The 115,343-nt window shown below is 71.2% G+C and carries 91 protein-coding genes and 6 pseudogenes (2 of these 97 cut by a window edge); 59 read left to right on the top strand and 38 right to left on the bottom strand.

Translation table 11 applies throughout. The annotated features are described in order from the left end of the window. Window positions 1-65, top strand: the 3' end of a protein-coding gene (locus N8I84_RS31195; RefSeq protein WP_263232747.1) for a site-2 protease family protein. The gene continues 1,075 nt to the left of window position 1, outside the view; the window shows 65 of its 1,140 coding nt (coding positions 1,076-1,140); the start codon falls outside the window, past its left edge; it ends in the stop codon at window positions 63-65. A 19-nt stretch (window positions 66-84) separates the two neighbouring features. Here the strand turns inward: N8I84_RS31195 and N8I84_RS31190 are convergent, their stop codons facing one another. From N8I84_RS31190 to N8I84_RS31170, 5 genes are all read right to left on the bottom strand, one after another. Beyond that, complete coding sequence (locus N8I84_RS31190; RefSeq protein WP_263232746.1) at window positions 85-498, bottom strand: ATP-binding protein; 414 nt, start codon at window positions 496-498, stop codon at window positions 85-87. 145 nt (window positions 499-643) lie between these two features. Then, window positions 644-1,255 carry a hypothetical protein gene (locus tag N8I84_RS31185; protein ID WP_263232745.1) on the bottom strand — a complete coding sequence of 204 codons (612 nt, stop codon included), beginning with the start codon at window positions 1,253-1,255 and terminating at the stop codon, window positions 644-646. Further along, window positions 1,252-2,115, bottom strand: coding sequence for a carbohydrate ABC transporter permease (locus N8I84_RS31180; protein WP_263232744.1), 864 nt, complete (start codon window positions 2,113-2,115; stop codon window positions 1,252-1,254). Before N8I84_RS31180 ends, N8I84_RS31185 begins: the two co-directional genes overlap by 4 nt. After that, window positions 2,112-3,059, bottom strand: coding sequence for a carbohydrate ABC transporter permease (locus tag N8I84_RS31175; RefSeq protein WP_263232743.1), 948 nt, complete (start codon window positions 3,057-3,059; stop codon window positions 2,112-2,114). The genes N8I84_RS31180 and N8I84_RS31175 overlap by 4 nt, the downstream gene beginning before the upstream one ends. Then, window positions 3,056-4,339, bottom strand: coding sequence for an ABC transporter substrate-binding protein (locus tag N8I84_RS31170; protein ID WP_263232742.1), 1,284 nt, complete (start codon window positions 4,337-4,339; stop codon window positions 3,056-3,058). The genes N8I84_RS31175 and N8I84_RS31170 overlap by 4 nt, the downstream gene beginning before the upstream one ends. Window positions 4,340-4,447: 108 nt before the next feature. Between N8I84_RS31170 and N8I84_RS31165 the strand changes: the two genes are divergently transcribed. Next, window positions 4,448-5,614 (top strand): Gfo/Idh/MocA family protein, encoded by a 1,167-nt coding sequence (locus tag N8I84_RS31165; RefSeq protein ID WP_390898966.1) that lies wholly within the window; start codon window positions 4,448-4,450, stop codon window positions 5,612-5,614. Further along, window positions 5,601-5,798: a hypothetical protein gene (locus N8I84_RS43195; RefSeq protein ID WP_390898965.1), complete on the top strand. Its 198-nt coding sequence runs from the start codon at window positions 5,601-5,603 to the stop codon at window positions 5,796-5,798. Before N8I84_RS31165 ends, N8I84_RS43195 begins: the two co-directional genes overlap by 14 nt. Here the strand turns inward: N8I84_RS43195 and N8I84_RS31160 are convergent. Next, a pseudogene (locus N8I84_RS31160) lies at window positions 5,799-5,960 on the bottom strand (cytochrome P450); the annotation flags it as partial. Between the two features lie 412 nt (window positions 5,961-6,372). Here N8I84_RS31160 and N8I84_RS31155 point away from each other — a divergent pair. Both N8I84_RS31155 and N8I84_RS31150 read left to right on the top strand, forming a co-directional pair. After that, a complete protein-coding gene (locus N8I84_RS31155; protein ID WP_263232741.1) occupies window positions 6,373-6,825 on the top strand; it encodes an SRPBCC family protein in 453 nt (150 codons plus the stop codon). A gap of 11 nt (window positions 6,826-6,836) precedes the next feature. Next, window positions 6,837-7,490, top strand: a complete 654-nt coding sequence (locus N8I84_RS31150; protein WP_263232740.1) for a class I SAM-dependent methyltransferase — start codon at window positions 6,837-6,839, stop codon at window positions 7,488-7,490. 94 nt (window positions 7,491-7,584) lie between these two features. On the opposite strand, the pseudogene N8I84_RS31145 reads toward N8I84_RS31150, so the two are convergent. The 5 genes and pseudogenes from N8I84_RS31145 to N8I84_RS31125 all read right to left on the bottom strand — a co-directional run bounded on the left by N8I84_RS31145 (window position 7,585) and on the right by N8I84_RS31125 (window position 14,456). Further along, window positions 7,585-8,734 (bottom strand): annotated as a pseudogene (locus tag N8I84_RS31145) (XdhC family protein). Window positions 8,735-8,785: 51 nt separating this feature from the next. Then, the gene (locus N8I84_RS31140) at window positions 8,786-10,246 is read right to left on the bottom strand and encodes an NCS2 family permease (protein ID WP_263232739.1); all 1,461 of its coding nucleotides are present in this window, start codon (window positions 10,244-10,246) and stop codon (window positions 8,786-8,788) included. Window positions 10,247-10,504: 258 nt separating this feature from the next. Next, a complete protein-coding gene (locus N8I84_RS31135; protein ID WP_263232738.1) occupies window positions 10,505-12,970 on the bottom strand; it encodes a xanthine dehydrogenase family protein molybdopterin-binding subunit in 2,466 nt (821 codons plus the stop codon). 2 nt (window positions 12,971-12,972) lie between these two features. After that, window positions 12,973-13,563, bottom strand: coding sequence for a (2Fe-2S)-binding protein (locus N8I84_RS31130; protein ID WP_263232737.1), 591 nt, complete (start codon window positions 13,561-13,563; stop codon window positions 12,973-12,975). Continuing rightward, window positions 13,563-14,456 carry an FAD binding domain-containing protein gene (locus N8I84_RS31125; RefSeq protein WP_263232736.1) on the bottom strand — a complete coding sequence of 298 codons (894 nt, stop codon included), beginning with the start codon at window positions 14,454-14,456 and terminating at the stop codon, window positions 13,563-13,565. The genes N8I84_RS31130 and N8I84_RS31125 overlap by 1 nt, the downstream gene beginning before the upstream one ends. Window positions 14,457-14,789: 333 nt before the next feature. On the opposite strand from N8I84_RS31125, the gene N8I84_RS31120 reads away from it, so the two are divergent. From N8I84_RS31120 to N8I84_RS31110, 3 genes are all read left to right on the top strand, one after another. Continuing rightward, window positions 14,790-16,484 carry a PucR family transcriptional regulator gene (locus N8I84_RS31120; RefSeq protein WP_263232735.1) on the top strand — a complete coding sequence of 565 codons (1,695 nt, stop codon included), beginning with the start codon at window positions 14,790-14,792 and terminating at the stop codon, window positions 16,482-16,484. A gap of 150 nt (window positions 16,485-16,634) precedes the next feature. Then, the gene (locus N8I84_RS31115) at window positions 16,635-17,411 is read left to right on the top strand and encodes a hypothetical protein (RefSeq protein ID WP_263232734.1); all 777 of its coding nucleotides are present in this window, start codon (window positions 16,635-16,637) and stop codon (window positions 17,409-17,411) included. Window positions 17,412-17,516: 105 nt separating this feature from the next. After that, complete coding sequence (locus tag N8I84_RS31110) at window positions 17,517-18,020, top strand: DUF2231 domain-containing protein (protein ID WP_263232733.1); 504 nt, start codon at window positions 17,517-17,519, stop codon at window positions 18,018-18,020. 10 nt (window positions 18,021-18,030) lie between these two features. Here the strand turns inward: N8I84_RS31110 and N8I84_RS31105 are convergent, their stop codons facing one another. Together N8I84_RS31105 and N8I84_RS31100 are read right to left on the bottom strand one after the other, a co-directional pair. Continuing rightward, entirely contained in the window at window positions 18,031-18,243 is a 213-nt protein-coding gene (locus N8I84_RS31105) for a hypothetical protein (RefSeq protein ID WP_263232732.1), read from the bottom strand. A gap of 95 nt (window positions 18,244-18,338) precedes the next feature. Continuing rightward, on the bottom strand, window positions 18,339-19,154 hold the full coding sequence (locus tag N8I84_RS31100; RefSeq protein ID WP_390899065.1) for a GntR family transcriptional regulator: 816 nt from the start codon (window positions 19,152-19,154) through the stop codon (window positions 18,339-18,341). A 661-nt stretch (window positions 19,155-19,815) separates the two neighbouring features. Between N8I84_RS31100 and N8I84_RS31095 the strand changes: the two genes are divergently transcribed. After that, window positions 19,816-20,859, top strand: a complete 1,044-nt coding sequence (locus N8I84_RS31095) for a DUF2637 domain-containing protein (protein WP_263232730.1) — start codon at window positions 19,816-19,818, stop codon at window positions 20,857-20,859. 94 nt (window positions 20,860-20,953) lie between these two features. Here the strand turns inward: N8I84_RS31095 and N8I84_RS31090 are convergent, their stop codons facing one another. Continuing rightward, window positions 20,954-21,406 carry an ATP-binding protein gene (locus tag N8I84_RS31090; protein WP_263232729.1) on the bottom strand — a complete coding sequence of 151 codons (453 nt, stop codon included), beginning with the start codon at window positions 21,404-21,406 and terminating at the stop codon, window positions 20,954-20,956. A 304-nt stretch (window positions 21,407-21,710) separates the two neighbouring features. On the opposite strand from N8I84_RS31090, the gene N8I84_RS31085 reads away from it, so the two are divergent. Further along, window positions 21,711-22,301: a hypothetical protein gene (locus N8I84_RS31085; protein WP_263232728.1), complete on the top strand. Its 591-nt coding sequence runs from the start codon at window positions 21,711-21,713 to the stop codon at window positions 22,299-22,301. Window positions 22,302-22,396: 95 nt separating this feature from the next. Here N8I84_RS31085 and N8I84_RS31080 read toward each other — a convergent pair whose 3' ends face one another. Both N8I84_RS31080 and N8I84_RS31075 read right to left on the bottom strand, forming a co-directional pair. Continuing rightward, the gene (locus N8I84_RS31080; protein WP_263232727.1) at window positions 22,397-24,139 is read right to left on the bottom strand and encodes a pyruvate dehydrogenase; all 1,743 of its coding nucleotides are present in this window, start codon (window positions 24,137-24,139) and stop codon (window positions 22,397-22,399) included. 54 nt (window positions 24,140-24,193) lie between these two features. Beyond that, window positions 24,194-25,699, bottom strand: a complete 1,506-nt coding sequence (locus N8I84_RS31075; RefSeq protein WP_263232726.1) for a protein phosphatase 2C domain-containing protein — start codon at window positions 25,697-25,699, stop codon at window positions 24,194-24,196. Window positions 25,700-26,054: 355 nt separating this feature from the next. On the opposite strand from N8I84_RS31075, the gene N8I84_RS31070 reads away from it, so the two are divergent. Beyond that, window positions 26,055-27,035: a helix-turn-helix transcriptional regulator gene (locus N8I84_RS31070; protein ID WP_263232725.1), complete on the top strand. Its 981-nt coding sequence runs from the start codon at window positions 26,055-26,057 to the stop codon at window positions 27,033-27,035. A 133-nt stretch (window positions 27,036-27,168) separates the two neighbouring features. Here the strand turns inward: N8I84_RS31070 and rsgA are convergent, their stop codons facing one another. Beyond that, window positions 27,169-28,284, bottom strand: a complete 1,116-nt coding sequence (gene rsgA, locus N8I84_RS31065) for a ribosome small subunit-dependent GTPase A (RefSeq protein ID WP_263232724.1) — start codon at window positions 28,282-28,284, stop codon at window positions 27,169-27,171. Between the two features lie 1,341 nt (window positions 28,285-29,625). Between rsgA and N8I84_RS31060 the strand changes: the two genes are divergently transcribed. From N8I84_RS31060 to N8I84_RS31045, 4 genes are all read left to right on the top strand, one after another. Then, window positions 29,626-32,940, top strand: a complete 3,315-nt coding sequence (locus N8I84_RS31060) for a Pls/PosA family non-ribosomal peptide synthetase (protein WP_263232723.1) — start codon at window positions 29,626-29,628, stop codon at window positions 32,938-32,940. A gap of 338 nt (window positions 32,941-33,278) precedes the next feature. After that, a complete protein-coding gene (locus N8I84_RS31055; protein WP_263232722.1) occupies window positions 33,279-34,286 on the top strand; it encodes a TauD/TfdA family dioxygenase in 1,008 nt (335 codons plus the stop codon). A gap of 60 nt (window positions 34,287-34,346) precedes the next feature. Continuing rightward, window positions 34,347-35,942: an acyl-CoA ligase (AMP-forming), exosortase A system-associated gene (locus tag N8I84_RS31050; protein ID WP_263232721.1), complete on the top strand. Its 1,596-nt coding sequence runs from the start codon at window positions 34,347-34,349 to the stop codon at window positions 35,940-35,942. Between the two features lie 213 nt (window positions 35,943-36,155). Continuing rightward, window positions 36,156-36,428, top strand: a complete 273-nt coding sequence (locus N8I84_RS31045) for an acyl carrier protein (protein WP_263232720.1) — start codon at window positions 36,156-36,158, stop codon at window positions 36,426-36,428. A gap of 203 nt (window positions 36,429-36,631) precedes the next feature. On the opposite strand, the gene N8I84_RS31040 is transcribed toward N8I84_RS31045, so the two are convergent. Then, window positions 36,632-38,128, bottom strand: a complete 1,497-nt coding sequence (locus tag N8I84_RS31040) for a cellulose-binding domain-containing protein (protein ID WP_263232719.1) — start codon at window positions 38,126-38,128, stop codon at window positions 36,632-36,634. Between the two features lie 216 nt (window positions 38,129-38,344). Then, the gene (locus tag N8I84_RS31035; protein ID WP_263232718.1) at window positions 38,345-39,691 is read right to left on the bottom strand and encodes a radical SAM protein; all 1,347 of its coding nucleotides are present in this window, start codon (window positions 39,689-39,691) and stop codon (window positions 38,345-38,347) included. Between the two features lie 223 nt (window positions 39,692-39,914). Here N8I84_RS31035 and N8I84_RS31030 point away from each other — a divergent pair, with 223 nt between their 5' ends. From N8I84_RS31030 to N8I84_RS30980, 11 genes are all read left to right on the top strand, one after another. After that, window positions 39,915-41,159: a D-arabinono-1,4-lactone oxidase gene (locus N8I84_RS31030; protein ID WP_263232717.1), complete on the top strand. Its 1,245-nt coding sequence runs from the start codon at window positions 39,915-39,917 to the stop codon at window positions 41,157-41,159. A gap of 116 nt (window positions 41,160-41,275) precedes the next feature. Next, window positions 41,276-42,532, top strand: coding sequence for an ROK family transcriptional regulator (locus N8I84_RS31025; RefSeq protein WP_263232716.1), 1,257 nt, complete (start codon window positions 41,276-41,278; stop codon window positions 42,530-42,532). A 127-nt stretch (window positions 42,533-42,659) separates the two neighbouring features. Next, on the top strand, window positions 42,660-44,516 hold the full coding sequence (locus N8I84_RS31020; protein WP_263232715.1) for a glycoside hydrolase: 1,857 nt from the start codon (window positions 42,660-42,662) through the stop codon (window positions 44,514-44,516). A gap of 226 nt (window positions 44,517-44,742) precedes the next feature. After that, on the top strand, window positions 44,743-46,008 hold the full coding sequence (locus tag N8I84_RS31015; RefSeq protein ID WP_263232714.1) for an ABC transporter substrate-binding protein: 1,266 nt from the start codon (window positions 44,743-44,745) through the stop codon (window positions 46,006-46,008). Window positions 46,009-46,028: 20 nt separating this feature from the next. Further along, window positions 46,029-46,994 (top strand): carbohydrate ABC transporter permease, encoded by a 966-nt coding sequence (locus N8I84_RS31010; RefSeq protein WP_263232713.1) that lies wholly within the window; start codon window positions 46,029-46,031, stop codon window positions 46,992-46,994. Further along, window positions 46,991-47,863 carry a carbohydrate ABC transporter permease gene (locus N8I84_RS31005; RefSeq protein ID WP_263232712.1) on the top strand — a complete coding sequence of 291 codons (873 nt, stop codon included), beginning with the start codon at window positions 46,991-46,993 and terminating at the stop codon, window positions 47,861-47,863. Before N8I84_RS31010 ends, N8I84_RS31005 begins: the two co-directional genes overlap by 4 nt. 27 nt (window positions 47,864-47,890) lie before the next feature. Beyond that, window positions 47,891-50,752: a glycoside hydrolase family 2 TIM barrel-domain containing protein gene (locus N8I84_RS31000; protein ID WP_263232711.1), complete on the top strand. Its 2,862-nt coding sequence runs from the start codon at window positions 47,891-47,893 to the stop codon at window positions 50,750-50,752. Further along, window positions 50,749-51,912 carry an MFS transporter gene (locus tag N8I84_RS30995; protein WP_263232710.1) on the top strand — a complete coding sequence of 388 codons (1,164 nt, stop codon included), beginning with the start codon at window positions 50,749-50,751 and terminating at the stop codon, window positions 51,910-51,912. The genes N8I84_RS31000 and N8I84_RS30995 overlap by 4 nt, the downstream gene beginning before the upstream one ends. Beyond that, the gene (locus N8I84_RS30990; RefSeq protein WP_263232709.1) at window positions 51,909-52,928 is read left to right on the top strand and encodes an ABC transporter ATP-binding protein; all 1,020 of its coding nucleotides are present in this window, start codon (window positions 51,909-51,911) and stop codon (window positions 52,926-52,928) included. Before N8I84_RS30995 ends, N8I84_RS30990 begins: the two co-directional genes overlap by 4 nt. Beyond that, window positions 52,928-53,731, top strand: coding sequence for an ABC-2 family transporter protein (locus N8I84_RS30985; RefSeq protein ID WP_263232708.1), 804 nt, complete (start codon window positions 52,928-52,930; stop codon window positions 53,729-53,731). Before N8I84_RS30990 ends, N8I84_RS30985 begins: the two co-directional genes overlap by 1 nt. Before the next feature lie 8 nt (window positions 53,732-53,739). Beyond that, a complete protein-coding gene (locus N8I84_RS30980) occupies window positions 53,740-54,540 on the top strand; it encodes an ABC transporter permease (protein WP_263234939.1) in 801 nt (266 codons plus the stop codon). Window positions 54,541-54,581: 41 nt separating this feature from the next. Here N8I84_RS30980 and N8I84_RS30975 read toward each other — a convergent pair. After that, window positions 54,582-55,828, bottom strand: a pseudogene (locus tag N8I84_RS30975) (MFS transporter). A 342-nt stretch (window positions 55,829-56,170) separates the two neighbouring features. Here N8I84_RS30975 and N8I84_RS30970 point away from each other — a divergent pair. The 3 genes from N8I84_RS30970 (at window position 56,171) to N8I84_RS30960 (ending at window position 58,608) form a co-directional block, all read left to right on the top strand. After that, entirely contained in the window at window positions 56,171-56,758 is a 588-nt protein-coding gene (locus N8I84_RS30970; protein WP_263232707.1) for a TetR/AcrR family transcriptional regulator, read from the top strand. Next, a complete protein-coding gene (locus N8I84_RS30965) occupies window positions 56,751-57,557 on the top strand; it encodes an alpha/beta fold hydrolase (RefSeq protein ID WP_263232706.1) in 807 nt (268 codons plus the stop codon). The genes N8I84_RS30970 and N8I84_RS30965 overlap by 8 nt, the downstream gene beginning before the upstream one ends. A gap of 70 nt (window positions 57,558-57,627) precedes the next feature. Next, window positions 57,628-58,608, top strand: coding sequence for a phosphotransferase enzyme family protein (locus N8I84_RS30960; RefSeq protein ID WP_263232705.1), 981 nt, complete (start codon window positions 57,628-57,630; stop codon window positions 58,606-58,608). Between the two features lie 81 nt (window positions 58,609-58,689). On the opposite strand, the gene N8I84_RS30955 is transcribed toward N8I84_RS30960, so the two are convergent. From N8I84_RS30955 to N8I84_RS30925, 7 genes are all read right to left on the bottom strand, one after another. Continuing rightward, window positions 58,690-59,778 (bottom strand): glycoside hydrolase family 5 protein, encoded by a 1,089-nt coding sequence (locus N8I84_RS30955; RefSeq protein ID WP_263232704.1) that lies wholly within the window; start codon window positions 59,776-59,778, stop codon window positions 58,690-58,692. A 534-nt stretch (window positions 59,779-60,312) separates the two neighbouring features. After that, window positions 60,313-61,077: a class I SAM-dependent methyltransferase gene (locus tag N8I84_RS30950; protein ID WP_263232703.1), complete on the bottom strand. Its 765-nt coding sequence runs from the start codon at window positions 61,075-61,077 to the stop codon at window positions 60,313-60,315. 29 nt (window positions 61,078-61,106) lie between these two features. Further along, entirely contained in the window at window positions 61,107-61,970 is an 864-nt protein-coding gene (locus N8I84_RS30945; protein WP_263232702.1) for an LLM class F420-dependent oxidoreductase, read from the bottom strand. Continuing rightward, window positions 61,967-63,352: a preATP grasp domain-containing protein gene (locus N8I84_RS30940; protein WP_263232701.1), complete on the bottom strand. Its 1,386-nt coding sequence runs from the start codon at window positions 63,350-63,352 to the stop codon at window positions 61,967-61,969. The genes N8I84_RS30945 and N8I84_RS30940 overlap by 4 nt, the downstream gene beginning before the upstream one ends. 22 nt (window positions 63,353-63,374) lie before the next feature. Continuing rightward, entirely contained in the window at window positions 63,375-64,616 is a 1,242-nt protein-coding gene (locus N8I84_RS30935) for an ATP-grasp domain-containing protein (RefSeq protein WP_263232700.1), read from the bottom strand. Between the two features lie 80 nt (window positions 64,617-64,696). Then, window positions 64,697-65,437: an SDR family NAD(P)-dependent oxidoreductase gene (locus tag N8I84_RS30930; RefSeq protein WP_263232699.1), complete on the bottom strand. Its 741-nt coding sequence runs from the start codon at window positions 65,435-65,437 to the stop codon at window positions 64,697-64,699. Continuing rightward, entirely contained in the window at window positions 65,437-66,777 is a 1,341-nt protein-coding gene (locus N8I84_RS30925; protein ID WP_263232698.1) for a preATP grasp domain-containing protein, read from the bottom strand. The genes N8I84_RS30930 and N8I84_RS30925 overlap by 1 nt, the downstream gene beginning before the upstream one ends. Before the next feature lie 216 nt (window positions 66,778-66,993). On the opposite strand from N8I84_RS30925, the gene N8I84_RS30920 reads away from it, so the two are divergent. The 6 genes from N8I84_RS30920 to N8I84_RS30895 all read left to right on the top strand — a co-directional run bounded on the left by N8I84_RS30920 (window position 66,994) and on the right by N8I84_RS30895 (window position 75,240). Beyond that, window positions 66,994-68,238, top strand: coding sequence for a 3-deoxy-7-phosphoheptulonate synthase (locus tag N8I84_RS30920; RefSeq protein WP_263232697.1), 1,245 nt, complete (start codon window positions 66,994-66,996; stop codon window positions 68,236-68,238). Further along, complete coding sequence (locus N8I84_RS30915) at window positions 68,235-68,891, top strand: isochorismatase family protein (RefSeq protein WP_263232696.1); 657 nt, start codon at window positions 68,235-68,237, stop codon at window positions 68,889-68,891. The genes N8I84_RS30920 and N8I84_RS30915 overlap by 4 nt, the downstream gene beginning before the upstream one ends. After that, window positions 68,888-70,822: an anthranilate synthase family protein gene (locus tag N8I84_RS30910; RefSeq protein WP_263232695.1), complete on the top strand. Its 1,935-nt coding sequence runs from the start codon at window positions 68,888-68,890 to the stop codon at window positions 70,820-70,822. The genes N8I84_RS30915 and N8I84_RS30910 overlap by 4 nt, the downstream gene beginning before the upstream one ends. A 9-nt stretch (window positions 70,823-70,831) precedes the next feature. Then, entirely contained in the window at window positions 70,832-72,055 is a 1,224-nt protein-coding gene (locus N8I84_RS30905; protein WP_263232694.1) for an MFS transporter, read from the top strand. Next, window positions 72,052-73,521, top strand: a complete 1,470-nt coding sequence (locus tag N8I84_RS30900; RefSeq protein WP_263232693.1) for a flavin monoamine oxidase family protein — start codon at window positions 72,052-72,054, stop codon at window positions 73,519-73,521. The genes N8I84_RS30905 and N8I84_RS30900 overlap by 4 nt, the downstream gene beginning before the upstream one ends. Window positions 73,522-73,653: 132 nt before the next feature. Continuing rightward, complete coding sequence (locus N8I84_RS30895; protein ID WP_263232692.1) at window positions 73,654-75,240, top strand: LuxR family transcriptional regulator; 1,587 nt, start codon at window positions 73,654-73,656, stop codon at window positions 75,238-75,240. Window positions 75,241-75,291: 51 nt separating this feature from the next. On the opposite strand, the gene N8I84_RS30890 is transcribed toward N8I84_RS30895, so the two are convergent. The 3 genes from N8I84_RS30890 to N8I84_RS30880 form a co-directional block, all read right to left on the bottom strand. Then, window positions 75,292-76,059 carry an isocitrate lyase/PEP mutase family protein gene (locus tag N8I84_RS30890; protein WP_263232691.1) on the bottom strand — a complete coding sequence of 256 codons (768 nt, stop codon included), beginning with the start codon at window positions 76,057-76,059 and terminating at the stop codon, window positions 75,292-75,294. Between the two features lie 130 nt (window positions 76,060-76,189). Continuing rightward, complete coding sequence (locus N8I84_RS30885) at window positions 76,190-76,315, bottom strand: hypothetical protein (RefSeq protein ID WP_263232690.1); 126 nt, start codon at window positions 76,313-76,315, stop codon at window positions 76,190-76,192. A gap of 147 nt (window positions 76,316-76,462) precedes the next feature. Next, complete coding sequence (locus tag N8I84_RS30880) at window positions 76,463-77,542, bottom strand: rhamnogalacturonan acetylesterase (protein WP_263232689.1); 1,080 nt, start codon at window positions 77,540-77,542, stop codon at window positions 76,463-76,465. 195 nt (window positions 77,543-77,737) lie between these two features. Between N8I84_RS30880 and N8I84_RS30875 the strand changes: the two are divergent. Beyond that, window positions 77,738-79,413, top strand: a pseudogene (locus N8I84_RS30875) (rhamnogalacturonan lyase B N-terminal domain-containing protein). Window positions 79,414-79,429: 16 nt separating this feature from the next. Here the strand turns inward: N8I84_RS30875 and N8I84_RS30870 are convergent. After that, a pseudogene (locus N8I84_RS30870) lies at window positions 79,430-79,993 on the bottom strand (RICIN domain-containing protein); the annotation flags it as partial. Window positions 79,994-80,031: 38 nt separating this feature from the next. On the opposite strand from N8I84_RS30870, the gene N8I84_RS30865 reads away from it, so the two are divergent. From N8I84_RS30865 to N8I84_RS30850, 4 genes are all read left to right on the top strand, one after another. Beyond that, on the top strand, window positions 80,032-82,155 hold the full coding sequence (locus N8I84_RS30865) for an autotransporter (protein WP_263232688.1): 2,124 nt from the start codon (window positions 80,032-80,034) through the stop codon (window positions 82,153-82,155). 184 nt (window positions 82,156-82,339) lie between these two features. Next, the gene (locus N8I84_RS30860) at window positions 82,340-82,714 is read left to right on the top strand and encodes a VOC family protein (protein ID WP_263232687.1); all 375 of its coding nucleotides are present in this window, start codon (window positions 82,340-82,342) and stop codon (window positions 82,712-82,714) included. Window positions 82,715-82,818: 104 nt separating this feature from the next. Then, entirely contained in the window at window positions 82,819-83,355 is a 537-nt protein-coding gene (locus N8I84_RS30855; protein WP_263232686.1) for a GNAT family N-acetyltransferase, read from the top strand. A 303-nt stretch (window positions 83,356-83,658) separates the two neighbouring features. After that, window positions 83,659-84,192, top strand: coding sequence for a DUF1062 domain-containing protein (locus N8I84_RS30850; RefSeq protein ID WP_263232685.1), 534 nt, complete (start codon window positions 83,659-83,661; stop codon window positions 84,190-84,192). 97 nt (window positions 84,193-84,289) lie between these two features. On the opposite strand, the pseudogene N8I84_RS30845 reads toward N8I84_RS30850, so the two are convergent. Continuing rightward, window positions 84,290-85,252: pseudogene (locus N8I84_RS30845) on the bottom strand (LysR substrate-binding domain-containing protein). Between the two features lie 97 nt (window positions 85,253-85,349). On the opposite strand from N8I84_RS30845, the gene N8I84_RS30840 reads away from it, so the two are divergent. After that, window positions 85,350-86,177 (top strand): oxidoreductase, encoded by an 828-nt coding sequence (locus N8I84_RS30840; protein WP_263232684.1) that lies wholly within the window; start codon window positions 85,350-85,352, stop codon window positions 86,175-86,177. On the opposite strand, the gene N8I84_RS30835 is transcribed toward N8I84_RS30840, so the two are convergent. Then, the gene (locus N8I84_RS30835) at window positions 86,131-86,430 is read right to left on the bottom strand and encodes a hypothetical protein (RefSeq protein ID WP_263232683.1); all 300 of its coding nucleotides are present in this window, start codon (window positions 86,428-86,430) and stop codon (window positions 86,131-86,133) included. The genes N8I84_RS30840 and N8I84_RS30835 overlap by 47 nt on opposite strands. A gap of 37 nt (window positions 86,431-86,467) precedes the next feature. Beyond that, window positions 86,468-87,844 (bottom strand): amino acid permease, encoded by a 1,377-nt coding sequence (locus N8I84_RS30830; protein WP_263232682.1) that lies wholly within the window; start codon window positions 87,842-87,844, stop codon window positions 86,468-86,470. 396 nt (window positions 87,845-88,240) lie between these two features. On the opposite strand from N8I84_RS30830, the gene N8I84_RS30825 reads away from it, so the two are divergent. The 3 genes from N8I84_RS30825 (at window position 88,241) to mmuM (ending at window position 96,339) form a co-directional block, all read left to right on the top strand. Then, entirely contained in the window at window positions 88,241-92,515 is a 4,275-nt protein-coding gene (locus N8I84_RS30825; protein ID WP_263232681.1) for a HAMP domain-containing protein, read from the top strand. Between the two features lie 474 nt (window positions 92,516-92,989). Beyond that, entirely contained in the window at window positions 92,990-95,320 is a 2,331-nt protein-coding gene (locus N8I84_RS30820; protein ID WP_263232680.1) for a SpoIIE family protein phosphatase, read from the top strand. Between the two features lie 80 nt (window positions 95,321-95,400). Further along, the gene (mmuM, locus tag N8I84_RS30815; protein ID WP_263232679.1) at window positions 95,401-96,339 is read left to right on the top strand and encodes a homocysteine S-methyltransferase; all 939 of its coding nucleotides are present in this window, start codon (window positions 95,401-95,403) and stop codon (window positions 96,337-96,339) included. Between the two features lie 111 nt (window positions 96,340-96,450). On the opposite strand, the gene N8I84_RS30810 is transcribed toward mmuM, so the two are convergent. Continuing rightward, window positions 96,451-98,055: a carboxylesterase/lipase family protein gene (locus N8I84_RS30810; protein WP_263232678.1), complete on the bottom strand. Its 1,605-nt coding sequence runs from the start codon at window positions 98,053-98,055 to the stop codon at window positions 96,451-96,453. A gap of 179 nt (window positions 98,056-98,234) precedes the next feature. On the opposite strand from N8I84_RS30810, the gene N8I84_RS30805 reads away from it, so the two are divergent. After that, the gene (locus tag N8I84_RS30805; protein ID WP_263232677.1) at window positions 98,235-99,269 is read left to right on the top strand and encodes a LacI family DNA-binding transcriptional regulator; all 1,035 of its coding nucleotides are present in this window, start codon (window positions 98,235-98,237) and stop codon (window positions 99,267-99,269) included. Here N8I84_RS30805 and N8I84_RS30800 read toward each other — a convergent pair. Continuing rightward, complete coding sequence (locus tag N8I84_RS30800; RefSeq protein ID WP_263232676.1) at window positions 99,266-99,922, bottom strand: ThuA domain-containing protein; 657 nt, start codon at window positions 99,920-99,922, stop codon at window positions 99,266-99,268. The two genes, N8I84_RS30805 and N8I84_RS30800, sit on opposite strands and share 4 nt — an antisense overlap. 124 nt (window positions 99,923-100,046) lie before the next feature. Between N8I84_RS30800 and N8I84_RS30795 the strand changes: the two genes are divergently transcribed. Then, window positions 100,047-100,448: a VOC family protein gene (locus tag N8I84_RS30795; RefSeq protein ID WP_263232675.1), complete on the top strand. Its 402-nt coding sequence runs from the start codon at window positions 100,047-100,049 to the stop codon at window positions 100,446-100,448. Here the strand turns inward: N8I84_RS30795 and N8I84_RS30790 are convergent. Both N8I84_RS30790 and N8I84_RS30785 read right to left on the bottom strand, forming a co-directional pair. Continuing rightward, window positions 100,431-101,144 carry a helix-turn-helix transcriptional regulator gene (locus N8I84_RS30790; protein ID WP_263232674.1) on the bottom strand — a complete coding sequence of 238 codons (714 nt, stop codon included), beginning with the start codon at window positions 101,142-101,144 and terminating at the stop codon, window positions 100,431-100,433. The two genes, N8I84_RS30795 and N8I84_RS30790, sit on opposite strands and share 18 nt — an antisense overlap. A gap of 22 nt (window positions 101,145-101,166) precedes the next feature. Beyond that, complete coding sequence (locus N8I84_RS30785) at window positions 101,167-102,315, bottom strand: YihY/virulence factor BrkB family protein (protein ID WP_263232673.1); 1,149 nt, start codon at window positions 102,313-102,315, stop codon at window positions 101,167-101,169. A gap of 120 nt (window positions 102,316-102,435) precedes the next feature. On the opposite strand from N8I84_RS30785, the gene N8I84_RS30780 reads away from it, so the two are divergent. The 13 genes from N8I84_RS30780 to N8I84_RS30725 form a co-directional block, all read left to right on the top strand. Then, window positions 102,436-104,070: an acyl-CoA dehydrogenase family protein gene (locus tag N8I84_RS30780; RefSeq protein ID WP_263232672.1), complete on the top strand. Its 1,635-nt coding sequence runs from the start codon at window positions 102,436-102,438 to the stop codon at window positions 104,068-104,070. Window positions 104,071-104,396: 326 nt separating this feature from the next. Beyond that, on the top strand, window positions 104,397-105,686 hold the full coding sequence (locus N8I84_RS30775; RefSeq protein ID WP_263232671.1) for a GAF domain-containing protein: 1,290 nt from the start codon (window positions 104,397-104,399) through the stop codon (window positions 105,684-105,686). 132 nt (window positions 105,687-105,818) lie between these two features. After that, on the top strand, window positions 105,819-107,195 hold the full coding sequence (locus tag N8I84_RS30770) for a hypothetical protein (RefSeq protein WP_263232670.1): 1,377 nt from the start codon (window positions 105,819-105,821) through the stop codon (window positions 107,193-107,195). Between the two features lie 70 nt (window positions 107,196-107,265). After that, window positions 107,266-107,838, top strand: coding sequence for a GNAT family N-acetyltransferase (locus N8I84_RS30765; protein ID WP_263232669.1), 573 nt, complete (start codon window positions 107,266-107,268; stop codon window positions 107,836-107,838). A 127-nt stretch (window positions 107,839-107,965) separates the two neighbouring features. After that, window positions 107,966-108,049 carry a putative leader peptide gene (locus tag N8I84_RS42855; RefSeq protein ID WP_309486338.1) on the top strand — a complete coding sequence of 28 codons (84 nt, stop codon included), beginning with the start codon at window positions 107,966-107,968 and terminating at the stop codon, window positions 108,047-108,049. Window positions 108,050-108,172: 123 nt separating this feature from the next. Continuing rightward, window positions 108,173-109,864 (top strand): nitrite/sulfite reductase, encoded by a 1,692-nt coding sequence (locus N8I84_RS30760; protein ID WP_263232668.1) that lies wholly within the window; start codon window positions 108,173-108,175, stop codon window positions 109,862-109,864. Further along, the gene (locus tag N8I84_RS30755) at window positions 109,861-110,040 is read left to right on the top strand and encodes a hypothetical protein (RefSeq protein ID WP_263232667.1); all 180 of its coding nucleotides are present in this window, start codon (window positions 109,861-109,863) and stop codon (window positions 110,038-110,040) included. The genes N8I84_RS30760 and N8I84_RS30755 overlap by 4 nt, the downstream gene beginning before the upstream one ends. Continuing rightward, window positions 110,037-110,747, top strand: a complete 711-nt coding sequence (locus N8I84_RS30750; protein ID WP_263232666.1) for a phosphoadenylyl-sulfate reductase — start codon at window positions 110,037-110,039, stop codon at window positions 110,745-110,747. Before N8I84_RS30755 ends, N8I84_RS30750 begins: the two co-directional genes overlap by 4 nt. A gap of 26 nt (window positions 110,748-110,773) precedes the next feature. Next, window positions 110,774-111,310, top strand: coding sequence for an adenylyl-sulfate kinase (cysC, locus tag N8I84_RS30745; protein ID WP_263232665.1), 537 nt, complete (start codon window positions 110,774-110,776; stop codon window positions 111,308-111,310). Between the two features lie 91 nt (window positions 111,311-111,401). Then, complete coding sequence (gene cysD / locus N8I84_RS30740; RefSeq protein WP_263232664.1) at window positions 111,402-112,340, top strand: sulfate adenylyltransferase subunit CysD; 939 nt, start codon at window positions 111,402-111,404, stop codon at window positions 112,338-112,340. A gap of 2 nt (window positions 112,341-112,342) precedes the next feature. Continuing rightward, on the top strand, window positions 112,343-113,671 hold the full coding sequence (locus N8I84_RS30735) for a sulfate adenylyltransferase subunit 1 (RefSeq protein WP_263232663.1): 1,329 nt from the start codon (window positions 112,343-112,345) through the stop codon (window positions 113,669-113,671). Window positions 113,672-113,980: 309 nt separating this feature from the next. Next, window positions 113,981-115,093, top strand: a complete 1,113-nt coding sequence (locus N8I84_RS30730; protein WP_263232662.1) for an ABC transporter substrate-binding protein — start codon at window positions 113,981-113,983, stop codon at window positions 115,091-115,093. Window positions 115,094-115,105: 12 nt separating this feature from the next. After that, a protein-coding gene (locus tag N8I84_RS30725; RefSeq protein ID WP_263232661.1) for an ABC transporter ATP-binding protein crosses the window boundary here: on the top strand, window positions 115,106-115,343 show its 5' end (the start). Its footprint extends 566 nt past the window's final position; 238 of the gene's 804 nt are visible here — the first part of the coding sequence; the start codon lies at window positions 115,106-115,108; its stop codon lies off the right edge, out of view.

Below are 115,343 nucleotides of genomic sequence, written 5' to 3'. Positions count from 1 at the left end.
TCACGCTCGCCGACATCAGCCGTGTCGTGACCTGGCTGACCGGCGCACCCCGCCGGGAGGGTTGAGCCATCCGCGCGACCGGGGTCAGGCCGCGGTGGTCAGGTCGGCCCAGTGGATGGCGTGGCCCGTCTCGAGACGGTCGCCGTGGGCGGCGGCGACCCGGTCGACGATGTCCAGGCCCCGTCCACGCTCCTCGTCGCCGCAACTGGCCGCCCACTCCCCTTCCGTGGCGGCGGGCCCTCCGTCGGTGACCTCCACCCGGACCCGGCCGGTGCCGGCATCCCGGCTCAGCCGCAGGGTGAGCGGCGGCCGGGCGTGCTCCACTGCGTTGGTCACGAGTTCGGACACCACCAGCAGCACCGGATCGGCGATCTCCGGCGCCACCTTCCAGCCCGCCAGGGTCCGTTCGGCCATCTTCCGCGCTTCTCCGGCGGCCTCGGGACGGTGGGCCAGCATCCAGGTGCGAGGGAGACCGCGGGTGTCGACGAAGGTCTCCATGCCGATCACACTCTCCTCACGGCGATCGGTTCCACAAGGAAGAACAAGGACTTCCCCGGCGCCATTCCTCGGCGCGCCCCCGGTGCCCGAGCGTCGTCCCGGCCCACGGACCCGCTGCCCGCCGAAGCAGCACCCGCAGGCGCCCTCAGTTGAGCCCGGTCGCCTCTCCCGCCTCCCGGCCCCTCCCCTCCACCGCTGTCACGGCCATCGCCAGCGGACCGGGAGCCAGGAACGCCAGGGGCAGCAGCATCCACGCGCACAGCGCCGCCGTCGCCAGGGCGAGCAGGATCAGCGCGCTGCCCGCCGCGTCCCGGGCGGCGGTGCGCGCCGCCGTGCGCAGTGCCGTCGGCCAGTCGTTCAGTGACTCGGGGCGGGCACAGGCCCTCAGGCCCACCACCGCGGCGCACGCGCCGATCGCCGCGGCCACGGCCGTGAACGCCGGCGCCCCCGGCAGACCCGCGCCCGCCAGGGCCAGGTCCGCCGCAAGCAGCAGAACGCCCGCGAAGGCCACCGCCCCGGCCGCCAGGTCCCCGGCCCGCAGGCGGCCGCGCAGCACCCGCAGGTACCGCCCCGCCGTGACCGGCCGGTCGTCCCGCACCCCGCGCAGCACCGCGCACGCCGTCGACAGGGCCGCGGGCGCGGTCAGCAGCGGCAGGGCCGCGACCGCCGTCGCCAGTCCCACGCTCAGCACGTCCGCGAACAGCGTCATCCGCGGGCCGAAGACCTCCCCGGGCTCCCGGGTCGTACGCCCGCTCATCCCTTGAGCCCCGAGCTCGCCATGCCCTCCACCAGGAACCGCTGGAAGGCGAGGAAGAACAGCACGATGGGCAGCAGCGCGATCACCGACATCGCGAACATGGGCCCGAACGCCGAGGTGCTGGAGGCGTCCACGAACGACCTCAGCGCCAGCGTCAGCGTGAACTTCTCGGGTGAGAACAGGTAGATCAGCTGCGTGAAGAAGTCGTTCCACGTCCAGATGAAGGTGAAGATGGCCGTGGTGATCAGGGCGGGCCGGGTCAGCGGCAGGATCACCAGGAAGAACGAGCGGAACGGCCCGCAGCCGTCGATCCGCGCCGCCTCCTCCAGCTCGCGGGGCAGCCCCCGCATGAACTGCACGATGAGGAAGACGAAGAAGGCCTCCGTGGCCAGGAACTTGGGCAGGATCAGCGGCCAGTACGTGTTCACCATGCCGAGCTTGTTGAAGATGATGTACTGCGGGATCAGCACCGCGTGGTGCGGCAGCATGATCGTGGCGATCATGAAGGCGAACAGCGGCCCGCGGAAGCGGAACCGCAACCGGGCGAAGGCGTACGCGGCCAGGGAACAGGAGATGACGTTGCCGAGGACCGCGCCGCCCGCGATGAGCAGGGAGTTGCCGAGCAGCCGCCAGACGGAGACGTCGTTCACGCCGTCGAACGCCGTCTTGTAGTTCGACCACTCGAAGTGGCTGGGCAGCAGGTTCAGGCTGGCGATGACCTCGTTCGCGGGCTTCAGCGAGGTCGCGAGCAGCCACGCCAGCGGGTAGAGCATCACCAGCAGCGCGGCCACGCAGCCGGCGTGCAGGGCCACCCGGCGCCAGGCGACCGGCTTGCGCAGGGCGGAGGCTGTCGTACTCATCGGGCTCCCCCATCAGTGTCGGACGCGTAGAAGACCCAGGACCGCGAGGTGCGGAACAGCACCGCGGTGACCGCGCCGATCACCAGCAGCAGCACCCAGGCCATCGCGGAGGCGTAGCCCATGTGGGAGGCGACGAAGCCGCGGTCGTAGAGGTAGAGCGTGTAGAACAGGGTCGAGTCGGCGGGCCCGCCCTTGCCGGCGCTGACAGCGAAGGCGGGAGTGAAGACCTGGAAGGACTGGATGGTCTGGAGCACCAGATTGAAGAAGATCACCGGGGACAGCATCGGCACGGTGATGGACAGGAACTGCCGCCACCGGCTCGCCCCGTCGACCTCGGCGGCCTCGTACAACTCCCCCGGGATCTGCTGGAGTCCGGCGAGGAAGATGACCATCGGTGCACCGAACTGCCACACCGTCAGCAGCGCCACCGCGAGCAGGGCCCAGCCGGGCCGGGTGACCCAGCCACCGGTGCCGAGGAGGTGGTCGACCGTGCCGCCGTCGTTGAAGATCGCCCGCCAGACGAGGGCGATCGACATGGAGGCGCCGAGGAGGGAGGGCGCGTAGAAGGCGGAGCGGTAGAAGCCCTTGGCGCGGCGCACGGACTTCAGCACGAGGGCGACGACGAGGGCGAGTGCGAGTTGCAGCGGTACGGCGATGACGACGTACGTCAGCGTGGCGACGACCGAGCGCCAGTAGCGCGGGTCCTCGGTGAACATCTGTGTGTAGTTGCGCAGGCCCACCCAGTGCGGCGGGTTGAACAGGTCGTAGTCGGTGAAGGAGAGGTAGAGCGAGACGGCCATCGGGAGCAGGGTGAGCACGGTCGCGCCGAGCACCCACGGGGACAGGAACACCCAGGCGGCGCCCTCACGGCGGCGTTTCGGCCGGCTCGGGGTCGCGGGGCGCGTCCGGGGAACTCCCGTTGCCTGTACGTCGGTTGCCGTCATGACCTCAGCTCCGCCTTCGCCTCGGTGATGTAGTTCTTCGCCGCCTCGCGGGGCGACATCCGCTCGTACGACACCTGGTCGTAGTCGCGCTGGAAGGTGGTCTGCAGCGCGTTGTCGCCCGAGGGCGGAGCCTGCGGCGGGGCCTTGAGGTCGCCTTCGAGCGAAGACTGGTAGTCGGAGATGGTCCTGTCGAAGTCCTTGAGGGCGGGGGCGAGTTTGTCGCGCAGGGACTCGTTGACGGGAATGCCGCGGGCCGCTCCGAGGATGGTCCCGGCGCCGGGGTCATTGATCATGAAGTCGATCAGCTCGGCGGCCTCCTTCGGGTGGGAGGTGTGAGCGGAGACGCCCATGAACATCGACGGTTTGAAGTACTGGCCCGGGGTGCCGTCCTCGCCCGACGGCATGGGCGCGAGCGCGACGCCGTCCGGGACGAGGGCGAGGAAACCGCTCGCGGGGGCGTCCCAGTTGACGTCGGACACCGCCTTGCCGCGGCCCAGCGGGGTGTTCTCGACCGAGCCGTCGAGCTGGGTGGTCTGCTCGGCGGGCGAGACGGCGCCCTCGCGGCGCAGCTTGTCGGTGAAGGTCCACCAGCGGGTCAGGTCGTCGGCCGTGAAGCCGAGCTTCCGGTCCTTGGTGTAGAGGGACTTGCCCCGGCCGCGCAGCCACACCTCGAAGGCGTCCTCGCTCTGCCCCGGGTCGGTGCCGCCGGGCTTGCCGGTCCTCTTCGCCAACTGCCGCATGGCGTCGGCCCACTGGCTCCACGTCCAGCCCTCGCGGGGAAGGGCGACACCGGACGACTTCCACTCCTTGACGTCGTACACCATCGTCTCGGTGCCCCGGCCCTGCGGGATCGCGTACTGCTTGCCGTTCACCCTGCCGGTGGCGAGGAGTCCGGCGTCGATCTCACCGGTGCCCAGAGCCGCCTTCTGGGTGCCGAGGTCGAGGAGGACGCCGCCGGATGCGTACTGGTCGATCATGCGGTAGTCGAGTTGCATCACATCGGGGGCGTCGCCGCCGGCGGCCTGGGTGGCCAGCTTCTGCTTGTAGGCGTCGTAGCCGGAGAACGACGTCTGCACCCGGATCCCGGGGTGCCGTTTCTCGAAGAGCGCGATGGCCTTCTCGGTTCTCGCAGCGCGGTCCGGGTTTCCCCACCAGGTGTAGCGGAGCACCACCTTGCCGCCTGAGCCGCCGTCGTCCGTGCCCCCGCAGCCGGACAGCGCCGAGCACAGCGCCAGCACCACGGCCACCGAGCAGGACACCCTCGTCCTGTTTCCGGGCATGGGTCACCCCTCTCGCCAGAAAGCGCTTACACGCTTCAAGTGACCCTAGGTATGGTCCGGATGTCACAACAAGCCCTCTGCACCGCTTCCGTGGGACGGAGCCCCAGCATGTCTTCCGACACCGCACCTCGCCGCCGTGCCGCCGTCGTGGGTCTGGGCGGCCGCGCCCGGCTCTTCGTCGAGGCCCTGTCAGGGCCGTACGCCGACCGGATCGAACTGGCCGGCTTCTGCGACGTCAACGCCCACCGTATGGCCGTCCACAACGACTGGATCAACGCCGACCACCCCGGCCGCCCGCCCGTACCGGCGTACGCGGCCGAGGACTTCGAGCTGATGCTGCGCCGTGAGCGCATCGACCTGGTGGTGGTGTGCAGTGTGGACCGCACGCACGACCACTACATCGTGGCCGCCCTGGAGGCGGGCTGCGACGTGGTCACCGAGAAGCCCATGACGACGGACACCGAGCGGGCCCGCCGCATCCTGGACACCCGGCGCCGCACCGGCCGCGAAATCCGGGTCGCCTTCAACTACCGCTACAACCCGGTGCATTCGGCCATACGGGAGCTGCTGGCGGCCGGCGAGATCGGCGAGGTCGGCTCGGTGCACTTCGAGTGGCTGCTCGACCTGCGGCACGGCGCCGACTACTTCCGCCGCTGGCACCGGGAGAAGGCCAACTCCGGGGGACTGATGGTGCACAAGGCGACGCACCACTTCGACCTGGTCAACTGGTGGCTGGGCTCCCGGCCCGAGACCGTCTTCGCGCAGGGCGGCCTGTTCTTCTACGGCGACGAGGCCGGCCGGCGACGAGGCCGGCCGGCGCCGAGGCCTGGCCCGCCCCTACCGGCGCGCGCACGGCTCCCCGGCGGCCGACGGCGACCCCTTCGCGCTGCGCCTCGCGGACTCGCCGGCGCTCAGCGCGCTGTACCTGGACGCGGAGCGGGAGGACGGCTACCACCGGGACCAGAACGTGTTCGGGCCGGGTGTGACCATCGAGGACGACATGGCGGTCCTGGTGCGGTACGCGTCCGGCGCGACCCTGACGTACCACCTCACCGCGTACGCGCCCTGGGAGGGCTACCGCATCGCCTTCAACGGCAGCGAAGGGCGGCTGGAGCTGCTGGTCGAGGAGTCCACGTGGTCGCCCGGCCGGACGGGGGACGGCGCCACCGGCCCGGTGCTGCACGGAGCCGAGACCGACGCGCGGGCGGGGCGGACCGAGTTGCTGCTGCGCCGGTTCTGGGAGCGGCCGCGGGAGGTGAGGGTGGCGACCGGTGAGGGCGGGCACGGCGGCGGGGACGTGCGGATGCTGGCGGACCTGTTCGGCGAGCGCGCCGAGGATCCGCTGGGGCGGGCGGCGGACGCGACGGACGGTGCGCGCTCCCTGGTCACGGGGTTGGCCGCGAACCGGTCGTTCGAGACCGGACTGCCCGTACGGACACGGGAGTTGCTGGACGTCTGAGTCGGGCGTGAGCGCGTTCGCCGAGGAGAAGTCCTCGGGCCGCCGCAGCACCTCACGCACGTCGGCGTCCCGCGCGACCAGCCAGGCGTCGAGCTCGGGGACGAACGTGACGCCTTCCGCCTGCCGCGCCCGCTCGTAGTGCGGATACGGGTCGCGCTGACGGCGTGGCGTGGTGCCGGGAGGGGGGTGGGGCGGAGGCGTCGGTGCCCGCCGGGTGGTCCTGGGTGCCGGGGTGCCGCGTTGTGCGCGGACCGGGCTCGGACGACAACTCGCCGAGCCTGCCGTGCAGTTCATGCTCCACGGGGCGCCCTCCGGCCGGGGGGCAGGTCGGCCCCATGGTGCCGTACGGACGTGCGGGTGGTCGAGGAGGCCGGCCAGGTCGTTGCCGGGGCCGTCGGCGTGCCGGGGGGACAACGGGCATCCGCGCCGGGTCGAAGAGCCCGCCGCGGACGAAGCCGGGGTTCTGGGCTTCTCCTGGGGTTCACAGCGACGCCCGTTCCGCCCGGCGTTCACGCTCTGTGCATGCGGGCGTGGCTCAGGTGAACGGCGGACCGCGCCTGCGTACGATCCCCCAGTGGTCCTCTTCCGGCTCGAACGCGTCGTTCCGCTCTCCGTCGAGCAGGCCTGGCTCCGCCTCACGGACTGGCCGCGCCACGCCGACGTGGTGCCGCTGACCCGGATCACGGTGCGCACCCCGCCGCCGACGGGCGTCGGCACGGTGTTCGTGGCCCGCACCGGCGTCGGACCGCTCGGCTTCGACGACGCGATGGAGGTGGTCGAGTGGCGGCCGCCGACGCTGTGCCGCCTGGTCAAGCGGGGCGGCGTCGTCACCGGCTGGGCGGAGATCGAGGTGCACGCGCACGGCGAGGGGCACGCAGGCGTGGTGTGGCGGGAGGAACTGGCCGTACGCCCGCTGCCGGCACTCTTCGACCGGCCGCTCGGACGGGCGGCCCGGTGGATGTTCGGGCGCGCGATGGACGGGCTGCTGAGGCCGGATCCGGGCACCGGTGTCAGCGGCGGCCTTTAGGGTCCACCTCCATGACCGATGCTGCCGCGTACCTCGAGACCACCAAGGCGTCCTACGACATCGTCGCCGCTGACTACGACCGGCTGCTCAGGAACGCCTTGGACGGCAGCCCCTTCGACCGGGCCATGCTGGGGGTGTTCGCCGAGCGGGTGCTGGCCGGCGGGGGCGGTCCCGTCGGGGATCTCGGATGCGGGACGGGACGGGTGACGGCTTATCTGCACGAACTCGGCCTCGACGCCTTCGGGGTCGACCTCTCCCACGGGATGGTGGCCGTGGCCCGGCAGGTGTACTCCGGGCTGCGGTTCGAGGTGGGGTCGATGACGGGCCTCGACATCGCGGACGGCACGCTGGCCGGGGCCCTGGCCTGGTACTCCACGGTGCACACCCCGCCCCACGAGCTCCCGGCGTACTTCCGGGAGTTCCACCGCGTCCTGGCGCCGGGCGGCCACTTCCTCACGGCCTTCAAGGTCGGCGACGAACGCGTCCACCTGGACCACGCGTACGGGCACGACCTCTCCCTGGACGTCTACCGCTTCCGCCCCGAACAGGTCTCCGGGCTGCTGGCGGAGGCGGGGTTCGAGGAAGTCGCCCGGCTCGTGCGCGCGGCGGAGGGTTGGGAGAATACCCCGCAGGGGTACCTCCTCGCCCGCAAGCGTGCCCAGTAGGGACTCCGTTCAGGCTGGTGGCACGTGCCTCCCGACGATCCGCCGCGGATCTGGGCACGGACCTGGGCGCGAACGCCCCGGCGCGGGCCGGCCCTCAGGCCACCGACCCGATCCGCCGTGCCGTCGACGACGCCGTGTCGTGGTGGATCGGCGTGTGGGCCCCGGTGAGGGGCACCCCGCTGCCGCCGCGCCGGGTCGCGACGATCTCGGCCGCGATCGACAGGGCCGTCTCCTCGGGTGTGCGGGCGCCGAGGTCCAGGCCTATGGGGGACCTCAGGCGTGCCAGCTCCAGTTCGGTGACGCCGACCGCGCGCAGGCGCTCGTTGCGGTCCAGATGGGTGCGGCGGGAGCCCATCGCGCCGACGTACGCGACCGGGAGGCGCAGCGCCAGCTTCAGCAGCGGTACGTCGAACTTGGCGTCGTGGGTCAGGACGCACAGGACCGTGCGGGCGTCGACCTCCGTGCGCTCCAGGTACCGGTGGGGCCACTCGACGACGATCTCGTCGGCCTCGGGGAAGCGGGTGCGGGTGGCGAAGACGGGCCGGGCGTCGCACACGGTGACCCGGTAGCCGAGGAACTTGCCGATGCGGACCAGTGCGGAGGCGAAGTCGATCGCTCCGAACACGATCATCCGGGGCGGCGGAACGGACGACTCCACGAGGACCGTGAGCGGCGCTCCACAACGTGACCCCCGCTCTCCGATCTCCAGGGTGCCGGTGCGTCCGGCGTCCAGGAAGGCGCCCGCCTCGGCCGCCACCGTGCGGTCCAGCTCCGGGTGGGCGTCGAAGCCGCCCTCGTACCTGCCGTCGGGGTGGGCGAGCAGCGCCTTGCCGAGCAGTTCCGCCGGGCCCGACGCGATCCGTGCCACCGCCGCCGCCCGCCCCTGCGCCGCTGCGGCCAGCGCCGCGGCGAGCACCGGGCGGGCGGGGTCGGCCGTCCGGAGGGGGTGACCAGGACGTCGATGACGCCGCCGCAGGTCAGGCCCACGGCGAAGGCGTCCTCGTCGCTGTATCCGAAGCGCTCCAGGACGGTTGCGCCGTCCTCGAGCGCCTGCCGGCACAGCTCGTACACCGCGCCCTCCACGCAACCACCGGAGACCGAGCCGATCGCCGTGCCGTCGGCGTCCACCGCGAGGGCCGCGCCCGGCTGCCGGGGGCGCTGCCGCCGACCGCCACCACGGTGGCCACGGCGAAGTCGCGGCCCTGCTCGACCCACCGGGTCAGCTCCTCGGCGATGTCCAACATCTCTCGGTCTCCTTGAACAGCGGTTGCGAAGAGGGTCCCTCGGGACAGCGGCTAGCGCACGCCCAGCCAGCTCTCGATCGGGTGGAGGGCGAAGTAGATCAGGAAGATCACCGCCAGGCCCCACATGAAGGCGCCGATCTCCCGCGCCCTGCCCTGGGCGGCCTTGATGGCGACGTAGGAGACGACACCCGCGGCGACACCGGTGGTGATGGTGTACGTGAACGGCATCAGGACCACGGTCAGGAAGACTGGGATCGCGGTGGCACGGTCGGCCCAGTCCACATGGCGGGCGTTCATCAGCATCATCGCGCCGATCACCACCAGGGCGGCGGAGGCCACCTCCTGGGGGACGATCGCCGTCAGCGGGGTGAAGAACAGGCACGCGGCGAAGAGCAGTCCTGTGACGACGGAGGCGAGGCCCGTGCGGGCGCCCTCGCCCACGCCCGTGGCGGACTCGATGAACACGGTCTGGCCCGAGCCGCCCGCCACGCCGCCGATCGCACCGCCCGCGCCGTCGATGAACAGCGCCTTGGACAGGCCCGGCATCCGGCCCCTGTCGTCGGCGAGCCCGGCCTCGGTGCCGACGCCGATGATGGTGGCCATCGCGTCGAAGAAACCGGCCAGCACGAGGGTGAAGACGATCATCCCGACCGTCATGGCACCGACCTTGTCCCAGCCGCCGAACTCCACGTGCCCGAAGAGTGAGAAGTCGGGCATCGAGACCGCGCCGCCGTGCAGTTCGGGCGCTCCGCTCGCCCAGGCGTCGGCCTTGATGGCACCCGCCGCGTTCAGTACGGCCGCCACGACGGTGCCGCCGACGATGCCGATGAGGATGGCGCCGGGGACGCCCCGGGCCTGGAGCATGAAGACGAGGAGGAGGGTGCCGGCGAACAGTAGGACCGGCCAGCCGGTCAGCTGGCCCGCCGGGCCGAGGGTGACCGGGGTGGCCTTGCCCTGGTGCACGAAGCCGGACTTGTAGAAGCCGATCAGGGCGATGAACAGGCCGATCCCCATCGTGATCCCGTGCTTCAGCGCCAGCGGGATCGCGTTCATGATCATCTCACGCAGGCCGGTGACGACCAGGAGCATGATGACCACGCCGTAGATCACGCACATGCCCATGGCCTGCGGCCAGGTCATCTGCGGGGCGACCTGGGAGGAGAGGACACCGGAGACGGAGAGGCCGGCGGCGAGGGCGAGCGGCACCTTGCCGACGAGACCCATCAGCAGCGTGGTGAGGGCCGCCGCGAACGCGGTCGCGGTGATCACGGCCTTCTGGCCGAGGGTGTCCCCCGCGGCGTCCTTGCCGGACAGGACGAGCGGGTTGAGCAGGAGGATGTACGCCATCGCCATGAAGGTGGTGATGCCGCCGCGGACCTCACGGGCGAGCGTGGATCCCCGCGTGGATATGTGGAAGTACCGGTCGAGCCAGGGCCGGCTGCCGGCCGGGGCGGGGGGTTCCGTGCCGGTGTCTTCGGCTGTGGGCCTGGGCTCGACTGAGGGGTGGGTCATGGGGCCGTCTCCCAAGTTTCATAGGGGGTTGGGATGTGCACGACCCGGGGGACGGCCCGAGACGAACGGGGGTGTTGCGGTGGTGCGACCGGCGCCGGAGTGGCCGTGGGTCGGGCCGACGCCCGGCGCCGGAGTGGCCGCGGGTTGAGCCGTTGCCCGGCGCCGGGGTGCCTCCCCCGAGCTCTTCGAGCCGGGGGACCCCAGCGCCCACCCGTGCCGCGCTGCGGCACGACTGCCCGCAACGGCGGACGGCCCGTGTTACGCCGTGCCCGTGAGGTGTTCGGGACGTACCGGCGTCCTGTTCAGCTCCAACCCCGTCGCGTTGCGGATCGCCGCGAGCACGGCCGGAGTCGATGACAGCGTCGGAGCCTCGCCCACGCCGCGCAGCCCGTACGGCGCGTGGTCGTCGGCCAGTTCCAGGACGTCGACCGGGATCGTCGGCGTGTCCAGGATGGTGGGGATCAGGTAGTCCGTGAACGACGGGTTCTTCACCTTCGCCGTCTTCGGGTCGACGACGATCTCCTCCATGACCGCGATGCCCAGTCCCTGGGTCGTACCGCCCTGGATCTGACCGGTCACGGACAGCGGGTTGAGCGCCTTGCCGACGTCCTGGGCGCAGGCCAGTTCGATGACCTTGACCAGCCCCAGCTCGGTGTCGACCTCCACCACGGCGCGGTGCGCGGCGAAGGAGTACTGGACGTGGCCGTTGCCCTGGCCGGTGCGCAGGTCGAAGGGCTCGGTCGGGCGGTGCCGCCACTCGCGCTCGATCTCCACGACCTCGTCGCCGAGCACGTCCACCAGGTCGGCGAGCACCTCTCCCCCGTCGGTGACGACCTTCCCGCCCTCCAGCAGCAGCTCCGCCGTCGCCCAGGCCGGGTGGTACGAGCCGAACTTGCGGCGCCCGATCTCCAGGACCTTCTCGCGGACCAGCTCGCAGGCGTTCTTCACGGCGCCCCCGGTGACGTACGTCTGGCGGGACGCGGACGTCGAACCGGCCGACCCGACCTGCGTGTCCGCCGGGTTGATCGTCACCTGGGCGATGCCCAGCTCGGTGCGGGCGATCTGCGCGTGGACGGTGACGCCGCCCTGGCCGACCTCCGCCATCGCCGTGTGGACGGTGGCGACAGGTTCCCCCGCGACGACCTCCATGCGGACCTTGGCGGTGGAGTAGTCGTCGAAGCCTTCGGAGAAGCCGACGTTCTTGATGCCGACCGCGTAGCCCACACCGCGTACGACGCCTTCTCCGTGCGTGGTGTTGGACAGGCCGCCGGGCAGTTGCCGTACGTCCGCGCCCTCGGAGCTCTCCCACTGGCGCTCCGGCGGCAGGGGCATCGCCTTGACGCGGCGCAGGAGTTCGGCGACCGGCGCCGGGGAGTCGACCACCTGGCCGGTGGGCATGACCGCTCCCTGGGACATCGCGTTGCGCTGCCGGAACTCCACCGGGTCCATGCCGAGCCTCTTGGCGAGCTTGTCCATCTGCGCCTCGTAGGCGAAGCACGCCTGGACCGCGCCGAAGCCGCGCATGGCGCCACAGGGCGGGTTGTTGGTGTAGAGGGCGACGGCCTCGATGTCGACGTCGTCGACGACGTAGGGGCCGACCCCGAGCGAGGAGGCGTTGCCGACCACCGCCGGGGAGGATGACGCGTACGCGCCGCCGTCGAGGACGATCCGGCACTTCACATGGGTGAGCTTGCCGTCCTTCGTCGCGCCGTGCTCGTAGTACAGCTTCGCCGGGTGGCGGTGGACGTGCCCGAAGAAGGACTCGAAGCGGTTGTAGACGATCTTGACCGGCTTGCCGGTGCGCAGGGCGAGCAGACAGGCGTGGATCTGCATCGACAGGTCCTCACGACCGCCGAAGGCGCCGCCGACACCGGCCAGGGTCATCCGGACCTTGTCCTCGGGCAGGCCGAGGACGGGTGCGATCTGGCGGAGGTCGGCGTGCAGCCACTGGGTGGCGATGTAGAGGTCCACGCCGCCGTCCTCGGCGGGGACGGCGAGACCGGACTCGGGGCCGAGGAAGGCCTGGTCCTGCATGCCGAAGTGGTATTCGCCCTCGACGATGACGTCGGCCCGCTCGCGTGCCGCCGTCACGTCGCCGCGGACGATGGGCTGGCGGTGGACGATGTTGGGGTGCGGGACGTGGGCCGAGATGGGGGTCCCCCCTGGACCGGAGCTCGTCGGAGGCCCTTGGGGGAGGTCCGTGCGGTTGTCGTGGACGAGGGTCGCGTCCGGGGCGAGGGCGGACGCCTCGTCCGTGACGACCGGGAGTTCGCGGTAGTCCACCTTGATCTTGGCGGCGGCGCGACGTGCGGTCTCCGGGTGGTCGGCGGCGACGATCGCGACGGGCTCACCGTGGTGGCGCACCTTGCCGTGGGCGAGGACCGGGGTGTCCTGGATCTCCAGACCGTAGTTCCTCACGTCGGTCGGCAGGTCGTCGTAGGTCATGACGGCGTGGACACCGGGTGTGGCCAGGGCCTCGCTCGTGTCGATCGACACGATCTCGGCGTGAGCGACCGTGGAGCGCAGGATGTGGCCCCAGAGCATGTCCTCGTGCCACATGTCGGACGAGTACGCGAACTCGCCGGTGACCTTGAGCGTGCCGTCAGGGCGGAGCGTGGACTCGCCGATGCCGCCCTTGGTCCGCGACCCCTGCGTGATCTTCGTGGGAACGCCGATGGGGGCGTCTCCCTGCTCGAACGTGGTTGAGAGCTTGGGGGAGGTCATGGTCAGGCCCCCTCGGACTGTCGGGCGGCCGCCAGGCGGACGGCGTCCATGATCTTCTCGTAGCCGGTGCAGCGGCACAGGTTGCCGGACAGGGCCTCGCGGATGTCCGCGTCGGTCGGGTTCGGGTTGCGCTCCAGCATCTCGTCGGCGGCGACCAGCAGGCCGGGCGTGCAGAAGCCGCACTGGACGGCCCCGGCGTCGATGAACGCCTGCTGGACGGGAGAGAGCGCCGCGCGCGGGGATGAGCCGGTTCCCTCGCCGGTCTGCGGGCCGGTGCCCTTGGCCTGCCACCGCTTGGCCTCGTCCAGGGACGTGCCGCACGCCCCGGTCCCGCAGGACCGCTGTTCGGCGTAGTCCGCGAGCCCCTCGACCGTGACGACCTCGCGGCCCTCCACCTGCCCGGCCGCGACCAGGCACGAACAGACCGGCACGCCGTCCAGGCGGACCGTGCACGAGCCGCACTCGCCCTGCTCGCAGGCGTTCTTGGAGCCCGGCAGGCCCAGCCGTTCGCGCAGCACGTACAGCAGGGACTCGCCCTCCCAGACGTCGTCGGCCTCCTGCGGGCGTCCGTTGACCGTGAAGTTGACGAGCATCACGCAGCTCCCTTCGAGGTGCGGCGGGTGCCGCGGTACGACTCCCAGGTCCAGGTCAGCGTGCGGCGGGCCATGACCCCGACCGCGTGGCGCCGGTAGCTCGCGGTGCCCCGGACGTCGTCGATCGGGTTGCAGGCGGCGGCGCACAGCTGCGCGAACTGCTGGGCGACGGAAGGGGTGATGATCCTGCCGTCGTCCCAGAAGCCGCCCTCCTCCAGGGCCGCGTTCAGGAACTCCTCGGCGGCCTCGGCCCGGACGGGGGTGGGCGCGGCGGAGCCGATGCCGGTGCGGACCGTGCGGGACTCGGGGTGCAGGGCGAGCCCGAAGGCGCACACGGCGATCACCATGGCGTTGCGGGTGCCGACCTTCGAGTACTGCTGGGGGCCGTCGGCCTTCTTGATGTGGACGGCGCGGATCAGCTCGTCGGGGGCGAGGGCGTTGCGCTTGACGCCGGTGTAGAAGGCGTCGATCGGGATGAGGCGGGTGCCGCGGGCCGCGGACTCCACCTCGACCTCGGCGCCCGCCGCGAGCAGGGCCGGGTGGGCGTCGCCGGCCGGGGAGGCCGTGCCGAGGTTGCCGCCCACGCCGCCGCGGTTGCGGATCTGCGGGGAGGCCACCGTGTGGGAGGCGAGGGCCAGGCCCGGCAGCTCGGCGCGCAGGTTCTCCATGATCTTGGTGTAGGGGACCGAGGCGCCGAGCCGTACGCTGTCCTCGCCGACCTCCCACTCGTAGAGATCGCCGATGCGAGTGAGGTCCATCAGATGCTCGGGCCGGCGGTGGTCGAAGTTGATCTCGACCATCACATCGGTGCCACCCGCAATCGGTACGGCGCTGGGGTGCTCGGCCTTGGCGGCGAGCGCATCCTCCCAGCTTGCGGGGCGAAGGAAGTCCATGACCGGCTCTCTTCTTCGTCTCGGGGGCGGTACGGATCGAGCCATATCCGGTGCGGCGGGCCCGGCTCGTTCAAGTGCTGTTCACGGGGAGTGGAGTCAGTACACCGCCGGGTACTCCAACGGGGTCAGTCACCGAAAACATGAAGGAGTTGGCTGGTGAGGGCGGCCATCTTGTAGATTCATATGAACGGAGGTCGTCCGTAACCTCTCCGGTTTCCCCTGGAAACACGACGCACCGGCGGCGGCGACCGTGAGCACGGCTTCCGAAAAGCCCAGGCCAACGCCCTGGCCGACCGACCATGGATTTCCGGACAAGAACGGCGGCAACGACACATGCGGCTGCGCGCACTGCTGAACACCGACGCGCTGGGGCTGCGGCTGCTCGGCGGCGAGGACGAGCTCGACCGCACCGTGCGCGGTGTGATGACCACGGACCTTAAGGACCCAAGCCGGTACCTCTCCGGCGGTGAACTGGTCCTCACGGGCCTGGCCTGGCGGCACGATGCCGCCGACTCCGAGCCCTTCGTGCGGATCCTGACGAGCGCCGGCGTGGCCGCGCTCGCCGCGGGCGAGGCGGAGCTGGGCGACGTCCCGGACGACCTCGTCGTGGCCTGCGCGCGGCACCGGCTGCCGCTGTTCGCCGTCCATGAGTCGGTGGCGTTCGCCACGATCACCGAGCACGTCGTACGGCAGGTCTCCGGCGAGCGGGCCGGGGACCTGGCGGCCGTGGTGGACCGGCACCGGCGGATGATGACGCCCGGCCCGGCGGGTGGCGGCCCGGACGTCGTCCTGGACCTGCTCCACTCCGACCTGGACCTGCGGGCCTGGGTGCTCTCCCCCACCGGCCTGACCATCGCCGGGCCGACGCCGGGTCTCGCCGCCGACGTGTGCGCCAGGCTGGCGGCCGAGCATCTGGCGGCGACGCGCACCGGGCGCCGGGGACCGCACCGGGTGACGCTCGGCGCGACGACGTACTCCCTCTTCCCGATCCGCGGCAGCAGCGGGAGCGGCGGCGCCTCCCGGGACGTGCGCGAGACGGTGCTGTCCGACTGGCTGCTCGCGGTCGAGGCGGACGCCGGGGACTGGGCCGAGGAGCGCCTCGACCTGCTGCACGGCGTCACCCAGCTGATCGCGGTCGAACGGGACCGGCGCGACGCGGCGCGCACCGTGCGGCGGCGGCTCGCGCAGGAGGTCCTTGAGCTGGTGCAGGCGGGGGCCGCGCCCGCCGAGATCGCGGCCCGGCTGCGGGTCGCCGCGCCCGTGCTGCTGCCGGGGCTCGGGTCGGCGCCGCACTGGCAGGTGGTGGTGGCCCGGGTCGAGTGGGACGGCGGGGAGGTCGAGAGCGGGCCGGTCGCCCAGGCGTTGCTGGAGGAGATCCTCGTCGACGCTCTCCCCGGCTCTTCGAACAAGGGGTACCTCGGGTCCACCGGCCCGGAGCACTCCGACCGCATCGCGGTGGCCCACACCGGGGACGAGGCGATCGCGCTCGTGCCGCTTCCGTCCGTGTCCTCCGAGCAGGACGGTTCCGAGCAGGGCGTCCTCGCTGACGCCCTGCTTCAGGCCGTACGGGACCCGCTGTCCGCGGGCCTCGCCGACGACGGCCGGCTCACCCTGGGCGTCAGCGCCGCGGTGCACTCGGCGGAAGGGCTGCGCGGCGCCCTGGAGGAGGCGCGGCACGCCCGCCGGGTCGCCGCCGCCCGCCCGGGCCGGGTGTGCGCGGCCGGCCACCAGGAGCTGGCCTCGCACGTGCTGCTGCTGCCGTTCGTCCCGGACGACGTGCGCCGCGCCTTCACGGCCCGTCTGCTGGATCCGCTGCGCGACTACGACCGCCGGCACCGCGCCGAGCTGATTCCGACCCTGGAGGCGTTCCTCGAGTGCGACGGCTCCTGGACCCGTTGCGCGACCCGGCTCCACCTGCACGTCAACACGCTGCGATACCGGGTGGGGCGTATTGAGCAGTTGACGAGCCGGGACCTCTCACGCCTGGAGGACAAGCTCGATTTCTTCCTCGCGTTGCGCATGAGTTGAGGTCAGGGCGGTGGTGCACCGGTGGCCGCAACGACCGCCGGTGTCCCACGACTTTGTGAAATCCTTCACCCAGCCTCTTGGCCCCGTGCCGCGGTTGGTGCTGGAATGCCGCCACCACCTAAAGCTCGATGGCGTGCTCGGGAGGGCAACGTGGCGCATACCGCCATGTCTGGTACCGGAACGACCGCAGCTGACGATCCACTCCAGACCGCGGTATGGCGGCTGCGCTCGCGCGCCTGCTGGGCCGACGCGGCGGCCCTCCTCCAGCCTGTGACGGCCGAGGCGTCCCTCCAGCGGGCCGCGCTGCTGGTCGAGCGCTGCCTGTACACGGAGAAGGGCTGGGAGGAGGCCGAGGACGCGCTGCGCACGGCTGAGGCTCAGGCCCACAGCGACGAGGAGCGGGGCGCGGCCGCTTGTGAACGCGGGTACTTGGCGTACGCCGCCACCCTGCTCGGGGTCCGGGACCGGGCCGACGAGGCGCGGGCCGCGCTCGGCCGGACGGCGGCGCTGATCCCTCCGGGGACGCCGGGGAGGGCCCTGCTGGACTTCCGGCGCGGCCTGGTGGCCCAGAACCTCGCCGACGCCCCGCAGGCGGCCCGTGCGGCCTACCGGCGCGCGCACGCGGGCGCCGCCGCGCACGGCGACGCGCTGCTGCTCTCCTTCACCTGGCGGCACCTGGCGGGGCTCGCCCTGCGGGACGGCGAGGTGGCGGAGGCGCGGCACGGCTTCGCCGAGTCGCTGCGGATCCGCGAGGAGCTCGGGTACCTCGTCGGTACGGCACCGGCGCTGGCGTCGCTCGCGGACGCGGAGACCGAACCGGAGGCGTCCCGGCTGCGCGCGGAGGCGGGGCGGCTGTTCCGGCTGCTGGGGGGCGTACCGACATGGCTGGCGCGGCAGTTGGCGCCGATGAAACCGACCGCATCGTAGGGGTTTGTCGGGGTTTGCACCGTCTCGCCTTCAGAAGAAGCTGAGAAATTGTTGTGCCAGGCTGGCGCGCCGATCCCTTGGCCGCCCCCCTTGAGGAGCACCCCGATGACCCTCGTCAACGGCTTGCCCGCGCATGTGCTGTTCGTCCACTTCGTCGTCGTCCTGGTCCCGCTGTGTGCACTGGCGCTCGTCGTCAGCGCCGTGTGGCCGAAGGCCGCGCGGCGGCTTGGGCTGGTACTGCCCGTGCTCGCCTTCGTCACGCTGGTGACCGTTCCGCTGACCTCCCACGCGGGTGAGTGGCTGGAGCGGCACGTCGACAGCGACCCTCTGGTGCGCAAGCACGCCGAGCTCGGGGACGGTCTGCTGCCGTGGGCCCTGGGCCTGTTCCTGCTGGCTACGGCCGTGTGGTGGACGGCCCGCCGGACGCCGGCGCCGCAGAGCAACACGGACGGGCCTCGCGGCGGCGCGGTCGTCCGGGTGGCGGCGGCCGTGCTGTCCCTGGTCGTGGCCGTCGGCGCGGTGGTCGACGTGTACCGCATAGGCGACTCCGGTGCGAAGGCGGCCTGGCACGACGCCTTCTCGAAGACCGCCACCGGTCACGGGGACTGAGCCCAGCCGCTCACAGGCTCCGGACGAATGTCCACAGGGCGTCGTGGAACGCGGGGTCGCGGGCCAGGAGGACGACCGCGGTGAGCAGGACGGCGACGGCGGCGGGGACGACGAACGCCGCCCGCCCGCCGAGGCCGTCCCGGCCCGCCCGCCGTGTCCGCCCGTCCGGCCGGTCCCGGCGAATCCGCCGCCGAGCCCGCTGCCCTGTTTCGAACATCACCATCGGTCACCCCCGTGGGACGGTCGCACCCTCTCCGGCCGACACGCGAGGGAACGCCGGAGCGGTTCCCTCATCCTGCGACCCCGGGGAGGCCCCCGTCAGCAGGACCCCGTGAAGTGCTCCCGTACGAGTGACTGCACCACTGCCAGGTCCCGGGCGGCCAGCGCGTCGAGCAGGGCCGTGTGCTCGGCGGCGTCGGCGAGCAGTTCGGCGCGACCGCGGAAGGAGGGGGCTTCTACCAGGGGCCACTGGGCGCGGCGGTGCAGGTCGTCGGCGATCCGCAGGAGTTGCTCGTTGCCGGCGAGGGCGAGGACCGCGCGATGGAAGGCGCGGTCCGACTCGGCGTAGGTCGCCCGGCACCCGGAGGACGCGGCGCGGACGGTGGCCTCGGCCAGCGGGCGCAGCTCCGCCCAGCGCTCGGCGGGGACCGCGCGGGCGAGCCGCAGCATCACCGGGACCTCGATCAGGGCCCGGATCTCGGCGAGTTCGGTCAGTTCCCGGGTGCCGCGCACCACGACACGGAACCCTCGGTTGGGCACGACCTCGACCGCGCCCTCCAGGGCCAGCTGCTGCATCGCCTCGCGCACCGGTGTGGCGGACACCCCGAACCGTTCGGCGAGCGCAGGCCCCGAGTAGACCTCACCGGGCGCGAGCTCGCCCCTCACCAGCGCGGCGCGCAGGGCGTCGAGTATCTGCCCGCGGACGGAGGCCCGCTGGACGACGGGACGCCCGTCCTCCACGGGGCACCCGGCGGCCATGTCCTCCCGTACGCGCGGATGCGGGATCGGCGACTCGCTGTGGGTGTGCTCACCGCGCGTTGCGCCCGCCGCGGCGGCCCGCTCGCGGGCCTCGTCCCCCGGCCGCAGCTGGTGCGGCACCCGTGCGGCCTGCGTACGGGGTGCCGCGGCCCTCATCTCGGTAGAGCCCTCCGCGCGGCGGGAACCGGCCTGCTCCACGGGCTCCTCCTCGGGTCTTTCGGCGTCCTGCCCTCTGTGATTGGTTTCACGACGGTTGTTTACCGCTCGTAAAGCACGTTAGGCACCTTACGCTCCGGTTCCCCCACAGACCACCTCCGATAAGGAGAGCCTTACCTTCGTACATCCGGTCCGGCGAGGCGCTCCGCGGCCGGCGGCCACCGGACTCGGCACGGGTGAGGCGGTCCCGGTGGCGGCCGGACATCCCTGCCACCAGGTCCCCAAGGGCGCCGCACGCCCGTCAAGCCGACCGCGCCACCAAACCGACCAGCAACACGGCCACTTGGGCGAGCTTCAGGGGACCCCGGCGACCAACTACGGCTCCGATACCGTAAGATCCAGCCACGAATGAGGCCCCGCGCGACCCACACGCGTTTCACAAGTTCCTCACCCATCGCAGGAACTTTCCGTGGAACCACCCGTACGGGTAGTCTTGTTCGAACTCAACTCCCGCCCCTCAAGCGGCAGTTCGAGCAGAACGCCGTCCTGGGCATTCCCTTGCACATCCTTGGCGGCCTCTTGCCCCGAAACCCCCTGAGGGGCGGCGGGATTGGGCCACTATGGCGGGCGTTACGCCCTATCCCAATGCAAGGGACCCCAGATGAGACTGACCGACATATCGCTGAACTGGCTGCTTCCGGGCGCCGTACTGCTCCTGGGCATGCTGGTGGCGGTGGCGGTGCTCGCGCGTGGCAAGCGCTCCTCCGGGGAGAACGCGAGCGCGGACGACTCGTGGGAGCGCGCCGAGGAGCGTCGCAGGCGCAAGGAGACCATCTACGCCACGGCCTCCTACGTGCTCCTCTTCTGCTGTGCGGCCGTCGCCGCGGCACTCTCCTTCCACGGCCTGGTCGGCTTCGGCCAGCAGAACCTCGGCCTGACCGACGGCTGGGAGTACCTGGTCCCGTTCGGTCTGGACGGTGCCGCCATGTTCTGCTCCGTGCTCGCCGTCCGTGAGGCCAGCCACGGCGACGCGGCGCTCGGCTCCCGGATCCTGGTGTGGACGTTCGCGGCGGCGTCCGCCTGGTTCAACTGGGTGCACGCCCCCAGGGGCATCGACCACGCGGGCGCCCCGCAGTTCTTCGCCGGCATGTCGCTGTCCGCCGCGGTGCTCTTCGACCGCGCACTGAAGCAGACCCGCCGCGCCGCACTGCGCGAGCAGGGCCTGGTGCCGCGCCCGCTGCCGCAGATCCGCATCGTCCGCTGGCTGCGGGCGCCCATCGAGACGTACAAGGCCTGGTCGCTGATGCTCCTCGAGGGTGTGCGCAGCCTGGACGAGGCCGTGGAGGAAGTGCGCGAGGACCGGCGCCAGAAGCAGCTGAACAAGGCGCGGCGCCGCGAGCAGCAGCGGGCCGAGCGGGTGCAGTTGAAGGCGCTCAGCCGCGGCCACCGCGCGCTGACCGGCGGCAACGGCGGACGTCAGGTCGAGGTGCAGACCGTCGAGCGGGCCCCCGCACCGGTCTCCTCGGAGCCTGCCATACCCGCGGGGGAACTGCCCTCGCGTACCCGCCCGTCGCTCCAGCCCGTCCGGAACTCCGCCGCTGACCCGATCACCGTCGACCTCACCGCCGAGGACGACACCATGGCGCTGCCGCGGCTCGACTCCCTGGAGCGCAAACTCAAGGACCTTGAACAGCAGTTCGGCTGAGACCGGACACCATCCCGGGAAGGGGGCGCGGCACGATGCCGCGCCCCCTTCCCGTTGTCGGCAGCTCCCCCGGCACGCATCTGCGGCACCCGCCTCAGGCGGCGTCCGCACCGAGGTCGAACCAGACCGCCTTTCCCACACCGTGCGCCCGCACGCCCCACGCGTCCGCCAGTGACTGGACCAGGATCAGTCCCCTGCCGTGCGTACCGTCGTCGTCGCTCGGCGCGTGCAGCCTCGGCCTGCGTCCCGCGAAGTCCCTTACCTCCACATGGAGTCCGCGCGATGAGACGGTCGCGGTGAGGACCGCGTCGCGGTCGGTGTGGATGAGCGCGTTGGTCACCAGCTCACTCGTGAGCAGCTCGGCTATCTCGGAGCATCCCGGCCTTCCCCAGTGCCGCAGCAACTCCCTGAGCGCCCTGCGCGCTTCGGGCACCGCCCGTAGGTCCGCCCGCCCCAGCCGGCGCCTGAGCTGGGGGGCCGCCGACCGGTCCGTCGGCGTGTCGGTCGCTTCCTCCGTCGTCTTCGCCGAGGAGGCCCCGATCACCACGGGACCGCCCCCTCGTGCTCGCCTCTTCATGACCCCCGCCCCGTAGGTGGATGCCGGTTCCCCTCTGCTCGAACACCTCCACGGACATGCATGCCCCGCCGACGGACCGGCAGTCATGGTGACGGCGTTTCTCCTCGACTTCCGGACACGGAGCTGTTCATCGGTGACGCCACATCAGCCGGCGTTACTCCAAACGAATTATTATTCATATTGTCGGTATGTCGGATATGACAGAGAACGTCACGGTATGTACGTTCAATCACGCATCGGCTTTCAGCCGACGTCTCTCAGACAGGAGAAACAAATGGCAACGCGTTCCACCGTTGTAACCGCCGCGATCGCGGCTGCCGCGGCCCTCGCGGCCACCGGCATCACCTACGCCAACGCGGCTTCCGAGCCGGTCCAGGCGGCTCCCGCTGCTCCGGTCGCCGCGGCCCCCGCCCCTGCTGCCGCCCCCGCCCTCCCGCAGGGCGGCAACGGCGACAACAACAACAGCAAGGGCAACGAGGGCCGTGAGGAGCACGGGGACCACGACCGAGGCGAGGACGAGGACCGCGACCGCGGTTACCACCACGAGTACTTCGGCAAGGTCCGCATCAACGAGCGTGAGTACCCGGCCATCCCGGACGGCTGCGTCACGATCGTGAGCGGCCTCGGCTCCAAGAGCCTCAACATCCGCAACGACAGCAGGAAGACCGTCGAGGTCTTCTCCGGCGCCACCTGCGACAACGGCGCTCCGATCGCCGTCGTCGGCCCCTGGAGCCAGAGCGACGGGGTGCACCCCCGTCACGTCAGGGGCGGTGTGAAGGTCAAGCACGGCGTCGTGGGCAGCTTCCGCGTGATCCGTCACCACCACGAGGACCACGAGAAGGGCGACCGCGGCGACCGCGACTGACGAAACCGTCCGCATGACACACAACGAGAACCCCGGCCCGCCGGAATCGGGCCGGGGTTCCGGTCTTGGAGCCTCGCACAGCGAGGCGCGCCGCGTCAGGGCCGCGGCACGTTGCGAAGGTTGGAGCGCGCCATCTGCACCATGCGGCCGACACCGCCCTCCAGCACGATCTTCGAGGCGGACAGGGCGAAGCCCGTCACCATTTCCGCGCTGATCTTCGGCGGGATGGACAGGGCGTGCGGGTCGGTGACGACATCGACCAGCGCCGGACCCTTGTGCCTGAAGGCGTCCTTCAGGGCGCCGGCGAGCTGCTTGGGCTTCTCCACCCGTATGCCGTACGCGCCGCACGCGCGTGCCACGGCCGCGAAGTCGGGGTTCTTGGTGGCGGTGCCGTACGAGGGCAGTCCGGAGACCATCATCTCCAACTCCACCATGCCGAGCGAGGAGTTGTTGAACACGACCACCTTCACGGGCAGGTCGTACTGCACCAGGGTGAGGAAGTCGCCCATCAGCATGGAGAACCCGCCGTCACCGGACATCGACACCACCTGCCGGCGCGGGTCGGTGAACTGGGCCCCGATCGCCATGGGCAGCGCGTTCGCCATCGAGCCGTGGGAGAACGAACCGATGATGCGGCGGCGGCCGTTGGGCGAGATGTAGCGGGCGCCCCACACATTGCACATCCCGGTGTCGATCGTGAACACCGCGTCGTCATCGGCCACTTCGTCCAGGACGGAGGCCACGTACTCCGGGTGGATCGGAACGTGCTTGTCGACCTTGCGCGTGTACGCCTTGACGACGCCTTCCAGCGCGTCGGCGTGCTTCTTGAGCATCTTGTCGAGGAAGCGCCGGTTCTCCTTGGTCCGCACGCGCGGGATGAGACAGCGCAGGGTCTCCTTGACATCGCCCCACACCGCCAGATCCAGCTTGGAGCGGCGGCCCAGGTTCTCCGGACGGACGTCGATCTGGGCGATCTTCACGTCCTTCGGCAGGAAGGCGTTGTACGGGAAGTCGGTGCCCAGCAGGATCAGCAGGTCGCACTCGTGGGTGGCCTCGTAGGCGGCGCCGTAGCCGAGCAGGCCGCTCATGCCGATGTCGTACGGGTTGTCGTACTGGATCCACTCCTTGCCGCGCAGGGCGTGCCCCACCGGGCACTTGATCTTCCCGGCGAACTCCATCACCTCGGCGTGCGCACCCCGGGTGCCGCTGCCGCAGAAGAGGGTGACCTTCTCCGCCTCGTCGATCATCGCCACGAGCCGGTCGATCTCGGCGTCACCCGGGCGGACGCTGGGCCGGGAGGTGACGAGGGCGGTCTCGGCGGACCGGTCGGGGGCGGGCTGGGCGGCGATGTCGCCGGGGAGCGAGACGACGCTCACGCCGCTGCGGCCGATCGCGTGCTGGATGGCCGTCTGCAGCAGCCGGGGCATCTGCTGGGGGTTGGATATCAGCTCGCTGTAGTGGGAGCACTCGCGGAACAGCTGGTCGGGATGGGTCTCCTGGAAGTACCCGAGGCCGATCTCGCTGGAGGGTATGTGCGAGGCGAGGGCGAGCACCGGGGCCATCGAACGGTGGGCGTCGTACAGGCCGTTGATGAGGTGGAGGTTGCCGGGCCCGCAGGAGCCGGCGCAGGCGGTCAGCCCGCCGGATATCTGGGCTTCGGCGCCGGCCGCGAAGGCGGCGGTCTCCTCGTGCCGTACGTGCACCCAGTCGATCGCGGAGTTGCGGCGCACGGCGTCCACGATCGGGTTGAGGCTGTCGCCGACCACCCCGTACAGGCGCTTGACCCCCGCCCGCACGAGGATGTCGACGAACTGGTCGGCGACGTTCTGCTTGGCCATGTATCCACGCACCCCTTCGCTGTCCCTGGATCCATGTATCCACACGGACAGCGATCACGCCTCCCAGACGGCGGCCGCCGTACGGTCATCGGCGTAGCCCTTCACCCTCACCAGCGTGTCGGCGAGGAAGGCCGTCAGACCCGGCACCTCGCCCGTGGACCAGCGGGCCGTGAGGTGTTCGGCGAGTTCCGGTTCGTCGCGCAGCGGGTCGGCGAGGCCGGCGGAGCACAGCAGGAGCGTGTCCCCCGGCCGGGCGACGGAGGCACGGAACAGAAAGGGTGAACGGGGCGGCTCGAGGGCCGGTTCGTACGGGCTCGGGGGTGTGGTGATGCCGAGGTCCATGGTGAGCCGGTCGCCCTCGGGGGTCTCGGAGGGCAGGGAGCCGAAGCCGACCACCGGCTCGCCGGCGGTGTCGGCGGTGTCCGCGGCGCGCGGCTCGATGTCCTGCCACTCGCCGTCCCGCAGCCGGAACAGTCCGCCGGCGCCGACACCGAAGAAGACGCGGATACGGCAGTCGGGGTCGGCGGGCAGCAGCAGACAGCGCAGGTCGGCGGTGTACTCCTCCGGGTCGGCGCCCTGGGCGGCGGCGCCGGCCCGGAGCTTGCCGAGGCTTCGGTCGGTGAGCCGTTGCAGGCCGGACTTCAGCTCGCCGCGCCGGGCGGACCGGATGTCCTCGCCGAGGCGGAGGTGACTGCGCCCGACGGCACGGCCGATCCAGTGACACGCCTCGGCGGCGGCACGGTGGGCACCGGGAGTGCCGCGTCGGCCGGTGGCCATGGCGACCAGCACGAGCGCCTGGTCACCCGTGCCGAAGCGGGCGCTGAGCAGGCAGTCGCGTCGCGGCTCGCCCCGGAAGCGGGCGGAGTCCCCGCGCGCGGAGACCGCCCGCAGGGTGCAGGACCCGAACCGGGCCCCGTCCAACGCGGTGTCGGGGACGAGGTCGGCGAGATGGTCGGGGTCGGCCGGCGGGAGGGCGGTGGGCTCCGGATCGTAGGTGGGCGGGCCGGAGCCGATGTAGTCCACCGGGGGCGGGGTGCACGGGAGGGGCGGCGGAGGCGGCGTGCCGGACGGCGCGTCAGGGGGCGGCGTGTCCGACGGCACGTCAGGGGATGGCGGGTCCGACGGCACGTCAGGGGATGGCATGCCCGACGGCGCGTCAGGGGATGGCGATTCCGGCGCGGTGGGGCCGGGTGCGGGCTGCGGGGGGACGGCCGGTTGCTTCGGGGTGTCGGCCGCCGGCTTGGAGGGGACGGCCGGTGGCCCTGGAGGGTCGGCCGGTGGCTTCGGGGTGGGCGGGAAGGCCACCGGGTCCGGTGACAGGGCGGACGGGGGCTCCCACGGTGTGCGGGCCTCGGGCCGGGCGCTGGGGCGGGAGGCGTTCTTCTCCCGGGGGCCGTTCTCCCGCGCCGCATCCTGCCCCACCGTCCCCGCGGCGGAGGCGAAGCGGTCGTCGAGGGTGTCGGACGCGGGAGCCGGTCCCGTGTCCCCGGTGGAGTCGTCGTACAACTGCCCCCACCAGTCGTCCTGGTGGCCGCTAAACCTGTCCCCCTGCTGGCTCATGTCCCCGATTGTCCACCGCCGGGGGCGGTTGAAAACGGGGCATCAGGAAATTCCGGCCGGGCGGCCGTCCCGTGCTCGGCGTGTCGGACGACGCCTCGAACGGTGATACGAACCGGCCGGGGCCGAAGGGCGCCGCCGGACGATCCCACCCCCCACAGGGGAACCGCCCGGCGGCACCACGGTGACGGGCCGGCACGCCTCCGGAGCCCCGTCACGTCTTGTGGGCTGCACCGACGTCACCTTGGCAGAGGGGCGGGGGCTGCCGCGATGATGTCGGCGGGCGGGTTTGCGCCGTGGCCGTTTCCCGCCACGGCACGCGCCGCCGGACTTGTCGTCGGGGAGGGACGGACGGTTGATGCTGGCAGCGATAGGCCTGGACGAGACGCACGAGTCCGCGTACCGGGCACTGGTGTCCGTGGGCGCCGCGGACGTGCCCGATCTGGCGCGGCGGCTGATGCTCGGTGAGCAGGACACCGAGCGCGCCCTGCGCGGACTGGAACGGCGGGGACTCGCCGCCCAGTCGTCGGGGCGGCCCGGCCGCTGGGTCGCGGCACCGCCCGGCGTGGCGCTGGGCGCGCTGCTCGCCCAGCAGCGGCACGAGCTGGAGCGGGCCGAACTCACTGCCGCGCTGCTGGCCGAGGAGTACCGGGCGGCGGCCTCCGAGCCCGCGGTGCACGACCTGGTCGAGGTGGTGATCGGCGCGTCCGCGGTCACCCAGCGGTTCCTGCAGCTCCAGCTCGGCGCGAGCGAGGAGGTGTGCGCCCTGGTCACCGGCAGCCCGGTCGCCGTGACCGGCACGGAGAACGACGCGGAGGAGCAGGCGGCCGGACGCGGGGTCCGCTACCGGGTGGTGGTGGAGCGGGCGGTGCTCGACCGGCCCGACGGCATCACCGAGCTGACCGCCGCGCTCGGCCGTGACGAACAGGTGCGGGTCGTCGAGACGGTGCCGACCAAGCTGGTGGTCGCCGACCGGTCGCTGGCCATGGTGCCGCTCACCTCTCACACCTCGGAGCCGGCCGCGCTCGTCGTCCATGCCAGCGGGCTGCTGGAGCTGCTGTCCGGGCTGTTCGAGTCGGTGTGGCGCGACGCGCTGCCGCTCAGGCTCGGCGCGTCCGGCGTCACCGAGCAGGGCCCGGACGGCCCCGACGGCATCGATCTGGAGGTGCTGTCCCTGCTGCTGGCGGGCCTGACCGACGCGAGCGTCGCCAAACAGCTCGACCTGGGCCTGAGGACGGTACAGCGCCGGGTGAAACGGCTGATGGAACTGACCGGGGTGACGACCCGTCTGCAACTGGGCTGGCAGGCGTACGAGCGGGGCTGGGTGGCCCGGAGCTGAGCCGGCACACCGGCGAGTGACCTCGGTGTGCTCGGCGCACCGCTGGGGCCCGTCGGCCTGACGGCCGGTCACCTGCGGGGCGTCGTTCCTCCCCCAGGCCGTCAAGGCTCTGGGGGAGGAACGATTGCCGCGGCTAGGACGACCAGTGCCCCCGCTTGGCCTCCATCGCCGCCCTGCCCTGTGCTCCCTTCCTCTTCCAGTCCCGCCGCAGCTCCGCCCGTACGCGCGCGTCCGTCTTCGCCACGATCCACTGGTTCTCCCGCAGCAGCTTGCGGTAGCTCTCCAGGCGCCGCTCCGGCAGTTCCCCGGCCTCGACCGCCGCCAGCACCGCGCAGCCCGGCTCCGCGGCGTGCGCGCAGTCGTGGAAGCGGCACCGCTCGGCCAGTTCCTCGATCTCGGAGAAGACCTGCCCGACCCCGCTCTCGGCGTCCCAGAGACCGACCCCGCGCAGCCCCGGCGTGTCGATCAGCACTCCCCCGCCCGGCAGCGCGAGCAGGTTGCGCGTGGTCGTCGTATGGCGGCCCTTCTCGTCCACCTCCCGCGTGGCCTGGACGTACATGACGTCCTCGCCGAGGAGTGCGTTGGCCAGGGTGGACTTGCCCGCGCCGGACTGCCCCAGCAGCACGGACGTACCGCCGGACAGGATCGCGGTCAGCACGTCGAGCCCTTCGCCCTGCCGCGCGCTGACCGGCAGCACCGGCACGCCGGGCGCGGTCGTCTCCACGTCCTGGACGAAGTACGAGAGCGTCGTCGCGTCCGGCACCACATCGGCCTTGGTGAGCACCACGACCGGCTGCGCCCCGGACTCCCAGGCCAGGGCGAGGAAGCGTTCGATGCGGCCGAGGTCCAGCTCCGCGGCGAGCGAGACGGCGACGACCGCGTGGTCGACGTTGGCCGCGAGGATCTGCCCCTCGGACCGCTTGGAGGAGGTGGAGCGGACGAAGGCGGTACGGCGCGGCAAATACGTCCGTACGTACCGCGGATCGCTGCCTTCAGGGTCGACCGCGACCCAGTCTCCCGTGCACACGACCTTCATCGGGTCACGGGGGACGACGAACTCGGTGTCGGCACGGACGGTACCGACGGGGGTGACAACGTCGCACTGGCCACGGTCGACCCGTACGACACGGCCGGGCAGGAGGCCCTGCTCGGCATACGGAGCGAACTCCGCTTCCCAGCGCCCGTCCCAGCCGTACGGGGCCAGAGGGTGCGACGAAGCCGAAGAAACCGAAAGAGAAGAGAGATTCAAGGGGAACCCTTCACAGGGCGGCCCCGGCCGCGCGCACTCACAGGCGCGAAGAAGCAGGAAAGATCAGCCGGAGACCACGGAGGTGGAGTGGACGAACTTCTGGTTGCGGGCAGCGCCCATCACAGAGACAGCCATCGGTCACACCTCCCGTTTCTCACTCGGCCGACAGCAGCGGCCAACGGCCACCACGTGAAGCGGACTTCACCCTAGAGGTGCCCGCGTTCGGGCGCCACCGGTTTTTCGGCAGGGTCACAGGCAGTGCTGGTCCAGGGCGCGGCGTTCAGGTTGGATGCGCGGGTTGCGATCATGCGAGTCCGCAGAGCGCGAGGACGCGGTGCCGGTCGGCGCGGGCGTCGGGCGGTGGCGATGCCGGCCCGGCCGGCGACCCTGAGGGCGGCGAGTTCGGCGTCGGTGGCACGCCGGCATCACTCGGCCGCCGCGGTGAGCGAGTCGTGGCCCGCCGGAGTCAGCGCACACGGACCACGCCAGGAGAGACCGTGGCGGGAAGCGGCGTCGGCACCCGGCACGGGGGTCCGGGATGCGCGCGAACTCGGCCGGCAGCGCGGCGACTTCCCCGCCCTGGGCCCGGCGTGGCTCCCGAGGCGAGGCCGCTGCCAGCACGGCAGCGGACGTGGGAGCTGCTGGAGGAACGGACACGGCATGCTTGCAGATCGTGACGCTTCGACACCTCCATGATCCATAAGGGGCCGTGTCTGCTTCGTTCCCGCTCCCCCGCCCGCCGATCATCGTGAACCCGGACAACCCGCCCGACTGCCGGGGCCTTGGCTCCCGCCTCTCCTGCTCGGCGAGCGTCAGCTCGCCCCCTTGCGCACACAGTCGTAGCCTGAGAAAAGACCCTTGGTTTTCTGTTCTCGCGGCCAATTTCAGGAGACCAGGATTGCACTGAGGGGACGGGGCAGGGGATCGAGGCGGGACTGGCCGCGAAGTCCGGTGTGATCTTTTGGCGCACCTGGATGAACGGCAGCGGCGGTTGCTGATGGGGACGGAAGCTCCATCGGCCGGCCCCTTGCCGCTGCGGTCGAGGGAGGCGTTGCGCGTAAGCAATATTGTGCATCCAGTCGGCCGGATCAGACCGCTGAGCAGGGCCGGCCAAGACCGCCACGGTCAAGGTGGGCGATCACTCAGCTGCGTTCCGGCCGCAGCTCCCATAGCAGTCCAGGCAAGTGCGTAAATCTCGCTCATGTAGTTCAGCGCGCCTGCATCGACCACTCGGATCTTCCTCAAGGGACCCAGCCGATGGGGAACTCTCACGACGTCTTGACCGCTGGTCCGGCTGACAGTCCGACCACTCCCGCCACATGCGAGCAACGCTTCGCCGCGGTGCTCGCCGAAATCGTGGCAACCGAGCACCTATCCGTCGACAGCCACTTCTTCGACGACCTCGGTGCCGACTCGATGACGATGGCCCGCTTCTGCGCCCGGGTACGCAAACAGACCGACCTGCCCCCGGTGTCGATGCCCGACGTCTACAAGCACCCGACGATACGAAGCCTCGCAGCCGCCCTCGCCAACGACGACCTGACCGCCGACCCGGCTCCCAACCCGACCACTCCCGCCACATGCGAGCAACGCTTCGCCGCGGTGCTCGCCGAAATCGTGGCAACCGAGCACCTATCCGTCGACAGCCACTTCTTCGACGACCTCGGTGCCGACTCGATGACGATGGCCCGTTTCTGCGCCCGGGTACGCAAACAGACCGACCTGCCCCCGGTATCGATGCCCGACGTCTACAAGCACCCGACGATACGAAGCCTCGCAGCCGCCCTCGCCAACGACGACCTGACCGCCGACCCGGCTCCCAACCCGACCACTCCCGCCACATGCGAGCAACGCTTCGCCGCGGTGCTCGCCGAAATCGTGGCAACCGAGCACCTATCCGTCGACAGCCACTTCTTCGACGACCTCGGTGCCGACTCGATGACGATGGCCCGTTTCTGCGCCCGGGTACGCAAACAGACCGACCTGCCCCCGGTATCGATGCCCGACGTCTACAAGCACCCGACGATACGAAGCCTCGCAGCCGCCCTCGCCAACGACGACCTGACCGCCGACCCGGCTCCCAACCCGACCACTCCCGCCACATGCGAGCAACGCTTCGCCGCGGTGCTCGCCGAAATCGTGGCCACCGAGCACCTATCCGTCGACAGCCACTTCTTCGACGACCTCGGTGCCGACTCGATGACGATGGCCCGTTTCTGCGCCCGGGTACGCAAACAGACCGACCTGCCCCCGGTGTCGATGCCCGACGTCTACAAGCACCCGACGATACGAAGCCTCGCAGCCGCCCTCGCCAATGCCAGAACCGACACCAAAACCAGACCTGCCTCGCAGCCGACAACTCCGGCGGCTCTCATTGAGCCGCCGAGGCGGGCGCGCAATGGTGAGTACATCCTCTGCGGGGCGTTGCAGCTCCTGTTCCTCCTCGGCTACCCCGCCCTCACCACGATCGTCGCGGTGAAGGGCTACGCATGGGTCTCGGCCGGTCCGAACCCGGTCAGCATCTACCTGCGGGCGGTCGCGTACGGCGGCGCGATGTTCCTCGGCCTCTGCGCCCTTCCGATCCTGCTCAAGTGGGCGCTTATTGGCCGGTGGAAGACCCAGCAGATCCGCGTCTGGAGCATGGCGTACTTCCGCTTCTGGCTCGTCAAGACCCTGGTCCAGCGGAACCCGATGGCGCTGTTCGTCGGTTCACCGCTCTACGTGCTCTACCTGAGGGCACTGGGCGCGAAGGTCGGGCGCGGCGCCGTCATCTTCTCCAGGAACGTGCCCGTGTGCACCGACCTGCTCAGCATCGGTGACGGCGCGGTGATCCGGAAGGATTCGTTCTTCAACGGCTACCGGGCCCACAACGGCATCATCCAGACGGGCGCGGTCAGCCTCGGCAAGGACGCGCTCGTCGGCGAGATGACGGTGCTCGACATCTGGACCTCGCTGGGTGACGGGGCCCAGTTGGGGCACTCCTCCTCGCTGCACGCGGGACAGACCGCGCCCGACGGGGAGCGCTGGCACGGCTCGCCCGCGCAGCCGACCGACGTCGACTCCCAGCGGATCCCCACGATGGACGTCAGCACCCGACGACGGGTCGTCTTCGCGACCGTGCAGCTGGTGAACCTGCTTCTGGTGGGTACGCCGCTGACGTTCGTCGTCGTGGTCCTCGCGCTCACGAAGGTCCCGCAGCTCGTCACGCTGTCGGCCGCGGGACCGGTCTCCTTCACGAGCTGGGGGTTCTACCGCGACGACGCGCTGGTCATATCCGCCGTGCTCTTCTTCGGCGCCGTGCTCGTCGGCCTCGTGTTCGTGGGAACCGTTCCGCGCGTGCTGAACCTCTTCATCAAGCCGGACAAGGTCTACCCGCTGTACGGATTCCACTACTGGATCCACCGCGCGATCACCCGAACGAGCAACAGCAGGTTCCACATAACTCTCTTCGGTGGCACCTCCTACATCGTCCACTACCTGCGTTGGCTGGGCTACGACCTTCGCGGGGTGCGGCAGACCGGTTCGAACTTCGGCGAAATGGTCAAGCACGACACCCCGTTCCTCAGCGCGGTCGGCAGCGGAACGATGGTCGCGGACGGGCTGTCCATCATCAATGCCGATCTCTCGAACACGTCGTTCCGGGTGTCCCGCGTGTCGATTGGGGCAGAGAACTTCCTTGGGAACATGATCGCCTATCCGGCGCAGGGCAAGACGGGCGACAACTGCCTCCTCGCGACGAAGGTCATGGCTCCCGTCGACGGACAGGTGCGGAAAGGCGTCGGCCTGCTGGGCGCGCCCAGCTTCGTGATCCCGCGGTCGGTCAAGCGTGACAAGCAGCTCGACGTGGGGAGCAAGGACGAGCTGCGCCGTCGCCTCCGGGCCAAGAACGTCTACAACACCATCAGCATGGCGCTGTTCCTGCTGGTGCGCTGGACCTTCATCTTCATCGTCACCGTGCTCTACCTGGCCGCCGTTGACCTCTGGGGTTCCCTCGGTGCGCTCGCGTTTGCACTGGCCACCGCCGGGGTCTTCGTCTGCACCGTCGCCTACAACGTCCTGGTCGACCGGCTGGTCCGGCCGCTGCAGGCCTTGCGGCCGCAGGGCTGCTCGATCTACGACCGCGCTTTCTGGCGGCACGAACGCTTCTGGAAAGTGAGTTCCCTCGCCTATGTCCTCCTCTTCAACGGCACCCCGCTCAAGAACGTCATCTGGCGGCTGCTGGGTATGCGGATCGGCCGCCGGGTCTTCGACGACGGCCTCCGCGTGCCCGAGCGGACGTTCACCGCGATCGGGGACGACTGCACCCTCAATGTGGACACCATCATTCAGTGCCACTCGCAGGAGGACGGAGGATTCAAGTCGGACCGCATCGTGATCGGTGCCGGCTGCACGCTCGGTGTCGGCGCATTCGTCCACTACGGCGTGACCATGGGCGACGGCGCGGTGCTTGCCACCAGCTCCTTCCTCATGAAGGGCGAGGAAATGCCACCGCACGCCCTGTGGGGCGGGAACCCGGCCAAGAAGATGCGCGAGCAGTCGGCCGGCCTTTCAGGTGCGCAGGATCAGCCTCGACGACTGCGCCGCCGTTTTCGTCCCCGGCGACTGACACTCGGCAAACGCGGAACGCAGGGACGATTCGATGGCCGATCGGCTTGAAACCGGCCGGGAGTTCTGCCGGGCTGTCCTGCGCACGGGCCGCGCGACCGCGATCCCGCGGTGGACGCTCGACCCGGCACCGGGCGTCGCCGAGCGCGTCCCGAAACTTGATGGCGCCCTCGCGGCAGGCGTGCGCCGGCTGGCCTATGAGCTGGAGCTGCCGCTGCACTCGGTGGCGCCGGCCGCGCAGTCTTCCTCGAGGACCTCACCCACCATCCGTCCTCGCCGATCCGGCCGTGCTGGTCGACGACAGGCTCGAGAGAGCACCGGGCGTGCCATGTGTCACCGAATCGGTGGCTCCTTCCCGAGTGGACATCGAGGAATCAAGGAGAAATGAGATGTCGTCCTCTTCCCAGGCGGCGCTGCTCGAGGTGGACCTGCAACCCGGCAAACCGCCGATCCTGCGCACCAGGCCTGCCGGCGACGCGGTGCGCTGGGCAGCCGAGCACCGCGTGACGCTGCGCGCGGTGGTCGCCGAGCACGGATCGGTTCTCGTCCGCGGCCTCGGGCTGCGCGACGCGGCCGAGACCGTCACCGTCTTCCACCAACTGGCCCGCACCGGTCCGATGACCGAGAGAGAGGCCTTCGCCTCCCGGCGGACCTACGCAGAGGGCGTGTACTCCTCCTCGAAGTGGCCGCCGAACCAGCCGATGTGCATGCACCACGAACTGAGCTACCGGCTCGAGTTTCCCGGCCTGATGCTCTTCGCGTGCCTGTCCGCGCCCACCGAAGGCGGGGCGACCGGTGTGGCCGACTCGACGGCCGCGCTCGACGCGCTGCCCGGTGACCTCGTTGAACGGCTCGAGCGGGAGGGCTGGATGCTTGTCCGCAACTACAACGAGGAGATCGGCACGTCGGTCGCCGAGGCGTTCGGCACCGAGGACCGTGGCGCGGTCGAGAGCTACTGCCGCGCCAATGCCATCGAGTTCGAGTGGCAACCCGATGGAGGGCTGTGCACCTGGCAGCGCCGCAGCGCGGTGGTGCGGCACCCGGTCACCGGGCGGCGCTGCTGGTTCAACCAGATCGCCTTCCTCAACGAGTGGACGCTCGACCCCGAGGTGCACGAGTTCCTGGTCGACACCTACGGCGCCGAGGGGCTGCCGTTCACCACCCGCTTCGGGGGCGGCGACCAGATAGGCGAGGACGTCGTGCAGTTGCTCAACGAGGTGTACAAGGCCAAAACCATGCGGGAGCCCTGGCAGGCCGGCGATCTGATGCTCGTCGACAACATTCGCAGCGCACACAGCAGGGAGCCCTTCACCGGACCGCGTGAAGTCCTGGTCGGGATGGTCGACCCGGTGCGCCTGGCCGACTGCTCGCCGACCGTCAAGGTGAACGCCGGATGACCACGTCCCTCGTGCGACCGTTCGCGGCCAGGCGAAGGCGACAGAAAGGAATCCGCCGAGATGATCACCCGATTGCCGGACCTCGTTGCGAGGTCCGCCCAACGCAACTCCGGCGCGCCCGCCCTGACCGCACGGACGACCACGCTCTCCTACACCGATCTGCACGAGCGGACGGAGTTCGCGGCCGCCGGCCTGCGCGACCTGGGCCTCGACGGTGGCGAGCGCGTCGCGATCTACCTCGACAAGAGGATCGAGACCGTCGTGGCGCTGCTCGCCTGCTCGCGGGCCGGTGGTGTGTTCGTCCCGGTGAATCCCATGCTGCGGGCCGGGCAAGTGAGGCACATCCTCGACGACTGCGCCGTGCGGGTACTGGTGACCTCCACGGACCGGCTGCGGACCCTGCACGCCGAGCTCGCCGCCTGCAAGTCGCTCTCCCACGTCCTCGTGCTGGGCGACTCGCTCGTTGAGGACGAGGAAGCCCCTTACCGCGTGCTCCCCTGGTCGAAGGTCGCCGAGCGCGCGAGCCAGGCCGTGTGTCCTCCGACGGGCGGCGTCGACACGGATGCGGCCGCGATCCTCTACACGTCGGGGAGCACCGGGGCCCCGAAGGGCGTCGTGCTGTCGCACCGCAACCTCGTCGTCGGCGCGGAGAGCGTCAGCACTTACCTGAACAACACGGCAGAGGACCGAATCCTGGCCGTTCTCCCGCTCAGCTTCGACGCCGGGCTGAGCCAACTGACGACCGGCTTCTGCGTCGGCGCCCATGTGGTGCTCGCCAACTACCTGCTGCCGGGGGATGTCGTCCGGCCGTGCGCGAAGTACCGCATCACCGGGCTGGTGGGCATACCGCCGCTGTGGATCGAACTCGCAGCCCACACGTGGCCGTCCGAGGCCGTGGCCGAGGTGCGCTACTTCGCAAACACCGGGGGGCGACTTCCGCGCGTCACCCTGCAACGACTGCGGGCGATCTTCCCGACCGCAACGCCCTACCTGATGTACGGCCTCACAGAGGCGTTCCGCTCCACCTACCTCGATCCCCGGGAGGTCGACCGGCGGCCCGATTCGATCGGCAAGGCGATCCCGAACGCCGAGATCCTCGTCGTCCGGGAGGACGGCGGCCTGTGTGGTCCGGGAGAGCCGGGTGAGTTGGTGCACCGAGGTCCGCTTGTCACGTTGGGTTACTGGAATGACGCGGAGCGCACGGCCGAGCGGTTCCGGCCGCCGCCGAACCGTCCGGTCGAGCTGTGCACGCCCGAGCTGGCGGTCTGGTCCGGCGATGTCGTCGTCCGCGACGAGGAGGGCTTCCTGTACTTCGTCGGACGGCGCGACGACATGATCAAGACACGGGGATATCGGGTCAGCCCGCAAGAGATCGAGGAAGTGGCGTACGAGACCGGCCTGGTCCACGATGCCGTCGCGCTCGGCCTCGACGACGAGGCACTTGGCCACCGGATCGTCCTCGTCGTGACACCCTGCGATCCCGCCGGGTTCGACCCGGCCGCGGTGACCTCACGCCTGCGGCAGGAACTACCCGGCTACATGGTGCCCGCCGAGGTGGTGGTCCTCGGTGACCTGCCCCGAACACCGAACGGCAAGTTCGACCGGGCATCCCTTCGCCACGAGCTCACCGCCTCCCGCCCTCAGGACCCCGCATGAACTCAAGCGCTACGCGCACCCCACGAGCAGCCGGTTCGCGATCGCCAACGGCATGCTCCACATCGGCGGCCTCCCGGTCGGGTTGCCCGCTGAGCTCGCCGGTGCCACCCGGTCCCCACCTACGAGCGCACCGGCCTCACTCGGCGTGTCGAGGAACCGCGCCGCGCCCTGCCGCAGGCCGCGAGGTCTGCACGACCGATGAGGAGAAGCCATATGACTCGCTCGCCAGAGATCTCGCAGGCGATTTTCGAGGACGTCAAGGCCGTCGTGGTGGTCACGCTGAACATCGAGGACCAGGCCGATGACCTCGGGCCGGAGACGGGACTCTACGGCAGTCTTCCTGAGCTCGACTCGCTCACCGTTGTCAAGCTCATCGTCGCATTGCAGAAACGGTTCGGGGTCGAGATCGAGATCGAAGAGATCGTCGGTGACACCTTCGACACCCTCGGGCGGCTCGCGGCCTTCGTGGAGTCCAAGGTGCGCTGAGAGGCGCTCCCGGCAGGCGCGCTCGGGTGCGAGCGGCGAGGTGTCAGCCGGTGACCACCAAGGTGGACTTGATGAACTCCTGAGTGCGGGCAGCGCCCATCGCAAGGGCGGTCATCGGTCAACACCTCCTTCTCCACTCGTCGTCGCCGCCACCTCAGCCCGCAGCCTCAGCGGCCGGTCAACACCTTTTTTTTCCGGCGGGCTCAGCTCACCGTAGTGCAGCGTGCCCCGTTCACCGTGAAGGCACTCGGCTGCGCGTTGCTGCCGTGCCAGGAGGAGAGGAAGCCGACCGCGAACGTGCCGTTCGCGGCGACCTGCTTGTTGTAGTCGGCGGCCTTCACGGTGACCTCGGGGCCGTCCTGGGCGTAGGTGCCGTCCCACATCTGGGTGATGCGCTGGCCGTCCTTGAACCTCCAGTCGATGCGCCAGTCGGCGAGCGCCCTGGTCGAGGTCACCGTGACGGTGGCCTGGAAACCGTCCGGCCACTGGTTGACCACCTCGTACTTCACCCGGCACGTCGGCGGGGCGGCCTTGTCGGGGCCGGAGGCGGTGGACGCGTCGTCGACCGGGCTCGTCGACGTGCCCTGCGGTTCGGTGTCGGAGTCCCCGCTCCTCGTCGCGCTGCGGGAGCCGGCCGGACGGGAGGTGGCGGGGGCGCCGGGCGTGCCGTTGCCGTCGGACGGGCCGCGGGGCGACGAGGACAGCCCCGGCGCGGTGACCGACTGGCCGGTCACCGCGCTGCCCGCGGTGGTGTCGTCCCCCTCCGAGCTGCCCAGTTGCAGCAGCGAGACGGTGAGCGCGAGCGCGGACACGATCACGGCGGCGACGAGGATCCCGGTACGGCCGATCCGGGGCCGCGCCTGGGCCCCCACGGTGATGCCCCGGTCCGTGCCCGCGTCCGCCCGCCCGCCGGTCAGTCCGGCCTCCGCCGCCCGGCGGCGCCGCTCCAGATAGGCGAGCCCGCCCCAGCCGATCACCCCGCTCGCGAGTGCGGCGGGCGTGCCGCCGCCGTGCAGCCTGAGGCAGGCCGCCGCCTCCGCGCATTCCACGCAGGTCGCGAGGTGCCGGGAGAGGTCCTCGGGCGTCTCCGCGCCCGAGGAGCGGGTGACCGCGTCGAGCAGCCGGGCGTAGCTGCGGCAGTCGGGACCCATGGGCGTGTCGAGGTGGTTGCGCTGGCAACGGTCCCGGAACAGGGCCCGTACCTGCGCGAGTTCCTCGGCGGCGGACGCCGGGTCCAGGCCGAGCCGGCGGGCCACGTCGGGCAGCGGCAGCGCCTCGACCTCCGCGAGCCACAGCAGGGCCGCGTCCGGCTCCTGCATGTCCTTCAGACCGCGCAGGGCGAGCGGACGCCGAAGGGGCGGGCCGGTGTGGCGGGCGGCGTTGTCGGAGTTGAGCCACAGTCGCAGGTCGGGGTCGAGGTGGTGTCCCCTGCCCTCCGTCTCCCAGGCCGCGGCGGTGGTGCGCACCGCGGTCAGCAGCAGGGGGATCCGGGGCAGGCGTGGCACGCGGCGCCCGGTGGCCTTCCCCCGGGCCTCGCCCGCGCGGACCTCCTGGATGCCGTGGGAGAAGGCCTCGGTGGCCAACTGCCTGCCGACGGCCGAACCGGACGTGCACAGGTCGGCGTACGACAGGACCGCGTCCCAGCACTCCGAGAACAGTGCGGCCTCGGCGGCGTCCTGAGGGGTCGGCAGGTCGGGCATGGGGGCTCCTGCGTCAACTGCTTCCACAAGCAAAGTCAACTCACCCGAGAGGCAAGGGAGTTGAGGGTCGTCTCAACGAGAGGCCCAGAGCCTTTCACGGCTCCCACACAACTGACAAGCGGCGTATTCAAATGCCGTGCCGGTGGTTGCGCGCTGTGCAGTTGTACGGACCAGGGCCCCGCCGCGACTCAGCGCGCGGGGCCCGTGATCGCATCGTTACGCATGTGTCGGTTCTTCGGCCCTTCCGCCCACGGCTTCGTCCGCCGGGAGACTGTCCATGAAGGAACTGACGGAGAACACCGCGCGGCCCGGGCCGGGCGGGCCGTAGCCGGGGGGCGAGGAGAGGCCGAAGTCGTCCATGGTGGCGCGGTAGGCCTCCAGCAGCCGGATGTGGTACTCCAGCGGCGCGCCCTGCGGGTTCGCCTTGCCGAGCGGGGTCGTGGGCTCCGGGCACCAGGTGGTGAAGCGGGGCGTGATGCCGTGCGACATGAAGAAGCGCAGGCCCTCGGTGGTGGAGGCGATGGCCTCGTCGACCGTGGTGAAGCCGAAGGGTTCGGCCATCTCCACGCCCGCGACGAAGTTGGGGATCACGTTGCGCGCGCCGAAGACCTCCGCCGAGTCGAGGATGCGCCGATGCCACTCGTCCCGGCCGACGTACCGCTCCTTGCCGGGGCAGTACAGCTCGAACAGGCGGCGGTCCCACACCTCGAAGTTGGGGTGGTAGATCTGGACGCCGTAGTCCTTGAAGCGCTGTACGTCGTCCTTCGGCAGCGCCTGCGCGACGACCTTGCCGATCCAGCGGCCCGGGAAGCGCTCCTCGATGGCCTTGGCGTAGTGCCCGTAGAAGTCGGCCTCGTCACGGCCGGCCACCTTGGAGGTGATCGCGCCGCCGGTGAGGGTGTAGGCCGTGGACGCCTTCTGGGTGTCGTAGCGGTCGATGATCTCGAGCGCCTCCAGCACCTCCTCGACGTCCTTGACGCCCGTGTACGGCCGCCCGGCCGCCTTGTGCTGGCGCCAGTTGTGGTTGATGTCGCAGTACTGGCACTCCTCCTTGGCGCCGAAGTACTGGCAGACCCGGAAGACGGTCAGATAGATCAGGTAGCCCCACTGGATCGTGGGGGCGACCTCCATCACGGACTTCCCGTTGGAGAGGGTGTGCCGGTAGTACTCCGGCATGGGCGGCACGCCGACGTCCGCGATCCGCCTGCCGTCGAGGTACAGCCCGAGCAGGCCCTGGTCGTCGGCGGCGACCCGGTACGGCGAGGCGGGGTTCACCCGTACGGACACCACGGTCCGCCGCAGGTCGTAGGGGCCCCCGGTGAGGATGATCTCCTCGGGCGGCCTGCGCAGCGCGGCCTCGCCCAGTTCCGGCAGGGTGCCGTGGTCGAAGGAGAAGATGAAGTACGACTTCGGCTTGACGTCGCCGTCCTCATTGTCGCTGAGCGCCGACTGATCGAAGGCGACTCCACCCCGCAGCAGGTCCTCCTTGAAGACGGCCTCCCGCGGCACGTGCGGGAAACGCTCCATCAGGTCCTCGACCAGCGCGGTGCGACTGTCACCCATCCCGTTCTCCTCGCTCCCGGCGTGTGTGTTGCTCGACTCCTCACGGTATGCCTCCGCCGGACGGCCGGACGTGCCGGGTCCCCGCACGACGCGCACGTTGCCCACTTCTGCCACTTTTCTCCGTATTCGCGAACTGGGTTCAGTATGCGAACGGGACTTGATCACCCGTTGCCCTTCGGCTGGGATTCCGCTAGCCACTGGATTCCCGGGGAGGGACGACCGCATGACCGAGACCGTGACCAACTGGGCCGGCAACATCACCTACGCCGCCAAGGAACTGCACCGCCCGCACTCACTTCAGGCGCTGCGCTCGCTCGTCGCGGACAGCGCGGCCGTGCGGGTGCTCGGCAGCGGGCACTCGTTCAACGAGATCGCCGAACCGGGCGCCGACGGCGTCCTGCTCTCCCTCGCCGCCCTGCCGGCCGAGGTCGACGTCGACACGGCGGCCCGCACGGTGCGTGTCGGCGGTGGTGTCCGGTACGCCGAGCTCGCCCGGGTGGTCCACGCGCACGGGCTCGCGCTGCACAACATGGCTTCCCTGCCGCACATCTCGGTGGCGGGCTCGGTGGCGACCGGCACCCACGGCTCGGGCGTCGCCAACGGCTCGCTCGGCTCGGCCGTGCGCGAGGTGGAGCTGGTCACCGCGGACGGGTCGACGGTACGGATCTCCCGGGGCGAGCCCCGCTTCGACGGTGCCGTGACCTCCCTCGGCGCGCTCGGCGTGGTCACGGCCCTCACCCTCGACCTGGAGCCGTCGTACGAGGTCGAACAGCACGTCTTCACCGAGCTGCCCCTGGAGGGCCTCGACTACGAGACCGTGGCGGCGACCGCGTACAGCGTGAGCCTGTTCACCGACTGGCGCGCCCCGGGCTTCAGGCAGGTGTGGCTCAAGCGCCGCACGGACCAGCCGCTGCCCGACTTCCCGTGGGCCTCCCCCGCCACCGAGGCGCTGCACCCGGTGCCGGGCATGCCCGCGGTGAACTGCACCGGGCAGTTCGGCGTTCCGGGTCCCTGGCACGAGCGGCTGCCGCACTTCCGGGCGGACTTCATCCCGAGCAGCGGCGCCGAGCTGCAGTCCGAGTACCTGCTGCCGCGCCCGTACGCGTCGGCCGCACTGCACGCCCTCGACGCGATCCGGGCGACGGTCGCGCCCGTGCTCCAGACCTGCGAGGTGCGGACGGTGGCCGCCGACGCGCAGTGGCTGAGTCCGGCGTACGGGCGGGACACCGTGGCGCTGCACTTCACCTGGGTCGAGGACACGGCGACCGTGCTGCCCGTCGTGCGGCGGGTCGAGGAGGCGCTGGACGGTCTGGAGGCGCGGCCGCACTGGGGCAAGGTCTTCACCGTGCCTCCGCAGGAGCTCCGCGAGCGCTACCCGCGGCTGTCCGACTTCATCGCGCTGGCGGCGGAGCTGGACCCGGCGGGCAAGTTCCGGAACGCGTTCGTGCGGGAGGTGCTCGGTTTTTGAGGACAGGGGCGCGGCCGACTTCATAAACCCCCTTTCCTAACCCCTTGTAGAAAGCCCGCCTCCGGCATAGGCTCCTGCCGCGCCGAGGCACGAGGCCTCGCCATGACCTGGGGAGGATGGGGGACGTGCCGGTCAAGCGCACCTCACGCGATATTCGCACAGCGAACCGTTACGAGGTGCTGCGCCAGATCATCGCTCACTCCCCCACGTCCCGTCAGGAGCTGGCGGCGGCGACCGGGCTGAGTCTGGCCACGGTCGCCACCCTCGTCGGTGAGCTGCTGGACCTCGGAATGCTGACCGAGGTCGGCTTCGAGGACTCGGCGGGCGGCCGGCCGCGCGGCCTGGTCGCGGTCAACGCGTCGGGGGGCGCGTTGATCGGAGTCGACATCGCGGAGACGTACGTCCGGGTCGAGCTGTTCGACCTGGCGCTGGACATGCTCGCCCGCGCCGACGAGGACATGCGCCCCGGTGAGAACCGCCCCGAGCAGGTCGTCGCCCATGTCGCCGCGGCGGTCGGCTCGGTCGTCACCCAGGCCGGAGTGGAGGGCGCCCGCGTCCTCGGCGTCGGCGTCAGCGTCCCGGGCCAGGTCGACCGCGACCGGGGCGTGTCGGAGTACGCCCCGAACTGGGACTGGCACGACGTGCCGCTGCTCGACCTGCTCTCCGAGCACATCGCCTACCCCCTCTACCTGGACAACCCGCTGCGCGCCTGCGCGGTCGCCGAGCTGTGGTTCGGCGCGGCGCGCGGACGCGGGGACGCCGTGGTCGTCAATCTGGGCACGGGCGTGGGCGCCGGCCTCGCGCTGGGCGGCGGCCTGCACCGCGGTGTCAGCAACAGCGCCGGCGAGTGGGGCCACACGACGCTGGTGCTGGACGGGCGGCTGTGCCACTGCGGCAACCACGGCTGTGTGGAGACGTACGTCGGGGCCCCCGGGATCATGCTGAACCTGCGGGAGCTGAGCCCGAGCAGCCCCCTGCTGCACCCCGAGGACCAGACCGCCACGATCGACGCCCTCGCCCGGGGGGTCGCCGCGCAGGACCCGGTCGCGCTGACGGTCGTCCGCGACACCGCCCGCTACCTCGGCGCCGGGATCTCCAACCTGGTCAACGTGTTCAACCCCGAAGTGGTCGTGCTCAGCAGCTGGGTCGCGGCCACGCTCGGCGATCCGCTGCTGAACGAGGTGCGCGAGGCCGTCGCCCGGCACGCGCTGAAGCGGCCGTTCGCCGCCACCGAGATCGTCCTGTCCCCCATCCCCACGGACCCGGTGTGCCTCGGAGCCGCGACCTTCGCCCTCGAAGGCGCACTCCAGTCGGTCAGCCAGCGGGGCGCGTCCGTGTCGAGACCGAGAGCGCGCGCAGGCCCGAAGGGGTGAGCACGGTCGCGGTCTCGACACAGGCTTGAGGCGCCCCGCAGAAGACCAGCACAGTCCCGCCGAAAGAAGCGCCACCCCCACAAGGAGCCGTACCGCAACACCTTCACGAGACGGAAGGGATGCACCGTTGACGCGCACCAAAAGCTCCATTGGCAGAACCATCAACAGATCCGTCCTCGCGACAGCCGCGGCCGCACTCGCTGTCACGGGGGCCCTGATCTCCGCCCCGCCCGCCGGGGCCACCGACCCCCGGACGGCCGAGGTCTCCCCCCACGCGGCCCAGACCATCGACAACATCGGCGCCTCCGGTGCCTGGTGGGTCAACGACCTCCAGCACTTCTCGCCCACCGTCCAGGCCCGGGTCGCGAAGCTGCTCTTCTCGAAGGAGGGCCTGGACCTCAGCTCGTACCGCTACAACATCGGCGGTGGCGGCGTCGCGGTCACCACGCCGGCCCGCGCCGCCGAGGACTTCCTGAACGCCGACGGCACCTATGACTGGAGCAGGGACAAGGGCGGACGGACGTTCCTGAAGTACGCCGCCACATACGGCGTGAAGGACCTGATCGGCTTCGTCAACAGCGCCCCCGCCCAGTGGACGACCAACGGGAAGAGCTGCGGCGGCCAGTTGAAGGCGGAGAACGAGGCCGACTTCGCGAAGTACATAGCCGACGTGACGGACCACTTCGCGCGCCAGGGCGCGAAGTTCGACTACATCAGCCCCTTCAACGAGCCGGACAACAGCTTCGCCGACTGCGGCCAGGAAGGCATGCCGGTACCGGTCGACCAGCGCGACGACATCGTGCGGGCTCTGGGCGCCGAACAGAAGGCGCGGCACCAGAAGACCGGCATCATCGCGGACGAGTCCAGCAAGACGACGCAGTTCACCAGCGAGGTCCCGCAGTGGATCTCGCAGCCCGGCACCGCCCAGTACGTCTCCGAGCTGGCCCATCACACCTACAACAACCCCGACGACGGGCAGCTCGCCGACATCTACGAGACGTCGAAGGCGGTGGGCAGGCAGCCCTGGGCCACGGAGATCTGCTGCTTCGGCAAGGGCTCCACGGGCTGGAACCAGGAGTACGACCCGACGATCGACAACGCCCTGCTGATGTCGCGGATCATCTACAAGGACTTCGCGACCGCGCACGACTCGGCGTTCCAGTGGTGGGTGGCCCTGGCCAGCGGCTACGGCACCGACCCGTACACGAGGAACGACCAGGGCTGGAACGACGGCCTGATCTACTACGACCCCGACTACGCGACGAACGGCAACCAGAAGCTGTACTTCACCAAGCGGTACTACGCGCTCGGCCAGTACAGCAAGTTCGTCAGGCCGGGCGCGGTCGCGCACAACGTGACCGGCGCACCGAGCGGGGTCGAGGTCACGACGTACGACGACAAGGGCAAGTGGGTGGTCGTGGTCAACAACCACAACACCACCGACACGGCGCTGGACCTGCACTTCAACAGCAGGGCGCCGGTGCGGGCCGAGCAGGCCGTGCGGACCTCGGCCACGGAGAACTGGGCCTCCGTCGACAAGCCGGCCGTGAACGGCTCCACGGTCTCCACGACGCTCGCCGCGCGCTCGATCACGACCTTCGTCCTCGACCAGCGCGGGCAGGCCACGACGGCCGTGACGGGCGCCTGGAAGGGCGCGCAGTCAGGAAAGTGCCTGACGGCGGGCGCCTCGGGTGCCGCGATCGACACCTGCACGGGCGGGACCGAGCAGTCCTGGTCGTACGACGCGGACGGCACCCTGAAGGGCGCGAACGGCTATCTGACCGCCGGAAGTTCGGGGCTCACCACCGCCGCCGACCACACCGGTGACGCCACCCAGCGGTGGCTGCTCAACGCGAACGGCCAGATCGTCAACGAGGCGTCCGGCAAGTGCCTGGACGTCAGCGGTCAGGCGACCGCCGACGGCAGCAAGGTGATCCTGTACAGCTGCACCGGCGGCCCCAACGAGGCCTGGTCCAGGCAGTAACACCCCCGGAACCGAGGGCCGTCGGCCACCCTGACCCGGCGGCCCTCACCCCGGGCCCAGCCCCTTGTTCGTCATTCCGAACCGGACACAACGTTTCGCACAGACTTCGTCCAACCCCTTGCCGAAGCCTTAGCCGAAGATCTAACGTCCCGCACCGCACCTCCTTCGAACCACCTCGCGCTGAGCCGCAAGAGCCGCAGCCGCGCTTCGAGACAAGGACGTCAGCATGTCGGCAATGAGCAGCAGCAACTGGGACCGCCGATCACTCCTGAAGGCCGCAGCGGGCCTGGCCGCCGCCGGCACGCTCTCCGCCTGCGGGAGCAACAACGGCCGCGGGGGCGGCAGCGGTTCGGGCACGAACCTCGTCCAGTACTTCCACGCGTACGGCGAGCCGGGCGTCGAACAGGCCGTGAAGCGCTACGCGAAGGCGTACACGAAGGCCAATGTGTCCACGCAGTGGATCACCGGGAACAACTTCGAGAACAAGCTCTTCCCCGCCCTGCTCACCAAGCAGGCGCCCGACGTCTTCGAGTTCCACCCGCAGATCCAACTCGTCAAGAGCGGTCAGGTGGCCGACCTCACCGACATCATCGACCCGGTCAAGGACGACTTCAATCCGGCCGACATCAAGTCGCACACGGTCGACGGGAAGATATACGGCGTCCGGATGATCGACGACCCGCAGTTCTTCTTCTACCGCAAGTCCATGTTCGAGAAGGCGAACGTGTCCGTCCCGACCACGCTCGACGAGCTGATCGAGGCCGCCGCCAAACTCACCACCAGCAAGGTCAAGGGCCTCTTCCTCGGCAACGACCTGACCCCGGTGCAGAACAACCTCATCTGGTCGGCCGGCGCCGACACCCTGGATGACAAGAACCAGATCGCCTACCACACGGACGGCGTCGTCGAGGGCCTGAAGAAGCTCCGCACGCTGTTCACCAGCGGCCATCTGCTGCTGGACGCCCCGGCCGACTTCTGGGACCCCTCCGCGTTCAACCAGGGCCTGTGCGCGATCCAGTGGGGCGGCATGTGGGGGATGCCCGCCACGCAGCAGGCACTCGGCGACGACTTCGGCGTCTTCCCGTTCCCGAAGATCGGTTCGAACGGCAAGCAGTCCGTCTACAACGGCGGCTGGTCGATGTTCGTCAACGCCAAGGGCGACAACGTCGACGCGGCCAAGGAGTACGTGAAGTGGCTGTGGATCGACCAGAAGCAGTACCAGACGGACTTTGCGACCTCCTACGGCTTCCACATCCCGCCGCGCGCCTCGATCGCCGCCCAGGCCGGCAAGCTGAAGTCGGGAGCTGCGGCTGACAGCGTCAAGCTGTTCAACACCTACGGGCACTTCGACAACATCGGCTGGACCCAGGCCATGATCACCGCGTTCAACGACGTCATCGCCAACACCGTCCGCAAGAACGGCAACCCGGAGGCGGCGCTCGACACGTGCGACACGAAGGTCAACCGCGAGCTCAAGAAGCTGTTCGGATAGAACGGCGGACGGACTCCGACATGTCGACCACGACTGCGCGCGACCTCGCGAGCCCCGCCCCGACCAAGGCCTCCAAGGCTCGGCCGCGGCGGGGCCTGCGGGCCAACGCCACACTCAACTTCTGGCTGTTCACCGGCCCGTTCCTCATCGGCTTGGTGATCTTCGTCTTCGTGCCGATCGGCTGGAGCCTCTGGCTCAGCTTCTTCGACGCCCGGTTCACCGTCACGCCGAGCAATTTCATCGGCTTCGACAACTACAAGACGGTCCTGACAGATCCCAACTTCACCGGTTCGCTGGTGACGTTCACGGTGTTCGCCGCATTCATCGTGCCGCTCACCTGGGGGCTCTCACTCAGCCTGGCGCTGCTGGTGCACCGGCTCACGTATCTGCGGGCGTTCTTCCGGTCGGTGTTCTTCCTGCCGACCGCGTGCAGCTACGTGGCCGCCTCGCTCATCTGGAAGATGTCCATCTTCAACGGTGTCCGCTTCGGTCTGGCCAACACCGTCCTCGGGTGGTTCGGCGTCGACCAGGTGGCCTGGCTCGCCAATCCCACCCCGCCCTGGTATTGGCTGGTCATCGTGACACTGCGCCTGTGGCTGCAGGCCGGTTTCTACATGATCTTGTTCCTGGCGGCGCTCCAGAACATCCCGTCGGAGTTGTACGAAGCCGCCGCCATCGACGGCGCCAAGCCCGGCTGGCAAACCTTCCGGTACATCACGCTGCCGCAACTGCGGGCCACGTCCACCGCGGTGATCCTGCTGCTGCTCGTCGCGGCCTACCAGGCCTTCGACGAGTTCTTCAACCTGATGGGCAGGGCCACGTGGGGCCAGCCGCCCCTCGTCATCCTCTACAAGACGGCCATCGGTGTGAACCAGGACTACGGCCAGGGCAGCGCGGGCGCGGTCGTCCTGACCCTGCTGATCTGCGTCGTGACCCTGTTCCAGGGCAAGATCATGGGCTTCGGAAGGGGTGAGGAGTCCAAGTGACCACCACCACGCCTCCGGTCGACAGTCCGCGCCGCGTCAAGCGGGGAAGCGGCATCGGCAACGCAGGCCTCTACATCGCCGTCGGGATCGCCGCGCTGCTCTTCCTCCTCCCCTTCTATCTGATCGTCCGCAACTCGCTGATGCAGGACCCGGAGATCACGGGTGAGAACTGGAAGTGGTTCCCCAGCCACATCCAGTGGAGCAACATCACCGAGCCGTTCCACGACGTCACCGTCGACTTCGGCCGCTCGCTCGTCAACTCCGCGATCGTCGCGGTACTGACGACGGTCGGCACCCTCCTGGTCTGCTCCCTCGCCGGCTACGGCCTCGCCCGCATCCCCTACCGCCACGCCAACAAGGTCTTCTACGCCGTCCTGGCGACCCTGATGGTCCCGACGGCCGTCACCTTCGTGCCGAGTTTCGTCCTGGTGTCGTCACTCGGCTGGGTGGACTCCTACCGCGGACTCATCATCCCGGGCCTCTTCAGCGGTTTCACCTGCTTCCTGTTCCGGCAGTACTTCCTCGGGTTCCCCAAGGAGCTGGAGGAGGCGGCGCGCGTGGACGGGCTCAGCTACTGGGGCGCGTACTGGCGGATCGTCGTGCCGAACTCGCTCAACTTCTTCGCGGCCATGGCCACGATCACGTTCATCAGCGGCTGGAACTCGTTCCTGTGGCCCCTGGTCATCGGCCAGGACCCCAGCGCCTGGACCGTCCAGGTCGCCCTCTCCTCGTACATGACCAACCAGACCGTCAACTACCACCTGATCTTCATGGCCACCGCCATCTCGATCCTGCCCCTGGTGTTCGTCTTCCTCTTCCTGCAGCGCTGGCTGGTGCAGGGGGTCGCACAGACCGGTATCAAGGGCTGACACCTTCTTCTCACGACCTGGAGACCGATGTCTTTCCGCACCCATTCCCCCGTCGACTACGTCGAGGACGTCTCCCCGGGCAGCGGTGCCCTGCCGCCGCGCGCCCGGTACGCGTCCTCGGACGCCGCGTCCCTCTCGCTGAACGGCAGCTGGCGCTTCAGGCTGTCGGCCACGGCGGACGCCGAGGACGACGCGTTCGCCGAGCCCGGATACGACGCGGGGGACTGGGCGGAGGTCTCGGTCCCCGGCCACTGGGTCCTCCAGGGGCACGGCTCCCCCATCTACACCAACCACCTCTACCCCTTCCCGGTCGACCCGCCGCGCGTGCCGACCGAGAACCCGACCGGTGACCATCTGCGTGTCTTCGACCTGCCGTCCGACTGGCCGTCGGACAGCGGGGCGGTGCTCCGCTTCGACGGTGTCGAGTCGTGTGCCCGGGTCTGGCTGAACGGCACGGACATCGGCGAGTTCAAGGGCTCGCGGCTGCCGCACGAGTTCGCCGTAGGGCATCTGCTCAAGCCGGCCGGCAACGTGCTGGCGGTCCGGGTCCACCAGTGGTCGGCGGGCTCGTACCTGGAGGACCAGGACCAGTGGTGGCTTCCGGGCATCTTCCGGGACGTCACGCTGCTGCACCGTCCCGCGGGCGGTGTCCTCGACTTCTTCGTGCACGCCTCCTACGACCACACGACCGGCGAGGGCACGCTGAAGGTCGACTCGGACGTCGACGGCCGGGTCACCGTGCCCGCCCTGGACATCGATGTCGCCACCGGTGAGTCCGTGACCGTGCCCGTCGAGCCGTGGACCGCGGAGACACCGACGCTGTACGACGGCGTGCTGGCCACCGAGGGCGAGCGCGTGCCGCTCAGGATCGGGTTCCGGACCGTCGTCCTCGAGGACGGCCTGATCAAGGTCAACGGCAGGCCGGTCCTCTTCAAGGGCGTCAACCGGCACGAGTGGCACCCGGAGAAGGGCCGCGCGCTCGACCTGGAGACGATGCGCGAGGACGTGCTGCTGATGAAGCGGCACAACATCAACGCCGTCCGCACCTCCCATTACCCGCCGCACCCGGCCTTCCTGGACCTGTGCGACGAGTACGGTCTGTGGGTCGTCGACGAGTGCGACCTGGAGACCCACGGCTTCGTCGAGCAGGCCTGGCGCGACAACCCGGTCGACGACGATCGCTGGACCCCGGCGCTGCTCGACCGCGCCGCCCGTATGGTCGAGCGCGACAAGAACCACCCGTCGGTCGTGATCTGGTCCCTCGGCAACGAGGCCGGCACCGGGCGCGGGCTGACGGCGATGGCCGAGTGGATCCACGGGCGTGACTCCTCGCGGCTGGTGCACTACGAGGGCGACATCAACTGCCGTGACACGGACGTGTACTCGCGGATGTACGCAGGCCACGCCGAGGTGGAGCAGATCGGCCGCCGACTGGACGGGGGCACCCACAAGCGCCGCGAGCTGCCCTTCATCCTCTGCGAGTACGGGCACGCCATGGGCAACGGCCCCGGTGGCATCGCCGACTACCAGCGGCTGTTCGAGTCCTACGACCGGCTCCAGGGCGGCTTCATCTGGGAGTGGATCGACCACGGCATCAAGCACCCTGAGCTGGGCTACGCCTACGGCGGCGACTTCGGCGAGGAGCTGCACGACGGGAACTTCGTCTGCGACGGCCTGCTGTTCCCGGACCGTGAGCCGTCGCCGGGCCTCGTCGAGTACAAGAAGGTGATCGAGCCGGTCCGCATCGAGGGCGACGGCGACGGCGGTAGCGTGCGGATCCGCAACGCCCACGACTTCGCGGACCTCTCCGCGCTCGCCTTCGAGTGGTCCTTCCAGGTCGACGGCGAGACCGTGGAGTCGGGCTCGCTGTCGGTGCCGGTGCTCGCGGCCGGGGAGTCGGCGGAGGTCAAGCTGCCCGAGCCGCCCGAGGTGCGCCGCGGTGAGACGCACTGGACGGTGCGAGCGGTGCTGGCGTCGGACACCGCGTGGGGCGCGAAGGGCCACCAGGTGGCGTGGGGCCAGTTCCCGGTCACCGGACGTGTGCCGGTCCCGGCCGCCGCGGGCACGGCTCCCGTGCTCGCCGACGGCCGGATCACGCTCGGCCCGGGTACCTTCGACGCCCGCACGGGCGCGCTGACGGCCGTCGGCGGCGTGGACGTGACCGGCCTGCGCCTGGACGTCTGGCGGGCCACCACCGACAACGACGACGGCGCCGAGTGGCAGACCGACCTCCGCTACGGCTTCATGTGGCGCAAGCTGGGCCTGCACCGCATGCGGCACCGTCTGGACGCGGTGGAGCTCGGGGACGGGGCACTGACCGTGCAGACCCGGGTGGCGCCCGCCGCCTGGGAGGTGGGCCTCGCCACCGTGTACCGCTGGTCGTCGGACGGGGAGAGGCTGCGGCTGGCCGTGTCCGTCACACCCGAGGGCGACTGGACGGTGCCGCTGCCCCGGCTCGGCATCCGGTTCGGGCTGTCCGGCGCGGCGGACCCGGTCACCTGGTTCGGGGGCGGCCCCGGCGAGGCGTACCCGGACACCAGGTCGGCCTCTCGGCTGGGCCGTTGGGAGTCCACGGTCGACGCGCTGCAGACGCCGTACGTGCGCCCGCAGGAGAACGGCGCCCGCGCCGACGTCCGCTGGGCGGAGATCGGCGGACTGCGCGTCGAGGGCGACCCGGAGTTCTTCTTCACCGCCCGGCGCTGGACGACAGAGCAGCTGGACGCCGCGCGGCACCGCACCGACCTCACGCCCGGCGACACGGTGTGGGTCAACCTCGACCACGGCCAGCACGGCATCGGTTCGCAGTCGTGCGGTCCGGGCCCGCTGCCGCAGTACTTCCTGCGGGCCGAGCCGGCGGAGTTCTCCTTCCTGTTCTCGGAGGTCAGTTGACGCACACGGTCCTGAGGACCCCCGCGGCCGGACGGCTGTTCAGTCGTCCGGCCGCGGCCGCGTCCTGCGTCGGTTTCGTCCTCATCGGCATGCTCCAGGCGCTCTACGGCCCGGCGGTTCCGGGGCTGCGCGCCGAGTACGGCCTGTCGCCGTCGGGCGCCGGTCTCGGCCTGAGCCTGCACTTCACGGGCGGGGTCGCGGGCGTCCTCGCCTTCAACGCCATCCACTCCCGGATCAGCAACCGGACGCTGCTGGCTGCGAGTTACGCGCTGATGGCGGCCGGCGGCGCGGGTTTCGCGCTCTCCCCTAACTGGCCGCTCGCCCTGGCCGCCGCCTTCCTCGGCGGACTGGGCTTCGGCGGCATCGACTACGGCCTCAACCAGCTGTTCGCGGTCGGCTTCGGCGAGAAGTCCACGGCCATGCTCAACGTGCTCAACGCGCACTTCGGCATCGGGGCGGTGCTGGGCCCGGCGGTCATCGCTTGGACGGGCCCCCGGCACTACGCGTACGCGTTCGGGGGGTGCGCCGTACTGGCTGCCGTACTGGTCCTCTGTACAGGGGGCGTACGGACCGAGCCGGTCGACGTCGCGCCGAAGGCGTCCACGTCGCTGGGCCTGTCCCGCGTCCTCGTCGGCTTCCTGGCCCTCTACGTCCTCAATGTGGCGGTCGAGGCGGGCGTCGGCGGCTGGGAGCCCACCCATCTGGAGACCGTCGGATACAGCGCGACGGTGGCCGCCTCCGCGACCTCCGTGTACTGGCTGATGATGACGGCGGGCCGCTTCCTCGTGGTCCCGCTCACGCTGAGGTACGCCCCCGAGCGCATCCTCACGGTGTGCGCGGCCGGGATGACGGCGTGCCTGCTGCTGTCGCTCGTAAAAGGTGTGGCGCCGGTGGCCTATGCGGGTGTTGGCTTGTTCATTGCGCCCGTCTTCCCCACCGGCCTGCCCTGGCTGAATCGGGCTCTCCCCCAGGCGAAGAGAGCCGGAGCCTGGGTCATCGCCGCTTCGATGGTCGGCGGAGTGGCAGCGCCGCCACTGCTGGGACTGGGCATCGAAGCCTCTGGCATCCATGCCGTTCCGTGGCTGCTGACAGCGTTGTCGGCCGCCTCGCTCGCGGCGACCGTATGGCTGATCCAACTGACCCGGAGGTTCGTCGAGTGAGCGGGAGCATCGAGGTCCGCGGACTGACCCGCACCTTCCTCACCACCGTCCGCCGCCCCGGTTTCGGGGGCGCCCTGCGTTCCCTGGTCAACCCGGAGAAGGTGACCAAACACGCCGTCACGGACATCACCTTCGACGTGGCCCCGGGCGAACTGCTCGCGCTGCTCGGCCCGAACGGCGCAGGCAAGTCCACCACCATCAAGATGCTGACCGGCATCCTCACCCCCACGTCCGGCGAGGCCCGGGTCGCGGGCGTGGTGCCGTACGAGGAGCGGGAGCGCAACGCGCGCAACATCGGTGCGGTGTTCGGGCAGCGCACCCAGCTGTGGTGGGACCTGCCGGTGCGCGAGTCGTTCGCGATCCTGCGCGACATCTACGAGGTGCCCAAGGCCGACCACGCGGCACGCCTCAAGGAGTTCGACGAACTGCTCGATCTCTCCTCCTTCTGGGACACGCGCGTTCGGCATCTCTCGCTCGGCCAGCGGGTGCGCTGCGACCTGGCGGCGGCGCTGCTGCACGACCCGCCGGTGGTGTTCCTCGACGAGCCGACGATCGGCATGGACGTGGTGGTCAAGGAGCAGGTGCGGGAGTTCCTGCGGCACCAGGTGGAGGAGCGCGGCCGGACCGTGCTGCTGACCACGCACGACATGACGGAGGTCGAACGGCTGGCCGAGCGGGTGGTGCTGATCAACCACGGGCGGCTGGTGCTGGACGGCACCCTGGACGAGATCCGCCGCAGGTTCGGCTCGACGTGGCAGGTGCGGGCGACCCTCGCCGATCCGCACGCGGCGGTCGAGCCGCTGCCGGGGATCGCAGTGCTGCGGCGGGACGGGCCACAGGTGGTGTTCGGCCCGGACGGGTCGGACGCGCCGACGGTCCACCAGGCGCTGAAGCAGGTCATCGAGCGGTACGAGGTCACGGACCTCGGGATCGACGAGGCGGATCTGGAGGACGTGATGCGTGCGGCCTACGTCCAGGCGGTCTCCCCGGCTCAGTTCCAGGCGGAGGGGGTCTGATGGCCGTCCTGTACGCCTGGCGCGCCGCCCGCGTCACCCCGCTCGGTGAGCTGCTCACCCCGCCCCGCATCACGGCCGCCCTGCTGCGGCTGACCGTGCAGGTCGTGCTCGTGGCGTCGCTGTGGCGCGGCCTGTACCAGGCGACCGGCACGACCGCCGGACTGGACCGCGACCAGGCGGTCACCTACGCCGTGCTCGCGGTCCTCGCCTCCCGGCTGCGGGAGCTGGACCAGTACGCGGGCCGGGACTCGGTGCTCCAGCACATGCACTTCGGCACGATCGTGTACTGGTACCTGCGCCCTCTGTCTCCCCAGCGCTACTACGCTCTGCGGGCGCTGGGCGAGCAGCTGTACGGTCTGGTGTGGGCACTGGCCGGGTACGCGGTGTGTCTCGCGGCAGGAGTGGTGGAACCCCCTGAGTCGGCGTCCGTGGCCGGGGTGTTCGCGCTGAGCCTGCTGCTCGGCCAGTGGGTCCTGCACTACGTCACGCTCCTCATCGACCAGCTGTGCTTCTGGACGCTGCGCAACACCGCGGCGATGCTGATCCTCCTCTTCGCGCAGAACCTGCTGTCCGGGGTGTATGCGCCGCTGTGGTTCTTCCCCCACTGGTTCGTCACGATGAGCGGCTTCCTCCCGTTCCAGGCGACGCTGAGCGTGCCGCTGTCCCTGTACGTGGGCCGCATCCCGCTGTCCGACGCGGGAGCGCAACTCGCCGTCCAGGCGGGGTGGGTGGTGGCCCTGTCCCTGTTCACCCGGCTGCTGTGGCGGCGGGCCGCCCGGCGTGTCATCTCCCAGGGAGGCTGACCGTGTCGGTGAAGGCGTTGCGCATCGCCTGGCGGATCACCCGTCTCAACTTCCGTGCCCAGTTGGAGTACCGCACCGAGTTCCTGATGATGATCGCCATCGGTGCCATCTGGCAGGTGTCGGTGATCGTGTTCGCGACGGTGCTGCTGACCCGGTTCACCGGGATGGGCGGCTGGGACAGTTCGGACGTGCTCCTCATCCCGGCGACGAGGATGCTGGCGCACGGCCTGTTTGTGCTGCTCCTGGGCCGGGTGCACGGACTGGGCCGGCACATCCAGGAGGGCAGGATCGACGCGTACCTGCTCCGCCCCATGCCCGTGTACCGCCAGGTCCAGCTGCAGTTCTTCCCCACCAACGCCATCGGTGACCTGACGGTGGCGGCGGCCCTGATGGCGGGCGCGCTCGGTCGCAGCCACCTGGACTGGACGGCGGGCAGGATCACCTACCTGATCCTCTCGCTCGTCGGCGGCATGCTCCTGGAGGCGGCCCTGTTCACGGCGGTGGCCTGTGCGTCGCTGCGGTTCCCGGCCGCCGACTACTGGGGCCGCTGGCTGGAGGAACTGCTCGGCACGTTCGGCAGCTACCCGCTGAACGTCCTGCCGAAGGCGGTGGGCGGCTTCCTGACCTTCGGCCTGCCGCTCGCGTTCGTCGCGTACTTCCCGGCGGCGGTGCTGACCGGCCACGGCCACGACACGGGCGCCCCGTACTGGCTGGCGGCGGCCTCACCGCTGCTCGGGCTGCTGGCGTATCTGGGGTCGCGGCTGCTGTGGCGGTGGAGCCTCGGGCACTACACGGGGGTGAACGGGTGAGAGCCTGCGGGTGACACGGGCTCTGAGGCCGCCGGAGCCGCTCAGGCGGCTTCGGCGGCCGTCTCCGGGTGCCGGGTCCGCACCGGTGTGAGCAGGGCCAGGGCCGCGATGCCCACGCAGCACGACCCGGCCACCATCCCCACCGCCGCCGTGCCGTGGTGCTGGGCCCCCCAGGTGAGCACGGCCGCGCCGACCGGGGCCGCCGCATAGTGGATCGTCCAGAACGCGGAGGTGACCCGGCCGAGCAGGTGCTCGGGCGTCACCTGCTGGCGCAGGGACATGGAGCAGGTCCCGGCGATGCTGACGCATCCGAGGAACGCCGCCATGAGGAAGGCGACGGCCGGTACGTGGCGGGCCCAGCCGATACCGGCGAGCGCGCAGCCGCAGACGGTCACGGCCCCGATCCAGGTGGCCCCGAAACCGAGCCCCTGCCGTACCCGTGCCACCAGCAGGGCCCCGGCGATGGTTCCGAGGGCGCCGACCGCGAGGACGGTGCCGACGGTGCCGTCGCTCCGCCCGAGGTCGTGCTTGAGGTGGTAGATGAGTACGTCGTTGAGGCCCAGCTCCAGAAAGCTGAACAAGGACAGGAGCACGGTCAGGGCGCGCAGCACCGGGTGGCGCCGCAGGAAGGACGCGCCCGCCAGCAGGTCCTTCCACAGTCCCCGGCGGGTGGTTGCCGGGTCGGGCGGCGGGGACTGCCGGAGCCGTACAAGGGTCAGGCAGACCGCCGACACGCCGAAGCTGACCGCGTCCACCGCGACGGCCCCGGCGGGCCCCGTCCACGCGGCCACGACACCCGCGCCGAGCGGGCCGACAACCCCGCCGCCGCGGCCGTCGCGTTGAGCCGGCCGTTCGCGGCGGTGATCCGCTCGCCGTCGACCAGGCCCCGCACCACGGTGACGTACGCGACCGAGAACACCATTCCGACGGCCTCGCACAGCGGCAGCACCGCGTACAGCAGCCAGACCCGCGGTCCGGTGAGCCACACCAGGGGAACCAGCCCGTACAGCACCATCCGCACCAGGTCGCAGGCGACCAGCAGTTTCCTGCGGTCCAGTCGGTCCACCACCACACCGGCGAACACCCCGGCCAGCACGGAGGCCGCGCCTCCGACCGCGGTCAACAGCCCCATCCGAGCGACGGACCCGGTCGCCTCCAGCACCAGCAGCGGCAGCGCGATCAGGGCGAAGGAGTCACCGAGGACGGAGAGGGTCTGCGCGGCCCAGAAGATCCCGAAGTCCCGGTTCCGTCCCGGCGATCCGACACCTTTGGCCTCCCCCACCGGCAGCTCCCCCCTGCACGCACACGGTCGAGTGCGACGAACGATCAAGACGTACCACCGTACGCCGACCAGGCGGCGGCCTGGAGCCGTCTCGCCACGCTCGTGCCGTCTGCGCGGCGACGCCGACGGGCGCGGGGTGAAGATCGGGGCAGCAGTCGGCGACGGTCCCTTGCAGAGCGGCGCGCGCAATGCCGTCCCGGTCATCGTCGCCGCTCAACGTAGCCCGCCGGGCCGCCCCCTCCGTGCCGAGCCGGCAGGGGAGTTCCGCGGAGCGGTCGAGAAGTCCTTCACGGGCCGACCTCCTTGGACTAGGATTTTGCCTAGGACCCCTAGGTAAGGAGTCGGCCCATGCCCCGAGCCGGGCTCACGGTCGAGCGGATCGTCGCGGCGGCAGCCGACCTCGCGGACAATGTCGGCTTCGAGAACGTCACCGTCTCCGCGCTGGCCCGCCACTTCGGCGTGAAGGACGCCAGCCTGTACTCGCACGTCAGGAATCTGCAGGAGCTGCGCACGCGCGTGGCCCTGCTCGCCGGCGGGGAGATGATCGACCGCATCGCCGCCGCCGTCGCCGGGCGCGCCGGAAAGGAGGCGCTGACCGCCTTCGCGGGGGCCTACCGGGAGTACGCCCACCGGCACCCGGGACGGTACGCGGCCACCCAGATCCGCATCGACCAGTCACTCGTCGCGGACTCCCCCGCCCTGCGGCGCACCGCCGAGATCACCTACGGCATGCTCCGCGCCTACGACCTGGACGAGCCGGACCTCACCGACGCCGTGCGCCTGCTGCGCAGCACCTTCCACGGTTACTGCGCCTTGGAGGCCACCGGCGGCTTCGGTGCGCCCCGCGACGTGGAGGCGTCCTGGGGCAGGGCCCTGGACGCCCTGCATGTGGCATTGGAGAACTGGCCCCGTGAGGAGACGAAGGACCATGGCTGACCTCCATTACGACGTGCGCGGCAGCGGTCCCGCGCTGCTCGTCGTCCCCGGCGGCGCCGGGCACCCCATGGGGCTCGACCGGATGACGGACCGCCTCGCCGACCGCTTCACCGTCGTCACATACGACCCGCTCGGTCTCGCGCACGGCCGCCTCGGTCTGCCCGTCGGGCAGCAGCGGGTCGAGGCGTGGAGCGACGGAGCGCACCGAGTGCTCGAAGCCGTGGTCCCTGAGGGGCAGTTCGCATACCTCGTCGGCTTCAGCTCCGGCGGTATCGCGGCCCTCGACCTGCTCGCCCGTCATCCGGACCGCCTGCGGCACGTGGTCGCGCACGAGCCGCCCGTCGTCGAGGTGCTGCCGGACGCGGCCCGGCAGCGGGCGATGTTCACGGAAGTGGCCGACACCTATCGCACGGCCGGGCTGAGGGCGGCCGGGGCCAGGCTGGCGGCCGGACTGGAGGGCAGGCCCGGACCTGCGGAGCCCGCGGAGGCCGAACCACCCGAGCCGGGCGACGACTTGACCAACCCCATGGGCATCTTCCTCACCCGTGTCCTGCCCTCGTTCACGGCGTACGCACCGGACACGACCGCCCTGAAGTCCGCCTCCGCACGTCTCACGCTCGCCGCGGGAGTCGACTCCCGCGGCGGGCTCCTCCACCGGACGGCCAGGTCTGCGGCCGAGCTGACCGGCGCCGCTTTCACCGAGTTCCCGGGCGGTCATGTCGGCGTGGCGGAGCACCCGGAGGAGTTCGCGGAGCGCCTCGCCGACACGCTGCTCTTCCGGGACAGCCCACGCCGGTAAATGCCGAGAGAGTCCGAAGCCCCGCATGCGATAGTCGGCGGTGCCCATCAGCATCCGGAGAGGTGCCCGTATGCACGACACAGCCGACTTCATGGCGAAGACCTACGCACTCGGCTCCGGACCGTGGACGATGACGCCCGTCACCCGGGGCGCACTGGGCCGGATCTGGAAGCTTTCCGGAAACGGGTCCTCATGGGCGGTGAAGGAACTCCTCTTCGGCTGCGACGAGGAACAGGTCGGCCGGGAGGCCGCGTTACGGGAGGCCGCGGAGAAGCTGGGAATCGCGTCACCGCGGCTGCTCCCCAATCGCCACGGTGCGTATGTGTCGCAGCTCGCCCCTTCCTCGGGCGGGTCCTACGTCAAGCTGTACGACTGGATCGACGGCACCGAGGCGGACGCGTCGGATCCGGACGTCCTGGACTGGTTCGGCCGGACCATGGCGCTCCTGCACAGAGCCGGAGAGGGTGCGAGCGGGACGCCGAACGCCTGGTACGAGCGGTGTCCTCAGGACGCCGACTGGAAAGACCTCCTCAAGAAGGTCCAGCAGGCCGGCCTGCCGTGGTCGGACGCGCTGGGCCGGTTCGTCGCCACTTCCGCGGCAGAGCTGGCCCACTGGGTGACCCCGGCCGACCCCGGCGATCTGGTGACGTCGCATCTCGACCTGCAGCCCCAGAACGTCCTGGTGGGCTCGAACGGGCCGGTCCTTCTCGACTGGGACAACGCAGGGTCCGCCTCGGCGGAACGAGAGCTCGCACGGGCGGTGTACGTGTGGTCGGGCGGCAACCGGCTGAACACCGGTTCCGCCCGGCGATTGGTGCGGGCCTACCGGAGCGCCGGAGGCCGGGCCGTCGTCAAGGATCCGCATTCCTTCTCGATGCTCTTCGCAACGCACCTGAACTACATCCACGTGCAAGCGGAGTGCGCCGTCGACCCGACCGTGACCGCCGCGCAGCGGGAGTTCGCCGGCGACCAGGTCGTCGCTTGCCTGCGCGGCGTCCCGGAACTGGCCGTCATCTCCCGGTTGACGGAGGCACTCGAGACCGTGTGGTGAGACGCCGACGGGCGGAGCCCCGGAGGAGTTCGCGGAGCGTCTCGCGCACGCGCTGCCCTCCCCCGGGCCACCGGGTCGTCGTTACTGTTCCGTCGCGGGGTGCCCCTTGCCCCACGCCCAGGCCAGGCGGTCCGCGCCGGAGGCGTTGGTGGTGGCGAGGCCCAGGTGGGTGCCGCTGCCGGTCAGGGTCTGGATGCTGTAGATGTCGCCGGTGCGCAGGCCCGGCCAGTAGACCGAGCCCATGTGGAGCTCACGGAAGACGTCGGTGTCGGCCTGGATGAAGGCGACCGAGTTCGGGTCGGTGCTGGCCGAGGCGGGCTGGTTGTAGTCCAGGCCCGTCGTCATGGGCGCGCCGAACTCGTCCGCGACCGTGCGGGAGGCACACGAGCCGAGTCGCGCCTTGAGGTCGCTGACCCACTCCGAGTAGGTGGCGCTCTGCTTCCAGAAGCCGTAGTGGTGCAGGGACAGGTACGTGCCGTCGAGGCGGTGGTCCGCGCAGACGCTGACGACGCTGTCGTTGTAGCCGCTGCCGCTGACGAAGATCCTGTTCCTGGGGACGGACGGGTAGGTGCTGATCCACTGCGCCGCCAGGTCGGCCCACGCCCCCGCGGTGTAGCCGTGCGGCTCGTTCATCGGCTCGAAGTAGACCAGCGGGTTGCGCTGGTAGGCGTTGGTGACGGTGCCCCACATGCGCCAGAAGTCCGGCAGGTTGTCGACGAAGCCGTCCTTCTGGGCCCCGGTGCCCTCCCAGTAGCTGAGGATGACCTTGAAGCCGTGGGCGGTGGCCGCGTCGATGACGGCGCGGTAGGAGCTCCAGTACGAGCCGTTCACGGTGTAGGGGTTGATCGGCAGGCGCACCGTGTTGGCCTGGAGGTTCTTGCGGAATCCCTTGATGACGCCGCTGGCCTTGGCGTACGTGGTGGCGTAGTCGTCGGACAGGCTCAGCCCGGACAGGACCACGGGGTCGTTGGCGTAGTTGTCGCGGGGGTCGGCCCAGTTCACGCCGTTGAACTGGGTGGGGTCGAGGGAGGCGGCCGGTCTGTCGGCGCCCGATGCCGGGACGGTGGCCAGGCCGATGAGGGCACCGCTGCTGAGGGCGACCGCCGCCGCGATGACGGTGCGGGTGAGCCTGGTGGTGCGGTGTGCGGCCCTGCGGGCGGAGCGGAACATGTGCGGGGACCTTCCTGTGCGGGTGGTGTGCGAGACGGCGTGCGGACGCGCGAAACCGCGGACGGGGGAGGAAGAACCTGCGGTGCCCTGGGGCGGCAGCGGCAGGCACGGAAACGAAGCCACGGGAGCCTGACGTGCAGTCACGCTCGGACGATCACCTTTCGGGCGAGAGCCTCGCCGCAGTCGGCCGGGGGTGTCAAGACATCCGACAGGACTTCGTCAAACCATTACGGGAAGTGGGCCTGCGGGCGAGGCGGTGGGCGCGTTCGACTCGCGGGGCTGCCGCAACCATGTCATCGAGCGCTTCCAGCCGGAGACCATGGCGGCGGGTACGAGGCGGTGTACCGCAAGGTGATCGCCGCCACCACGACGGCCCAGCCGCCGCTGGTGCCCGCACCCGGGCGGAAGGACATGCTGCCGGTGGCCTGACGGCTGTCCGGGGTCCCGGCGGCCGCTGCGGCGCATGCGTCGAGGCAGGCGCGGGCGGAGGCAGGGCTGCCTGCCCCGCCCGCGCCGCCCGGGGCGCGGAGCACCTCATGCCGGGCGGAACACCATGAGGTCGGCCGGTTCCCGGACGGGGCCCGTGTCACCGGCCCGGGTGACGTCCGCGTCGAGGGCCGCGAACCCGGCCCGGATCTCGTCCTCGTCGAGGTACTCGAAGGTCGGGACGGCGCGATGCCGCAGCTTGTCCGCGTAGGCCGCGAGGGACGGCGCGACCTCGCACTCGACGCGGTCGACGCCGTCGAGTGCGAACCCGGCGGCCGTGAACACCGCGACGACCTCCTCGTACGTCGGGAACATCGCGTCCTCGACCTCGCGGGCGCGGGGGAAGTAGCGGAACCACGTCCGTTCCTCCAGACGGCCCGAGAAGCTGCTCTGCAACAGCACCCTGCCGCCGGGACGCAGCACGCGGGCGAGTTCGGCGGTGGCCGCGGCCCGGTCCGGCACGTGATGGAAGACCAGGAAGAGCAGCGCCAGATCGCAGGTGTCCGTACCGAGCGGTACGGCACCCGCGTCGCCGGCCAGATAGGTGACGGCGGGGTGCGCGTTGTCGGTCTCGGCGACCGCGCGCATCCGGTCGGCGGGCTCCACCCCGTACACCGGGCCACCGAACAGTTCGGCGAGCAGCGGGGTGAAGCGGCCCACCCCGCAGCCCAGGTCGAGGACGGTGAGGGGGCGTTCAGGGGGCGCATGGCGGGTGAACGCCGCCCGCCACACGGCCGCCGTCCGTTCGGTCAGCGCGCGTCCGCGGGCGTACCCCGCGAAGAGGCGTCGGCTGTAATCGACCGGTGGAAGCATCGGTCTTCTTCCTCTCCGTCGCACCGGTTTCAGAGGTCGTCCTTCAACGCGGCGAACCGGTCGAGTTCGCGCAGCGACTCGTCCCGGGGTGCGGTGGGCAGCTGCAGCAGCGCCCGGTCCGCGCCCGCTTCGGCGAGGCCGGCCAGCACCTCGCGGTCGGGCGGTACGCCGTAGACGGTCACGGGAACGGGGGCGCGGTCCGCTTCCTCGGCGCGCACGGCGAGTTCCGCGATCCGGGCGGCCAGCGCGTGGACCGACTTGCCGAGGATCGGCACCCAGCCGTCGCCGTACTCCAGGACACGGTCGAGGACACCGGGCCCGTCGCCGCCGACCAGGACCGGCGGATGCGGCCGCTGCACCGGCTTCGGCCAGGACCTGATGGGGTCGAAGTCCACGAACTCGCCGTGGAACTCCGACTCATCCCGCATCCAGATCTCCCTCATCGCGAGGACGCGCTCGCGCATCAGGGCCATGCGGGTGCGCGGGTCGGTGCCGAGGTTGCGCATCTCCTCGCGGTTCCAGCCGGCGCCCACGCCGACGAGCAGCCGTCCGCCCGAGAGCAGGTCCAGGGAGGCCACCTGTTTGGCCAGGCTGATCGGTTCCCGCTCGACGACGAGAGCGACGCCGGTGGCCACCAGCAGGCGCCGGGTCACGGTGGCCACGGCGGTGAGCGTGACGAAGGGATCAATGGTCCGGTAGTAGATCCTGGGCAGTTCGCCGTACGCCGGCCAGTACATCTCGCGGTTGGGGACGTACGGGGTCTCCCGCTTGACCGGGATGTGCGTGTGCTCAGCGACGAACAGCGACTCGAATGCACGCTCCTCCAGCGCCCTGCCGAGGTCGACCGGGCCGATGCCCTCGTCCGTCACGAAGGTGGAGATGCCGATCCTCATGCCGTGTCCCCCGTCGCCGTGTCCGTGTCCGTGTCGGTGTCGGTGTGGGTGCCGGTGTCCGTGCCCCGGTCCGCGCTCGCCGTCGCGTCACCGTCCCGCTCGTGCAGCAGGGCCTCGACCGCCTTCTCCGCCTGTTCGGCGGCCGCCAGGTCCTCCGCGATCACGGCGAACTCGCCGGTCTCCGAGCCGGTGCCGCCGTCGTGGACCGTGACGACCACACCCGTGCGGCTCACCGGGTCGAACGCCAGGCCCTGCGCGTGGAGCTCCGCCAGCAGCGGGCCCAGGGGCGGGAAGTCGCAGCGACGGCGGTCCACAAGCACCCGGTCGTCCCGGCCGACCAGTGTGCGCAGGATGCAGTGGTCGTGCGTGGCGCCGCCGGAGCGGGCGTTGATCTCCGTGAGGAACGTGTCCCCGTCGGGCGTCAGCACGCCGTCCACGCTGAGCTGCCCGCGGTAGCCCAGGGCGCGCACAGCACCGGCCAGCCGCTCGGCGTGGCGCAGGAAGCGGGCGAACTCCGCCGTACCGGCCGAAGGACTCGGTGTGATCAGCCCGTTGATGACGGGCGTCATGCGCATCTCGCCGTGCCCGTACAGGGACACCCCCCTCTCGCCGATCCGGTAGCCGGCGTAGACCGACCGGCAGTCGGGGACGTAATGCTCGACGACGATCGGGGGGCGGCCCGGTGCGTCGTCGGGACCCCACTGGCGGGCGACGAACCGCGCCACGGCCTCCTCGTCCGTGCAGGTCTCGACCCGGTTGGCGCCGATCGGGAGGAGGCCCGGTGCCGGGCTCGCGATCTCGTTGCCCAGCCCGCCGACGTGGAAGTCCTGCTTCACGACGGCACTGCGCCCGTCCGCCAGCAGCGTCCGGACGAACCCCTCGGCGTCGGCGCGGGAGACGGGCACCCGGCCCTCGGCGACCGGTACGCCCGCGCCCGCGGCGAGTGCGCGGAACATCACCTTGCTGTTGAGCAGCTCGGCGCCGCCCTGAGCCGCGAACCCCGCGACGGGCAGGCCGAGTCCACGGATCAGCGCGGCCGCCGTACGGTCGTGGTAGTACGGCCAGGCCCGGTCCACGCCCCGGCGCCGCACCGCCTCTCGCAGCCGGGCCGCGAAGCCGGCGCCCGGCTCGTGCACCAGCACGTCCAGATCGTCGGGCGTGAAGCCGCGCAGTGCCGTGGCATGGCGCAGGAACGCGCCGTCGACGGGGGTCGGGACGAGCAGCACGTCACCGGGACGGGCGAACCACACGGTGCGGTGGGCCTGCGCCTGGAGGTAGCGCAGGTAGGGCGGTTGGAAGGCCGCCGGGGGCCCGAGGACCCCGACGTCGTCGGGGTGGCCGGTGATGAGCCTGCCCAGATTGCTGATCACAAGCGTCCCCATGCCGCCTCCTCGCCTCCTTGCGTCATGACGTGTACAGAGGGCTGCTCTCCCAGGTGCGGATCGTCCGGTAGTCCGTCTCGATCCGCTCCCGGGTGGCGGCGCTGAGATAGACGAAGCCGGGTGAGGTCAACAGGTCCCGGGTGCGGGGGAGTTCGTCGCCGGGACGGGCGACGGCGGCGACGGCCACCGCGGTGGGCAGGTCGTTGAAGCGGGACGACCACTGAAGGTCGCGGACCGTGCCGGGGAAGTGGTTGATCAGGGAGACGTAGCGGACGGGCTGCTCCCAGCGCAGCGGCAGCCGGGCCGCGGACAGCTCCGCCGGGTTGGCGATCGCGGCGGCGAGCAGGCCGGCGTGGGAGTGGCCCGCGAGCTTCGCGGAGACCCAGGGCAGCACTCCCCCGCCCAGCCGGGCGCCAGGGTCGATCAGCACGGGACCGCGGGCGGTGAGCACCACCTCGCTGTGGGCGGCGCCGGTGCGGATGCCGAGCGCGGTCAGCGCCCGCCACAGGTAGGCGTGCAGGTCGCGGATCTCCGGCGCCCCGGGGTCGGCGGGTTCCTCGAAGTCGAAGACCGGCGCGCCCTCGGGGGTGCGGTCCTTGGTGTACCGCCAGGTCTCCACCTCGATGTGCCGGCCCTCCACGGAGACCGTGTTGACGTAGTACTCCGGTCCCTGAAGGAACTCCTGGACCAGGGCGGTGTCGTTGCGGTGGCCGAAGAGGTTCGCTGTGTCCAGCACGGCTGCGGCGGCCTGCCGCGCCTCGGCAGCCGTACGGCAGATGCGGACGTGATCGGAGCCGGCGCTGTCGACCGGCTTGACCACCACGGCGTCCAGTCCGCTGCCGGTGAACCACCGGGCTGCCTCGTCGGCGGTCGTCACCAGCGTGCTGAGCGGGGCGTCCAGGCCGGCCGCGCGCAGCACCTCGGCCATACGGAACTTGCTGCGCCGGGCGGGCGCCAGGCCGACATCGTTGCCCGGCAGTCCGGCCAGCTGCGCCAGCCGGTCGGCCAGGACGACGCCGGTCTCGGTGCCGGCGACGACGTGCCGCACGCCGCGCTCGGTCAGACGGGCCGCGACCGCCTCCGGGTCGGGGTCGTAGCCGAGGTCCTCGGCGTAGTCGGCGGGATGGAAGGTGGGAACGTAGTACGGGGCGAGAGTGGGGCCGCTGCGCACGTGCAGCACCTCGGCGCCGCGGTCGAGCAGTTCCTTCACGAGCTGCGCCCCGGTGGAGTAGCCGTCGACGACGGCCACACGGAGTGCGGACATGGATGGTCGTCCTCTCTTGTGCGGGCCGGGCGGTGTGCGGTGGATCGGGCCTGAGCCCGCCATGATTCGAGCGAGAGGCCCTAGGCGCTCAGCCCGCCGTCGATCACCAGGTCGTGACCCACGACGAAGGCCGCGTCCGGCGAGGCCAGCCACAGCACCGCGGCGGCGATCTCCTCGGGGCGGGCCAGGCGGCCGGCGGGGATGTCGCGGGCCACCCGGTCGTCCCGGTCGGCGGGGGTCTCACCGGGCCAGACGGCCATCGCGGTGTCGGTAGGGCCTGGGCTGACCGCGTTGATGCGGATGCCGTGCGGGATGTACTCGCGGGCCGCGGAGCGGGTGAGCGTGCTGAGCGCGGACTTGCTGGCCGCGTACGCGGACTGGTGGGTCACGCGCATGTGCGGCCCGATCCGTGAGGAGACGTTGACGATGGCGCCGCCGCCCTGGCGGAGCATGTGCTCGATCTCGTACTTCATGCACAGCCACGTGCCGTTGACGTTGACGGAGACGACCTCCTCCCACTCGGCGGGGGTCATGTCGGCCGTCAGGCCCCAGGACGGCAGTCCGGCACAGTTGACCGCGGTGTCCAGGCTGCCGTAGCGGTCGACGGTCGCACCGGCCGCGCGGGCCGCCTCGTCGGGGATCGTGACGTCGGCCAGGACGTGGGAGGCGGTGCCGCCGTTCTCCTCGATCGCCTTGACGGTCTCGATGAGCGTGTGTGCCCGGCGGCCGGCCACGACCACCTTCGCCCCCTGGGCCGCGAGGGCGACGGCCGTGGCCCGTCCTATGCCGGAACCACCCCCGGTCACCAGGGCCGTCCGCATCAGTCGTCCTCCAGGCCCAGGACCCGGATCAGCCGGGCCTCCATGGCCTGTGCCTCGGGCAGGCCGGGGGCCACGATGAGGCACTGGCCGGAGGGGCCGGGCGTGCCGTGGCTGTCGCCTGCGATGACGACCCCGGTCCGGGTCTCCGGGTCGAAGGCGAGGCCCTGCTCCTCGAGGGTCGAAACCGCCCGGGCCAGGGAGTCCCAGCCGCAGCGGCTGCGGGCGATGAGGGCGCGGTCGCGCCAGTGCTCGGGGCCCAGCAGATGGGCGCCGATACGGTGGATGTGCGTGGAGCCGCCCACGCGTCCGTTGAACTCGTTGAAGAGGATCTCACCGGTGGGGACGACGATCGCGTCGATGCTCATCGGCCCCCGGTACCCGAGGGCCCGCACGGTGTCGCCGACGCGCCGGGCGTGGTCCAGGAAGCCCGGGAAGGACGGCAGGTCCGCCGAGGGCGGCGGGATGACCAGGCCGTTGTTGACGGGCGCCATGCGCATCTCGCCGTAGCCGACGGTGGTGACGTCCTCGTCGGTGATGTACAGCTCGATGTAGATGGGGACGGAGCCGTCGATGTACCCCTCCACGACGACCCGGCGGCGGCCGTCGTGGCTGTAGCGGTCCCACGAGCCGGTCAGATGCCGGAGCAGGGCGGTGTCGTCGAGGGGGTCGAGCACGGTGACGCGCTCGGCGCCGTACCCCTGAAGGCCCTCGGCCGGAGCCAGGATCTCGTTGCCGTATCCGCCGCCGTGCACGTCCTGTTTGACGATCACGGGCTGCCCTGCGCGCAGCAGCGGCCGGACGAACTCCGCCGCCTCGTCGACGGAGGCGACGGTGCGGCCGTGGGGCACGGGTATGCCGATCCCGGCGGCCAGCGTACGGAAGAACGTCTTGCTGTTGACGAGTTCGTTCCCGCCGGCTCGCAGGAAGGCGGCCGCGGGCAGTGGATCCTTCAGTTCCAGGGATTCCGCGAGGCCTGTTGTCGCGGAATCCACGTAGAACGGAAAGAGCCGGTCGGCGCCGCGTTCGGCCGCGAGCTTCTGCAATTGCCCGACGAATTCCGGATGGTGCAGCCGGTCGTCGTAGAGAAGTGCACTTCCCTGGCGGCCCGGCGGCGGCACCAGCACAACCGGGCGGGAATCCTCGATTCCGAGTCTCCGCCATACGTACGAGAGGAATTCCGGATCCGGTTCGGTGGGCAGCACGATGATGTCGTTCGCCCCCGCGCACCAGGCCAGGCGGTGGGTCACCGCGGCGAGGTAGGTGAGGTACTCGGCCGGGAGAGCGCGGTCGCCTTCGACGGTCTCCTCGGTCAACTGGTTTCCGATGATGATTTTGGCCATTGTCGTGCTTGCCTCCGGGTAAGGTTCCGCCTTGTGAGCGACCGACACCGAAGGACAGGATCCAGGGGCCTTTCGAATTCCAGCAACTACCCGACCGGGTAGGTGGGGAGAAAGGCGGATCACCGCCCACCTACCCAAGTGAGTAGGTGCTTTTCGGATCACCTCTCCGTAGGCTTCCGGTGCATATTCCGCCCGGTCGATCGAGGAGACCATGAGGTGAATGGACAGGCGCTCGCCGGTTCCGGCGTCGGCCTGAGGCCCCTGCCGGACGACGAGATCCGGCACTGGCGGCGGTTCCCGGCCCACCAGCAGCCGGAGTGGCACGAGACGGCGGAACCCGCCGTGAAGACCCTGACCGAACTCCCCGGACTTGTCGACGAGGACGAGGTCGACACGTTCGGCGCACTGCTCGCCGAGGCGGCCTCCGGCGCCCTCGGTGTCGTCCAGGCCGGGGACTGTGCCGAGGACCCCGGACACTGCGTACCCGAACGGCTCGCGGCCAAGGCGGAGTTGCTGCGTACCCTGGCGGCCGTGCTGACGGCTGCGACGGGCCGCGAGACCGTGACGGTCGGACGCATCGCCGGCCAGTTCGCCAAGCCGCGGTCCCGGGCGACCGAAGTGGTCGACGGTGTCGCCCTGCCGTCGTTCCGCGGCCTGATGGTCAACGCCCCCGACCCCGACCCGGCGGCCCGCAGACCGGACCCCGGCCGGCTGCTCATCTGCTACGCGGCGGCCCGCACCGCGGTGGAGTTCCTGCGTGAGCACACCGCGCCGGGCGAGCCGCACCGCAGGATCTGGACCAGCCACGAGGCCCTGGTGCTCGACTACGAGCTGCCGCTCGCCCGTCGGACCCCGGACGGCCGGTTGTTACTGACCTCCACCCACTGGCCCTGGGTGGGCGACCGCACCCGCGACCCGGAGGGCGCCCACGTGCGGCTGCTCGCGGAGGTGGCCAACCCCGTGGCGTGCAAGGTCGGCCCCACCATGACCACCGCCGCGCTGCTGCGGCTGTGCGCCCTGCTCGACCCGCACCGCACGCCGGGCCGGCTGACCCTGATCGCCCGGATGGGGCCCGGCCAGGCGGCCCGCCGGCTGCCCGGACTCGTCGCCGCCGTACGCGCAGCGGGCCACCCGGTGCTGTGGCTGTGCGACCCGCTGCACGCCAACACGATCACCGCACCCGACGGTCTGAAGACCCGCGTCGTCGCCACGGCCGTGGCCGAGATACGGGCGTTCTGCGCCGCCGTCCAGGCGGCGGGCGGCGTGGCCGGCGGCCTGCACCTGGAGGCGACCCCCGAACCGGTCGCCGAATGCCTGTGGCACGCCTCGGAGGTACGGCCCGAGGACCCCGCCGCCTACACGACACTGTGCGATCCCCGCCTCAACCGCGCCCAGGCGCTGGCCGCCGTGGAGGCGTGGCGGTGCGCCGGCGCGCCCGGGACCGAGGAGGACGTCCGATGACCTCGATCGCCCCCATCGCCCCCTACGACCTGCCCGTGGAGGCGCTCACCGGAGGCGACCGCACCGGTTGGCGTCCCGACCCGCGTCGGGCCGCGCTGCTCGTCCACGACATGCAGCGGTACTTCCTGCGCCCGTTCCGCCGGGACGTTCCGCCGCTGTCGGTGGCGCTGCCCAACGCGGTGCTGCTGCGTCAGACGTGCGCCTCGGTCGGCGTGCCCGTCTTCTACACGGCTCAGCCCGGCGGCATGACCGAGGAACAGCGCGGACTGCTCGGCGCGTTCTGGGGTCCCGGCATGGCCGCCGCCCCCGAGGACCGGCTCGTCGTCGACGAACTCGCACCGGCCGCGGCGGACCGGGTGCTGACCAAGTGGCGCTACAGCGCCTTCCAGCGGACCCCGCTCCTGGACCTGTTGCGCGCCGCGGGCCGCGACCAGCTCATCGTCTGCGGTGTCTACGCGCACCTCGGCTGTCTGATCACCGCCGTGGACGCATTCAGCCACGACGTCCAGCCGTTCCTGGTGACCGACGCGGTGGCCGACTTCAGCGCCGAGGACCACCGCCTCGCCGTGTCGTACGCGGGCCACGCCTGCGCGGCGACACCGACCACCAAGCAGGTCGTCGAGGACCTGCTGCGCGGGGAGGGTGCGGAGTGAGGCCGCTTCAGACCCTGTGGGAGGGGCCGGACGTCCGCCCCTTCGCGCTGCTCCACCGTCCGGAGTCCGCGCCCGGAGTCGTCGAGGTGCTCACCGGCGACGTCACCGAACTGCGGAGCCTGGACCGACTGCCCGCACCCGACCACCGAGGAGGCCGTCACCAGACGCTCGCGGTGCTGCCGTACCGTCAGATCGGCGAGCGGGGCTTCGCGTTCCCGGAGGACCACGCGCCGCTGCTCGCGCTGGCCGTGGACGAGCAGTGGACGCTGCCCCTTCAGGAGGCGCTGCGCCGGCTCCCCGACGAGCCGATCGCGTTGACGGACGCCGGGTTCGACGTCGACGACGACGCGTACGCCGACACCGTCCGCCGGCTGATCGCGGAGGAGATAGGGCGCGGCGAGGGCGCCAACTTCGTCGTCAAGCGCTCCTTCACCGCCCGCATCGACGGCTACTCCCCCCGGCTCGCCTGCGCCCTGCTGCGCCGGCTGCTGCTCCAGGAGGGCGGCGCCCACTGGACGTTCGTGGTGTACACGGGGGAGCACACCTTCGTGGGCGCCAGCCCCGAGCGCCACATCAGCCTGCGGGACGGTACGGCCGTCATGAATCCGATCAGCGGCACCTACCGGTTCCCCGAGGACGGTCCGAGCCTCGCCGGAACGCTGGAGTTCCTCGCCGACACCAAGGAGTCGGACGAGCTGTACATGGTGGTCGACGAGGAGCTGAAGATGATGGCCTCGGTGTGCGAGGGCGGCGGCCGGGTCGTCGGCCCGCGGCTGAAGGAGATGGCGCATCTCGCCCACACCGAGTACTTCATCGAGGGCCGCTCCACGCTGCCCGTGCACGAGGTGCTGCGACGCACGCTGTTCGCCCCGACCGTCACCGGCTCACCGCTGGAGAGCGCCTGCCGGGCCATCGCCCGCTACGAGCCGCAGGGCCGCGGCTATTACAGTGGCGCGCTTGCCCTGATCGGCACCGACCCGCGGGGCCTGCCGGAGCTGGATTCCGCGATCCTCATCCGTACCGCGCACATCGACCGTTCGGGCGGCCTGAGCCTCGGCGTCGGCGCCACCGTCGTACGGCACTCCGACCCGGCCGCGGAGGCGGCGGAGACCCGGGCGAAGGCGGCCGGCCTGCTGCGCGCGCTACAGGGCCCGCAACCCGGGGCGGCCCCGCGCGGAGCCGGCCGCCGACCGCTGGCGGACGAGCCCGCGGTACGCCGGGCACTGGCGGACCGCAACACGGGGCTGGCACGGTTCTGGCTGGCCGGAAAGGGCGAGGACCGGCCCCCGGCCGCCCTCTCCCGCCACCGGATCCTGGTGATCGACGCGGAGGACAGCTTCACCGCCATGCTGGCGCACCAGATCCGTACGCTGGGACCGGAGGTGACGGTACGCCGGTACGACGAGGCGGTCGATCCGGCCGCGTACGACCTGGTGCTGGCCGGCCCCGGTCCCGGTGATCCCCGTGACCTCGCCCATCCGAAGATCGCGGCATTGCGTGCGACCCTGAGCGAGGTGCTGGCGCACCGGCGGCCGTTGCTCGCCGTCTGTCTCGGGCACCAGGTGCTCAGCGGGCTCCTGGGGCTGGAACTGATCCGCCGCGAGCGCCCGAACCAGGGGGTGCGGCGCGAGATCGACCTGTTCGGCCGGCGGGTGCGGGTGGGCTTCTACAACACCTTCGCCGCCCGCGCCGGCACCGGCACCCTGCCGCCCGGGATCCTCGACCGCTGCGTCGACGTCTGCCGGGACGAGGCGACGGACGAGGTGCACGCCCTGCGCGCGCCCGGACTGCGTTCCTTCCAGTTCCACCCCGAATCGGTGCTCAGCACGGACGGGTTCGGCGTCCTCGCACACACCCTGGAGGAGTTGCTGCCGCGCCCCGTTCCGCACCCGGCCTCGTCCCCCGCGCCCGCCTCGTACGCCCTGAAGTGAGAGCAGCCCATGAGTTACCGCACGATCCTCACCCGGCAGACCGGAGCCTGGGCCTTCACCGCGTCCATGACCCGGCTGCCCGTCGCGATGGCGCCGCTGGCCATGGTCTTCCTCGGCCACGGGGCCACCGGTGGCTACTCGACGGGCAGCGTGCTCGCCGCGTTCTTCATCGCGGGTGAAGTGGTGGGCGCCTGGGCCCTGGGCACGTTCCTGCATCCGCGCCGGCTGCGCCTGCACCTGTCGACGGGGCTCGGTGTCGGAGCGGCGGCGTTCACCGCGCTCGCCCTGTGGCCCGACGCGGCGCTGCCCGTCCTCGCCGCCGCCTCGTTCGTGGCCGGCGGGGCTCCCGCTGCGAGCCCCGGCGCCCTGCGCACGCTGCTGACCTCCGTGGTGGACGACAAGGACGTCGCCCGGGCGTTCAGCGCGGACTCCATCCTCACGGAACTGGTGTGGCTCGCCGCGCCCGGCCTGGTGGTGCTGCTCGCCCTTCAGGCCGGTCCTGGCGTGCCGATGGCGGTGTGCGCGCTGTGTCTCGTGCTCGGCACGGCGATGGTGTTCACGCTGCGCTCCGCCAGGGCGGTGGAGGCGGACGCGGCCGAGGGCGGTGAACGCGCGCCCACCTCCGTGGTCCTGTCCGGCTGGCCCATCTACGTCACCAGTGCGGCGGCGATGTCCCTGATGGCCGTCTCCGAACTGGTCCTGACCCCGCTGCTGCAGTACCGCGACCTGCCGGTCGGCCTGGCCGGTGTGCTGCTGATGGTGTTCGCGGGTCTGTCGGCCCTCGGCGCCTTCGTCTACGGGCTCAGGTCCTGGCCGGGCACGGCCAGGACGCACAGTCTGGTCTGTCTGGTCGGCACCGCCGCCGGCATCACCGTCGTGGCGCTCGTACCGGGCCTGACCGGTATCGTGCTGGGCTTCCTCGCGGCGGGCGTCCTGCAGGCCGTGGTCATGGTGACCCGCAACCTGTCGCTGCGCGAGGCGCTGCCGAACAGCGCCCACACCGCGGGCTACTCGGTGATGTACGCCGTCCAGGGCATCGGCTACTCGCTGTCGGCGGTCTTCGCCGCGGTGATGCTCGACCGGTCCACGCCCAGCGCCGCCATCCTCACCGGGGTGGCGTTCACCCTGCTGCTGACCGCGGTCAGCACCCTGGCCGAGCGGCGCGCGCAGCCCGCCACGGCACCTCTTCCCGTAAAGAAGCAGTGCGAGACTCCGGAGAGCAGCCCTTCATGAGGACCACGACTCCCTGGGAATCCACCGAACCGCTGCCCGAGCGGAGCACCCCCGCCGCTCTGAGCGCCGTCCCCGCCGACGGACTGCCGGACGCGACCCGCCCGCGTCGGCGCGTCCTGGTCATCGGGGCGGGCATGGCGGGCCTGGTGGCCGGCTACGAACTGCTGCGCCGCGGGCACGAACCACTGATCCTGGAGGCCCGCGCCCGCGTCGGCGGTCGCATCCACACCGTACGGGACCTCGCACCGGGCCTGTACGCCGAGTTCGGCGCCATGCGCATCCCGCGGGTGCACGCGCTGACCCTGGGCTACTGCCGGGAGTTCGGCCTCGCCCTGCGGCCCGGCACCGCGCGCAGCCCGAGGACGCTCGCGTACGTCGGGGGCCGCCGGCTCACCCTGGAGGAGGCCGAGGCCGACCCGCGACTGCTGCCGTTCCCGCTGGCCTCGTACGAGGCGAACCGCACCCGCGAGGAGATGTGGCGGGAGGCCACCGAGGAGATACGGGACCTCTACCAGCGTGAGGGCAAGGAGGCGTTGGAGGCGCTGGCCGCCAAGTACGACGCGTACTCGATCCGTGGCTTCCTCAAGGCGCGGGGCTGGTCGGAGGGCGCGATCGAACGCTACGCCGTGATGTCGTTCTCCGAGTCCACCCTCAACACGGCCGTCATGCAGGAGTTCCGGGAGGTGATCGGAGAGGCGTACGACGACGTGCAGGAAGTCGTCGGCGGAATGGACCGGTTGCCGATGGCCTTTTACGAACGGCTCGCGCCGCACATCCGCTTCGGAGTGGAGGTCATCGCGCTGGAACAGGACGGCACTTCGGTGACGGTGCGGGCCCGGGTGGGCGGCGACCGCATCTCCTTCACCGGTGACGAGGCCATTTGCACGCTTCCGTTCTCCGTACTGCGCGGGCTCGAGGTGAATCCGCCGTTCTCGCACGGGAAACAGAAGGCCGTACGGCAACTCCACTACGACGCCGCGACGAAGATCTTCTTCCAGGTGCGCCGCCCGTTCTGGGAGGAGACCGACGGGATTCGCGGCGGCACCACCGTGACCGACCTTCCGGTGCGCCGCGTCATCTACCCGGCCCACCCCGGCTCGCCCAGGTCCCGTACCGTGCTGCTGGCCAGTTACACCTGGGGGCAGGACGCCCTCCAGTGGTCGGCGATGAGCCCTGACCAGCGGGTGGAACGGGCGCTGCGCGACGTCTCCCGCATCCATCCGGAAATACTGGACGAGTTCGAGGCGGGAATCAGCCACTCCTGGTACCAGGATCCCTACGCAATGGGCGCTTATGCCCTGTTCGAACCGGAACAGCAGACCTCTCTGGCGGCCGATATCAATCGCTCCGAAGGCCGTATCCATTTCGCCGGTGAACACTGCTCGCAGTGGCCTGCCTGGATCGAGGGGGCGGTGGAATCGGGTATCCGGGCGGCCCGCCGAATCCATCTCGGCCAGACTGTGTGAACAGCATACGAAAAGCGTGACCGCGCCACCTTGATCGCGATCTGTCATGCTCCCGCTACGATAAGCTCCTCACGTCTAACAGAGCTGAAACACAGCCGATGGGAGACGGGGGAAAGCGGCATGGGGACCGTCATGACCAGGGATGACGCGACGGCCGTGGTGGGACGGGTCGTGGAGCTGCTCCAGGACCTCGCGGACGTTCCGATCGAGACCTTGCGCAGCATCGCCCAGGAGTCCTCGGTCACGCACGCGGTGCAGCTCACCGAAGCGCTGTTGCAGCTGACCCCGTCGGGTTCGTCGGCCGGCTGGCTGCGCTGCCTGCTGTCCGAGCTGCTCTTCATCGCGGGCCGGCCCGCCGACAGCGTGGCCACCGTGGCGGCGCTGCCGCAGGGCGCGGTGGCGCCCTCCGTCGCCGGAAGTGCCGCCGTGGCCGAGGTGCTCTCCGGCGCGTTGCTGCATCCGCATTCCGCGGAGGCTTCCGCCCGCCGACGGCTGCGGGCGGTCGCGGGGGACATCGACCGGGATCCGGCGGCGATCGCGGCCGCCTCGGTGATGGCGGACTGCCAGGCGCGGGCCGGGGACATGGAGGAGGCGCTCCACTGGTCACGCCTGGTGGCGCACCACGCCGACCTGGTGCCCTCCCCGTTCTGGAGCATGCACCTGCTGGTCGAGGCGGCTGCGCGGCTGGCGGACGCCGGTGAGGACGCGGAGGCGGAGAAGCTGGCCGAACGGGTCCGCGCGCGGTGGGACCGGGCGCCCTACCCGGGCATCGAGGCCGCCCTGGCCCGGGTGCAGGCCAAGGTGCTGATCCAGCGCGGCCTGTGGTCTCCGCTGAACAGGCAGGTCAATGACGTCGCGGCGGCCGCGACTCCGGAGCGGGGGGAGCGCCTGCACGCGCCGCTGCTGCTGGCGCAGTTGAGCATCGCCGCCGTGTACGCAGGCGACCTGCCCACCGCGCAGACCCGGATTGAGGCCTGCCGGCGGCTTCTGCCGGAGCGGGGCGCCGCGGTGTGGGACACCCGGCACGCACCCGAGGTGCCGTGGGCGGAACTGCTGTGGGAGGAGTGCGACGGCGGCCCGAAACGGGCGGTGCACCGGCTCACCCGGCTGGCCCGCGACCCGCGCGCCCCGCTGGTGCGGCTCTTCGCGACGGTGCCCGGCGCGGCGGCGTGGGCGGCCCGGATCGCGGTGGACGCCGGTCAGCGCGGTCTGGCCCGGCACATCGGCGCCGTCACCGAGGACGTACGCGCCCGGCAGCCGGTCCGGGCGGCCCTGTCGGCCGAGCACGTCCGGGGCGTGCTCGACCGCGACCCGGTGGCCCTGGCGAGGGCGGCGACGCAGCACCGGCACGCCTGGGCGAGGGCACGTGCGGCGAGCGATCTCGCCGCGAGCCTGGAAGACCGGGCCGGTCCTCCCCCGGCGTGGCAGAGCGAGCCGGGACGGCACCGCGGCAGCTGGCACGTGGTGCCGGCCGCGCAGCCGGAACGGGACGACGGCGGGCAGGAGTCGGGCTGGGAGGCCCTCAGCGGGCGGGAGCAGCAGGTGGCACGGCTGGCCGCAGCCGGCCTGACGAACCGCCAGATCGCCTCGCGGGTGCACTGCTCCGTCCACACGGTCAACTTCCATCTGCGCAGCGTGTTCCGGAAGCTGAAGATCACCTCCCGGGTGGAGATCGGCCGCCATCTGGCCTCCGAGGCCCGGGCGCACCCGACGGGGTGACCCGCGCGCCGTCGTCGGCGGCCGTGCAGAGACTGTGCGGTGCTCCCGTCGCTACCGGCCGGAGCGTGGGCCGCAGAGCGCCTGGACGTCGTCGTACGACGGCGCAGTGCCTTCCGGAGCGCGCCCGGCCGCGATGTCCGCCGCCGTCTCCAGGGCGGCGCCGAGGGCGTGCCGGTAGAGGAGCGAGCCGAGGCTGACGCGGCGTACGCCGAGGTCTGCGAGGGCGGGAAGGGTGGGACCGGTCGGTGAGTGAAGGACGTTGAGCGGAACCTCCACGTGCTTCACGAGGTCGGTGATCCCCTCGGGATCGGCGACTCCCGGCACGAACACCCCGTCCGCTCCCGCCTCCTGGTACGCGTCCAGGCGGCGCAGTGTGTCCGCCCGGTCCCCGTCGCCGAGCCAGTACGTGTCGGTCCGGGCGTTCACGAAGAGGTCCGGCACGGCGGACTTCACGGCGGCGACCTTCGCGGCGTGCAGCCCGACGGGCCCGAGCCCGTCCTCCAGGTTGACGCCGACGGCTCCCGCGGCGTGCAGTTCGCGGGCCAACTCCGCGACCTGCTCGGGGTCGTCGCTGAAGCCGCCCCCGGCGTCGACCGTCAGGAGGAAGGGTTCCCCGCCGAGCCGGCGGGTGAGACGCAGGGTCGCCTCGCGAGTCGCCGCCGCCCCGTCGGGCAGCCCCGCGGCCGCGGCGACTCCGAGGCTGGTGGTGCCGATGGCGCCGAAGCCCGCGGCGGCGAGGGCGGCCGCGGAGGCGTGGTCCCAGGCGTTGGGGAGGAAGAGAGGGGTCTGGGTGTGGTGGAGTGCGGCGAAAGGGTTCATGAGAGGCCTTCCACGCCGTCGGCGTAGTTCATGGTCGGCGAGGTGAGCGCGGTTCGACCCATGACGGCACGCTAGGGGCCTGTCGTTTCGGTGCCCGCCGAACTGTGACGCTGCTGCCGGGCGGAAGGGCTCACCGGATCCGCCGACGGACCCCGCCGCCCTCGAACAGCAGGTCTCCGGTGCGCAGCCGGGCGGTCGTCCCGCGCTCGCGCAGCACCACGCCCGCCCGGGGCAGCGGTCTGTCGTGCTCCCCCATGCGGCGCACTGCAGCGGCCCTTCGGGATCCTGGCCGCCCGTCAGGGGCGAACCCTGAAACAGACCTGGGGCGCCCCGGTTCCGGTCGGGACGCCCCAGGGGCTTCGGGTCGGGGACTGGTCGGCGAGTTCCCCGTTCGGGCGGGGGCCTAACGTGAAAGACCCTCCGGTATCAGATCTTGCGCCACCAACTCGTCGCGCACCAGACCCGCGTACACAGTCGCGCCATGGACGGACGTATGCGTGTTGTCCCGCTTCTCGTTGTACAGATAGATGGACTTGGAGCCCTCGACGCCCAGAGACTCCACCAGCGCCTTGGTCCTGGCCGTCAGGTCGATCAGCGGGACGTGCTCGGCGGCGGCCACCGAGCGGATCACCGCGGGGTGGTCCACGCCGAGGCCGTTCACCAGCAGCGCGGTGTTGTTGTTCAGCGTACCGTCAGCATTGAACCAGCGGCGGACGATCGGTGTCACGAGCACCGGCTCACCACCCTTGTCGCGCACACCCGTGACGAGGGTCTCCAGATTCGTCCGGTAGGTCGACTCGTCGGTCTGCTTGTCGTTGTGGGCGAGTTGGATGAGGACCAGGTCGTGCGGGCGGATCAACGGCCGGACGGTCGCCCAGAGTCGGGGATCGGCGAGGTAGGTGACCGTACTCTCGCCGGAGTCGGCGTAGTTGGCGACGGCGAGCCCCTTGCGGAGGTACTGGGGCAACTGCTGGCCCCAGCCCGAGTACGGGTCGGCGGGCTGGTCGCACACCGTTGAGTCGCCGATGAGGTAGATGTGGCGGAGGATGGGGGTCCCCCCTGCTCGAGCGGAGCCGAGAGCTTGGGGGAGAGCCGGGGTCACGCGGATGTCCGCGAGGGCCGGGGCCGGGCCGCCGATCGTCAGGTCGAGGCCCGGGGAGCCGTCCGGGCCGGTGGGTTCGCCTTCCGGCGTACGGACGTTCACGGTGAAGCTGCGGTGGACGCGACGCCCGGCGTCGACGGCCGTCTCCGGCAGCAGGGAGCGCCGGGTCTCACCCGTGATGGCGGTGCCGGAGGCGTCCGCACCGCCGAGTTCCACGCTCACGTCGTAGTCGCCGGGCGGCACGTCGAAGTGGCAGGCGGTCGCCGAGCAGTTCTCGATGCCGAGGCCGCCGGGCGCACGTCCGTGGGCCTGGGCCGGTGCGGCCTGGAACGCGGAGGCGGCGGTCAGCGCCACCAGCAGCGCGAGGGTGAAACGTCTCATTGCGGCTCCTCCGACGGGACGACAGGACCCTGGGGGCTGGAACGTACCCCTTCCGGCAAGCGCTTTCTAGTAGTCGGCGTGAATTCACACGACAGCCGACTTCCCTACTGTGAAAGCCCTTTCGCGAAATCGATTCAACTGTCACCCTGCGAGACACCCGCACCGCACCCCCCACCTCCGAAGGAGGCATCCCCCATGCCCGGAACCGATCCCGGACCGGTCCGTCGCCGTACCTTCGTGCTGGGCTCCGCGGCCGCCGCCGGCACCGCGGCCCTCGCCGCCCGCTCGCACCGCACGCGTCGGCCGCGACCTTCGGCTGGAGCGACGACGGCTCGAACTACGTCGTCGACACCGGCGCCCACCTCGTCTTCAAGGTCAGCAAGACCAACGGCGACCTGACCTCGCTGGTCTACCGGGGCACCGAGTACCAGGGCTACGGCGGCAAGAACTCTCACATCGAGTCCGGCCTCGGCACCTCCACGGTCACCATCAAGCAGTCCGGCTCGACGATCCTGATCTCCGTCGCGTACGGCACGCTGCGGCACTACTACGCCGCCCGCAGCGGCGAGAACAACATCTACCTGTGGACCGACAAGGCGGACTCGTCCGTCACCGCGTCCCGGTACATCGTGCGCGTCAAGGCGGGCAAGTTCCTCAACGACGAGCCCGACTCCTACACCTACGCGCCCACCACCATCGAGGCCTCGGACGTGTTCGAGAAGTCCGACGGCCAGACCCGCTCGAAGCACTACTCCAAGCACCGCGTCATCGACTACGACTACATCGGCTGGACCGCCGGCGGCGTCGGCTTGTGGATCGTGCGCAGCAACCACGAGAAGGCCTCCGGCGGCCCCTTCTACCGCTCCCTGCTGCGGCATCAGAGCGCGGACGGCGGCGGCCTGTACGAGATCCTGTACTACGGCGAGAACCAGACCGAGGCCGAGCGCTACGGCCTCCAGGGCCCGTACGTCATCGCCTTCACGGACGGCGGGGCGCCGTCGTCGTCGCTGTACCACGACAACCTCACCACCCCGTGGGCCGACTCGCTCGGCATCTCCGGGTACGTCCCCGACAGCGGCCGGGGCCGGGTCGCGGGCGTCGGCATCGCGGGCCGGAACACGGCGTACGCGTACACGGTGGGGCTGGCCAACTCCTCGGCGCAGTACTGGGGCTCCGCGCGGTCCTCCGACGGGTACTTCTCCATCTCGCGGGTGCTGCCGGGGACGTACACGCTGACCGTCTTCAAGGGCGAACTGGCCGTGTACACCGGCTCGGTGACGGTCTCGGCGGGCGCGACGACCACCCTGAACACGATCACCATCCCGTCCTCGAACGACCCGGGCAACGCGAGCGCGATCTGGCGGATCGGCACCTGGGACGGCACGCCGAGCGGGTTCAAGAACGCGGACCTGATGACGTACGCCCACCCCTCCGACGTGCGGGCCGCGGCCTGGACCGGGAACGTGGTGATCGGCAGCGGCAGCGAGACATCGGCCTTCCCCTGCTACCTGTGGAAGGACGTCAACAGCGGGCTGATCGTCTACTTCAAGCTCACCGCGGCGCAGGCCGCCGCCGCGCACACTCTGCGGATCGGCGTGACGACGGCCTACGCGAACGGCCGGCCGCAGATCACCGTCAACAACTGGACCTCGTCGATCCCCTCGCCGCCCACCCAGCCGAGCACACGGTCGCTGACCGTGGGCTCGTACCGGGGCAACAACTACACGTTCACCTACAGCGTTCCGGCCGGCGCCTGGCTCACGGACACCAGCCAGTACAACGTGCTGAAGATCAACGTGGTGAGCGGCTCGGGGACGACGGGCTACCTGAGCGCGGGTACGGCGATCGACGCGATCGACCTGCTGGCCTGAGCCGCCCGGAGGGGGGTCATGTTCCCCGCGTCCATTGCTGGTTGGTGCCTCCGTTGCAGGTGTAGGTGACCATCGCGGCGGAGTTGGCGGTGGACGCGCCGGACACGTCCAGGCACTCGCCGGTCGCCCGGGATCTGATGGTCACGTAGGAGCCCGTGGTGGTCACCGACCACTGCTGGCCGGTCGCGGAGGCGTTGCAGTCCTCCTGGGTGACGTTGCTCGCGTTCTCCTGCACGCACAGGGAGTTGTGGCGCGCCACCAGCTGGTAGTAGCCGCTGCCGGCGGACTTGAACCAGAACCTCTGGTTGGTGCCGCCGTTGCAGTCGTACTGCTTGATCTGGGCGCCCTGCCACAGCGACTGGCCGGTCACGTCGGCGCATCAGCCGCTGTGCCGGGCGATCAGCGTGTTGTACCTGGCGCTGGTGCCGCCGATCGTTCCGGCGGCCGCGTCGACGGTGATCTCCGGGTACCAGGACATGGACATCGAGGTGGAGGTGGGGAAGGTCAGCGGCAGCCAGAAGTACCGCGAGTCGTTGACCGTGCCGCCGAAGGAGTTGCCCCAGCGGTCACCCATGTAGATTTCTGTTATCGGCAGCCCTGTCCGCCCGTCCCCCTACCGTGCGCAGCCATACCCACAGAACAGCGGCGGCCGTCGGCGCCCTTGCGGCGGTCGCCTTCACACTCACCACTCCCCCGGCTTCAGCGGCCGGGGTCCGCGACGTCACCGCGGACGTGCTCGCCGGCCGGGACGTGACGCTCGCCGGTGACACGGTGGTGACCGTGCCGGGCGGGACGACCACCTACGGCGGGGTGTTCCGCGGCGAGGGCACGCTCACCGTGCGCGGCAGCGGGACGCTGATCCTCACGAAGGACAGCGACTTCACCCTGCCCACCTCCCGGCGAGGGCAGCACGTCACGACCCGGGGCGGCAACCACCCGTACACCACGGTGACGAACCCCGACCCGCCCGCGGTGACGGTGGAGCGCGGTGCGACGCTGCAGTACGGCACGGGCGGCGGCAGCGGGCTGATCGGCCACTTCCCGTACAACACCCCTGGTTACCGGCTCAATCAACTGAACATCCGGGTGGACGGCACTCTGCGCCTGTCCCTGACCCGCACCTTCAACCTCGGCACCATCAGCGGCGCGGGCCTGGTCACCCAGCCCCGGAACATGTGGGGCACCCTCGACCTGGCCGGAACACACCCGTTCTCCGGTGTCATCGACAACGGCACCGGCACGGCGGCCGGCCGACCCGAGTTCCCCGTCGCGCTGCCGAACGCCCGTGCCATCCTCAACCAGGGCTCCTGGATCATCGACACCCCGCTGAACCAGACGATCACTTTGCGCCAGGACTTCTACCAGCGGGAGTACGGCAGCGATGTCAACGTCCACTCACGGCCCGGCAGCAAGGTGGTCCTCACCGGCCAGTACAGCTACAGCGACGAGGGCGGCGACACGAATCCCTCGCTCAGCGACCCGGACCTCAACTGGCGACTGCTGCCCCATCAGGTGAACAAACGCGGCACCAACATCGAGGGCGCGAACGTCCAGTGGGGCGACGGCACCACGCACCGCATCTTCATGCCGGGCACCAAGGACACCGTCTACATCAACCTGCACGAGGCGAGCGGCCGGCGCTCGCTGCTCACCTTGGACTACGACGGCCCGGTGACGCTGGGCGCCCCCATCGGCGGCGGCCGGTACCACGACACGCTGGCCGCGCCGGGCGCCGGTGACGTCGTCATCTCGGGGACGCGCGGCAACGACGTCACCTTCGCCGCCCGCCAGTACTACGACGGGTCGACGACCGTCGAGAAGGGGGCGGTGCTGCGGCTGGGCTCGGGGAAGCCGGGTGGGGACGGTTCGCTGATGACCGGCACCGCGCGGACGCGGATCGTGGACGACGGCACGCTGGTCGTCCGCAACACCTCGACGCCCGTGTCGCTGTCCCGGATCGGCGGCAGCGGCTCGCTCGTGCAGTCGGGTGCCGCGACGACCACGCTGACCGGGAACGCGGTCGCCTACACGGGAACGACGACCGTCACCCAGGGCACCCTGGCCCTGCGCGGCGGCGCAACACTCGCCCACAGCAGCGCGATCCGGCTCACGACGACGGGCGCACGGCTCGACCCGGGCCCGGCGGGCCTGCGTTTGGCGACCACGCTGACGGGTCGGGGCACGGTGCGCGGGTCGGTGACGAACGACGGCACACTGACGGGCGGACTCATGGTGACGGGTGACTACACGCAGCACGCCGGTGGCCAACTGATGCTTCGTGACGGCCCTTTGAAGGTGGCGGGCGAGGTCCGGCTGGCCGGTGAGCTCGACCTGTCGGACGCCGGATCGCCCTCGGCCCGGCAGATCACCGTCCTGGACCACCAGGGCCGCACGAAGACCGTCGGCACGTTCACGGGCCTGCCGGAAGGGGCGGAGGTGAGGCTCGCCGACACCACCTACCGCATCGGCTACCGGGGCGGCGACGGCAACGACGTCGTCCTGACCGCCGTCGGCGCCACCCGGTCCGCTCAGGCGCCGACCGCGTCCGGCGCGCCGGACGACCCGCGGGCCGCGAACACCTCGGAGGGCGGCTCACTGGCGTGGTGGCCGGGGTATGCGCTGGGGGTGGCGATGGTGGCGGGGCTGCTGGTCCCGGTGATCCTCCGCGAGCGCAGCCGCGGCGCCCGAGCGAGCGCAGGACAGGGCGGCGGACGCCAGGGCGGACGGCACGCGGCTCCATGACAGGGGGATGGATGCCCTCGGTACCAATGGCCGTTCCGCCGGTACCGACCGCATCTGTTCGAGCGCCCCGGTGAGGCCCGGCCGCGGTGCGGCGTGCCGCCGCGCATGCCCGCCGCGGTGGCGGGTACGACCCCTTCCGTACGGGGGCGTCGCGGAAGCGGCCGGAGAGCGAGGGGTGTCGGAAGTGATTCGAAAGCTGCAGGCGGTCGCGCTGGACTGCGCTGACCCGGCACGGCTTGCGGAGTTCTACGCGAATCTGCTCGGTGGCCGGGTGGTCACGGACCCGGAGGAGCCCGACTGGGTCGAGGTGCACGGGTTCGAGGGGACGCCGCTGGCCTGCCAGCGGGTGGACGGCCACCGACCGCCCGAATGGCCCGGCCAGGAGCGCCCGCAACAGCTCCACCTGGACTTCGACGTGGACGATCTCGACGGAGAGGAGAAGCGGGCGCTCGCCCTCGGTGCGACCGTGCTGGAGCGGACGGACCAGCTCCGCCCGGGGGCCAACTGGCGGATCTACGCGGACCCGGCCGGCCATCCGTTCTGCCTCTGCCTCCACTGAGTCCAGTGCCCACTGTCCCGGCTCATGGGTCGGCGCCGCCACACCGACTACGCCGGCCTTCAATTCGTTTGCCGCGGGCCGGCCCGGTCGGATAGGAAGCCTGCATGCTGAAGGGCGACAAGGTCGGGCTGAGGGCTCGGCACGAGGACGACATCCCGGTCCTTCGGGCCGAGCTCTACGACGACGTGGTCAACTCCTCGCGGGCGGAGACCGGGCCGTGGCGGCCGATCGCGCCGGGCTCGAAGGACCCGCGCCTCGTGGTGGACGACCAGGAGCAGCGGCACGTCCCGTTCTCCGTGGTGGAGCTGGAGGGCGGCACGCTCGTCGGCACCGCGACCCTGTGGGGCATCGACAATCACAACCGGTCCGCGCACATCGGTCTGGGGCTGCTGCCGTCCTCGCGCGGCAAGGGCTACGGCACCGACGTGGTCGCGGTGTTGTGCCACTACGGTTTCGTCGTGCGTGGCCTGCACCGGCTGCAGATCGAGACGCTGTCGGACAACGCCGCGATGCTTCGCGCCGCCGAGCGCAACGGCTTCGTCCGCGAGGGCGTACTGCGCTCCTCGGCCTGGGTGATGGGCGAGTTCCTGGACGAGGTCCTGCTCGGACTCCTCGTCCAGGACTGGAAGCCGGACTCGTGACGAACGACGAGTGGCCCGGCCGAAGCCGCATCTGACGCCACATCAACCACACCGTGCCCGAGCCGAAGGACCAGCGGGCCGACCGCGAGCGCCGGGCAGCGAAGCGCCCGAAAACCAGTGGAACAGCGTCGCTGTGCGCCGTTACCGTGCTGCCGAGCCAAGTCGTCTAGTCAAGGACGTGCCGTTGTACACCCTGTGAGACCTCCCGAGCGCTGATCGGTCGCGCGTCGCGCATGTGCGCCGCGCTTCTTCTTGCTGCGGACTTCTCACTGAAACCGGTGTACTTCTGTTCTCAATAACTGGGTGGTCGTGCCCACCTGCCTGCCGCTCGTACTCCGCCGCTGCCACGCGTGCGCGTCCGGGCGCTTCCGGGCCAACGGCAAATTCCGCGTCAACGCGAACCACAAGCTCCTCGACGCCTGGCTTCTCGTGCTCTGTACCGCTTGCGGGGAAACCGCGAAGCTCTCGGTCCTGGAGCGGGTGAATGTGCGCTCCGTACGACCTGAGCTGCTGGACCGGCTGCATGACAACGACCCCGGCCTGGCAGCTGAGCTGCTCCAGGATCCGGTCGTGCGGCGCCGCAATCGCATCGCCCTCGACTGGGACGGCGCCTGGCGCCTCGACACCGGCGGATCGGATCACCTCGACCGCGAAGTGATCGACGTCTCGATCCGCTTCGCGGCGCGGATCCCTGTCCGGCCGGTGCGGCTGATCGCCGAAGGCTGCGGTCTTTCACGGGCCGAGGTCGAGAGACTGATCACGGAGGGGAAGCTCGTTTCGGCGGTCCGGCTGAGCGGCAGGCTCTCCGGCGACTTCACCTTCACTCTCAAGCGCTGAGCCCTCCCGGGACCGGGGGCCTGTCCGGCACGATCCGCCTGACAGGCTCCCGGCGGTGCTTCCGGCACCTCGGCTCCCGGGCCGATCCGACGGAGGATCAGGCGACCTGGGCGCTGCCTCCCGAGCGTGCCGCCCGGGCCACTTCGCGTGCCGCTTGCACGTAGTCCCGTACCAGTGGCCGTCGGTCGTCGGCGCGGCGGGCCAGGGCCAGACGGCTGGGCGACAGCCCGTCGACGGGGCGGGTGACCACCCCGCCCAGGCTGATCAGGGCCGCGTTGCCGGCTGCCACCAGGCAGACGCCGCGGCCGTCCACCAGCGCCTCGTACGTCTCGTCCGTCCCGGCGATCTCGGCGCCGATGCGCGGCGGTCGGCCGCCGCGGGCGTCCAGGGCGAGCCAGTGGTCACGCAGCACCCCGGCGCCGGGCGGGAGCGCCAGGAACGGCTCGTCGAGCAGATCGGCGAAGTGCACCGTCTCCCGGGCGGCCAGCGGGTGCGTCTCGGGCAGGGCGACCAGCCGCGGCTCCTCGACGACCACCACGTGGGCGTACCGGTCCTGGTACAGAACCGGAAGCCAGATGAACGCCACGTCGACCGAGCCGTCCGCGAGCCCGGCGGTCGGGTCCTCCCAGCCGATCTGGCGCAGCCGGACCGTGGCCGCCGGGTGCGCCTGCGTGAACCGGGAGCGGATCGCCGGGAGCAGTCCACCGCGGGCGGGGCTGGTGCTCATCCCGACGACCAGGGTCGCCGCCTGCTCGGTCTTGGCGCGCTCGACCGCGCTCGCGGCCTCGTCCCACGCGGCCAGCACGCGACGGGCGTGCGGCAGCAGCGCCTCGCCCGCCGGGGTCAGCCGTACGCCCTGCGGTTCCCGCAGGAACACCGGTGCCCCCAACTGCCGTTCCAAGGCCCGGATCTGCTTGCTGAGCGCGGGCTGGGACACGTACAGCCTCCCCCAAGCTCTCGGCTACGCTCGAACAGAGGGGACCCCCACGGCGGCGCGCGTGAAGTGGAGCTCTTCGGTGACGGCGACCAAGTACCGCAGGTCCCGTCCGTGCACGTCCATGACCAACGGTTATCACGGCGGGTCTTGGACGGGCCAACGGTTTCGGCGGCAGCCTTGTGAGCAGCAGGAGTTGAGGAACCCACATCTGGAGCTGACGATGAACAAGGTATGGCTGGTGACCGGAGCGAGCAGCGGACTGGGCCGGGCGATCACCGATGCGGCGGTCGGCGCCGGGGACGTGGTGGTCGCCGCCGCCCGCCGCACCGAGGCGCTGGCGGACCTGGTCTCGGCGTACCCCGACCAGGTGGAGGCGGTGGCCCTCGACGTCACGGACACCGCCGCCGCTCAGACGGTGGTACGGGACGTGGTCGATCGGCACGGGCGGATCGACGTCCTGGTCAACAACGCGGGCCGCACCCACGTCGGTGCGGTCGAGGAGACGACCGAAGCCGAGCTGCGCTCACTGTTCGACGTGCACTTCTTCGGGCCGGCCGCCCTGGTGCGGGCCGTGCTGCCGTCCATGCGGGCCCGACGCTCGGGCGCCATCGTGCAGATGAGCAGCATGGGCGGACAGATGTCCGCACCCGGCTTCTCGGCGTACAGCGCCACGAAGTTCGCCCTGGAGGGACTGTCGGAGGCCCTCGCGCCCGAGGTGCGGCCGCTCGGCATCAAGGTGCTGATCGTGGAGCCGGGCGCCTTCCGCACCGGCCTCATGGGCAATGCCGGGGCCAGCACCCGGATCGAGGACTACACGGCGACGGTCGGCGCGACCCGGGCGATGGTGGCCGGGGGCGACGAGCAGCAACCGGGCGACCCGGCGAAGGCCGCCGCCGCGATCCTCGCCGCCCTGGAGGCCGAGGAGACGCCCCTTCGACTGCCGCTGGGCGACGACGGGGTGGACGCGGTGCTCGGGCACCTGGACCAGGTGCGGGCGGACATCATGGCCTGGGAGAAGGTGACGCGGGCGACGGCGTTCGACGACTGACGCCGCCTGGGCCGACGAGGCAGGCGGAACCCGAGTTCCGGTGCCGCCGCCGGGCCTCCTCGGCCCAGCCCGCGAGGAACGCCGGCGCCGCGCCCCGTTCCCGGTAGCGGTGTTCGGCGGGGACCGTGCGGGTGCCGCCGTGGTCGAGTTGCCGTTCGTCCGAGGCGCGGTGGAGCATCAGGGCGGTCAGCCGGTCGTACTTGACCGCCGAGGCGCACACCCGAGCCGTACGAGCCGCTCGTCTCCGCGCCATCCGCTCTCCCGCAGGCCGTGCAGATGGGCGTCGAACGCTAGGCGCGCTGCTCCCGCGCCTCCCGGCGTCCGCGCAGCCACACGTACACCGGGATGCCCGCGAAGAGGAACAACACACCCTGGTAGACGGCCGCGTAGCCCGCGCCCGCTATCAGCCAGAAGGAGAAGGCGAAGGACAGGGCCGCGACGATCAGGTCGCGGACCAGACCAGCCGGGCGGACCCGGTCACGGGTGCCCTGCGCCAGCCAGTACAACTGGGCCGCCGCGGACAGCAGGTACGGAACGCAGCCGGTGAACGTGGTGATCAGGACGAGGACGCGGAAGGTGGTGTCCGGGCCCGCCGTGTAGTTGAGGGCGATCAGCAGTGTGCCGAGGACCGCACAGGCCCACACCCCGAATCCGGGCACCCCGCCCTTGCCGACGCGGGCGAACGGCGCCGGGAAGAGCCCGTCACGGGCGGCGGCGTACGGCATCTGCGCGGCCAGCAGGATCCAGCCGTTGAGGCAGCCGGTGATCGAGGCGACGGCGACCAGCGCGATGGCGGTGCCGCCCCAGTGGCCGCCGGTGATCGCGTCCACGGCGTCCGCGAACGGCGCCCCGGACTTGGTCAGCCTGTCGTGCGGGACCAGGCCGAAGACGGCGACCGTGCCGAGGAGGTACACGAGGGCGGAGCCGAGAGTGCCGAGGACGCTGGCGCGGCCCACCGTGCGCTCGGGGTCGCGGACCTCGCCGGCGCTCATGGCGGCGGACTCCACGCCGAGGAAGCTGTAGAGGAGGAGCGCGGCGGAGGCGGCGACCGCGCCGGTCGCGCTCTGCCCGGAGGCGTTGAACGGGCCGAAGTTGTCGGCGCGCACGAAGAACAGGCCGACGGTGGCGACGACGAGCAGCGGCACGAACTTCAGCACCGTGGAGACCACCTGCACCGCGCCGACCCAGCGGGTGCCCGCGAAGTTGGCGGCGGCCGGCAGCCAGAGCGCGGCCAGGGCGACGACGGCCTCGAGGGTGTGGTTGCCGTGCAGGGGTATGAACACGTCGACGTAGCCGACGACCGCGACGGCGAGCGCGGCGATGCTCACCCAGCACATCGTCCAGTACGACCAGGCGGACAGGAAGCCCGCGAAGTCGCCGAAGGCGTCGCGCGGGTAGACGTACAGGCCGCCGGTGACGGGGCTGCGCCGGGCGAGCCTGCCGAAGAGGAGGGCGAGGAGCACGGCGGCGACGGACAGCATGGCGAAGGCGAGCAGGCTGACGGTGCCGTACGGGGCGACGGTGGCGGGCAGGGCGAAGATGCCCCCGCCGATGATGTTGCCCATCACCAGGGCGGTGGCGGCGGCGAGTCCGAAGGTGCGGCGGCGGCCCGGCGCGGCGGGGGCGCGCTCCGGCTCGGTCGCCTCGGTGGTGCTGGTGGCAGTCATGACGCTTTCGGGTGACGGGGGACGGCCCGTGCGAGCGTGCACGGAGGGGGCGGGAAGGGCTGGATCGTAACCCGGCATTCCACATGGTGGGCGATCTGTTCACCTACTGGACATACAAGACCGTCGGTCACCCTGCCGGCCACCGGTGCGAAAACTTCGCACGAAAACTTCGCTGAGTACCCCGGAGCGGCTTGTGCATGCCTGCCTCGCGGGCCTTTTTTCGGCGAGCTGAGATGTTTCCGCGAGGCTTTGTTGGCCGCAGGCCAATTGAGTTAACCTGCGACGGATTTTCTCATCGCACAGATCCGTGAACTGCGGAAATGCGGCGATGGGCGGGGCCCGGCGCGGTTCCGAGTCCTCGGGGTGAGGACTCTTGGGGAGCGGAACGAGGTGCGCATGACCAGCAAGACGACCGAGGTTGTGGATCAGGGCCCGGGTGAGCGGGAGCTGCGGCAGCTTCTGGCCGGGCTGACCGCCGTACGGGACGGCGACTTCGGCACACGGCTGCCGTCCGACGGGGAGGGTCTGCTCGGCGACATCGCCACCGTCTTCAACGGCATGGTGGACCAGTTGTCCGTGTTCACCTCGGAAGTGACGCGCGTTGCGCGCGAGGTGGGCACCGAGGGCACGCTCGGCGGTCAGGCGGAGGTGCCGGGGGTCTCGGGCACCTGGGCCGACCTGACCGACTCGGTCAACGCCATGGCGGGCAACCTCACCACGCAGGTCCGTGACATCGCCCAGGTGGCGACCGCGGTGGCCAAGGGCGATCTGTCACAGAAGATCGACGTGCCGGCGCGTGGCGAGATCCTGCAGCTGAAGGAGACCGTCAACACGATGGTCGACCAGCTCTCCGCCTTCGCCGACGAAGTCACCCGCGTCGCCCGGGAGGTCGGCAGCGAGGGCAGGCTGGGCGGCCAGGCTCAGGTGCCCGGTGTCGGCGGTGTGTGGCGCGACCTCACCGACTCCGTGAACTTCATGGCGGGCAACCTCACCTCTCAGGTCCGCAACATCGCCCAGGTGACGACCGCGGTCGCCCAGGGCGACCTCTCCCAGAAGATCACCGTCGACGCCCGCGGCGAGATCCTCGAACTCAAGAACACCATCAACACGATGGTCGACCAGCTCTCCGCCTTCGCCGACGAGGTCACCCGCGTCGCCCGCGAAGTGGGCACCGAGGGCAGGTTGGGCGGCCAGGCCGACGTCAAGGGTGTCAAGGGCACCTGGCGCGACCTCACCGACTCCGTCAACTTCATGGCGGGCAACCTCACCTCTCAGGTCCGCAACGTCGCCCAGGTGGCCACCGCGGTCGCCCAGGGCGACCTCTCCCAGAAGATCACCGTCGACGCCCGCGGCGAAATCCTCGAACTCAAGAACACCATCAACACGATGGTCGACCAGCTCTCCGCCTTCGCCGACGAGGTCACCCGCGTCGCCCGCGAGGTCGGCACCGAGGGCAACCTGGGCGGCCAGGCCATCGTCCGGGGTGTGTCGGGGACCTGGAAGGACCTGACGGACAACGTCAACGTGATGGCGTCCAACCTGACCGGCCAGGTCCGCTCGATCGCCCAGGTCGCCACGGCCGTGGCACGCGGCGACCTGTCCCAGAAGATCACGGTCGAGGCCAAGGGCGAGGTCGCGGCCCTTGCGGACGTCATCAACACGATGGTCGACACGTTGTCCGCGTTCGCCGACGAGGTCACCCGCGTCGCCCGCGAGGTCGGTACGGAGGGACGCCTCGGGGGTCAGGCGAACGTGCCGAACGTGGCGGGCACGTGGAAGGACCTCACGGACAACGTCAACTCGATGGCCAACAACCTCACCGGCCAGGTGCGCAACATCGCCCTGGTGACGACGGCGGTGGCGGGCGGCGACCTGTCGAAGAAGATCGACGTCGACGCCCGGGGCGAGATCCTGGAGCTCAAGACCACCATCAACACGATGGTCGACCAGCTGTCGTCGTTCGCCGCCGAGGTCACCCGCGTCGCCCGCGAGGTCGGCAGCGAGGGCCGGCTCGGCGGCCAGGCCGAGGTGGAGGGCGTCGAGGGCACCTGGAAGCGGCTGACGGAGAACGTCAACGAACTGGCCGGGAACCTGACCCGGCAGGTCCGCGCGATCGCCGAGGTCGCGAGCGCCGTCGCCGAGGGCGACCTGACCCGTTCCATCACCGTGGAGGCGTCGGGCGAGGTCGCCGAGCTCAAGGACAACATCAACTCCATGGTCGAGTCCCTGCGCGAGACCACGCGGGCCAACCAGGAGCAGGACTGGCTGAAGACCAACCTGGCCCGGATCTCCGGCCTGATGCAGGGTCACCGGGAACTGCCCGTCGTCGCCGAGCTGATCATGGACGAGCTGACGCCGCTGGTCGGGGCCCAGTACGGCGCCTTCTACCTCGCGGAGGACACCGAGCGCGGCCCCGAACTGCGGCTGGTGGGCTCCTACGGCTACCCCGACGACGAGGAGCGGCCCGCCCGCATCCCCTTCGGCCGCTCGCTGGTCGGACAGGCCGCGCGCAACCGGCGCCCCATCGGCGTGGAGGAGCTGCCGCCGGGCTATGTGACGATCTCCTCGGGGCTCGGGCAGACGGTGCCGAGCGCCCTGACGGTTCTGCCCATCGTGGTCGAGGACCAGGTCCTCGGCGTCATCGAGCTGGCCTCCGTCACCCGGTTCACCCAGATCCACCAGGACTTCCTGGCACAGCTGATGCCGACCATCGGCGTCAACCTCAACACCATCGTGGCCAACGCCCGAACCGACGAGCTCCTCGAGGAGTCCCAGCGGCTGACCGCCGAACTGCAGGCACGCTCGGAGGAGTTGCAGGTCCAGCAGGAGGAACTGCAGCGCTCCAACGCCGAGCTGGAGGAGAAGGCCTCGCTGCTGGCCTCGCAGAACCGGGACATCGAGGCCAAGAACCTCCAGATCGAGCAGGCGCGGCAGGAGCTGGAGACCCGCGCCCAGGAGCTGGCGCTGGCCTCGAAGTACAAGTCGGAGTTCCTGGCGAACATGAGCCACGAGCTGCGCACGCCGCTGAACAGCCTGCTGATCCTCGCCCAGCTGCTGGCACAGAACCCGTCCCGCAACCTCACCCCCAAGCAGGTCGAGTACGCGGGCATCATCCACTCGGCGGGCTCGGACCTGCTCCAGCTGATCAACGACATCCTCGATCTGTCGAAGGTCGAGGCCGGCAAGATGGACGTCGCTCCCGAACGCGTCCCGTTGCGGAAGCTGTTGGAGTACGTCGAGGCGACGTTCCGGCCGATGACGACGCAGAAGAGCCTGGACTTCACGGTGGCCACCGCCCCCGGCACACCCGCCGACCTGCTCACCGACGACTCCCGGCTGCGTCAGATCCTGCGCAACCTGCTGTCGAACGCCGTCAAGTTCACCGAGCAGGGAAGTGTCGAGCTGCGCATCGAACCCGCCGCCGACCGGGAGGTGCCCGCGGGAGTCCACCGCGGTGGTCCCGTCGTGGCCTTCCGGGTGAAGGACACCGGCATCGGCATTCCCCGGCAGCATCTGGAGACGATCTTCGGGGCGTTCCAGCAGGCTGACGGGACGACGAGCCGCAAGTACGGCGGCACCGGCCTCGGCCTGTCGATCACACGGGAGATCGCCCATCTGCTCGGCGGGGCCGTCACGGTCGACAGCACGCCCGGTCAGGGCAGCACGTTCACGCTCTATCTGCCCGTGGCACGCGCCGACTTCGAGGAACTGGCGGACGGCGGCGGCCGACGGTTGGAGCAACCGCAGCAGACGGTTCCCTCCGAGGTGGTGTCGGCGCCGCTCGCGGCTGTCGGCCCGAAGCAGGCGCCCGGGCAGCGCAGACGTCGCCTGCTGGTCGTCGAGGAGCGCCCGCGCGGTCTGCTCACCCTCGTCGCGGAGAGCGCGGTCGCGGACATCGCGCAGGACGCCGGCGATCCGCGCGGGGCGATCGACATCATCACCGCCGCAGGGGCGCAGGAGGCGGCGAGCGCGCTGGCCGCGGAACCCTGCCACTGTGTCGTCCTCGAACTCGGCATGCCGGACGACGAGGGCGCGCGCTTCCTGGACGCCATGCAGGGCGACTCCGCGCTGGCAAGTGTGCCGGTGCTCGTCCACACGGGGCACCGCGTGGACCTGGCCCAGGAGCAGTCCTTGCGGTCCCGTGCGGGGGGTCGGCCGCTTGATTTCCTGTCCAGCCTGGACGAACTGCGCGAACGCATCACACTGCACCTGTCCGCCGAGGAACCCGGAGACGTACTTTCGCTGGTCCGCGCGGAGGAGCCCCAGTACGCGGCCGCGCAGCCCGTGGACGACACCTTCCTCGGTCGCAAGGTGCTCGTGGTCGACGACGACGCGCGCAACCTCTTCGCGCTCAGCGGCATCCTCGAACTCCACGGTTTCCAGGTCCTGCACGCGGACAACGGCCGCAAGGGCATCGAGATGCTGCTCGCCCACCCGGACGTCGCGCTGGTCCTGATGGACGTGATGATGCCGGAGATGGACGGGTACGCCGCCACCGCCGAGATCCGCACCATGCCGCAGTACGCGGACCTGCCGATCATCGCCGTCACCGCGAAGGCGATGCCGGGCGACCAGGAGAAGAGCCTCGCCTCCGGCGCGAACGACTACGTGACCAAACCCGTCGACACCAACGACCTCATCGCCCGCGTCCGACGCTGGCTGCCCGTCTGAGAAAGGGACGCACCCGCCGTGCGCACCAGCCGACCGGGCGCCGACCGGCGCCGTCCCAGCCGAGGAACAGGCCAACCGTGAGCAATCCCCAGCAACCGCCCGAGCCGGAGGGCGTACGCGCTCCGGCCGGTGAACAGGCCACCACCGAGCCGCCGGACGCGAAACCGGCAGCCGCCCAGCCGCGGGGCGGGACCCCGGCCGCTGCCGAGCCGCGGAGCGGGAGCCCGGCCGCTGCCGAGCCGCTCGGCCGGATGGCTGTAGCCGCCGAGCCGCTCGGTCGGGCGCCGCCGCCGCCGAGCCGCTCGCCCCGACGGCGGCAGGCACCGATCTCCTCGGTCCGACGGCGGCTGGTACCGGGCCCGTGGCCGAGGCCCTGGCCGGTCGCGATCCGGTCGGCGGTCATCCGGGGCAGGCCGAGGCCGCCGACGAGGACGGGCGCGGGCAGACGTCCCCGTCGGCAGGCTCGCCGCGACCGTGGAGCGGCTGCGTCGCGAGGTGCGGGTGGCGCAGGCCGAGGCGGACGGGCGTGCCCTGGTCGAACTGGCCAAGGGCATCCTGGTCGAGCGGCTGGGATGCGGACCGGCGCAGGCCGCCAGGCAACTCGCCGAGCTGGCCAAGCAGGCGGGAGCGACCCCGCTGGAATTCGCCGTCGAGGTCATCAACCAGGCGTCGCGAGACCGGCTCTCCGAGGTGGCCGCCGCGTTCCTCGCGGCCACGGCGGACTCCGCGGGCTCGGCGGCCTCCGCCGGGGCGGGCGGTTCGCCGGGGAACCGGTCCTCCGTCGTACGGCTGCGGGCCGCCGAGGCCGGTGCGCTGGCCGCTCACGACACCCAGGCCGTCGCCGACTCCCTGCTGGAGCACGCCCTGACGCCGCTCGGCGCGGTGGCCGTGGCCATCTGGGCCGTGGGCTCCGACGGTTCCCTCACCCTGGCGGGCAGTGCCGGGTTCTCATCGGCGGAGGCGGGCCGCTGGCGCTATGTGCCCCCGGGCGTGGCGACCGTGGCGCGCCGCGGTCTGGCCGAGCGCGCGGGGCAGTGGATGGGCTCCCTGTCAGAGACGGGCCTTCCCTCCATCGGTCAGCACCTGTACCCGGAGGGCGGCAGGGTCGCCGTTCCGGCCGGTACCGGCGGGCGGATCCACGGCGTGCTGGAGATCGTCTGGCCCGCGCCGCTGGGGCCGCAGCCACCGCAGATCGTCCGTCAGGTGGAGGCCCTGGCCGAGCTGTGCGCGCACACCCTGGAGACCTACGCCCTCCAGTATCCGGACGGCGTCCCGAGGCCCGGGGTCCTGCCGCACGTCGCCGAGCTGATGGACCTGGCCGACGGGCTCCACGACCCCGCCCTGGTGCTCGTGCCGCACCTGGACGGCAGCGGGGAGCTCGTCGACTTCCGCATCCAGCATGTGAACAGCCGTTTCCTCGACCCCGCCGGCCGGCCGCGCGGCGTCGTGAGCGGTGCCCTGCTGCTGGAGGCGTACCCGCTGGCCGCCGGCGAGAGTGAGCTGTTCGACCGGATCGAGCGCGTCTACGCCACGGGAGAGCCGTTCCGCGCCCACCGCATGAGGCTCACCGCCCTGGTGGACGACGTCCCCCTGGCCGCGGTCGCCGACATCAACATCACCCGGCACGCCGGCAACGTACTGCTGATCTGGCGGATCGAGGACGAGACGGCACGCCTGGCGAGCCTGCTCCAGCACGCCCAGCGCCTCGGCCGGATCGGCGGCTTCGAGGAGAACCTGCTCACCGGCGAGATCACCTGGAACGGGCAGCTCTACAGCCTCTACGGCAAACCCACCTCCAGCGCCCCCGTGTCGCTGGAGGATCTGCCCGCGCACGCCCATCCCGACGACGCCGTCGCCATCGGCAGGTTCCTGCGCACCCTGCTCCACCACCGGCGTCCCGCGTCCACGGCCTTCCGTCTGCAGCGCCCCGACGGGGTGACGCGCCACATCCGCGTGGTGGCCGAGCCGGTGCTCGACTCCGACGGCCGGCTGTTCGTCGTCCGCGGCGCCTACCAGGACATCTCCGCCCACCACTGGACGGAGGTCGCGCTCGCCGCCACCCGTGACCAACTCGCCCACACCGAGCAGCAGGCGAGCGAACGCAATCGGCTCACCCTCCAGCTCCAGCACGCCATCATGCCCCCGGCGCAGGCGCCGCTGGAGGCTCCCGGCCTGCAGGTGGCCGTACGCTACCGGCCCGCGGAGACGGAACAGCTGGTCGGCGGTGACTGGTACGACGCGGTCGTGCTGCCGTCCGAGCTGGTGCTGCTGTGCGTGGGCGACGTCGCCGGACACGGCATAGAGGCGGCCACCAGCATGGTCGTGCTGCGCAACGCGCTGCGGGGGCTCGCCGTGACGGGTGCCGGCCCCGGCCAGTTGCTGTCCTGGCTCAACATGGTGGCCCACCATCTGACCGGCGCGGTCACCGCCACGGCGGTCTGCGGCCTGTACGACCCGGCTCGCCACACCCTGCGGTGGGCCAGGGCGGGCCATCTCCCGCCGGTCCTGGTGCGGGGCGCCGAGGCCGCGCCGCTGCCGCTGGTCAAGGGGCTGCTGCTGGGCGCCGTGCCCGAGGCGACGTACGAGGAGCACGAGGTCCAGCTGGCCGTCGACGACACCCTGCTCATGTACACGGACGGGCTGATCGAACGCCGTGACCGTTCCGTGGAGGAGTCGCTGGCACAGCTGCTGACGGCCGCGCGCACGGTGTCTCCCACGCTGGACCAGCAGCTGGACCGCCTGCTCACGTACAGCAAGTCGGACACGGACGACGACACCTGCATCGTGGGCATCCGCGTGGCCTGACGGGTGTGGGACGGACGCCCGGGATGCCCACGTACTGGACGGCGCCGGGCGTCCGCCCCGCCTTCGACTAGCGTCATGTCATGACCAGCAACACCACTCCCACCCTCGCCGAGGCACTGGCCGCCGGAACCCTCGTCCTGGACGGCGGCATGTCGAACCAGCTCGAGTCGGCCGGGCACGACCTGAGCGACGAACTGTGGTCGGCGCGGCTGCTGGCGGAGCGGCCGCGGGCGATCACGGAGGCGCACCTCGCGTACTACGAGGCGGGCGCGGACGTGGCGATCACGTCCAGCTACCAGGCGACGTTCGAGGGCTTCGCGAAGCGCGGCATCGACCGCGACCGAGCGGCCGCTCTCCTCTCCCTCAGCGTCGGACTGGCACGCGAGGCGGCAGCACAGGCGCGGGAGAAGGGCGTCACGCGTCCGCTGTGGGTGGCGGCGTCCGTCGGCCCGTACGGGGCGATGCTCGCGGACGGCTCCGAGTACCGGGGCCGCTACGGCCTCACGGTCGCCGAACTGGAGGCCTTCCACCGCCCGCGCCTCGAGGTACTGGCGGCGGCCGGCCCGGACGTCCTGGCGCTGGAGACGATCCCGGACACGGACGAGGCCACCGCGCTCCTGCGGGCGGTGCGCGGCCTGGGCGTCCCCGCCTGGCTGTCGTACACCGTCTCCGGCGACCGCACGCGCGCGGGCCAGCCCCTTCAGGAGGCGTTCGCCCTCGCCGCCGAGGCGGACGAGGTGATCGCGGTGGGCGTGAACTGCTGCGCGCCCGAAGACGTGGACGGCGCGGTCGCGACGGCGGCACGGGTCACCGGCAAGCCGGTGGTGGTCTACCCCAACAGCGGCGAGTCCTGGGACGCCGGAGCCCGCGCCTGGGACGGCCGCTCGACGTTCACGACGTCGGAGGTGACCGGTTGGCGCGAGGCCGGGGCGCGGCTTATCGGGGGGTGCTGCCGGGTGGGGCCGGAGGCGATCGGGGGGATCGCGGGGGCGTTGGGGCCAAGGCGTGAACCCGCGTGAACAGACTCGCGTGAACAGATTCGCCTGAACGGACCGCGGGAACAAGACACCCGTCCGCGGCCCCGTTGACCGAGGTGACCGACGCCTCGGTCCATCGACCCCGTTGAACCGTCACTGCCGCCCCGCCCCGCCCGGACGCCGCAGTCGCCGTACCACCGAGTGCGGCACCGCGCCCCGCCGCACCGCCCCGTCTCCCTCTGGGACGGTCGGCTCCGGGCGGGTGCGGGCCGCCTCCCACAGCGTCATCTCCGGGTCTCGGGGGCCGTACACGACCGGCTCCCCGTCCCCGCCGAAGATCCGTACCGGGTGCCTGGCGTCCCACGTCGGCCAGCCCGGGTCGCCGTCCGTCGCGAAACGCACCCACGCCCCGTGCATCTCGCGGGCCAGTGCGCGCGGGGCGTTCGGCCCCGCCAGTTTCGCCGACTCCGGGACCTCGGCGCTGTCGAAGACGAAGCCCAGCTCCAGGGCGTGGCAGGCGCCCAGGCCGGGAACGTTGGAGCGCCAGGCGAACTCGTAGACGTACGTGGGCGCCTGGCCGGCGCGGGCGTCGGCCAGGCGGTGCAGGGGGTGGCGGAGCAGGTGGTCCGTCACCATCTGGCCCACCAGGTCGGAGACGGGTGCGTCGGGGTGGGCGGTGCGATAACCGCGCGGGACCTCGGGGCCGCAGTGGCAGCGGGCCATCGCGCCGGCCACGGCGACCGGGCCCAGACGGTCGATGCGTTCGGTCAGGCCCGTGGGGGCCAGCCAGAGGCGGTACTCCTCGCTGGTCCACCCGATCAGCAGGGGTACGTCGCGGGCGGCGCCGTCCAGCAGTGCCTCCAGCGGGTCGCGCGGTACCAGATCGCCGTCCACGACGATCCCGAAGGCGGGGCCGCCGAGGATCGGGCTCGCCCGGCGGCCCACCTCCGCCTGCGCCTCGGCCAGCACCGTACGGTCCACCGCGGCGAACGCCGCCGCCGTCGCCGGCACCTTCAGCCTCGCGGCCATGCGCCGCACCAGGCGCCGTACCTTCTCCCGTTCGGTGGCCTCCGGCGGCCCGCTCTGCAGAACCGCCCGCCCGAACAGTCCCCGGGCCCGGGGGCTCGCCAGCAGCGCGCCGATGCTGATCGCGCCCGCCGACTCGCCGAAGACGGTCACCCTGTCCGGGTCGCCGCCGAACTCCGCGACGGCCTCGTGCACCCACTCCAGCGCGGCGAGCTGGTCGCGCAGCCCGGGGTTCGGCGGAGCGTCCGGGAAGAGGCCGTAACCCTCCACTCCCAGGCGGTAGTTGAAGGTGACGAGGACCACGCCGTCACGGGCGAAGGCGCCGCCGTCGTACACGGGCACGGCCGAGGAGCCCCGGGTCAGGGCGCCGCCGTGGATCCACACCATCACCGGCAGCCGGGCCCCGGCAACCGGGTCCGGCGTCCACACGTTGAGGTTCAGGCAGTCGTCCCCGGCGACCACCGGGTCGGACAGATAGCGGGCGAAGGCCTCCGAGTACGGCGGTTTCGGCGGCGTCGGCCCGAACGCGCCCGCGTCGCGCACCCCGTCCCACGGCTCGGGCGGCACCGGCGGGCGGAAGCGGCGGGGGCCGAAGGGCGGGGCGGCGTACGGGATGCCGCGGAAGACGGCGACCCCGTGCTCGTACCGGCCGCGCACGGCCCCGTAGGGGGTGCGGACCACGGGGTCCGCAGGGTGCGCCGGGTTCAGGCTCACGTCGTCCACAGGGTCCATCCGGCCTCTCCTCACCGCGGGGGCTGCCCACATCAGATGACTTCCCCCGTTCGCGACCCCGCGCATCCGGTGTCTTCCACGGCAACTCACCGCGGCCTTAATGTAGAAAGCGCTTGCCATGAGTGGTTGCCGTCAACGGAGTTCCAGGGCCCCCGGGACGGGGCCGGAGAGGTGGGCCCATGGTGCGTACCGCAGGCGCGGCCGGACCGACCCTCGCGGTCGTCGCACGCGAGGCCGGTGTCTCCGTGCCGACGGCGTCCAAGGTGGTCAACGGCCGTGAGGACGTGGCACCCGAGACCCGGCGCCGCGTCACCGAGGCCCTGGACCGGCTCGGTTACGTCAGAAGACCCCGCTTCGAGGCCAACAAGCCGCCCGCCCTCGTCGACCTGGTGGTGCATTCGCTGGAGAGCTCCTGGTCGGGGGCGATCCTGCACGGCGTGACGGAGGCCGCACACGACGCGGGCCTGGAGGTGGTGGTCTCCACGAGCCGGAACCGCGCCCGGGACGGACACCCGGAGCGCGGCTGGCTCGACAAGCTGTCGGCGCGCGGCTCCGCCGGCGTCCTGTTCAACCTGGACGAGCTGACCCCGTCCCAGTACGCCTGGCTGGACCAGCACCGCATTCCGTACGTCCTCATCGACCCGGTGTCGGAGCCGCCGCCGGGCGTGGTGTCGGTGGGTGCCGCCAACTGGCAGGGCGGGGTGGCCGCCACCGAGCACCTGCTGAACCTCGGGCACGAGCGGATCGCGGTCATCGGCGGCTACCGGCGCAAGCTGTGCAGCGGCGCACGGGTCGCCGGGTACCGCTCGGCGCTGTCCGCGGCGGGCATCGCGTACCGGCCCGAGTACGTGCGCCACGGCAACTTCGACGAGGCGACCGCCCACCGGCGCACCCTGCAACTGCTGGACCTGCCCGAGCCGCCGACGGCCGTCTTCGCCTGCTCTGACCGGATGGCGCTCGGGGCGTGCGCGGCGCTCGCGGAGCGGGGGCTGCGGGTGCCGGACGACGTCAGCGTCGTCGGCTTCGACGACCTGCCGGAGGCGCGCTGGGCGACACCCCCGCTGACGACCGTTCGGCAGCCGCTCGGGGAGATGGCCGCGACGGCGCTCCGGCTGCTGGTGCGCATGATGGCCGGCGCTCGACCGGAGGGCACCCGCACCGAACTGTCGACCCGCCTGGTGGAACGGGCCAGCACGGCGCCACCGCCCCGCTAGTCCGACTGAGCCGCCCAGCGGATGCCGCCCAGGAGGTGGGCGCGGAAGCCGGGGTCCTGGTACGCCTCCGAGGCGTGTCCGAGTGCCGTGTAGAAGACTCGGCCCGCGCCCTGCTCACGGCACCAGGCGAGCGGATGTTCGGCGCCCATCCCGCCGCCCTCGTACGACGACTCGTCGGCGGAGACGAGCACCCGGACCGAGTCACGCGGATTGGTACGGAAGTCGTACCACTCGTCCGTGAACTCCCAGACGGCGGGCAGGTGCCGTGTCGCCGGATGCCCGCGGTCCTCGACGACGGCCTTGCCCGGCTGGTACGCGGGGTGCCGGTCGAACCAGGCGCCCAGGAGTTCGCCGTAGTACGGCCAGTCGTACTCGGTGCAGGCGGCCGCGTGCACGCCGACGAAACCGCCGCCGTCCCGCAGGTAGGCCGTCAGCTGTTCCCGCCCTGCCGGGGTCAGCACCTCACCGCTGGTGGAGAGGAAGACGACCGCGCCGTACGCGCCGAGGGGAGTCTCGAAGACCCCCGGGTCCTCGGTGGCGTCGACCTCGAAACCGTGCGCGGCCCCGAGGTCGCGTACGGCGGCCACGGCATCGGGGATGGAGTCGTGGCGGTAGGCGGTGGTGCGGGAGTACACGAGGACGCGGAACGGCATGGCACCGAGCCTAGGCGTGTGGCGGGGCCGTCCCAACAGCAGGCGGGGACCGAAACTTTCGGCTTCCGGGGACCTGTCCGATTCCTTCAAGACCCGCCCCCGCTCGCCCGCCTAGCGTGGCCGCATGACTCCACGATTCGATGTGGTCGGCCTCGTCGTCTCCGACCTGGCCGCCTCCCTCGCCTTCTACCGTCGCCTGGGGCTCGTCTTCCCCGAGGGTGCCGAGGAGCTGCCGCACGTCGAGGCGGAACTGCCCGGTGGGCTGCGGTTCGCGCTGGATCCCGAGGAGACCGTGCGGTCCTTCCACCCCGGGTGGCGTGCGCCCGTCGGCGGCGGACGCGTCTCGCTCGCCTTCCGGTGCGATTCCCCCGCCGAGGTCGACGGCGTCTACGAGGACATGGTGGCCGCCGGGTACCACGGCGAGCTCAAGCCGTGGGACGCGGTGTGGGGGATGCGGTACGCGGTCGTGCACGACCCCGACGGCAACGGGGTGGACCTGTTCGCGGACCTAGGCCCGCGCGAGTAGGTCCCTGAGCGGCATCCCCGTCAGCTCCCGCACGTCCCTGGCCAGATGCGCCTGGTCGGCGAAGCCCGCGCGGGCCGCGGTCTCGGCGAACGGCACCCCCGAGCGGGCCAGCGCCAGGGCGCGCTGCAGCCGCAGCACACGGGCCAGGGTCTTCGGCCCGTAGCCGAACCCGGCGAGCGAGCGGCGGCGCAACTGGCGTGCGCTCAGACCGAGTGCGTCGGCGGTGGCGGCGACCGGGCGGCCCGAGCCGAGTGCCGCGACCAGCACGCCGAGCAGCGGATCGGGGTCCGAGGAGCTGGCGGCGCGCTCCAGGGCGAGCTCCTCGAGCGCCGCGGCGGGGTCGGCGGCGGCGTCCACGCGGCCGGTCAGCCGGCGCACCTCGGCCGCGGGCCACAGGTCGGCCAGCTCGACACGCCGGTCGCGCAGTTCGTGGGCGGGGACGCCCAGGTAGGCGGGTGCGGTGCCGGGGTGGAAACGGACGCCGGCCCAGCGGACGGGCGGGCCCTCGGGGCGGTACGCGCGCGTGTCCGGGCCCGCGACCAGGAGCCTGCCCTCGGTCCACAGCAGGTCCATGCAGCCGTCGGGCAGCACCGGCCGTCCGGCGGCGGAGGGCAGGTTCGTCCACACGACGGCGCCCGGGAGCCGGGACGCCCGCTCGGCGTACCCGGCGGTCGCGAAGCCTCGTTCCACAGCCACGCTCCTCAGGCTATGCCGGCGCTCAGTCCGCCGGTCCCTCCCTCTTCTGCTGGTGAATCTGGCTGCTGCGCACCTGCGTGCGCAGGCGGGAGGTGACGTCCTCCGGGGGCAGGAAGCGGGACCAGCGTTCCGGGAACTCCGAAGGCATGTCCGGGTCGTCGGGGTCGGGTGCGCGGGCCGCGGCGGCGCGGGCCATGTACTCGGCGGCCTGCTCCGCGCGCAGCCGCTCGTTCGCCTCGCGGGCCGCCGCGGTCGCCGCGGCGGGCCACACGCGGTCGATCGCGGCGTTGACGGCGGCGCCCACCAGGACGGCGAAGGCGGACACGCCGATCCACAGCAGCACGGCCACGGGGGCGGCCAGCGAACCGTAGATCGTGGGGCCCTCGACCGTGTGCGTCAGGTAGATGCGCAGCAGGAAGCTGCCCAGCACCCACATCGCGAGGGCGACCAGGGCTCCCGGCACGTCTTCCACCCAGGGTGAGCGCACGGGGACGGACACGTGGTAGAGCGTGGTCAGGAACACGATCGACAGGACGATGACCACCGGCCAGTACAGGACCTGCACCACGGTCGTCGACCAGGGCACGACGTTCACCACCGCGTCCGGACCCGCCACCATCAACGGCAGCGCCACCGAGCCGATCAGCAGCGCCACGATGAACAGCACGAACGCCAGCAGCCGGGTCTTCACGATGCCCCGGGTGCCGTCGAGCCCGTACATCACCGTGATCGTGTCGATGAAGACGTTCACCGCGCGGGATCCGGACCACAGGGCGAAGAGGAAGCCGATGGAGACGACGTCGGGTCGGCCGGCCTTGAGCACGTCGTGCAGGATCGGCTGGGCGATCTCCTTGACGCCCCGGTCGGACAGCACCGTGCGGGACGCGTCCAGGATGTTGTTCTGCAGGCTCTGGATGGTGTCGGTCCCGGTCCAGTGGTCGACGTAGCCGAGCAGTCCGACCAGGCACAGCAGCAGCGGCGGCACGGAGAGCAGGGTGAAGAAGGCCGCCTCGGCGGCCAGCCCGAGGACGCGGTACTCCATGCACGAGTCGACGATGTCCTTCAGCAGCAGCCAGGCGGTCCTGCGCTTGGAGACGTTCCGGTAGAGGGCACGCGCCCGGTGGAGACGGCCGGGCGGCCGCTCGGAGGTTTCACTTGCTGCTGGCTGCACGCCTTAACGGTATCCGCCGACCGGGCCGCTGCTCACCCCGCAGTGGGGCGGCCCCCGGTGTGGCGCATCCTCTCGGCGATACGGGTGACCGATCGCGTACCGAGGGGTAGTTTCAGGGCCATGGCAGCCAGCACGCACACTGTGACCAATCAGGCTCCGCCGCTGGTCGGATATGACGTCTTCGCCGCTGACCGTGCCCTCGTGGAGGCCGTCGAGCGGCATCTTGACCCCGCGCTCCTGGACGAGGTGCGCGCCGAGCTGTCGGGGCTCGGGCTCAGCGCGGGCTCCGCGCAGGTGCAGGAGTGGGGGGCACAGGCCAACGAGAACCCACCAAAGCTGCGCACCCACGACCGCTACGGCAACCGCATCGACGAGGTGGAGTTCCACCCGTCCTGGCACCGGCTCCTCGGCAAGGGCGTCGCCGCGGGGCTGACCGCGGCCTGGACGCGGCCGGGCGGGCATGTGCGCCGGGCGGCGTCGTTCGTGATCTGGAGCCAGGTGGAGGCGGGCCACGGATGCCCGCTGTCGATGACGCACGCCGCCGTGCCCGCGCTGCGCACGGATCCCGTCCTCGCTGCCGAGTGGGAGCCCCGGCTGACCTCCCTGGTCTACGACCGGGGGCTGCGCCCGGCCGCCGAGAAGGCCGGCGTGATCTTCGGGATGGGCATGACGGAGAAGCAGGGCGGCAGCGACGTACGCGCCAACACGACGACGGCCCGGCCGCTCGCCGAGGACGGCACGTACGAGCTGACGGGCCACAAGTGGTTCTGCTCGGCGCCCATGTCGGACGGGTTCCTGGTGCTGGCGCAGGCCCCGGCAGGGCTGACCTGCTTCCTGGTGCCGCGGGTGCTCGAGGACGACACGCGCAACGTGTTCATGATCCAGCGACTGAAGGACAAGCTCGGCAACCGGTCCAACGCCTCCAGCGAGGTCGAGTTCGACGGCACCTGGGCGCGCCGGGTCGGTGAGGAGGGGCGCGGGGTGCGCACCATCATCGAGATGGTGGCGGCGACCCGGCTCGACTGCGTCCTCGGCTCGGCTTCGCTGATGCGGCAGGCGGTGGTGCAGGCGATCCACCACTGCACCCATCGGGAGGCGTTCGGCGGGCGGCTCCTGGACAAGCCGCTGATGCGCAACGTGCTCGCGGATCTGGCCCTGGAGTCGGAGGCGGCGACGGCGCTGGGGCTGCGGCTGGCGGCGGCGTACGACGACGGGAGCGAGCGGGAGCGGGCGTTCCTCAGGCTCGCGGTGCCGGCCGCCAAGTACTGGGTGACCAAGCGGTGCACGCCGGTGGTGACGGAGGCCGCCGAGTGCCTCGGCGGCAACGGCTACGTCGAGGAGTCCGGCATGCCCCGGCTGCTGCGCGAGTCGCCGCTCAACTCCATCTGGGAGGGCGCGGGGAACGTGCAGGCGCTCGACGTGCTGCGCGCGCTCCAGCGAGAGCCGCACGCCCTGGAGGCCTTCCTCCAGGAGGTGGGCCGGGCGCGCGGCGCGGACCACCGTCTGGACGGCGCGATCAAGAACCTGCTCACCGAACTCGCCGACCTGGAGGGCATCGAGGCCCGGGCGCGCCGCCTGGTGGAGCGGATCGCACTGGTGCTCCAGGGGGCGCTCCTTGTGCAGTACGCGCCCCCGGAGGTCGCGGACGCCTTCTGTGCCTCGCGCCTGGGCGGCGACTGGGGCACGGCATTCGGCACTCTGCCGCACACCCTGGATCTGGCCACGGTGGTGGAGCGGGCGCGGCCGGTCGCCTGAGCTGCTCCTGCCGTAGGGATCGATGGCGGCAGGGGTGGTGCTGCGCCGACTCGGCACCACCCCCGCCTGCCGGCCCCGTTCAAGGAGCGCGGACGCCGTCTGAGCGGCGTTGCACAAGTTTCAACCACGGCTTGGCCCTTCGCCAGGGTTGCAAAGGGTTGCAACCCGCGCCCGCTCCGGCCGGACTTCCCGTGCCCGCTCTGGCCGGACTTCCTCCCTCCGTCGGCCGCAGGCGGCAGTATGAGAACCACCGTCGACACGGGCCGGGGGGGCGCCTTCGGCCGGAATCCGTCGACGGGGACGGACAGCCTTGGGGGAGGTTTCCAGTGGCGTACTCGGCCAGAGAGGTCACGCGGCTCGCCGCCCTGGACGTCGGGCAGGCGGCGCGCCTGCTCAGCGAGGTGCGCAGCGCGACGCTCGCGGGGCAGCGCGCTCCCGTCCCGCCGCGTCCGGTGATCGAGGCGTCCTGGGGGCGGATGATGCGCCGCGGGGTCGACCCCGACCACGACGTCCGTGCCGACCCGCTGGGCCGTGACGAGATCGAGCGCCGCCGCCAGGACTCCCCGCTGCGGCAGGTGCTGCCGGTGCTGCGCGAGGGCCTGCTGTCGGTGGCGGACGTCGCGCACCACATCATGGTCGTCTCGGACGCGGACGGGCGGATTTTGTGGCGTGAGGGCAGCGCGCCGGTGTTGCGCAAGGCGGACGGGCTGGGCTTCGAGCCGGGCGCGGACTGGGGCGAGGAGGTCGTCGGCACCAACGGCGTGGGGACCCCGGCGGTGACCCGGCGACCCGTACAGGTGTTCGCCTCCGAGCACTTCGTACGCTCCCACGCCTCCTGGACGTGTACCGGCGCCCCGGTCACGGACCCGCGCGACGGCCGGCTGATCGGGGTGGTGGACGTCAGCGGCCCGCTGGAGACGATGCATCCGGCGACGCTCGCGTGGGTGGAGTCGGTGGCCCGGCTCGCCGAGGCCCGGCTGCGGGAGACGCATCTGAACGCGCTCGAGAGGCTGCGCGCGGTGGCGGCCCCGCTGCTCGCGCGGCTCGGCGGCCGGGCGGTGGCCGTGGACAAGGACGGCTGGACGGCGGCGGTGACCGGGATGCCGTACACCGGCCGGGTGGCGCTGCCCGCGTCGCTCGGGCCCGGCCGCTGCCTGCTGCCGGCGCTGGGCCCGTGCACGGTGGAGCCGCTGCCGGGCGGCTGGCTGATCCGCGCCGCGGACGCGCCCGCTCCCGCACAGGTGACGCGGATCGTCCTGGACGTCTCCCAGCCGCGCCGCTGGTCGGTGACCGTCTTCGGGGACACGGGCTCCTGGACCCATGAACTCAGCCCCCGGCACGCGGAACTGCTGTACCTGCTGGCCCTGCACCGCGAGGGCCGCACGGCCGGGGCCCTGGCGTCCGACCTGTTCGGCGACCCGGCCCGCACAGTCACGGTCCGCGCCGAGATGTCCCGGGTACGGCGGTACCTGGGGGCGTTCCTGGAACACCGGCCGTATCGTTTCCGTGAGTCGGCGGAGGTGGACCTGCTCATCCCGGACGACCCGAACGACCTGCTGCCGCACTCGACGGCGCCTGGGGTGGTGAGAGTTCGGCGCACCCGAACGTGGGGATAACCCTGCTTTTCCCGGGTCTTCGGCCGGTCCCCCATCCGTCTGCCGTAGCATCCCTCCTTACAGGCCACCCCACCCGCTCCTGACGTCAACGTACGGACCACGAGGAGCAGTTGGCCTACGCCGGGAGGTTGTATGAAGCACCGTGGCAGGCACCGCCGCAGGCGCCGGGGGCGTGCACTGCGGGCGACGCTGGCCGGCACCGCGCTGGCGCTGACCGCTGCCGCCACGCTGATCAGCACCTCGCAGGCCGCGGGCGGCGACAACCCCGGGAGCCTGACCCGCGTCACCTCGGCGGCCGAGACCGCGAAGCTCCGCCTCCACGAGGACCTCACCGACCACCGCGCCCTCGACGCGCTCACCCGCGCGATGGGCGGCGCCGTCGACGTCCACGGCGTGCTCTCCTCCGCCGACCGCACCATGCGCGACCTGTCCGCGTGCGACGCCGCCGAGACCGCCGCGCTGCCCGTGCGGCCGACCGCCACGCGCGCGTACTGCTGGGACCACGGCGACGCGACGACCCCGCAGTGGGTGCCGCGGTCCGTGACCACCTCGGGGGACGCCGAGGCCGACGGCCTGTGGGGCCCGGACCGGGTCATCCTGTCCGGCTGGACGCACCAGGACCGCCCCGGCGGCCCGGCAGCCGAGCGGGGCTTCGCCAGGGTCGCCTTCGTCGACGCCGACGACCCCTACCGACTCGCCTACCGCTGGGTCCTGCTGGCGGCCCCGCGCGACGGGGGCCAGAACTTCACCGCCGTCCGCACCGGCCTGTCCGGCATGGTGTGGTACCGGGACAAACTATTCGTCACCGCACGCGACTCGCTGCTGGTGTTCGACCTGCACCGGATACTGCGGGCGAACGTCGACAGCACCGCGATCGGACGGGTCGACGGCGGCTACGCGGCGGACGGCTACCAGTACGTGCTGCCGACGGTCGGCTCCTACCGGCTGACCGGCGGCCCCTGTTCGGCGGCCGACGACCACGGGGTGCCCTGCTTCACCACGCTCTCCCTCGACCGCACCACCGTCCCGGCCAGCCTGGTGGCGAGCGAGTCGCCGCGCCCCGGGGGCAGCGGGCGGACGGCCCGGGTGTGGCGGTACGCGTTCAGCACCGCGCCCGGCCGCGCGGGCCTGCTCGCCACGGACGCCCACGGCGACGTCAGGGCGACGGAGGCCTACGAGACGGCGGCGGCCGGGGTGCAGGGCGTACTGTCGCACCGGCGCGAGGGGGCGGTGCGGACCGACTGGTACGTCGACCGCGCGCCCTCGGTCGGCGGTCGGCACGGCACGCTGTGGCGGCAGACCACCTCCGGCGCGCAGACGGCCACCTGTGCGGCCGACGGGACGCACGCCTGCTGGGGTCGGCACACCGCGTCCCTGTCGTACTGGCGGGAGACGGGCGAGCTGTGGACGCTCACGGAGGGCGCGGCGAGCGGCGACGGATCGGGGCCGGCCGACGGGCGGGTGCTGTACGCGGTGCCCCTGGACGCGGTGGACGACGCCCTGAAGTAGCGCGCCGACCGGCCGGGCAGGGTGCCGGGGCCCTTTGTCGTACCGCTCGCCCTCGTGATTCCCTGACCGCATGAGCAGCATGACCGTGACCACGTGGTCCCTGGAGCAGACGTCCCCGAGCGATCTACTGCCCGCCGCGACCCCCGAGGGCGATGTCCGGATCGTCCGCGCCGAGGTGCCGTCGCCGGAGTTCAGCCGGTTCCTGTACGCGTCGGTCGGTGGGGACATCCGCTGGATCGACCGGCTCGGCTGGACGTACGCACGCTGGCAGGAGCACCTGGACCGGCCGGGCGTGGAGACCTGGGTCGCCTACGACCGGGGCACACCCGCGGGATACGTCGAGCTGGAGCCGCAGGACGACGGGGTCGTGGAGATCGTCTACTTCGGGCTGCTGCCGGCCTTCCGGGGGCGGCGGATCGGCGGGCACCTGCTGTCGTACGGGACCGCGCGCGCCTGGGACCTCGCGGACCGCTGGCCGCGGCGGACGCCGACGAAGCGGGTGTGGCTGCATACGTGCAGCCTGGACGGGGAGCACGCGATGGAGAACTACCGCCGCCGCGGGTTCCGGCTGTTCGACACCAAGGTCGAGGAGCAGGCGGAAGTTGCCGCACCGGGTCCTTGGCCAGGGGCGCACGGCCTCTGACCTGCGCGGACGCGAGCGCGTCCGGGCGATGTGACCGAGGACACCCTAGTCTCACATAGCGGGACAAGGGTGTCCGCATGGTGGATGAAGCTGGACTGTGTCCAGATCGCCATGACACGCTTCCGTCATGTCCGGAACTGGAATTGCCTTGGTGAGTCGACGGCACGTCGATCTCGGCCGCATGTCCAGCGCCATCTGTCCGGCGAGCTGACAGCCTCCAGCCAGTCCGGTTTCCCCCTTTTCCACCCTCGCGCAAGGACGCGCACATCTTCTCGTGCGCCCGCGCGCGCAGGTCAGAGCCGCTCTCCTGCCTGTCCCGAAGGACGTATCCACCATGGCCGCCACCCCGCAGAATCCCGCCACGCCCCGCCGCAAGGTGAGCCGTCACCGTGGCGAGGGTCAGTGGGCCGCAGGTCACTTCACCCCGCTCAACGGCAACGAGCAGTTCAAGAAGGACGACGACGGTCTCAATGTGCGGACACGCATTGAGACGATCTACTCCAAGGCGGGCTTCGACTCCATCGACCCCAACGACCTGCGCGGCCGCATGCGCTGGTGGGGCCTGTACACCCAGCGCAGGCCCGGGATCGACGGCGGCAAGACCGCGATCCTGGAGCCGGAGGAGCTGGACGACGAGTACTTCATGATGCGGGTCCGCATCGACGGCGGAGCGCTCACCACCGGGCAGCTGCGCGTCATCGGCGAGATCTCGCAGGAGTTCGCGCGCGGCACCGCCGACATCACCGACCGGCAGAACGTCCAGTACCACTGGATCCAGGTCGAGGACGTGCCCGAGATCTGGAACCGCCTGGAGGCCGTCGGCCTGTCCACGGTCACCGCCTGCGGTGACACTCCCCGTGTGATGATCGGCTCCCCTGTCGCCGGCATCGCCGAGGACGAGATCATCGACGCCACCCCGGCGCTGGAGGAGATGAAGCGCCGCGTCCTGAACAACAAGGCGTACTCGAACCTCCCCCGGAAGTTCAAGACCGCCATCTCGGGCTCGCCGCTCCTCGACGTGGTCCACGAGATCAACGACGTGGCGTTCGTCGGCGTACGGCACCCCGAGCACGGGCCGGGCTTCGACGTGTGGGTCGGTGGCGGTCTGTCCACCAACCCCAAGCTGGGCGTGCGACTGGGCGCGTGGGTGCCGCTGGAGGAGGTCCCGGACGTCTACGAGGGCGTCCTGTCGATCTTCCGTGACTACGGCTACCGGCGGCTGCGCAACCGGGCCCGTCTTAAGTTCCTCGTCGCCGACTGGGGCGCCGAGAAGTTCCGCCAGGTGCTTCAGGACGAGTACCTCAAGCGGAAGCTGGTCGACGGTCCCGCTCCCGAGCAGCCCGTCCAGCAGTGGCGCGACCACGTCGGCGTCCACCGCCAGAAGGACGGCCGCTACTACGTCGGTTTCGCCCCGCGCGTCGGCCGCGTCGACGGCACCACGCTCACGAAGATCGCGGACCTCGCGGAGGCCCACGGGTCGGGCCGGGTCCGCACCACCGTCGAGCAGAAGATGATCATCCTCGATGTCGAGGAGGGGCAGGTCGACTCCCTGGTCGACGGCCTGGAGGCGCTCGACCTCACCGCCAAGCCGTCCTCGTTCCGGCGCGGCACCATGGCCTGCACCGGCATCGAGTTCTGCAAGCTCGCCATCGTCGAGACCAAGCAGCGCGGTTCCTCGCTCATCGACGAACTGGAGCGGCGCCTGCCGGACTTCGACGAGCCGATCACCATCAACCTCAACGGCTGCCCGAACGCCTGCGCCCGTATCCAGGTGGCGGACATCGGTCTCAAGGGCCAGCTGGTCCTCGACGACAAGGGCGAGCAGGTCGAGGGCTACCAGGTGCACCTGGGCGGCGCGCTCGGCCTCGAGGCCGGGTTCGGCCGCAAGGTCCGCGGTCTGAAGGTCACCGCGGAGGAACTGCCGGACTACATCGAGCGGGTCCTCAAGCGCTACCAGGCGGAGCGCGAGGACGGCGAGCGGTTCGCGACCTGGGCTTCCCGCGCTTCCGAGGAGGCGTTGTCGTGAGCGAGCGTGCCGCCCCCTTCTACTGCCCCTACTGCGGCGATGAGGACCTGCGTCCGAGCGAAGCGGGCCACGGCGCGTGGGAATGCGCGGCGTGCAATCGAGCCTTCCAGTTGAAGTTCCTCGGGCTGCTCGCCCAGGGGCTTCAGCGAGCCGACAGCGGAGGGGACGAGATATGAGCACGACTCAGACGGAACGGACGGCCGAGGAGCTGAAGGCGCTCGCCGAGCAGGCCGGCCGTGACCTGGAGGACGCCTCCGCACTGGAGATCCTCCAGTGGGCGGCCGACACCTTCGGCAAGCGCTTCTGCGTGACCTCGTCCATGGAGGACGCGGTGGTCGCCCACCTCGCCTCGCGCGCGATGCCCGGCGTCGACGTGGTGTTCCTCGACACCGGCTACCACTTCCCGGAGACCATCGGGACCCGCGACGCGGTGGACGCCGTGATGGACGTCAACGTCATCACGCTCACCCCGCGCCAGACGGTCGCCGAGCAGGACGCCGAGTACGGCCCGAAGCTGCACGACCGCGACCCCGACCTGTGCTGCAAGCTGCGCAAGGTCCAGCCGCTGGAGGAGGGCCTCAAGGGCTACGACGCCTGGGCGACCGGCCTGCGCCGCGACGAGTCCCCCACCCGGGCGAACACCCCGGTCGTCGGCTGGGACGAGAAGCGGCAGAAGGTCAAGATCTCGCCGATCGCCCGCTGGACGCAGGACGACGTGGACGCCTACGTCGCCGAGCACGGCGTGCTGACCAACCCCCTGCTGATGGACGGCTACGCCTCCGTCGGCTGCGCGCCCTGCACCCGCCGGGTCCTTGAGGGCGAGGACGCACGCGCCGGCCGCTGGGCGGGCCGTGCCAAGACCGAGTGCGGGCTGCACGGCTGACCATGACAGAGATTCAGGAGACACACGTGACGAGCGGAGCCACCGTCTGGCTCACGGGTCTGCCGAGCGCGGGCAAGACCACCATCGCCCACGAGCTGGCGGGCCGGCTGCGCGAGGAGGGCCACCGGGTCGAGGTGCTCGACGGCGACGAGATCCGCGAGTTCCTCTCCGCGGGCCTCGGCTTCAGCCGGGAGGACCGGCACGCCAACGTGCAGCGCATCGGCTTCGTCGCCGAACTGCTGGCCAGCAACGGTGTCAAGGCCCTCGTCCCGGTCATCGCGCCGTACGCGGACAGCCGGGAGGCGGTGCGCAAGCGCCACCAGCAGAACGGCACGGCGTACCTCGAGGTGCACGTGGCCACCCCGGTCGATGTGTGCTCGGTACGCGATGTGAAGGGCCTGTACGCCAAGCAGGCCGCCGGCGAGCTGAAGGGCCTGACGGGCGTCGACGACCCGTACGAGGAGCCCGAGTCGCCGGACCTGCGGATCGAGTCGCAGCACCAGACCGTACAGGAGTCCGCGGCGTCCGTGTACGCGCTGCTCAGCGAAAGGGGACTCCTGTGAGCGACGCACACGCGGCCGCTCAGCCGCAGACGACGCCGATGGCCGCACCTCTGCGCCGCGTGGGCGGAGAAGCGAACGAAAGGGGCGCAGCATGACGACCGTCGCCGGTATCCAGGGGGGCACGGACAGCAGCCCGTACGCCCTCTCCCACCTGGACGCCCTCGAGTCCGAGGCGGTGCACATCTTCCGCGAGGTGGCGGGCGAGTTCGAGAACCCGGTGATCCTCTTCTCCGGCGGCAAGGACTCCATCCTCATGCTGCACCTGGCGCTGAAGGCGTTCGCGCCCGCGCCGGTGCCGTTCGCGCTGCTGCACGTGGACACCGGGCACAACTTCCCCGAGGTCCTCGAGTACCGCGACCGCACGGTGGCGAAGCACAACCTGCGGCTGCATGTCGCCTCCGTGCAGGACTACATCGACCGCGGTGTGCTCAAGGAGCGCCCGGACGGCACCCGCAACCCGCTGCAGACGCTGCCGCTGACGGAGAAGATCCAGTCCGAGCGGTTCGACGCCGTCTTCGGCGGCGGGCGGCGCGACGAGGAGAAGGCGCGCGCCAAGGAGCGGGTGTTCTCGCTGCGGGACGAGTTCTCGCAGTGGGACCCGCGCCGTCAGCGCCCCGAGCTGTGGCAGCTGTACAACGGGCGGCACGCGCCCGGTGAGCACGTGCGCGTGTTCCCGCTGTCGAACTGGACCGAGCTGGACGTGTGGCAGTACATCGCCCGGGAGGGCATCGAGCTGCCGGAGATCTACTTCGCACACGAGCGCGATGTGTTCCAGCGGGGCGGCATGTGGCTGACCGCCGGCGAGTGGGGCGGCCCGAAGGACGGCGAGACGGTCGAGAGGCGCCTCGTGCGCTACCGCACCGTCGGTGACATGTCCTGCACCGGTGCCGTCGACTCCGACGCGGTGACCCTGGAGCAGGTCATCACCGAGATCGCCGCCTCCCGGCTGACCGAACGGGGCGCGACCCGGGCCGACGACAAGCTCTCGGAGGCCGCCATGGAGGACCGCAAGCGCGAGGGGTACTTCTAGCCATGACCACCACCACGGAACTCTCCGCCACCACCCTCCTGCGGTTCGCCACCGCCGGTTCGGTCGACGACGGCAAGTCCACCCTCGTCGGACGGCTGCTGCACGACTCCAAGTCGGTGCTCGCGGACCAGCTGGAGGCCGTGGAGCGGGCTTCGGCCAGCCGCGGCCAGGAGGGCCCGGACCTGGCGCTGCTGACGGACGGTCTGCGCGCCGAGCGCGAGCAGGGCATCACCATCGACGTGGCGTACCGCTACTTCGCCACGCCCCGCCGCCGGTTCATCCTCGCCGACACCCCCGGCCATGTGCAGTACACCCGCAACATGGTGACCGGCGCCTCCACGGCCGAGCTGACCGTCATCCTGGTCGACGCCCGCAACGGAGTCGTCGAGCAGACCCGCCGCCATGCCGCGATCGCCGCCCTGCTGCGCGTCCCGCACGTGGTCCTCGCCGTCAACAAGATGGACCTGGTCGACTACCAGGAGTCCGTCTTCGCGGAGATCGCCGAGGAGTTCACCGCGTACGCGACCGAGCTTGGCGTCCCGGAGGTCACCGCGATCCCGATCTCGGCGCTCGAGGGCGACAACGTGGTCGAGCCGTCCGCCCACATGGACTGGTACGGCGGCCCGACCGTCCTGGAGCACCTGGAGACCGTTCCGGTCAGCCACGACCTGGCGCACTGCCACGCGCGGCTGCCCGTGCAGTACGTGATCCGCCCGCAGACCACCGAGCACCCCGACTACCGCGGCTACGCCGGTCAGATCGCGGCCGGCTCCTTCCGGGTCGGCGACCGGGTCACCGTCCTGCCGTCCGGCCGTACGACGAAGGTCTCCGGCATCGACCTGCTGGGCGAGCCGGTCGACGTGGCCTGGACGCCGCAGTCGGTGACGCTGCTCCTCGAGGACGACATCGACATCTCGCGCGGCGACCTGATCGTGCCCAGCAAGGACGCGCCGCCGACCATCCAGGACATCGAGGCGACCGTCTGCCACGTCGCCGACCTGCCGCTGACGGTCGGCCACCGGGTGCTGCTCAAGCACGGAACCCGCACGGTCAAGGCGATCGTCAAGGACATCCCGTCCCGGCTCACGCTCGACGACCTGTCCCTGCACCCGCACCCGGGGCAGCTCGTCGCCAACGACATCGGCCGCGTGAAGATCCGTACCGCCGAGCCGCTGCCGGTGGACTCGTACGCGGACTCGCGCCGCACGGGTTCGTTCATCCTGATCGACCCGTCCGACGGCACCACGCTGACCGCGGGCATGGTCGGCGAGTCGTTCGCCACGCCCGAGCCGGTCAAGGACGAGGCCGACGACGACGGGTGGGACTTCTGATCATGAGCACCACCTGCTATTACTCGACGTTCGCCAAGGAGGGCGGCCGTGTCGGCAGCGGCGCCCTCGGCAGCGGGCAGGGCGGAGTGGCGCGATGTGCGCGATGACGTACGCGCACTGCCTGCGCGCCCCGTCCCCCCACCCTCCCCCAAGCTCGCGGCTTCTCCCCCACTCTCGGCTTCGCTCGAGCGGGGGGACCCCCATGAGCAGGGAGGTACCCCCATCCCGGAAGCGACGAAGACCTTTGCCGACCTCCCGGCCACGACCCGAAGGACCGTGACCGCCGGGCCAACGAGAGGAACACCTCCCGTGCCTGCCAACCGCTCGACTCTCTTCCGCCGCGGCATAGCCGTGGCCGCCGCTCTCCCGCTCCTCACGCTCGCCGCGTGCGGTTACGGCTCCAAGTCGACCAGCACCCCCTCGGACCAGAAGGTCGCCGCCGGCGCCCAGAAGATCGACGGCCTCGACTCCGTCAAGATCGGCTACTTCGGCAACCTCACCCACGGCACCGCGCTCGTGGGTGTCCAGAAGGGCTTCTTCCAGAAGGCGCTCGGCGCCACCCAGGCCAAGTACCAGATCTTCAACGCGGGCCCCTCCGAGATCGAGGCGCTGAACTCCGGTTCCATCGACATCGGCTGGATCGGCCCCTCCCCGGCGATCAACGGCTACACCAAGTCCGACGGCAAGAGCCTGCGCATCATCGGCGGTTCGGCGTCCGGCGGCGTGAAGCTCGTGGTCGACCCGAAGAAGATCAAGTCCCTGGCGGACGTCAAGGGCAAGAAGATCGCCACCCCGCAGCTCGGCAACACGCAGGACGTGGCGTTCCTCAACTGGATCGCGGAGCAGGGCTGGAAGGTCGACGCGCAGAGCGGCAAGGGCGATGTGTCGGTGGTCCGCACCGACAACAAGGTCACCCCGGACGCCTTCAAGTCCGGCTCCATCGATGGCGCCTGGGTGCCGGAGCCGACCGCGTCCAAGCTGGTCGCCGAGGGCGGCAAGGTGCTGCTGGACGAGTCCTCGCTGTGGCCGGACAAGAAGTTCGTGATCACGAACATCATCGTGTCGCAGAAGTTCCTCAAGGAGCACCCGAAGGCCGTCGAGGCCGTGCTGAAGGCGTCCGTCGAGACCAACAAGTGGATCAAGGCCAACCCGGACGCGGCGAAGGCGGCGGCGAACCAGCAGTTGGCGGTCGACTCCGGCAAGGCGCTCCCGGCGAAGGTCCTCGACCCGGCGTGGAAGTCGATCCAGTTCACCGACGACCCGCTGGCCGCCACCCTGGACACCGAGGCGCAGCACGCGGTCAAGGCGGGTCTGCTGAAGGACCCGCAGCTGGACGGCATCTACGACCTCACCCTCCTGAACAAGGTCCTCAAGGCCGAGGGTGAGCCGACCGTCAGCGACGCCGGTCTCGGCGTCAAGTAAAGCCCGCAGCCGATGAGTTCCCAGGAGGTGACGACCATGGCCACGACCCTCGCCGCGGCCGCCGAGTCCGTCGACCAGGCGGCACGCCTTGAGCACGTCTCGAAGTCCTTCCCGGTGCCGGGCGGGCAGCAGCTCGTGCTGGACGACATCAGCCTCGATGTCGCGCCGGGCGAGTTCGTCACCCTCCTGGGGGCCTCGGGCTGCGGCAAGTCGACGCTGCTGAACCTGGTGGCGGGCCTGGACAAGCCGA

Source organism: Streptomyces cynarae (assembly GCF_025642135.1).
GTDB lineage: Bacteria > Actinomycetota > Actinomycetes > Streptomycetales > Streptomycetaceae > Streptomyces > Streptomyces cynarae.
Note: the sequence above shows the minus strand (reverse complement) of the source record. Positions and strands in the feature narration are given on the sequence as shown.

What these genes read in the sequence shown, in the direction of transcription:
- N8I84_RS31190 (WP_263232746.1), bottom strand. Translation starts at nt 498, where the DNA reads ATGGAGACCTTCGTCGACACCCGCGGTCTCCCTCGCACCTGGATGCTG.
- N8I84_RS31185 (WP_263232745.1), bottom strand. Translation starts at nt 1,255, where the DNA reads ATGAGCGGGCGTACGACCCGGGAGCCCGGGGAGGTCTTCGGCCCGCGG.
- N8I84_RS31180 (WP_263232744.1), bottom strand. Translation starts at nt 2,115, where the DNA reads ATGAGTACGACAGCCTCCGCCCTGCGCAAGCCGGTCGCCTGGCGCCGG.
- N8I84_RS31175 (WP_263232743.1), bottom strand. Translation starts at nt 3,059, where the DNA reads ATGACGGCAACCGACGTACAGGCAACGGGAGTTCCCCGGACGCGCCCC.
- N8I84_RS31170 (WP_263232742.1), bottom strand. Translation starts at nt 4,339, where the DNA reads ATGCCCGGAAACAGGACGAGGGTGTCCTGCTCGGTGGCCGTGGTGCTG.
- N8I84_RS31165 (WP_390898966.1), top strand. Translation starts at nt 4,448, where the DNA reads ATGTCTTCCGACACCGCACCTCGCCGCCGTGCCGCCGTCGTGGGTCTG.
- N8I84_RS31150 (WP_263232740.1), top strand. Translation starts at nt 6,837, where the DNA reads ATGACCGATGCTGCCGCGTACCTCGAGACCACCAAGGCGTCCTACGAC.
- N8I84_RS31140 (WP_263232739.1), bottom strand. Translation starts at nt 10,246, where the DNA reads ATGACCCACCCCTCAGTCGAGCCCAGGCCCACAGCCGAAGACACCGGC.
- N8I84_RS31135 (WP_263232738.1), bottom strand. Translation starts at nt 12,970, where the DNA reads ATGACCTCCCCCAAGCTCTCAACCACGTTCGAGCAGGGAGACGCCCCC.
- N8I84_RS31130 (WP_263232737.1), bottom strand. Translation starts at nt 13,563, where the DNA reads ATGCTCGTCAACTTCACGGTCAACGGACGCCCGCAGGAGGCCGACGAC.
- N8I84_RS31125 (WP_263232736.1), bottom strand. Translation starts at nt 14,456, where the DNA reads ATGGACTTCCTTCGCCCCGCAAGCTGGGAGGATGCGCTCGCCGCCAAG.
- N8I84_RS31120 (WP_263232735.1), top strand. Translation starts at nt 14,790, where the DNA reads ATGCGGCTGCGCGCACTGCTGAACACCGACGCGCTGGGGCTGCGGCTG.
- N8I84_RS31110 (WP_263232733.1), top strand. Translation starts at nt 17,517, where the DNA reads ATGACCCTCGTCAACGGCTTGCCCGCGCATGTGCTGTTCGTCCACTTC.
- N8I84_RS31105 (WP_263232732.1), bottom strand. Translation starts at nt 18,243, where the DNA reads ATGGTGATGTTCGAAACAGGGCAGCGGGCTCGGCGGCGGATTCGCCGG.
- N8I84_RS31100 (WP_390899065.1), bottom strand. Translation starts at nt 19,154, where the DNA reads ATGAGGGCCGCGGCACCCCGTACGCAGGCCGCACGGGTGCCGCACCAG.
- N8I84_RS31095 (WP_263232730.1), top strand. Translation starts at nt 19,816, where the DNA reads ATGAGACTGACCGACATATCGCTGAACTGGCTGCTTCCGGGCGCCGTA.
- N8I84_RS31085 (WP_263232728.1), top strand. Translation starts at nt 21,711, where the DNA reads ATGGCAACGCGTTCCACCGTTGTAACCGCCGCGATCGCGGCTGCCGCG.
- N8I84_RS31080 (WP_263232727.1), bottom strand. Translation starts at nt 24,139, where the DNA reads ATGGCCAAGCAGAACGTCGCCGACCAGTTCGTCGACATCCTCGTGCGG.
- N8I84_RS31075 (WP_263232726.1), bottom strand. Translation starts at nt 25,699, where the DNA reads ATGAGCCAGCAGGGGGACAGGTTTAGCGGCCACCAGGACGACTGGTGG.
- N8I84_RS31070 (WP_263232725.1), top strand. Translation starts at nt 26,055, where the DNA reads ATGCTGGCAGCGATAGGCCTGGACGAGACGCACGAGTCCGCGTACCGG.
- N8I84_RS31055 (WP_263232722.1), top strand. Translation starts at nt 33,279, where the DNA reads ATGTCGTCCTCTTCCCAGGCGGCGCTGCTCGAGGTGGACCTGCAACCC.
- N8I84_RS31050 (WP_263232721.1), top strand. Translation starts at nt 34,347, where the DNA reads ATGATCACCCGATTGCCGGACCTCGTTGCGAGGTCCGCCCAACGCAAC.
- N8I84_RS31045 (WP_263232720.1), top strand. Translation starts at nt 36,156, where the DNA reads ATGACTCGCTCGCCAGAGATCTCGCAGGCGATTTTCGAGGACGTCAAG.
- N8I84_RS31040 (WP_263232719.1), bottom strand. Translation starts at nt 38,128, where the DNA reads ATGCCCGACCTGCCGACCCCTCAGGACGCCGCCGAGGCCGCACTGTTC.
- N8I84_RS31035 (WP_263232718.1), bottom strand. Translation starts at nt 39,691, where the DNA reads ATGGGTGACAGTCGCACCGCGCTGGTCGAGGACCTGATGGAGCGTTTC.
- N8I84_RS31030 (WP_263232717.1), top strand. Translation starts at nt 39,915, where the DNA reads ATGACCGAGACCGTGACCAACTGGGCCGGCAACATCACCTACGCCGCC.
- N8I84_RS31025 (WP_263232716.1), top strand. Translation starts at nt 41,276, where the DNA reads ATGGGGGACGTGCCGGTCAAGCGCACCTCACGCGATATTCGCACAGCG.
- N8I84_RS31015 (WP_263232714.1), top strand. Translation starts at nt 44,743, where the DNA reads ATGTCGGCAATGAGCAGCAGCAACTGGGACCGCCGATCACTCCTGAAG.
- N8I84_RS31010 (WP_263232713.1), top strand. Translation starts at nt 46,029, where the DNA reads ATGTCGACCACGACTGCGCGCGACCTCGCGAGCCCCGCCCCGACCAAG.
- N8I84_RS31000 (WP_263232711.1), top strand. Translation starts at nt 47,891, where the DNA reads ATGTCTTTCCGCACCCATTCCCCCGTCGACTACGTCGAGGACGTCTCC.
- N8I84_RS30985 (WP_263232708.1), top strand. Translation starts at nt 52,928, where the DNA reads ATGGCCGTCCTGTACGCCTGGCGCGCCGCCCGCGTCACCCCGCTCGGT.
- N8I84_RS30970 (WP_263232707.1), top strand. Translation starts at nt 56,171, where the DNA reads ATGCCCCGAGCCGGGCTCACGGTCGAGCGGATCGTCGCGGCGGCAGCC.
- N8I84_RS30965 (WP_263232706.1), top strand. Translation starts at nt 56,751, where the DNA reads ATGGCTGACCTCCATTACGACGTGCGCGGCAGCGGTCCCGCGCTGCTC.
- N8I84_RS30960 (WP_263232705.1), top strand. Translation starts at nt 57,628, where the DNA reads ATGCACGACACAGCCGACTTCATGGCGAAGACCTACGCACTCGGCTCC.
- N8I84_RS30955 (WP_263232704.1), bottom strand. Translation starts at nt 59,778, where the DNA reads ATGTTCCGCTCCGCCCGCAGGGCCGCACACCGCACCACCAGGCTCACC.
- N8I84_RS30950 (WP_263232703.1), bottom strand. Translation starts at nt 61,077, where the DNA reads ATGCTTCCACCGGTCGATTACAGCCGACGCCTCTTCGCGGGGTACGCC.
- N8I84_RS30945 (WP_263232702.1), bottom strand. Translation starts at nt 61,970, where the DNA reads ATGAGGATCGGCATCTCCACCTTCGTGACGGACGAGGGCATCGGCCCG.
- N8I84_RS30940 (WP_263232701.1), bottom strand. Translation starts at nt 63,352, where the DNA reads ATGGGGACGCTTGTGATCAGCAATCTGGGCAGGCTCATCACCGGCCAC.
- N8I84_RS30935 (WP_263232700.1), bottom strand. Translation starts at nt 64,616, where the DNA reads ATGTCCGCACTCCGTGTGGCCGTCGTCGACGGCTACTCCACCGGGGCG.
- N8I84_RS30930 (WP_263232699.1), bottom strand. Translation starts at nt 65,437, where the DNA reads ATGCGGACGGCCCTGGTGACCGGGGGTGGTTCCGGCATAGGACGGGCC.
- N8I84_RS30925 (WP_263232698.1), bottom strand. Translation starts at nt 66,777, where the DNA reads ATGGCCAAAATCATCATCGGAAACCAGTTGACCGAGGAGACCGTCGAA.
- N8I84_RS30915 (WP_263232696.1), top strand. Translation starts at nt 68,235, where the DNA reads ATGACCTCGATCGCCCCCATCGCCCCCTACGACCTGCCCGTGGAGGCG.
- N8I84_RS30905 (WP_263232694.1), top strand. Translation starts at nt 70,832, where the DNA reads ATGAGTTACCGCACGATCCTCACCCGGCAGACCGGAGCCTGGGCCTTC.
- N8I84_RS30900 (WP_263232693.1), top strand. Translation starts at nt 72,052, where the DNA reads ATGAGGACCACGACTCCCTGGGAATCCACCGAACCGCTGCCCGAGCGG.
- N8I84_RS30895 (WP_263232692.1), top strand. Translation starts at nt 73,654, where the DNA reads ATGACCAGGGATGACGCGACGGCCGTGGTGGGACGGGTCGTGGAGCTG.
- N8I84_RS30890 (WP_263232691.1), bottom strand. Translation starts at nt 76,059, where the DNA reads ATGAACCCTTTCGCCGCACTCCACCACACCCAGACCCCTCTCTTCCTC.
- N8I84_RS30885 (WP_263232690.1), bottom strand. Translation starts at nt 76,315, where the DNA reads ATGGGGGAGCACGACAGACCGCTGCCCCGGGCGGGCGTGGTGCTGCGC.
- N8I84_RS30880 (WP_263232689.1), bottom strand. Translation starts at nt 77,542, where the DNA reads ATGAGACGTTTCACCCTCGCGCTGCTGGTGGCGCTGACCGCCGCCTCC.
- N8I84_RS30855 (WP_263232686.1), top strand. Translation starts at nt 82,819, where the DNA reads ATGCTGAAGGGCGACAAGGTCGGGCTGAGGGCTCGGCACGAGGACGAC.
- N8I84_RS30840 (WP_263232684.1), top strand. Translation starts at nt 85,350, where the DNA reads ATGAACAAGGTATGGCTGGTGACCGGAGCGAGCAGCGGACTGGGCCGG.
- N8I84_RS30835 (WP_263232683.1), bottom strand. Translation starts at nt 86,430, where the DNA reads ATGGCGCGGAGACGAGCGGCTCGTACGGCTCGGGTGTGCGCCTCGGCG.
- N8I84_RS30830 (WP_263232682.1), bottom strand. Translation starts at nt 87,844, where the DNA reads ATGACTGCCACCAGCACCACCGAGGCGACCGAGCCGGAGCGCGCCCCC.
- N8I84_RS30825 (WP_263232681.1), top strand. Translation starts at nt 88,241, where the DNA reads ATGACCAGCAAGACGACCGAGGTTGTGGATCAGGGCCCGGGTGAGCGG.
- mmuM (WP_263232679.1), top strand. Translation starts at nt 95,401, where the DNA reads ATGACCAGCAACACCACTCCCACCCTCGCCGAGGCACTGGCCGCCGGA.
- N8I84_RS30810 (WP_263232678.1), bottom strand. Translation starts at nt 98,055, where the DNA reads ATGGACCCTGTGGACGACGTGAGCCTGAACCCGGCGCACCCTGCGGAC.
- N8I84_RS30805 (WP_263232677.1), top strand. Translation starts at nt 98,235, where the DNA reads ATGGTGCGTACCGCAGGCGCGGCCGGACCGACCCTCGCGGTCGTCGCA.
- N8I84_RS30800 (WP_263232676.1), bottom strand. Translation starts at nt 99,922, where the DNA reads ATGCCGTTCCGCGTCCTCGTGTACTCCCGCACCACCGCCTACCGCCAC.
- N8I84_RS30795 (WP_263232675.1), top strand. Translation starts at nt 100,047, where the DNA reads ATGACTCCACGATTCGATGTGGTCGGCCTCGTCGTCTCCGACCTGGCC.
- N8I84_RS30780 (WP_263232672.1), top strand. Translation starts at nt 102,436, where the DNA reads ATGGCAGCCAGCACGCACACTGTGACCAATCAGGCTCCGCCGCTGGTC.
- N8I84_RS30770 (WP_263232670.1), top strand. Translation starts at nt 105,819, where the DNA reads ATGAAGCACCGTGGCAGGCACCGCCGCAGGCGCCGGGGGCGTGCACTG.
- N8I84_RS30765 (WP_263232669.1), top strand. Translation starts at nt 107,266, where the DNA reads ATGAGCAGCATGACCGTGACCACGTGGTCCCTGGAGCAGACGTCCCCG.
- N8I84_RS42855 (WP_309486338.1), top strand. Translation starts at nt 107,966, where the DNA reads ATGTCCGGAACTGGAATTGCCTTGGTGAGTCGACGGCACGTCGATCTC.
- N8I84_RS30760 (WP_263232668.1), top strand. Translation starts at nt 108,173, where the DNA reads ATGGCCGCCACCCCGCAGAATCCCGCCACGCCCCGCCGCAAGGTGAGC.
- N8I84_RS30750 (WP_263232666.1), top strand. Translation starts at nt 110,037, where the DNA reads ATGAGCACGACTCAGACGGAACGGACGGCCGAGGAGCTGAAGGCGCTC.
- cysD (WP_263232664.1), top strand. Translation starts at nt 111,402, where the DNA reads ATGACGACCGTCGCCGGTATCCAGGGGGGCACGGACAGCAGCCCGTAC.
- N8I84_RS30735 (WP_263232663.1), top strand. Translation starts at nt 112,343, where the DNA reads ATGACCACCACCACGGAACTCTCCGCCACCACCCTCCTGCGGTTCGCC.